General features: G+C 66.4%; 115 protein-coding genes, 1 tRNA gene and 1 pseudogene (2 of these 117 running past the window's edge). 49 read left to right on the top strand and 68 right to left on the bottom strand.

What is annotated here, in order from left to right; all coding sequences use genetic code 11:
* From GobsT_RS15320 to GobsT_RS15310, 3 genes are all read left to right on the top strand, one after another.
* On the top strand, positions 1–1431 hold the 3' portion of the coding sequence (locus GobsT_RS15320) for an nSTAND1 domain-containing NTPase (RefSeq protein ID WP_010036825.1). The gene continues 1275 nt to the left of window position 1, outside the view; only the last 1431 of its 2706 coding nucleotides appear in the window; its start codon lies beyond the left edge, outside the window; the stop codon is at positions 1429–1431.
* Between the two features lie 185 nt (positions 1432–1616).
* Positions 1617–2180 carry a hypothetical protein gene (locus tag GobsT_RS15315; RefSeq protein WP_010036823.1) on the top strand — a complete coding sequence of 188 codons (564 nt, stop codon included), beginning with the start codon at positions 1617–1619 and terminating at the stop codon, positions 2178–2180.
* Positions 2181–2190: 10 nt separating this feature from the next.
* Complete coding sequence (locus tag GobsT_RS15310; protein ID WP_010036822.1) at positions 2191–2403, top strand: hypothetical protein; 213 nt, start codon at positions 2191–2193, stop codon at positions 2401–2403.
* 792 nt (positions 2404–3195) lie between these two features.
* Here the strand turns inward: GobsT_RS15310 and GobsT_RS15300 are convergent.
* From GobsT_RS15300 to GobsT_RS15210, 19 genes are all read right to left on the bottom strand, one after another.
* Complete coding sequence (locus GobsT_RS15300; protein ID WP_010036821.1) at positions 3196–3390, bottom strand: hypothetical protein; 195 nt, start codon at positions 3388–3390, stop codon at positions 3196–3198.
* Positions 3391–3455: 65 nt separating this feature from the next.
* Positions 3456–3842, bottom strand: coding sequence for a hypothetical protein (locus GobsT_RS15295; protein WP_010036820.1), 387 nt, complete (start codon positions 3840–3842; stop codon positions 3456–3458).
* Between the two features lie 81 nt (positions 3843–3923).
* Positions 3924–4121, bottom strand: coding sequence for a hypothetical protein (locus GobsT_RS15290; RefSeq protein ID WP_010036819.1), 198 nt, complete (start codon positions 4119–4121; stop codon positions 3924–3926).
* A gap of 68 nt (positions 4122–4189) precedes the next feature.
* Complete coding sequence (locus GobsT_RS15285; protein ID WP_010036818.1) at positions 4190–5380, bottom strand: S8 family peptidase; 1191 nt, start codon at positions 5378–5380, stop codon at positions 4190–4192.
* A gap of 160 nt (positions 5381–5540) precedes the next feature.
* Complete coding sequence (locus GobsT_RS15280; protein WP_010036814.1) at positions 5541–5783, bottom strand: KTSC domain-containing protein; 243 nt, start codon at positions 5781–5783, stop codon at positions 5541–5543.
* A 40-nt stretch (positions 5784–5823) separates the two neighbouring features.
* Positions 5824–6165 carry a hypothetical protein gene (locus GobsT_RS15275; protein WP_010036812.1) on the bottom strand — a complete coding sequence of 114 codons (342 nt, stop codon included), beginning with the start codon at positions 6163–6165 and terminating at the stop codon, positions 5824–5826.
* A gap of 9 nt (positions 6166–6174) precedes the next feature.
* Positions 6175–7176, bottom strand: coding sequence for a hypothetical protein (locus GobsT_RS15270; RefSeq protein WP_029600750.1), 1002 nt, complete (start codon positions 7174–7176; stop codon positions 6175–6177).
* Positions 7176–9194, bottom strand: coding sequence for a hypothetical protein (locus GobsT_RS15265; RefSeq protein WP_010036809.1), 2019 nt, complete (start codon positions 9192–9194; stop codon positions 7176–7178). The genes GobsT_RS15270 and GobsT_RS15265 overlap by 1 nt, the downstream gene beginning before the upstream one ends.
* Positions 9195–9219: 25 nt before the next feature.
* Positions 9220–9753: a hypothetical protein gene (locus GobsT_RS15260; protein WP_010036806.1), complete on the bottom strand. Its 534-nt coding sequence runs from the start codon at positions 9751–9753 to the stop codon at positions 9220–9222.
* Positions 9754–9784: 31 nt separating this feature from the next.
* Positions 9785–10237, bottom strand: coding sequence for a phage fiber-tail adaptor protein (locus tag GobsT_RS15255; protein ID WP_148087750.1), 453 nt, complete (start codon positions 10235–10237; stop codon positions 9785–9787).
* Positions 10238–10240: 3 nt separating this feature from the next.
* Positions 10241–10474, bottom strand: a complete 234-nt coding sequence (locus GobsT_RS15250) for a hypothetical protein (RefSeq protein ID WP_010036799.1) — start codon at positions 10472–10474, stop codon at positions 10241–10243.
* Positions 10475–10595: 121 nt separating this feature from the next.
* A complete protein-coding gene (locus GobsT_RS15245) occupies positions 10596–12029 on the bottom strand; it encodes a hypothetical protein (RefSeq protein ID WP_010036797.1) in 1434 nt (477 codons plus the stop codon).
* A gap of 31 nt (positions 12030–12060) precedes the next feature.
* Complete coding sequence (locus GobsT_RS15240) at positions 12061–13449, bottom strand: hypothetical protein (protein WP_010036795.1); 1389 nt, start codon at positions 13447–13449, stop codon at positions 12061–12063.
* Between the two features lie 17 nt (positions 13450–13466).
* Positions 13467–13772 carry a hypothetical protein gene (locus GobsT_RS15235; RefSeq protein WP_010036793.1) on the bottom strand — a complete coding sequence of 102 codons (306 nt, stop codon included), beginning with the start codon at positions 13770–13772 and terminating at the stop codon, positions 13467–13469.
* Positions 13773–13783: 11 nt separating this feature from the next.
* Positions 13784–14713: an FAD-dependent thymidylate synthase gene (locus tag GobsT_RS15230; RefSeq protein ID WP_010036791.1), complete on the bottom strand. Its 930-nt coding sequence runs from the start codon at positions 14711–14713 to the stop codon at positions 13784–13786.
* Positions 14710–15240 (bottom strand): hypothetical protein, encoded by a 531-nt coding sequence (locus GobsT_RS15225; RefSeq protein WP_010036788.1) that lies wholly within the window; start codon positions 15238–15240, stop codon positions 14710–14712. Before GobsT_RS15225 ends, GobsT_RS15230 begins: the two co-directional genes overlap by 4 nt.
* A 34-nt stretch (positions 15241–15274) precedes the next feature.
* Complete coding sequence (locus GobsT_RS15220) at positions 15275–15544, bottom strand: hypothetical protein (protein WP_010036785.1); 270 nt, start codon at positions 15542–15544, stop codon at positions 15275–15277.
* 51 nt (positions 15545–15595) lie between these two features.
* Positions 15596–15799, bottom strand: a complete 204-nt coding sequence (locus GobsT_RS15215) for a hypothetical protein (RefSeq protein WP_010036778.1) — start codon at positions 15797–15799, stop codon at positions 15596–15598.
* 87 nt (positions 15800–15886) lie between these two features.
* Positions 15887–16186: a hypothetical protein gene (locus GobsT_RS15210; protein WP_010036775.1), complete on the bottom strand. Its 300-nt coding sequence runs from the start codon at positions 16184–16186 to the stop codon at positions 15887–15889.
* A gap of 637 nt (positions 16187–16823) precedes the next feature.
* Here GobsT_RS15210 and GobsT_RS15205 point away from each other — a divergent pair.
* The gene (locus tag GobsT_RS15205; RefSeq protein ID WP_010036773.1) at positions 16824–17144 is read left to right on the top strand and encodes a hypothetical protein; all 321 of its coding nucleotides are present in this window, start codon (positions 16824–16826) and stop codon (positions 17142–17144) included.
* Here GobsT_RS15205 and GobsT_RS15200 read toward each other — a convergent pair.
* The 5 genes from GobsT_RS15200 to GobsT_RS15180 form a co-directional block, all read right to left on the bottom strand.
* A complete protein-coding gene (locus GobsT_RS15200) occupies positions 17125–17355 on the bottom strand; it encodes a helix-turn-helix domain-containing protein (protein ID WP_010036772.1) in 231 nt (76 codons plus the stop codon). The two genes, GobsT_RS15205 and GobsT_RS15200, sit on opposite strands and share 20 nt — an antisense overlap.
* Before the next feature lie 4 nt (positions 17356–17359).
* Positions 17360–17551 carry a hypothetical protein gene (locus GobsT_RS15195; protein ID WP_010036768.1) on the bottom strand — a complete coding sequence of 64 codons (192 nt, stop codon included), beginning with the start codon at positions 17549–17551 and terminating at the stop codon, positions 17360–17362.
* 51 nt (positions 17552–17602) lie between these two features.
* A complete protein-coding gene (locus GobsT_RS15190; protein ID WP_010036767.1) occupies positions 17603–17989 on the bottom strand; it encodes a hypothetical protein in 387 nt (128 codons plus the stop codon).
* A complete protein-coding gene (locus GobsT_RS15185; protein WP_010036765.1) occupies positions 17974–18402 on the bottom strand; it encodes a hypothetical protein in 429 nt (142 codons plus the stop codon). Before GobsT_RS15185 ends, GobsT_RS15190 begins: the two co-directional genes overlap by 16 nt.
* Positions 18403–18593: 191 nt before the next feature.
* The gene (locus GobsT_RS15180; protein WP_010036764.1) at positions 18594–18863 is read right to left on the bottom strand and encodes a helix-turn-helix domain-containing protein; all 270 of its coding nucleotides are present in this window, start codon (positions 18861–18863) and stop codon (positions 18594–18596) included.
* Positions 18864–19020: 157 nt separating this feature from the next.
* Between GobsT_RS15180 and GobsT_RS15175 the strand changes: the two genes are divergently transcribed.
* From GobsT_RS15175 to GobsT_RS15160, 4 genes are all read left to right on the top strand, one after another.
* The gene (locus GobsT_RS15175; RefSeq protein ID WP_148087749.1) at positions 19021–19323 is read left to right on the top strand and encodes a hypothetical protein; all 303 of its coding nucleotides are present in this window, start codon (positions 19021–19023) and stop codon (positions 19321–19323) included.
* A gap of 41 nt (positions 19324–19364) precedes the next feature.
* Positions 19365–19637: a hypothetical protein gene (locus GobsT_RS15170; RefSeq protein WP_010036761.1), complete on the top strand. Its 273-nt coding sequence runs from the start codon at positions 19365–19367 to the stop codon at positions 19635–19637.
* 85 nt (positions 19638–19722) lie between these two features.
* A complete protein-coding gene (locus GobsT_RS15165) occupies positions 19723–20001 on the top strand; it encodes a hypothetical protein (RefSeq protein ID WP_010036760.1) in 279 nt (92 codons plus the stop codon).
* A gap of 41 nt (positions 20002–20042) precedes the next feature.
* Positions 20043–20225, top strand: a complete 183-nt coding sequence (locus GobsT_RS15160; protein WP_148087748.1) for a hypothetical protein — start codon at positions 20043–20045, stop codon at positions 20223–20225.
* A 593-nt stretch (positions 20226–20818) separates the two neighbouring features.
* On the opposite strand, the gene GobsT_RS15155 is transcribed toward GobsT_RS15160, so the two are convergent.
* The gene (locus tag GobsT_RS15155; RefSeq protein WP_010036750.1) at positions 20819–22705 is read right to left on the bottom strand and encodes a hypothetical protein; all 1887 of its coding nucleotides are present in this window, start codon (positions 22703–22705) and stop codon (positions 20819–20821) included.
* Positions 22706–22782: 77 nt separating this feature from the next.
* Between GobsT_RS15155 and GobsT_RS15150 the strand changes: the two genes are divergently transcribed.
* From GobsT_RS15150 to GobsT_RS15140, 3 genes are all read left to right on the top strand, one after another.
* Positions 22783–23289: a hypothetical protein gene (locus tag GobsT_RS15150; protein WP_010036745.1), complete on the top strand. Its 507-nt coding sequence runs from the start codon at positions 22783–22785 to the stop codon at positions 23287–23289.
* A 12-nt stretch (positions 23290–23301) separates the two neighbouring features.
* On the top strand, positions 23302–23778 hold the full coding sequence (locus GobsT_RS15145) for a hypothetical protein (RefSeq protein WP_010036743.1): 477 nt from the start codon (positions 23302–23304) through the stop codon (positions 23776–23778).
* A 100-nt stretch (positions 23779–23878) separates the two neighbouring features.
* A complete protein-coding gene (locus GobsT_RS15140) occupies positions 23879–24961 on the top strand; it encodes a hypothetical protein (RefSeq protein WP_010036740.1) in 1083 nt (360 codons plus the stop codon).
* Here GobsT_RS15140 and GobsT_RS15135 read toward each other — a convergent pair.
* From GobsT_RS15135 to GobsT_RS15070, 14 genes are all read right to left on the bottom strand, one after another.
* Positions 24954–25436, bottom strand: a complete 483-nt coding sequence (locus GobsT_RS15135) for a hypothetical protein (protein WP_109571079.1) — start codon at positions 25434–25436, stop codon at positions 24954–24956. The two genes, GobsT_RS15140 and GobsT_RS15135, sit on opposite strands and share 8 nt — an antisense overlap.
* Positions 25437–25453: 17 nt before the next feature.
* A complete protein-coding gene (locus GobsT_RS15130; protein WP_010047286.1) occupies positions 25454–25996 on the bottom strand; it encodes a superinfection immunity protein in 543 nt (180 codons plus the stop codon).
* 276 nt (positions 25997–26272) lie between these two features.
* Positions 26273–26749 (bottom strand): hypothetical protein, encoded by a 477-nt coding sequence (locus GobsT_RS15125; RefSeq protein WP_148087746.1) that lies wholly within the window; start codon positions 26747–26749, stop codon positions 26273–26275.
* Positions 26750–26768: 19 nt separating this feature from the next.
* Complete coding sequence (locus tag GobsT_RS15120; protein ID WP_010047289.1) at positions 26769–27218, bottom strand: hypothetical protein; 450 nt, start codon at positions 27216–27218, stop codon at positions 26769–26771.
* A gap of 434 nt (positions 27219–27652) precedes the next feature.
* Positions 27653–28222 carry a hypothetical protein gene (locus GobsT_RS15115; RefSeq protein WP_010047291.1) on the bottom strand — a complete coding sequence of 190 codons (570 nt, stop codon included), beginning with the start codon at positions 28220–28222 and terminating at the stop codon, positions 27653–27655.
* Between the two features lie 102 nt (positions 28223–28324).
* Positions 28325–28918, bottom strand: a complete 594-nt coding sequence (locus GobsT_RS15110) for a hypothetical protein (RefSeq protein ID WP_010047295.1) — start codon at positions 28916–28918, stop codon at positions 28325–28327.
* Positions 28919–28979: 61 nt separating this feature from the next.
* Entirely contained in the window at positions 28980–30083 is a 1104-nt protein-coding gene (locus GobsT_RS15105) for a hypothetical protein (RefSeq protein ID WP_010047302.1), read from the bottom strand.
* Between the two features lie 67 nt (positions 30084–30150).
* Positions 30151–30555, bottom strand: a complete 405-nt coding sequence (locus GobsT_RS15100; protein WP_010047304.1) for a hypothetical protein — start codon at positions 30553–30555, stop codon at positions 30151–30153.
* A gap of 64 nt (positions 30556–30619) precedes the next feature.
* On the bottom strand, positions 30620–31789 hold the full coding sequence (locus GobsT_RS15095) for a hypothetical protein (RefSeq protein ID WP_010047306.1): 1170 nt from the start codon (positions 31787–31789) through the stop codon (positions 30620–30622).
* 29 nt (positions 31790–31818) lie between these two features.
* Complete coding sequence (locus GobsT_RS15090; RefSeq protein WP_081471907.1) at positions 31819–32532, bottom strand: TIGR02996 domain-containing protein; 714 nt, start codon at positions 32530–32532, stop codon at positions 31819–31821.
* Complete coding sequence (locus tag GobsT_RS15085) at positions 32501–32842, bottom strand: hypothetical protein (protein WP_010047310.1); 342 nt, start codon at positions 32840–32842, stop codon at positions 32501–32503. The genes GobsT_RS15090 and GobsT_RS15085 overlap by 32 nt, the downstream gene beginning before the upstream one ends.
* Complete coding sequence (locus GobsT_RS15080; protein ID WP_109571080.1) at positions 32839–36936, bottom strand: phage portal protein family protein; 4098 nt, start codon at positions 36934–36936, stop codon at positions 32839–32841. The genes GobsT_RS15085 and GobsT_RS15080 overlap by 4 nt, the downstream gene beginning before the upstream one ends.
* Before the next feature lie 32 nt (positions 36937–36968).
* The gene (locus GobsT_RS15075; RefSeq protein WP_010050618.1) at positions 36969–38528 is read right to left on the bottom strand and encodes a hypothetical protein; all 1560 of its coding nucleotides are present in this window, start codon (positions 38526–38528) and stop codon (positions 36969–36971) included.
* Positions 38500–38928: a hypothetical protein gene (locus GobsT_RS15070; RefSeq protein ID WP_010050616.1), complete on the bottom strand. Its 429-nt coding sequence runs from the start codon at positions 38926–38928 to the stop codon at positions 38500–38502. The genes GobsT_RS15075 and GobsT_RS15070 overlap by 29 nt, the downstream gene beginning before the upstream one ends.
* A 98-nt stretch (positions 38929–39026) precedes the next feature.
* Here GobsT_RS15070 and GobsT_RS15065 point away from each other — a divergent pair, with 98 nt between their 5' ends.
* Entirely contained in the window at positions 39027–39206 is a 180-nt protein-coding gene (locus GobsT_RS15065; protein WP_010050613.1) for a hypothetical protein, read from the top strand.
* Between the two features lie 20 nt (positions 39207–39226).
* Here the strand turns inward: GobsT_RS15065 and GobsT_RS15060 are convergent, their stop codons facing one another.
* The 14 genes from GobsT_RS15060 to GobsT_RS14995 form a co-directional block, all read right to left on the bottom strand.
* On the bottom strand, positions 39227–39790 hold the full coding sequence (locus GobsT_RS15060; RefSeq protein WP_010050611.1) for a sigma-70 family RNA polymerase sigma factor: 564 nt from the start codon (positions 39788–39790) through the stop codon (positions 39227–39229).
* Between the two features lie 3 nt (positions 39791–39793).
* Positions 39794–40141: a hypothetical protein gene (locus GobsT_RS15055; protein ID WP_010050608.1), complete on the bottom strand. Its 348-nt coding sequence runs from the start codon at positions 40139–40141 to the stop codon at positions 39794–39796.
* A 38-nt stretch (positions 40142–40179) separates the two neighbouring features.
* Positions 40180–41166 (bottom strand): adenine nucleotide alpha hydrolase family protein, encoded by a 987-nt coding sequence (locus GobsT_RS15050; protein WP_109571081.1) that lies wholly within the window; start codon positions 41164–41166, stop codon positions 40180–40182.
* 45 nt (positions 41167–41211) lie between these two features.
* A complete protein-coding gene (locus GobsT_RS15045; RefSeq protein WP_010048017.1) occupies positions 41212–42312 on the bottom strand; it encodes a DNA polymerase III subunit beta in 1101 nt (366 codons plus the stop codon).
* A complete protein-coding gene (locus GobsT_RS15040) occupies positions 42309–42758 on the bottom strand; it encodes a hypothetical protein (protein ID WP_010048015.1) in 450 nt (149 codons plus the stop codon). The genes GobsT_RS15045 and GobsT_RS15040 overlap by 4 nt, the downstream gene beginning before the upstream one ends.
* Before the next feature lie 31 nt (positions 42759–42789).
* Positions 42790–45048 (bottom strand): DNA methyltransferase, encoded by a 2259-nt coding sequence (locus tag GobsT_RS15035; RefSeq protein WP_010048014.1) that lies wholly within the window; start codon positions 45046–45048, stop codon positions 42790–42792.
* Positions 45049–45090: 42 nt separating this feature from the next.
* Positions 45091–46098 carry a hypothetical protein gene (locus GobsT_RS15030; protein WP_148087745.1) on the bottom strand — a complete coding sequence of 336 codons (1008 nt, stop codon included), beginning with the start codon at positions 46096–46098 and terminating at the stop codon, positions 45091–45093.
* Positions 46034–46582 (bottom strand): TIGR02996 domain-containing protein, encoded by a 549-nt coding sequence (locus GobsT_RS15025; RefSeq protein ID WP_010048012.1) that lies wholly within the window; start codon positions 46580–46582, stop codon positions 46034–46036. The genes GobsT_RS15030 and GobsT_RS15025 overlap by 65 nt, the downstream gene beginning before the upstream one ends.
* A 3-nt stretch (positions 46583–46585) precedes the next feature.
* The gene (locus GobsT_RS15020) at positions 46586–46957 is read right to left on the bottom strand and encodes an HNH endonuclease (RefSeq protein WP_010048011.1); all 372 of its coding nucleotides are present in this window, start codon (positions 46955–46957) and stop codon (positions 46586–46588) included.
* 34 nt (positions 46958–46991) lie between these two features.
* Positions 46992–47207 (bottom strand): hypothetical protein, encoded by a 216-nt coding sequence (locus tag GobsT_RS15015; protein WP_010048010.1) that lies wholly within the window; start codon positions 47205–47207, stop codon positions 46992–46994.
* A 34-nt stretch (positions 47208–47241) separates the two neighbouring features.
* Positions 47242–49077: a DEAD/DEAH box helicase gene (locus tag GobsT_RS15010; RefSeq protein WP_010048008.1), complete on the bottom strand. Its 1836-nt coding sequence runs from the start codon at positions 49075–49077 to the stop codon at positions 47242–47244.
* 46 nt (positions 49078–49123) lie between these two features.
* On the bottom strand, positions 49124–50311 hold the full coding sequence (locus GobsT_RS15005) for a ParB N-terminal domain-containing protein (RefSeq protein ID WP_010048006.1): 1188 nt from the start codon (positions 50309–50311) through the stop codon (positions 49124–49126).
* Positions 50312–50361: 50 nt separating this feature from the next.
* A complete protein-coding gene (locus GobsT_RS15000) occupies positions 50362–50571 on the bottom strand; it encodes a helix-turn-helix domain-containing protein (protein ID WP_109571082.1) in 210 nt (69 codons plus the stop codon).
* A gap of 263 nt (positions 50572–50834) precedes the next feature.
* On the bottom strand, positions 50835–51302 hold the full coding sequence (locus GobsT_RS14995; protein WP_010051549.1) for a hypothetical protein: 468 nt from the start codon (positions 51300–51302) through the stop codon (positions 50835–50837).
* 382 nt (positions 51303–51684) lie between these two features.
* Here GobsT_RS14995 and GobsT_RS41050 point away from each other — a divergent pair, with 382 nt between their 5' ends.
* Positions 51685–51948 (top strand): helix-turn-helix domain-containing protein, encoded by a 264-nt coding sequence (locus GobsT_RS41050; protein ID WP_063744648.1) that lies wholly within the window; start codon positions 51685–51687, stop codon positions 51946–51948.
* Positions 51949–52048: 100 nt separating this feature from the next.
* On the top strand, positions 52049–53134 hold the full coding sequence (locus GobsT_RS14985; protein WP_010051544.1) for a tyrosine-type recombinase/integrase: 1086 nt from the start codon (positions 52049–52051) through the stop codon (positions 53132–53134).
* 99 nt (positions 53135–53233) lie between these two features.
* On the opposite strand, the gene GobsT_RS14980 is transcribed toward GobsT_RS14985, so the two are convergent.
* Positions 53234–53307, bottom strand: a tRNA-Arg gene (locus GobsT_RS14980).
* 271 nt (positions 53308–53578) lie between these two features.
* On the opposite strand from GobsT_RS14980, the gene GobsT_RS14975 reads away from it, so the two are divergent.
* From GobsT_RS14975 to GobsT_RS14955, 5 genes are all read left to right on the top strand, one after another.
* Positions 53579–54292 carry a BON domain-containing protein gene (locus GobsT_RS14975; RefSeq protein ID WP_010051541.1) on the top strand — a complete coding sequence of 238 codons (714 nt, stop codon included), beginning with the start codon at positions 53579–53581 and terminating at the stop codon, positions 54290–54292.
* A gap of 150 nt (positions 54293–54442) precedes the next feature.
* A complete protein-coding gene (locus GobsT_RS14970) occupies positions 54443–56476 on the top strand; it encodes an ATP-dependent DNA helicase (RefSeq protein ID WP_010048001.1) in 2034 nt (677 codons plus the stop codon).
* 154 nt (positions 56477–56630) lie between these two features.
* Entirely contained in the window at positions 56631–57470 is an 840-nt protein-coding gene (locus tag GobsT_RS14965; protein ID WP_010047999.1) for a CPBP family intramembrane glutamic endopeptidase, read from the top strand.
* A 44-nt stretch (positions 57471–57514) separates the two neighbouring features.
* Positions 57515–58459 carry an ABC transporter ATP-binding protein gene (locus tag GobsT_RS14960; RefSeq protein WP_010047997.1) on the top strand — a complete coding sequence of 315 codons (945 nt, stop codon included), beginning with the start codon at positions 57515–57517 and terminating at the stop codon, positions 58457–58459.
* 53 nt (positions 58460–58512) lie between these two features.
* Positions 58513–59559, top strand: coding sequence for an ABC transporter permease (locus GobsT_RS14955; RefSeq protein ID WP_010047995.1), 1047 nt, complete (start codon positions 58513–58515; stop codon positions 59557–59559).
* Between the two features lie 63 nt (positions 59560–59622).
* On the opposite strand, the gene GobsT_RS14950 is transcribed toward GobsT_RS14955, so the two are convergent.
* The 7 genes from GobsT_RS14950 to GobsT_RS14920 all read right to left on the bottom strand — a co-directional run bounded on the left by GobsT_RS14950 (position 59623) and on the right by GobsT_RS14920 (position 65013).
* Positions 59623–59832 carry a hypothetical protein gene (locus GobsT_RS14950; protein WP_109571083.1) on the bottom strand — a complete coding sequence of 70 codons (210 nt, stop codon included), beginning with the start codon at positions 59830–59832 and terminating at the stop codon, positions 59623–59625.
* An 80-nt stretch (positions 59833–59912) separates the two neighbouring features.
* Entirely contained in the window at positions 59913–60599 is a 687-nt protein-coding gene (locus GobsT_RS14945; protein ID WP_148087744.1) for an ElaB/YgaM/YqjD family protein, read from the bottom strand.
* The gene (locus tag GobsT_RS14940; RefSeq protein ID WP_010047986.1) at positions 60584–61024 is read right to left on the bottom strand and encodes a phage holin family protein; all 441 of its coding nucleotides are present in this window, start codon (positions 61022–61024) and stop codon (positions 60584–60586) included. The genes GobsT_RS14945 and GobsT_RS14940 overlap by 16 nt, the downstream gene beginning before the upstream one ends.
* A 279-nt stretch (positions 61025–61303) precedes the next feature.
* Positions 61304–61816: a hypothetical protein gene (locus tag GobsT_RS14935; protein ID WP_010047983.1), complete on the bottom strand. Its 513-nt coding sequence runs from the start codon at positions 61814–61816 to the stop codon at positions 61304–61306.
* 16 nt (positions 61817–61832) lie between these two features.
* Positions 61833–63707 carry an alpha-amylase family glycosyl hydrolase gene (locus GobsT_RS14930; protein ID WP_010047981.1) on the bottom strand — a complete coding sequence of 625 codons (1875 nt, stop codon included), beginning with the start codon at positions 63705–63707 and terminating at the stop codon, positions 61833–61835.
* Positions 63708–63790: 83 nt separating this feature from the next.
* Positions 63791–64717, bottom strand: coding sequence for a YihY/virulence factor BrkB family protein (locus GobsT_RS14925; RefSeq protein WP_232068357.1), 927 nt, complete (start codon positions 64715–64717; stop codon positions 63791–63793).
* Between the two features lie 122 nt (positions 64718–64839).
* Positions 64840–65013 carry a DUF1328 domain-containing protein gene (locus GobsT_RS14920; protein ID WP_010053102.1) on the bottom strand — a complete coding sequence of 58 codons (174 nt, stop codon included), beginning with the start codon at positions 65011–65013 and terminating at the stop codon, positions 64840–64842.
* 626 nt (positions 65014–65639) lie between these two features.
* Between GobsT_RS14920 and GobsT_RS14915 the strand changes: the two genes are divergently transcribed.
* On the top strand, positions 65640–65762 hold the full coding sequence (locus GobsT_RS14915; RefSeq protein ID WP_010053099.1) for a DUF2934 domain-containing protein: 123 nt from the start codon (positions 65640–65642) through the stop codon (positions 65760–65762).
* 72 nt (positions 65763–65834) lie between these two features.
* Here GobsT_RS14915 and GobsT_RS14910 read toward each other — a convergent pair whose 3' ends face one another.
* The 3 genes from GobsT_RS14910 to GobsT_RS14900 all read right to left on the bottom strand — a co-directional run bounded on the left by GobsT_RS14910 (position 65835) and on the right by GobsT_RS14900 (position 67372).
* Positions 65835–66350, bottom strand: coding sequence for a TspO/MBR family protein (locus GobsT_RS14910; RefSeq protein WP_197905117.1), 516 nt, complete (start codon positions 66348–66350; stop codon positions 65835–65837).
* A 78-nt stretch (positions 66351–66428) separates the two neighbouring features.
* Positions 66429–66890, bottom strand: coding sequence for a ferritin-like domain-containing protein (locus GobsT_RS14905; RefSeq protein ID WP_010052686.1), 462 nt, complete (start codon positions 66888–66890; stop codon positions 66429–66431).
* 71 nt (positions 66891–66961) lie between these two features.
* Positions 66962–67372, bottom strand: coding sequence for a COG1470 family protein (locus GobsT_RS14900; protein WP_010052688.1), 411 nt, complete (start codon positions 67370–67372; stop codon positions 66962–66964).
* A 172-nt stretch (positions 67373–67544) separates the two neighbouring features.
* On the opposite strand from GobsT_RS14900, the gene GobsT_RS38760 reads away from it, so the two are divergent.
* Positions 67545–67934, top strand: coding sequence for a hypothetical protein (locus tag GobsT_RS38760; RefSeq protein WP_162542157.1), 390 nt, complete (start codon positions 67545–67547; stop codon positions 67932–67934).
* Between the two features lie 783 nt (positions 67935–68717).
* On the top strand, positions 68718–69176 hold the full coding sequence (locus tag GobsT_RS14890; protein ID WP_010049567.1) for a TIGR03067 domain-containing protein: 459 nt from the start codon (positions 68718–68720) through the stop codon (positions 69174–69176).
* Position 69177: 1 nt separating this feature from the next.
* Here the strand turns inward: GobsT_RS14890 and GobsT_RS14885 are convergent, their stop codons facing one another.
* Positions 69178–70638, bottom strand: coding sequence for a caspase family protein (locus tag GobsT_RS14885; RefSeq protein ID WP_010049566.1), 1461 nt, complete (start codon positions 70636–70638; stop codon positions 69178–69180).
* 125 nt (positions 70639–70763) lie between these two features.
* Here GobsT_RS14885 and galE point away from each other — a divergent pair, with 125 nt between their 5' ends.
* From galE to GobsT_RS14800, 18 genes are all read left to right on the top strand, one after another.
* On the top strand, positions 70764–71765 hold the full coding sequence (gene galE, locus GobsT_RS14880) for a UDP-glucose 4-epimerase GalE (protein ID WP_010049565.1): 1002 nt from the start codon (positions 70764–70766) through the stop codon (positions 71763–71765).
* Positions 71766–72387: 622 nt separating this feature from the next.
* Positions 72388–73401, top strand: coding sequence for an AAA family ATPase (locus GobsT_RS14875; RefSeq protein ID WP_010049563.1), 1014 nt, complete (start codon positions 72388–72390; stop codon positions 73399–73401).
* A gap of 119 nt (positions 73402–73520) precedes the next feature.
* Positions 73521–74411, top strand: coding sequence for a DUF58 domain-containing protein (locus GobsT_RS14870; RefSeq protein ID WP_010049562.1), 891 nt, complete (start codon positions 73521–73523; stop codon positions 74409–74411).
* Complete coding sequence (locus tag GobsT_RS14865) at positions 74408–74962, top strand: TIGR03067 domain-containing protein (RefSeq protein WP_081471968.1); 555 nt, start codon at positions 74408–74410, stop codon at positions 74960–74962. The genes GobsT_RS14870 and GobsT_RS14865 overlap by 4 nt, the downstream gene beginning before the upstream one ends.
* Before the next feature lie 370 nt (positions 74963–75332).
* Positions 75333–75845 (top strand): TIGR03067 domain-containing protein, encoded by a 513-nt coding sequence (locus GobsT_RS14860; protein WP_010050280.1) that lies wholly within the window; start codon positions 75333–75335, stop codon positions 75843–75845.
* A 15-nt stretch (positions 75846–75860) separates the two neighbouring features.
* Entirely contained in the window at positions 75861–76208 is a 348-nt protein-coding gene (locus tag GobsT_RS14855) for a hypothetical protein (protein WP_010050279.1), read from the top strand.
* A gap of 41 nt (positions 76209–76249) precedes the next feature.
* On the top strand, positions 76250–76756 hold the full coding sequence (locus GobsT_RS14850; RefSeq protein WP_010050277.1) for a TIGR03067 domain-containing protein: 507 nt from the start codon (positions 76250–76252) through the stop codon (positions 76754–76756).
* A 15-nt stretch (positions 76757–76771) separates the two neighbouring features.
* Positions 76772–76930, top strand: coding sequence for a hypothetical protein (locus tag GobsT_RS37775; protein ID WP_010050275.1), 159 nt, complete (start codon positions 76772–76774; stop codon positions 76928–76930).
* 36 nt (positions 76931–76966) lie between these two features.
* Positions 76967–77506, top strand: coding sequence for a hypothetical protein (locus GobsT_RS14845; RefSeq protein WP_010050273.1), 540 nt, complete (start codon positions 76967–76969; stop codon positions 77504–77506).
* A gap of 17 nt (positions 77507–77523) precedes the next feature.
* Positions 77524–78078 (top strand): TIGR03067 domain-containing protein, encoded by a 555-nt coding sequence (locus GobsT_RS14840; protein ID WP_010050271.1) that lies wholly within the window; start codon positions 77524–77526, stop codon positions 78076–78078.
* A gap of 30 nt (positions 78079–78108) precedes the next feature.
* A complete protein-coding gene (locus GobsT_RS14835) occupies positions 78109–80355 on the top strand; it encodes a BatA domain-containing protein (RefSeq protein ID WP_010050269.1) in 2247 nt (748 codons plus the stop codon).
* Between the two features lie 361 nt (positions 80356–80716).
* Positions 80717–83242, top strand: coding sequence for a hypothetical protein (locus GobsT_RS14830; RefSeq protein WP_010047757.1), 2526 nt, complete (start codon positions 80717–80719; stop codon positions 83240–83242).
* A gap of 113 nt (positions 83243–83355) precedes the next feature.
* Positions 83356–85647 carry a hypothetical protein gene (locus GobsT_RS14825; RefSeq protein WP_010047754.1) on the top strand — a complete coding sequence of 764 codons (2292 nt, stop codon included), beginning with the start codon at positions 83356–83358 and terminating at the stop codon, positions 85645–85647.
* A gap of 143 nt (positions 85648–85790) precedes the next feature.
* Positions 85791–88904 (top strand): hypothetical protein, encoded by a 3114-nt coding sequence (locus GobsT_RS14820; protein WP_010047752.1) that lies wholly within the window; start codon positions 85791–85793, stop codon positions 88902–88904.
* A gap of 130 nt (positions 88905–89034) precedes the next feature.
* Complete coding sequence (locus GobsT_RS14815) at positions 89035–90075, top strand: prenyltransferase/squalene oxidase repeat-containing protein (RefSeq protein WP_010047750.1); 1041 nt, start codon at positions 89035–89037, stop codon at positions 90073–90075.
* Between the two features lie 371 nt (positions 90076–90446).
* Entirely contained in the window at positions 90447–90944 is a 498-nt protein-coding gene (locus GobsT_RS14810) for a hypothetical protein (protein WP_010036365.1), read from the top strand.
* A 345-nt stretch (positions 90945–91289) separates the two neighbouring features.
* Positions 91290–93587 (top strand): alpha-amylase family protein, encoded by a 2298-nt coding sequence (locus GobsT_RS14805; protein WP_232068356.1) that lies wholly within the window; start codon positions 91290–91292, stop codon positions 93585–93587.
* 404 nt (positions 93588–93991) lie between these two features.
* Entirely contained in the window at positions 93992–97384 is a 3393-nt protein-coding gene (locus GobsT_RS14800; RefSeq protein ID WP_010036361.1) for a HEAT repeat domain-containing protein, read from the top strand.
* A 197-nt stretch (positions 97385–97581) separates the two neighbouring features.
* Here the strand turns inward: GobsT_RS14800 and GobsT_RS14795 are convergent, their stop codons facing one another.
* A complete protein-coding gene (locus GobsT_RS14795) occupies positions 97582–98124 on the bottom strand; it encodes a DUF2721 domain-containing protein (RefSeq protein WP_010036358.1) in 543 nt (180 codons plus the stop codon).
* 118 nt (positions 98125–98242) lie between these two features.
* On the opposite strand from GobsT_RS14795, the gene GobsT_RS14790 reads away from it, so the two are divergent.
* The 6 genes and pseudogenes from GobsT_RS14790 (at position 98243) to GobsT_RS14765 (ending at position 104354) form a co-directional block, all read left to right on the top strand.
* Positions 98243–99685, top strand: coding sequence for an amidohydrolase (locus GobsT_RS14790; RefSeq protein WP_010036357.1), 1443 nt, complete (start codon positions 98243–98245; stop codon positions 99683–99685).
* A 202-nt stretch (positions 99686–99887) separates the two neighbouring features.
* Positions 99888–100640 (top strand): hypothetical protein, encoded by a 753-nt coding sequence (locus tag GobsT_RS14785; RefSeq protein ID WP_010036356.1) that lies wholly within the window; start codon positions 99888–99890, stop codon positions 100638–100640.
* A gap of 409 nt (positions 100641–101049) precedes the next feature.
* Entirely contained in the window at positions 101050–101469 is a 420-nt protein-coding gene (locus GobsT_RS14780; RefSeq protein ID WP_010036351.1) for a hypothetical protein, read from the top strand.
* A 114-nt stretch (positions 101470–101583) separates the two neighbouring features.
* Complete coding sequence (locus GobsT_RS14775; protein ID WP_010036349.1) at positions 101584–102000, top strand: hypothetical protein; 417 nt, start codon at positions 101584–101586, stop codon at positions 101998–102000.
* A gap of 561 nt (positions 102001–102561) precedes the next feature.
* Positions 102562–103770, top strand: a pseudogene (locus GobsT_RS14770) (cation:proton antiporter domain-containing protein); the annotation flags it as partial.
* Positions 103771–103805: 35 nt separating this feature from the next.
* Positions 103806–104354: a gluconokinase gene (locus tag GobsT_RS14765; protein WP_010036347.1), complete on the top strand. Its 549-nt coding sequence runs from the start codon at positions 103806–103808 to the stop codon at positions 104352–104354.
* Here the strand turns inward: GobsT_RS14765 and GobsT_RS14760 are convergent.
* Positions 104296–106086: a glycoside hydrolase family 15 protein gene (locus GobsT_RS14760; RefSeq protein ID WP_010036346.1), complete on the bottom strand. Its 1791-nt coding sequence runs from the start codon at positions 106084–106086 to the stop codon at positions 104296–104298. The two genes, GobsT_RS14765 and GobsT_RS14760, sit on opposite strands and share 59 nt — an antisense overlap.
* Before the next feature lie 100 nt (positions 106087–106186).
* Here GobsT_RS14760 and GobsT_RS14755 point away from each other — a divergent pair, with 100 nt between their 5' ends.
* Entirely contained in the window at positions 106187–107608 is a 1422-nt protein-coding gene (locus GobsT_RS14755; RefSeq protein WP_010036345.1) for an NAD(P)/FAD-dependent oxidoreductase, read from the top strand.
* A 9-nt stretch (positions 107609–107617) separates the two neighbouring features.
* On the opposite strand, the gene GobsT_RS14750 is transcribed toward GobsT_RS14755, so the two are convergent.
* Positions 107618–107953, bottom strand: a complete 336-nt coding sequence (locus GobsT_RS14750) for an HPF/RaiA family ribosome-associated protein (RefSeq protein WP_010036344.1) — start codon at positions 107951–107953, stop codon at positions 107618–107620.
* A 562-nt stretch (positions 107954–108515) separates the two neighbouring features.
* Here GobsT_RS14750 and GobsT_RS14745 point away from each other — a divergent pair.
* Positions 108516–108980: a GatB/YqeY domain-containing protein gene (locus GobsT_RS14745; protein ID WP_010036342.1), complete on the top strand. Its 465-nt coding sequence runs from the start codon at positions 108516–108518 to the stop codon at positions 108978–108980.
* Between the two features lie 394 nt (positions 108981–109374).
* Positions 109375–112569 carry the 5' portion of a DUF1592 domain-containing protein gene (locus GobsT_RS14740; RefSeq protein ID WP_010036340.1) on the top strand. Its footprint extends 957 nt past the window's final position, so only the first 3195 of its 4152 coding nucleotides appear in the window; the start codon lies at positions 109375–109377; the stop codon falls past the right edge of the window.

Genomic DNA, 112569 nt, shown 5'->3' with positions numbered 1-112569 from the left:
TCACACCCCCAGCAGCACCCAGCGTACCACCTCTGGCATGAACTCAGGGACAGGCGTCTGGACATCCCTATCCGCCGCTTCGGGACCGGTGATATTGCGCGACTCTTGACTCGGGCCGGCAAGGAAATCGGAGTCAAGTTGAATCCCGCATTGCGGGGCCGGCTGACCGACCAATGCCAAGGCTACCCGTGGCTGCTGAAGAAGTTGCTGGTACACGTCTCGAAGAAGTTGCAGGCAAAAACCTCGCAGTTCGCGCTACTTGAGCGTGAGCTCGACATCCAAGAACTCTTCAGGGAAGATTTGGCCGACCTTACTTCCGAACAAGTAAAGTGCCTGCATTACGTCGCCGACCAGTCCCCCGTGCTGATGAGCGAGGTCAACGAACATTTCAGCGGAGACACGGTCAACGCCCTTCTGGGTCGGCGACTGCTTGTCCGAAGCGGTCCCAACTACGTCGTCTACTGGGACATCTTCCGGGACTACTTAACTGACGAGAGGGTGCCACAGATACCGTGGGCAAGGACCTTCCAGCGTGACCCGGGGACCGCGGTAAAAGCCTTGCAAGCGGTCGAAAAACACAAGCGGGCTTCGGCCGAGCAGGTGGGGCAGGAGCTCGGCCTGAACACCCGAGGCTGTGTCAACGTGCTGAGCGACTTGATTGCTCTGCAGCTCGTTGATCGGGTCGATGATGACCAGTACATCCTGGCTCCGCACGTAATTGCGACGGACCCCATCCGGGTCGCCGAGCACGTCCACGGTCAGTTTTCGCGCCACGTCGTATGTCGGGAGTTAGCAAAGTGGGACCGGGACACGCCTCTTCCGAGCAACGAACTCGACGGGATCGTCAAGCGCTCGAAACCGTCCGACAACGAGCTCACGGAGGACACCATTCACCAGCAAGCCAACAACCTGCGTCGGTGGCTTGTTTTTGCGGGGCACTTGGAGGAGCGTGGGCCTCACGTTTATCGACCTCACGGGACACGCGGCGGCCAATTGGGCGTTCTCCGGTCTCATCGCTCGAAGCAGAAACAATTCCTCGGCAGCGGCACGTCGGAAGCCTTCGTGAGGCTACTCGGCAAGCTGTTCGCGTCGAAGCAAGGCGCACCCGAATCGGACCTGGTCGAATCCGGCCTTCGCAACGCGGTATACGACGCGTTGGCCCTTGAACTCGGGGACCGACTTCCGGACGGCAGAATCGCTCTGCGCAAGCGGCATGCTGACCTGAAAAAGCTAATCGACGCCGCAAAGTCTGCGGTCTTGGAACAGCCGGTCATCCGTGTCCTGATCGAGGCGCTCGCCGCCGACAAAGACTTGAGTAACGCGGCGTACGGCGACAAACTAAAGGCGGCCTTGCAGGCGGATTGGAAACCGACATCGGCGCTGCGTTACGCGAATGGCCTGCGCGGGTACTACGCTTGGGCCACCGGCTAAGGCTTCGGCGCGATGGGGCTTGGCGGGAATGACCGTACTCGAGAGTGAAAGGCAGTTCCAGCACCCCAAAAATCGCAAGGTTCGTCCTGCGCAGAGGTCCCGACCGGAACTGCTCAAGCGGTCTCGGGGTGTGCGGCAATAACATCTCATTCCGCGCGTTCGTAAATTAAATCGGGAGTCTGGGGATGCCGTCGACTTCGTTGGGGGTGTGGCGTCTCACCCGAATGATCCATCTTCAAGAGGTCGATCTCCAGTGCGCATCCTCGTCGCTCGTTTCCCCACCAAACCCTCGCCTGTTTGAAGAAAACGTGCGGGGGTACGGATTGCTGCTGAGCGCGCACTTTCAAGGTTTCTGTCGCGATCTGTATTCTGAGTGCGCGCAGGTCATTGCGTCGCGGGTGCGGATCACGCTTCAGGCGATGGTCCAATCGCAGTTCACCGCGCACCGAGCCCTCGACCACGGTAACCCCAACCTCAGCAACATCCGAAAGGACTTCGAGCGGTTCGGCTTTACGCTCGATTTGGCCGCCGCTGACATCGCGAACCCGCCTCGGATTACACACCTCTCTAAGTTGAACGAGTGGCGGAATATTGCCGCCCACCAAGGGACAGTTCCCCCTACCGGCCTGCCATCCGTCACCGACCTCCGGAATTGGCGAAATTCCTGTGACGGGCTGGCGGCATCGCTTGACCGCGTCATGTACAATCGATTAAAGCGACAGTTGCGGCGTGATCCGTGGCCGCCGTAAGGAGGGAGCGATGCCGACCCCGAAGAAGTCCGCCAAGAACCCGGTCCTCGGTGACCGGGTCAAAATCCGCTACTCGGCCGGCATGAAGGGCCGCATCGTTGAATTGCGCGGCCCTCTCGGTCCGGGCGGTGCGCAGATTTACCGGGTCCGGGTCGGACGGAAGCCAAATCCAGCGTACGTCGAGGTCCGTGAGGACCAGCTGGAGGTGCTCACCACGACCTGACGGCGATCACACCACTGGGCCGGGGAGTTCGCCCGGCTGAACGCGATGCCGAAATGACGTAACCCCGGCCAGAGCAGCCGGGGTTTGGTGCAGGTAATCGTTGACATTTGGTGCAGGCTCAGGCAAGTTCAGCGCATGGACAACCGCGCGTACCATCTCCAAAGTCAGGCCCATTCAGCAGTTGCGGTGGCAATTGCAAACGGTACGCTGCTGCGACAACCGTGTCAGATTTGCGGCAGGCGGGGACAGGCCCACCACGACAGCTACTACCCTGCGAAGTGGTTGACGGTTCGTTGGCTTTGCGCAAAGCTCCACCGGCAGTGGCACGAAGAGAACGAGCCCGAGTGGCCCACAACGTTTGAATTTCACCCTTCTGACGTGACAAACCACTGCGCCCGAAGGCCCGGGCGCCCTTCAAAGCCTTGGCTCCGCACGTTCAACCAGTGCTGGTACGTGAAAATCGGGGGCAAGCAGATCAATTTGGGGCGGGACAGGGAAGCAGCGTTCAGACGGTTTCAGAAGCTCTGCGGCGACGCAAAGGTGCACAGCGAATAATTCAGATGCGGATTCAAATGAAAAACCCCTGCTTTTGCAGGGGTTTTCAAGTACACCCAAGAGGAGTCGAACCTCTAACCTTCGGTTCCGTAGACCGCCCAGCAGATCGGCACGGTAACAACGCTGACGCATTTTGCCCTACAAAACTAGGGCTTTCCGAAGCCGAATACTGCAAATTCGTTCACTATCAACCAAACGGCACGGAAGTTCATTGCCACCGCGTTGCCACCGGGTTCGTTACGGCGTGGGCGACGGCTCACCGTCACGCGACACGGTTCCGGCCGGGAGCTTGATGAGCCCCAACTGGACCAGCAACGCAATGATCTGGGGGATGAGCCGGAGCAGTGTGCCGTCGCCGATCGCCTGGGCGTCGGCCCCGCTCTGGGTGACCGCTGGGGCGCCGGCGTGGTAGTGGGCGTGCAGGTGAAACACGGACGGACTCCTGATTCAGGGAATTGGGAAACGGAACGCGGTCGCGCGACCACCGGTACTTCGGTCTACTTCACGGGGATCACGAGCCGTTGCGGGGCGGGGCAGGTTCCGCCCGGGCACCCGCCAGCAGCCGGAACCACGTACCACCGACCGGGGGCGAATTGAGGTGCCGGACAGGTGCCGCCGTTGCAGCCGCCGGTTTGGACCACTCCAGCCGTCGCGGCCGGGAACGGGCTGATCTCGAGCCCCGGGTCCGTGATGGGCGAGGGGGGCAGCGGGGCCGGGGCGGTCTGACACGACCCGCACGACGGGGCGGACCGCTTCGGGACGATGATCCCGGGCCGGTGGTCGCGGACCCACTGCCGGATCGGACCGGCCGACGCCGAATCGGGCGTCACAAACGCGGCGACGGCGGCGACAGCAAAGATCCGGAGAATCGTTAAGGTTTTCATGAGTCGCTCGGCTTTCGGGTATCGGGTCCGGGTAAAACTGCGGGGGCGGCAGGTCAGGGGCGGCAGGTCAGGGGCGGCAGGTCAGGGGCGGGTGACCGTTACGGTCGGTTGCTGCTCGGTTCCGGGGGCCGGTTGCACGACCACTTGAACCGGCGGGGGCGCTACCTCGACTTGAACACCGAGGTAGCGGTTGATGAGGGCGGTCGTGACGCTCAGAGCGATCACGACCGCGGCCCGAATGGCCCACACCTTCAGTTCGCTTAGGTACTTCTCGTTCACAGCGGGTCTCCGTTTCAGGAGCAACTGTTCGGGTAACGCAGAGGCGGCACCGAACAGTGCGTGATTGCTCACGGCTTGGGTTCCAGTTCGAGGACGATCCGTTTGACCGGGCGACCGCCGACCGTCAGCCCGGGCAGGAACAGTTCCAGCTTGTCGCCGACCGGGACCGGGACCGGAACGGGCACCGTCGGATCCTTCGGATCGGGAACGGGCGAGGACGTGGGCAGCAACTTGGCCGGCTGGACGAGGCCGAACCCGGTGGCGGTGTCGCGCCCGCTCGGGGGCAGGTCTTTACTCGTGGAAGCGATCCGCTGGGCGAAGTCGTCCGGGGTCGGTTTCACGCCCAGCGATTTGCATCGGGACACGTACAGTGCCGCGCAACCGGCCACATACGGGGTCGCCATGCTGGTGCCGCTCATCGTGGCGAACCGGTCGCCCGGATAACACGACCGGATGTTCACTCCCGGGGCGGCCACCTGCACCTGCTTGCCACGGCTGCTGAACGACGCGGTGGCGAGTGCCGAGTCGATCGCCGCGACGCAGACCACCCCCGGCGTGCCGCCCGGATACCCCACCGTCCCCTCCCGCGGCCCCTCGTTGCCGGCCGCGGCGATCACCAGCACGCCCTTCGCTCGGGCCGCCGCGATCGACGCCCGGATGCGTGCGTCTTCGGTGGGCGATCCGAGGCTCATGGAGATCACGTCGGCCCCCTGCTCTACCGCCCAGTCGATGCCGGCCGCGATTCCGCTGGACAGACCGCTCCCCGAATCGCCCAGCACTTTGCCAACGATCAACTGTGACTCGGGCGCGACGCCCACCATGCCGACCGCGTTCTCGGCGGCCAGCACGATCCCGGCACAGTGACTGCCGTGCCCGTTCACGTCGGAACTGCCCGACCGCGAACCCGTAAAGTCACGGGCGGCGACAATTTGCGGTTTCAAATCGCGGTGCCCGGAGTCGCACCCGGTGTCGAGCACGGCCACCTTCGCGCCCTTGCCCTTGGTCACCTTCCACGCGTCGGGCACACCGACGACGGCGTGCCCCCAGTCGGCCACGTCGCCCGCGTCGGTCAGTGCCTGCACGGCAGTCGGAACCAGTTCGTTGGGCGGCAGCTTGTACTCCCGATCCGGCGGGTCGTCGCCCGCCCGAGCCGGGGCCGCAACGACGGGGATCGCACCCTTGGGGGCGGCCGGCGGCAGAGCCACACCAACAAGCCCCAGAATCAGCGCGGTCGCGACTGCGGCTGCGTAAGATCGCATCACTGCTCCGTGTGTGTTTAAGGTTCGGAAGACACTTTCGCCGGCGGCGTCGCCGGGGCCGTGTGCGGGCGTTCCGGGACGGTGGCCAGCAACAACGTGAGCATCAGAGTGATCATCGTCGGCCCTCCAGGTCGGGGGTGGTCGCGCGACCACCCGGCGGTTACCGCACCTTCGCGTAGGCGTACAGGGAGTCGGTCCCGTTCGCCCGCACCACCCGCCAGAGGTAGCTGCCGACGGACGCGGCCCGCAGCATGTCGAGGTAGACGTGGGACGGGACCGACTCGTAGGCGTACACGTCGCCGCTCTTGAACTTCACCCAGAGCCGCTTGAACGCGGTGTCGTAGCCGACCGCTGACACGTTCGAGGAGCTGACGGCGGTGTAGGAAACGTTCGAGTCGTCCATTACCTTATGGTAGACCCGCCCCGAGTGGTCGCGCGACCACTCACGCCGTCCAGAACGCCCCGCTCTGGTGCGACGACGCCACTCGCCGCACCCGGCCGCGGGCCAGCATCCGCCGGAGCAGCCCGTAAACGGTCAGTCGGGGGCTCTTTCGGTCCGGGCACACGATCCAGCCGATGTCGCTCGTGCTGACCGGGACGGCCGACGAGCGGAGCAGTTTGCGGATCGCCGCCTGCAAGCCGAGCTTCCGCGGGTGCCCCCTCTTCTTCAACCGCACCATCGGCCGCCCGCACTTCGGGCACGCCGGCGGCTCCGGGATGCGACCCGTGTCCCGGAGCAACTGCCGGCGGCAACCGTTGCGGCAGACGAACAGTGTGCGTCTCATGGCGGGGTCTCACGCGACGGTCGGGACGCCGTTCCGGTGGCTGACCACCCAATCGTTCGTGGCAGCGCACCGCAAGGTGATGCAGTCGTACTGGTTGGTCGCCAGGACGTACCCGGTCGGGCCGGATGTCGTGTCGCCCAGCACCGCGTCGTGGATGTTCTGGCTCAGATCCTGGGTCAGTTTCCATTTGCCCGCACCGAACCCGATGATCGTCAAGAAGTCGCCGACGCTGGCGGACGTGGGCAGCTTGATCGTCGCCAAGGTGGCGGGGATGCCCCCCGCGATGATGTACTCGGTGTTGGCGGTTGCGGTGATGGACGACCCGGGAGCTACCGAGGTCGGGGTGGGGGTCGGGCCGCCGCCCGACGCACTCAGCGTCCCGCCGGTGAACGTCAGGCCCGAACCGATGGTGACCGGCGACCACGTCGAGGTTCCCGAGCGGTAGTAGATCGTGTTCGTCCCACTCAACGCCTCCAGTGCCGCCAAGTCGTTCGCCAGGGCGAGTGTGATGCTGCCGCTGGTGGTGACCGGTGAGCCGCTGACGGTAATTCCCGCCGCCGGGGCCGTGATGCCGACGGACGTGACCGTTCCCGACCCGCCGCCCCCGCCCGTCGCGGACAGGGTGCCGCCGGTGAAGGACAACCCGCTGCCGATCGTCACGGCGCTCCAGGTGGACGCCCCGCTGCGGTAGTAGAGGGTGTTCGTGCCGGTCAAAGCTTCCAGGGCGGCGAGGTCGTCGGCGAGCGCCAGCGTGATACTGCCCGAAGATGTGATCGGTCCGCCCGACACCGTGAGTCCGGCGGCCGGGGCGGTAAGGTTCACACTGGTGACCGTGCCGCTCCCGCTTGGCGTGGCCCACGTCCCGTCGCCCCGCAGGTAAGTGCTGCTGCTGGGCGTGCCCGTCCCGGGTAGATCGCCGATCAGCAGCGTATCGGGGACGATCGCCGTAAGCCGCCCGAGTGGCGCGTTGCCCGACGTGGTAACCGAGCGGATGAAAGTCCGTTGGGCCATTAGTACGTCCCTCCGGCGATGCCGTCGCCCGGTTCGGTCAGAATCGCCGGTCCTAGTTGGTAGCTGAACACCCCGTCGTAGAAGTGCAGCCCCGCCACTTCTTGCGCGCCGTTGTTGTTCGGCCAGTTCTGGTTATCGACCAGGATTCCATTCACGAACGTCTGCCGCGCGAACGACTGGCTGATGCCGGTGTAGGTGTTAAAGGTCGCGTTCCCGCCGAGGTTGTCGGGTAGCGTCTCTACCGTTCCATACTTGCCGACCAGCATAAGCCGACCGGGGTACTGCGGGGAGGCGCGCGGGAACGTCTCGGGGTTTACCGTCGGATCGCGGCCCGGCCGCGATCCGGGAACGACCCACAGGTCGCTGGTGTCGTGGGACGAGTCGGGCGACCCGCCGGGATAATCCGGGTCGGCCCACACCGGCGTTATTCCCCCCAACGTCTCACGCGGAAGGTTGAACAGCGTGGTCACCGCACCTCCCAACCCCGTCGCAACCCTGCCGCCGATGACCGTAACGTCCGCGGTGGTGGGCAGCGTCACGTCGGACGCGTTCCCGCCGTACGGTCCGACCAGTTCCAGCCGCGTCGGCCACGCCATCGTTTGAGGGGTGGCGAGTGAGTAGAACGCGTCGCCACAGCCGATGAACGAGTTCCCCGCCGCGTACACCCCGGACGGAGCCAGGGGCGCACCGTCGAACGTCTTCACGCCGCGGAAGCTCTGGTCAGCGGTCGTGACCGTGCCCTGCTGCGTCGTCGAGGCGGCGATGGTCTCCAACCGCACCGCGCCGGCGCCCGTTCCCGACCCGTTCCATTGAAGGCCGGTCGGGATGCTGGCATAAATGGTCGTGACGCCGCTCTTGACCGTGACGTTCGTCGGCGAGTTGATGGCGGTGAGCGAACCGGACGGGACTTTTTGCCCCCACTGCTCGCCTTGGTTCAGTGGCGTTCTCAGCACCCGCGTGAGGAGTTCGTCTCGGCCGGCGGACCACTCGACGCACGACTCCAACCCGGTCGGCGTCCACGCCCGCACGCTCCGGAGCGTCGCGTCCGTCAGCGACAGTTGCCAGAGGTAGTAATCGGTGGCGGCCTGCGTGGCGTAGTTGTCCCGGGGCGTCGATCCGGCCGTCGCGGCGAGGTCCGCCCCGACCCGGCCCACGCGACCGCTGACGCCCGTTGCGGCTCCGTACTCGGTCAGTGCCAAGCCGGAGAGGGTCTTCGTCGTAACGTTCGGTGAATCGCCCGGGAAGACAACGCCAACAGAGGCGGGCACCTGCCGCCCGATTTCCGACACCAACTCGCGACCGCCGGCCATCACCTCGTTCTTGTGCGTGGCCCACTGCGACGAATCAGAAGCCGCCGCGGTCGCGTAGTTCACGACCGACACCGCCCCGGCGAGCGACCGCACCACCCGCATCCCGACCGTCCGGGCCGCGGCATCAATGAGGAGCGGGATTGCGGCGTACCCGACCCCCCACCGCGTAGCGTCCGGGGTGCCGTAGTTCGAGTTGATCGAGCCAACACTCGCCACCACCCCGACTGCCGTGAACAGGGAGGTCAGGAGGGCGGACCACGAGGCCGGCGACGCGGGGGCGAGCCCGTCGCCCGACTGCCACCAGTAGTACCGCTCGTCCACCAGCGTGACGAGGTACAGTTCCGCCCCGTCCCCCCGCTGCGAGACCGGGCGCGCGGCCAGCCGGTACATCGGGGCCGTCACTGAACGGGTGCCGTCCGAGATCACGAGGCCCGCGGCGGCGGACGAGGTCGGCAACCGGGCGAGCTGCCCCCCGGTCGCGAGCAGGTGGCACGTGGCCCAGCGGGACGCCCCGTTCGGCCAGTGGAGCACGCCCACGCGGGGCGGGTGCCGCGACGGCGGGGCCGGCAGCGGAAGGTGATCGATCCCCGCGGTCAGGTAGGCGGGGTGTTCGAACTCCGTGACCCGGTGGGCGTGCCACCACCGCTCCACCTCCGCGGGGGCGAAGGCGGGCGGCGTCAGGTCGATACCGGCGTAAGTGACGGGCATGATTGCGGTGGTCGCGCGACCACTTTCACGGGTCCGCGGTCCCGCCCGGAACCGCGAGGATGAACTTGACGCTCCAGGCCGAGCCGATCACGGACCACGGGCCGACCTTGAGCCGCTTCGGCCGCACGTCGATGTCGAGGCCCTTCACCGGCTCCCGGAGCAGTGACTTCGTCGGCTCGGTCGCGGACGGCATCTTGTACCCGTCCAGCCCGTCCACCACCTTCAGCACCAGTGCGAGGGCGGACCGGGTCTTGTCCCGCAGCTCGCGGGTGCTCCGCAACTGCTGGTCGGACGCGAACCGGGACAGGCACGCGACGCGGAACGTCCCGTCCCAGCCTTCGAGGCACCGCCCTGCCCCGTCCCACAGCCCCGGCACCCGCTGGAACCGCTGCGGCGTGACCGTCACGAACCGGTCCGCGGCCGGGAACTCGCAGTGATCCTGGTCGTCGGCCAGCGTCTCGAACACGCAGTCCGCCGGCAACCCGGTCCTCGCCTGGAGCTGCTTCACCAGCCGCTCGACGAGATCCTCGATCCGCACCGGCACCTGACCGAACGTCATGGCTGATCCCCCCGGGTGGTCGCGCGACCACTCACCGCACCTGCAACGTGCCCGACCGGGCGATCACGGTCCCGTCGGCGTCGTCGAGCGTCGCGGTGAACGTCACCTCGTAATCCGTACCGGTTTCGCCGCCGCCGATCTTCGTGGACGCGAGATAACCGGCGGTGTTGACCGTGGCGGGCGTTACGACCGTCGGGCCGCTCGGCGCCACGCCCACGGTGCAGGACGCGATCTTGGCCCCGGCGTCGATCTCCGGCACGTCGCCGAAGTCCATGAACAGCCGGAGCGAGTCCCCCGGGGTCTTCTCGATCACGCTGCGGACGAGAGCCCCCATCGCACTCCTCCCGGCCACCCACACCCGCTGCCCCGGAGCCGCGACCCAGCCATGGATCGCATCCGGAGCAGAGTACTCCAGCAGCAGACGGCCGCCGTCTTCAAGCAGAAGTCGGCCACCATCCTCCAACAACAGAACATCAAGTGCCACAAATCAGCCCCCGATCGGATCCACATCGACCGCGTTCGCGAACCGCGGCACTTTCGCGCGGAAGTGGTCGTAGACGCACTGCGAGTACGGCTTGCCCGCACCAGTCGGCGATTCGAGTTGGGCTGCCAACGCCAGGAAGTCGTTGCCTGTGATTGAGTACCGCTCTTCAATTAAGGGAGGGGCGGCGTCGGGTCCGGTCGCCGCCGAAGCGGTTTCGATGTCCGGATACGCGCACATAACTACTACGATAGTTCCGCGAGGATCGTTGCTGTTACCCATCCACCGCCACACGGTGTTTGTCACAGTCAATCGGTGCGGGGTGATTACCGGTTCGAACACTTTCAGCATAAATTTATCCTCAAGCGGTAGTAGAGTCGGTGATCCAGCCGAAGTTGGCCAGTGCGGTGAGAAGAGAAGCCAGTGCCGCGTTACCGCCCCGCGACCCGGTGACCGTTTGTTTGGCAACTGCCGTAGATCCGAACACACCGATTAGAGGAGCACCTGACGCTGCTTCGACTCGTAACCCCTCTTGGATGGTGTCCCCGTTGAACGCGATTAACGCAGCCCGGCCCAACCGAGAAGCGTCCGTCGAGGTAGCCCACTCACACTGCACACCGCCAACCGTGCGGGACGTGCCGCTAGCAGACGATGTGGCCGCTATAAAGGACGGTTTGTTTGTCGCGAGTTCAGATGTCCAGGTGAACCAGCCGGAAGTCTGGTTGGTGGGCGGGGCGTTAGCAACACACACAATCGCCGACCGGTTCGCCGCGTTCGTTCCCGACCCAATCATCACTTGGCGGCCGAGGGTAGCCTGCGTGTTACCGCCGATCGCGATGCCGCTGCTTCCGGCCTGTGCGAGTTGTCCAATCGCGATCGCCCCAGACGCACTCACGGTGGAGCTTTGTCCAATCGCGATTACCCCGGCCAAGTTACCCGTTACGCTGGCGGTGTTACCGATAACGACCGAGTTGTTGTAGTTGTTGGCCGCACCGGCGTTGATGCCGAGCACCACGTTGCCCGTAGAAGTGCCCGGCCCCTCAAAAACGCCCTGAAACGACGGCGTGACGTAGGCTCGTGCGGTGCCGGACGAATTCCGGTACTCGCCGAGGTTGGCCGTCTGTCCTGTCGTCGCCTGAACCGCGAACGGCACCACGCCGGTGCCCTGTGCGGTGGCGAGCAGGTGTGTACCGGTCGCGGCGTATGTTAAGGCCCCTGCCCCGCCGAACGCCCCGCCGTTGTTCCACTGGAGTTCGCCCGAGTTGCCGGCCGGGGTGTTGCCCACACCGTTCGCCGCCGCCGTCACCCGCCCCTTGGCGTCAACAGTAATTGTGGCGAGCGTGTAAGTGCCGGGTGTCGCTCCAGAAGTCCCGAGCGTCGGGTTCGGGTACGTGCCTGCCAAGTCGCCACCGGCGGCCCCGGTCGGGGTGCGGGCGTTCGTCAAGCGGGTGTCCGACGTGTTGACAGCGTCCGTGATCCCGTACCCGGCCAGAGTCGTCGGGGTCGCGGTGATCTGGGACCACGGATGGGTGTGGGCCGTCGGGGCACGCGAATCGGTGAGCCGGGTGTCACTGCCAAGAACCACCTCACCGGACGCGGCGTTACCGCTCGCCGGGGTGTTCCTCGCCGCGGCCGTGCCGAGACCGGCAACCGCCAGTGCGGCCACGTCCGACACCAGTGCCTTGCGCGTGCTGCCGCCCGGACCCATCGACGTGTCCGACACGTCCAGAATGGGCAAATAGTCCGCCCCCGCGGGCGATGCGGCGGTCAGTTGGCTGATTTTCGCGTCCGCCATTCGGAGCCCTCGCGAGTGGTCGCGCGACCACTTAAGCACTGATCAGCGAGTCCGCAATCGTTGGCGACCCGCTCGAGGGGAACAGGATGCCGAGCGCCCGCAGGCCGAAGAACCTGTCGAGCAGGCACTGGAACGTCGCCCCGTAGCTCGCCCCGCCGCGGTTGTTGGTCGCCGCCGCCGTCCACGCGTCGGTCTTCAGGAACGGTGTCGCCCCACTGAAAATCGCGAGCCCGGGTCCGCCCTGGTAAGCGGCGGTGAGCGGCGTGAGACACACGTCGTCGATCCGCACCGCCGCACCCGTCAAAGCGGTGGACATCCGGACCCGGAGCTTCATGGTCGCTGGCAGCACGCCAGGGGTGCGGAACACGCCGTTCACGGCCGCGTAGATCGTGGTGAGGGCGGAACACGACTGCGTGAACGAGTTGTTCGCGCTCTGGGCGTCGGCGATAACCGCATTGCTGCCGTCCACCAGTTCGACGGTGAGAACGCCAGCAGAGACGGAGCCGGTCCGCTTCGCCCACAGGTTGACCGCGTAGCTGGTGAGCGGCTTCAATGCGGCGGTCGTGCCAGTCGCGGCCCCGAACGTCTGGGTGAGGGCCGTGTTCGCCCCGGTCCCGGGCTTGAACTCGAAGTCGTAGCCGCCGCGGAACGGCGTCGTGGGGTTGCGGGCGAAGTCGGTGCCGGCGGTCCCGGTCGCGACCCACGCCGTGCCGCTGGTGCCGTCGAGCGTCGGGGTGCCGCCGGTCCAGGTCTCGAAGTTCCCGTTGGTCAGCAGGTTCCCGGTCGTGCTGGCGTTCTGGTCCGCCGACACCGCCGTCAGCGTCTGGTTCGCGTCCGAACCCGCCGGCCAGTCGTAGTCGAACACCCCCGCGTTGAGCCCCGACTCCCCGACGTACCGGAACCGCTCCCGGCCCGCCGTCAGCCCGTCCGAGTAGCTGTCCGCCTCGCACACCAGCCGGCCGGTTTCCGGGAACAGCAGTTCCAGTGTGAGCCCGTCGCCCCGTTTGGTGCTCGCGACGAACGCCCCGGAGCCGGTCGGGGTGCCGAGTGCGGCGACCGTCACGGCCACCGCGGACGCCTTGATCGTGTCGCCGCTCGCCAACATCTGACGCCGCACCTCGTTCAGGGCGTCGGTCAGGTTGCGGGCCGCGGCCGGCTGGTCCGCCGCCACCATGTCGAGCACGGTCTGCTGGGCGAGCTGCTGCACCGCCGACACGATCGCGGACTGGCCGCGGATCAGCCCCGTTTCGGCGGTCGCCAGTGCCCCGTACCGGTCCTTCAGGGTGGACGCGTACTGGGCCGCGATCTCACCGAACACGGTGGCGTACCCGGACTGGTCGCCGTTGACGGCGTAGAGCAGCTTCCCCAGCTTCCCCAAGCGGGTGAAGAACCCACCGGTTCCGGTCAGTGCAACGCTCATGATTTATGGTAGACCGGTCAGGCGATCCGCCGCCGCCCCGGGCGGGTGGTCGCGCGACCACTTCTCTTCAAAACTTGCTCCCCACCGAGCGTCAGTGCCCAGCGGTTCGTCAGCCGGTCGAACGTGAACCGCCGCCACTCGGGGTTCGCACAGTTCGGGCCGCCGGCGTGGAGCCGCTTTCGAACGATCTCGACCGGAAACTTGGCCGCGCCGGCCAGTTGCTCGGCGGTCAGCCCGTCGCGGCCGGCGAGGTACAGGTGTTCCGAGATCGCGAGCGTTTGCTCTCTCGCCACCTCTTGTGGGGACTTGGACTTCTGGCTCATGCTGCGGCTCCTCACACCTTCTTGAACTGCGTCACCAGTTCAAACGTGCCGTCGGGAAGGGGCACCTTCTGGTAGTCACTGAAGAGGTTGGGGGCGTCTTTCTGGAGCGCGTCAAGGATCGCGCACGAGAGCTTCCGAATCTCCGGTTCGGCGTGGACCGATCCACGCTGCTCCATGAAGTGCCGCAGAGCACGGGCGTTCGCGGTGATGAAGATCTTGGTCTCGGTGGCGTTCGGCAGCACGCTCCGCGCGGCCTGACGCGCGGCCTTGCGGCGATCAGTCGCGGTCAGACCGTTCTCCCATCCCGGCACAAACCGACCGAGCGGCGCAGCGTACCATGCCTTACTGGGACTCCCTTTGCATGTGGGGCAAGCCACATAGGTCCGAACCTTCAGGTGGTCCGCTTGGTAACCACGCTCACAGTTCGGGTTGTCGCACGGACCGAACGTGTTCGTTAGCTTCGCGCTGAGCGCGTCGGCGAGCTTCATGTACGCCGCGTGCGACTGCTTCACCGATTCGAGCCAGATCGCGTGCAACTCGGGGTCGCGGGCGATGATGTCGGGCTCCACGTACTCGGCCACCGACTCGTCCACGTACCGCTGCGAGAGCTGGCTGAACCCGAACCCGGCGCGGTGCCGCACCAGCTCGTGCGTGAGCGACCGCGACACCCCGGTGAGGAGCAGGTTCCACACCGCGTGCTCCAGCACGCTCCCGTGCCCCACTTCCTTGATGTGGGTCAGGTACGCGCTGTTGCCGCCCGGTCGCGGCTTCGCGAACGACATATAACAGACGCGTCCCGCCGTTTCCGTGAGCACTTCGCCAGCGACCTCGCTGTCACTCTCCCAGCTCACGCCGTGGTCGACCAAAAATCGATCGAGTTCGGCCTGATCGACCGTTTGTCGGCCCAAGACGTAAACCGAAGGCTCGGTGATGACTTTCATTTCTGCACCTCCGTAGTGGTCGCGCGACCACACTTCAGTTCGCCCAACGCCGGCAGGTTGAATTTGAGCCGGTAATCGCGGACGGTCGTTCTCGACACGCCGATCCGCTTCGCAATCACCACATCGGACCGCCCGACGCCCGAGTACAGCCACAGCACCTTCGCGGCGATCGACAGGTCCGACCGCTTGGCCGGGTCGCGGGGCAGTTTCCCGTTCGGCGGTACGCTCTGGGGGATACCGAGCCGCTGGCGGGTCTTCAGAACGGTCTGCCGGGTCACGCCCAGGATGCCCGCGACCACCGCGTCAGGAACGCCGGGAACCGAAAGCGACCGCACCCGCTCCTCCAACTCACCGGCCTTGTGGAGCCGGGGCAGCCGCTCCCGGCCCGACACCCGGAACGCCCGCTGGGCCACCGCCGAGTAGGACCGGTTCAGCCGTTTGGCGACGGTCGCCAGCTTCGTTCCGGCAGCGAGGAGCCGTTTCAGTTCGGCCTCCTCGCCCGTCGTCCACTCCCGCCCGCCCGCCATCCGTGACCTCCCGAAAAGTGGTCGCGCGGCCACCTCACTTCGCGGTCAGGTAGATCGCGGCGAACGTCACGATCACGGCCAAGGTCACGACCGTCCGCATGATCGCCCCGGCCCACGGGTACGGGACCGTCGGCGGGTGGTCGCCCGGCCCCTTCTCGAACGTCACGGACCCGCACACGGGGCACGCCCACGTCGCCGTTACCAGTTCGATGATCTCGCCGAGCTTGTCGAACTTCTCGTTGCACCCGCATTCGGCTTCTTCGGTCTCGACCGTTTCTTCTGTGACGGGCGGGTAATCGCTCACGGTGTCGCTCCGATTCGTGGGTGGAGGCTGCTGGTGGTCGCGCGACCACTTTTATTCCGCCAGCGGGGTGCCCTTCGGATTCGCTGCGTTGGCCCGGCGTCGCTGCTGGAAGTCGAGGAGCCACCGGAGCAGAGCGTCCCGCTCGTCCTCCGAAACCGGCCCCTGGAACTCGATGCCCGCCACCGCGATCGTCGCGAGGCTCTGCCCGTCGATCTTCGCCAGCTTCTTCTGCTCGACCGTGTAGGTAACCGCCATGTCGGTCCTCGCTCGGGTTCAAACGACTCACGTTTATGGTAGGGCCGGTGGTCGCGCGACCACCTTACGTCAGGAACGCCAGAGAAGTCAGGCTCCGGTTCGCTTCCGGATCTCCGCGAGCAGCTCCCGCCAGCCGCCGGTCAGGGTGCCGATCCGCGGGCCGGTCGCGCGACCACCTTGCGGGTCCGCTCGTGCGAGGAACGCCCCGGTCGCCCGGTCGTACACCCGCCACCGGCGGTTCACCACCGGCCCCTCGAGCAGCAGGTACAGCCCCAGCCCGCTCGCGACCGGCAGGGCTTCGCCGTCCGTCGCGGTCAGGACCGTTTTCGTCGGGTCCACCCGCTTCGCGTTCTTCGCCTTCGGTTTGCGGTCGGCCGGACGCGGCATACGGCACCCTTCCTTCCTCTGGCGTTAGTCAGCGGCACCTGCGGACGACGTGAGCGGGCACACAATGACCCCTCTTATCCCCCGCAGTATTTGTTAAACGCCCCGCAATGTCCGGAATGGACGTGCCCGTCCGTCCCGGCCACCGGTCAGCGACCGGTGCCTCGGCGTTACGAGAAAGTCGGCCGCCGCGTCGGACCGTCCGGACGCATCGCGGGTTCCGTCAGCAAGCCCCTCACGTCTCAGGTGAAGTGCCCAACCTTTCGGTTGCGGGGGCGGTCCGTTGACGCCCCGGGTTGCCCCGGCCGGTTAACCCGGCGTCGTGCAGCCGTTAAGCTGTCGATTGGCCGGTCCGAGCCACCACTGAAACGGGTCGCCCCGATGCCCACTATTGGCCCGTTCGGGACGCACACGGTTTGCCACTCTGAGGCTGTTCGGCCGACACGCGGCCGGCAAATTACAGTAGGCACCCTGCCCCGACCGCTCGCGAATTTTCCTCCCGAGCGGTGGCCGCGCGACCACTTTCCGCCCGACTTACACGCCCGTTCACTTACTGGAAGTGTGCCCAATGTGGTTCAATGTGCTCATCGTGCCATCGAATACGGTTGGAGGTGGCCGCGCGACCAGTCGAGGAGTTCCGATGGCGGGTCACAAGAATCTGGGGCTGAGACTGCGGGTGCGGAAGTTCCTGCGGTCGAAGAAGAACCAGTCGCTGTCGGACCGGGACGTGGCGAAGGAGTGCGGGTGTTCGCGGCCGGTGGTGAAGTCGGTGCGGCTGGAAATGATCGCGGCGGGGCTGCACGAGCCGATCTCCGAACGCACCCAAGGCGGGCACGATCCGGTTTACAAGCCGGGGGCCGTTGCCCGCGGCGGGTACGTTTACGACGCGGACGGCAACACGGTCCGGATCGACAAATGGGTCGAACGCCAAAAGAGGGATGCTACCCCGCCGCCCGCTTGAGCAGCTCCGACACGTCCACCCCGAGCCCGTTCGCCAGGGCCACGAGCGTCCGCACGGACGGCGGGTTCTCCGGCCTCCCGCTCTCGATCTGCGAGATCTGCGAGACCGTCAAACCGCTCGCCTCCGCGAGGTCGGCTTGCGTCCGGTCGCCCCTCATTCGCTTGGCGTTCTTCGCCAGCACCGCCAGCACATCCTCGATCGTCGTCGCCATGCTTTTATTGTACGCCCGGCCCGGCCGCCGGAACCCGATCGGGTGGGCGCGCGCCCACCCGGGGTTGAACGTACCCGCGGTAAATCAGGAGTGCCGCGAGGACGGCAACGAGCACGCCCGCGAACACCCGGCCCCAGAACGGGTCGCCCGTCACGCGATCCAGAACGTAGAGGCGGTGTTCGACCCAGCGACGCATGACCGGCCCCGAAGTGGTCGCGGGGTTCGATCCGAGAATTGTTTGATCCGATCAAGCCTTTGCGGGCAGTTCGTTGCGGCTGACCAGAACGTCCTTCAACTTGACGAGCTGGGCGTACCGGTCGGCCTTCCGGTCCGGTCGGTCGGCGGCGGCCCCTGCGAAGATGAACACACCGAGCTTGACCGAATCGCCGTCCACGACGAGTTCGAGTTCATCGACCGTCTTCATGATGTGCCGCACGCCCTTCACCTTCACGCCGACGAGGTTCTTTGTTTCGGTGTGAAGGTAAACGGTCAGCACCTCGTCGAGCCGCTCCGCGTAGTGCGAGGCGTCCTCAATGAAGTACGTGAGGTAGTCGCCAGAAGAGAAATATTGGGGCGCCGACCGGAAACCCCGGCTGGGGTTCGCCTTCAGGAACTCTCTCAGGGTCGGGACCATAAACGCTCTCCGAAGTCTCTCCGCCAATTGTTCGGGTGGCCCGGGAGGTCGGGGTCTTCTTCCCGCCACTCCCAATCGAATATTACACAACCCATGTTCGCGACGCGCACGAACGCCAAGAAGGCGAGGCCGTACCGCGGGGGCTTCTTGTAATCCTCGTCATCTTCCTCCGGGTCACACGTGAGGAAGACAGAGTAACACAAGGCGTCGTCCTGGTTCGGTCGCCGGAGCCCCAAGAAAATGGCATCCGGGTCGCGAACGGCCTCTTCGAGGAAGCGTGCGTCTTCGTACTTCTCCTGGGGGCCGTTGTCACGCAGGCGGATCATCTCCGGCCGGCTGACGTAGAACATCCCCCACGACCCGTCCGGGAGCAGCCCCTCACCAACGGGCAGTTGGTCGGCAGGCATCGCCATACTGGTACTCGGATCGCCCCCGGAATCTGTCGGCCGGAGTCGGTCTAGATATCACTTAGTACGAGAAACGACAACCGGAGGGCAGACGCCGCGCCCCACGCACCCCGTGAGGTCGCCACATCATCGCACCCGCAACCCGCCACGCAAGCTGTCGATGTGTTCACCACGCGAAGTGGTCGCGCGACCGCTCCTCACTCCAGCGGCAACTCCGGGAGATCGGCCAACGGATCTTCGAGCGTGCGGAAGTCATCAGCCCGCACGCCAAGAGCATCAGCCAAGCGAATGACGGTAGCCCACATCGGCTCACGTTCGCCACGTTCGAGTTTCGCTACATCTTGGTACATCATCCCGGCACGCTCACCGAGCTGGGATTGAGTCAAATTCTTGTCGATCCGCAACTCGCGGAGTCGCTTCCCAAAGCCGGTCCTGATGTTTTTCTTCGCCACGGCTGGGATGGCCATAACCCACCTACTAAGAATTAAGGCGACATCGCCTTGACAAACAAGGGCATGTCGCCTTATTGTATCCCTGTCGAGCGGTGGTTGCCCGACACGAAATTGGCCCCGGAGCGTCTGATACACGCTCCGGGGCCGGTGAACCCCTGTGTAGAGGTGTTCGATGTCTACGTTACTCAATTCTCGCAAATCGGTCAATCGGCTGAAGTGGTCTCCGGTGCCGTTCGAGATGCGGAACGGGAAGATCCACCTGACGGGTATCGGTTGGGTGGACGGGTTGCCGCGGGGCCGGAACCGCCCGCCGCGGGGTCTGGTTCCCGTGAGCGTGATGGCGACGCCGCCGGGCTCGCTGCGGGTGGTGTATTACGACCGGGACTGGCGGTACTCGCTCACGTGGTCGCACCGGACGCGGAGTTGGGGCGAGTGGCGGAAGCGGAGGGCGGACGTTGTGGAGATGGCGTTCTGAGGTGGTCGCGCGACCACTTTCATCCCCAACGGAGGACGCCCGTGTCCCGCTGCTCCGAAGTGCCTCAGTGGATTCGTGAACTGGACGCCGCCGACCAACCGGTTTACGCGGACGCGTTCTGGGTTCCGGACGGTTTCCCGGCCCCCATCCGCCCCATGCCGCCCGGCTGGCGCATCGTGTGGATCGGGGCCAACGACGAGTGGGAACGGCCCCGGGCCGAGGTGTGGGTGCGGACGACAGACGGCCGGTTCGTCGCATCGGCCTGGATGGAACGCAACAACCAGTGGGGCGACTGGCGACCACTGAATGTCTGAGCTTCAGTTCAACAACTCGCCACTGACATTACGGAATTCCGCAACAACCGATACCATCCGCGTGACCGAACCAAGGAGACCCGTCATGCCGAACCGTCACGCCCTGCGGACCGACGAGCCGGTCTGCGGCACCATCCACCGGACCGCGTGTTCGTGGTGCAAGACGCTGAACCGCGTGTACGCGAACGTGCCGACGTACTGTTACGAGTGCGGTCACCGCGGGGACGTGCCGATGGGCGACTGCGACTGCGAGGAGTGCCGGTATCGCACGTTCGCGGTGCGGGTGACGACGTGTTGCCCGCGGCACCCGCACCGCCCCGATCCGGGGTGCCCGATCTGCACCGCGAAGAACGCCACCAACTGAAGTGGTCGCGCGACCACTTCGCCCCCAACCCGGAGCCCACTGTGAGAATCAGCATCCCGCGTTTTCTGGTCCGTGCCCGCCGCGTCGCCCGCCAGGGATTGGGCGGTGCGATGTACGGGGCGATCGTCGCCCTGAGCGGTCTGTACGGGTTGTTCTCGGCCGCGTGTATCGCCACGTTCACGACGCTCGTCGCGCTCGTGTGCTGCGTGTTCGCACGGGAGTGATCCGGGCGGATCGGATGTTGCGGCGGATCGCAAGCGGGGGTAAGCTCCCCACAGATTCGCACCCGTGGCCGAATTGAAGTGGCGTGTGCGGAGTGTTACCGTGTAGCGAAGAAGCCACCTCCACGGGTTGATTCCCGTGGCCGAATTGAAGCTACAGGTCATACGGTGCGTAGTCCCGTATCGGGGAGGTCTCCACGGGCTGATCTCCGTGGCCGAATTGAAGCAGGCTCGAATTATGCCACGATCGAACGGCGAGCGGTCTCTCCACGGGCTTGCACCCGTGGCCGAATTGAAGCGTCCGCTGGTAGTCGTCGAGGATCGGGGGCGTCGCCTCTCCACGGGTTGACCCCCGTGGCCGAATTGAAGCAGCGACGTTTCGGAAGCGATTCGATCGTCACCAGCCCTCTCCACGGGTTTGCACCCGTGGCCGAATTGAAGCGGGTTGAAGCCGCTGGACGGGACGGCCGGGCTGACCGAGTCTCCACGGGTTGAACGCCGTGGCCGAATTGAAGCGCCTTACTGGCGAGTCTGGTGCCGAAGCCGGGCCGCTCTCCACGGGTGTAAGCCCGTGGCCGAATTGAAGGAAACCCATCCTACGGGTTCACGGGGTTTGTGGGAAGGAGCCCGCCGCCCCCCGTATCGCCAGAGCCCAACCCACCCGGAGGGCCGGCGAACGGAAACCCGCCGCCGATCGGGCCGGGGATGCCGAACAGGTCCAATTGCGACGGGGGCTCGACGGAAAGCGAGGGCTCGCGCTCAGGAACGAAGATGTTGCTTCCGTAGTCCCCCCCACCGCTGTACCCGGAGCCGCTGCTCCCGGTCCGGACAACGGGGGCCGTAAAGTTGGCGATGTTCGGTGCGGTGGTGAGCACGCCATCGCTGAAATATGGTGGCACCGGGGCCGTGAGTGACACCAATGACGGGTCCAACACGCCATAGATGTAGTGGCCGGCGACGCGATACGTCGGGGCGCTCCCGTCCGCGGAAAGCTGCATCTCGGCCGGGATGCACGTCCCGCCAATGGCAACGAGGTTCGGATCGTTCACGGAGAACGACGGGATCTGGGGCGGCCTGCCAGTTCTCTGGCATGCCCAACTTACCTCCAGAAACATTTGCCCCCCGTGGACGGTCACCGCCGTGCCCCGCTGGGGCGTGTCACCGACGCCGGTTCCCGGCATCACCCGCTTCCCCGTATCTTGCGTGTACTCGAACTGGATGCGGTACAGGTCATACGGTGCGTAGTCCTTGATCGGGGATGTGCCGGCCCCGCCGGTCGTTCCGGTCACGAGTTCGGCGGGCGGTGTGGAGAGTGACGCACCGCCGGTCGAGAGTTCGGCGTTGGACCCCGATCCGCCACGGTCGTTCCGCAGCTCGGCCGTGAAGCCCTCGCTGGCCGCACATGGGTCTCGGAACGCGGCGGCCAGGAGCCCGAGCAACCGCTTACGGACCGGCGGGGCGATTCCCGACCGGCCCTCCTGCACTCCTGGCGTGTAGCCGACGCTCCGCATCACCGCCGGGCCATTCATCCCGGCCGCGGCGGCGCCGAGACTAGCCGCCGCCGCACCAGCGAAACCAGTCCCACCGAGTGTGGCGAGAAGTGCCTGGACACTTACCTTCACTACTGGCCGGAACAGATTTTCCGAGAAATTGCCCCACATGAGAGGGGAGCCGTCGATGAATCCTTCGGCTTTGAGTTTCGCGATTGCCATCCGCAGCCCAACGAACATCAGGTCTTTCCGACTACACCCCTTTGCCCCTTCGAGCGTGATTGTGACTACTCCTGTGCGTTTATGGTTCTGCGGGCAAATGACGTTAAAATCGCCATCAGCAACTACGGCCGGGTACGGGGGGAGAAGCGATTTCTCTTGGTCGGTGAACTCGAAGTCCAGGCTGAGCCCGTCGGGTGCGAGGGTGTACTTGGCGGACACGCGTTGGTAGTCGTCGAGGATCGGGGGCGTCGCCAACTGCCGGAAGTTGTCGGCGCACTGGTTCAGGTCGCTCCGGACGGTCAGGGTGCCGGACGTGGTGATGGTGGAGAACCAGCGGTCGTCGAAGCTCTCGGACTGCGTCCAGCGGAGGGAGGTAACGGGGTCGGACAAGGCCGCCTCGCCACAGTCGTAGGTGCTGACCTTGTACGCCACGTCCACGAAGAAGGTGCCGTTGCCCGCCGGCTCGACGGTGGCGGGCTTGACCGGGGTCGGCCCGAGCTGGGCGTCCATCCCGGATTGGGAGATGATGGTGTATCCCCCCACTTGATACAGGAGTCGCCGCCGGGGCATGTTCAGCATGTGTCGGATGGTGGGCAGCAAGGCGGCTGAATCGCCCGGCACCTGCGAGGTGAGCGAGGCGACGCCGCGAGCCCGGATCGTGGTCGTGTTGGCGATCACGTCCACGCCACTCTTGTCGCGGGACGTATCGAACTCGACGCTCGCGGTTTTGGCGAAGTGGAACCGGATCGAGTTGTATTCGATGACCGACATTTGAGCCCCCTCCGGAAGTGGTCGCGCGACCACCGGCCATACCATATAGTAGCCGTTAGATTTTTGGGGGCGTTGCCATGGCGGTCGGTTTTTGGCGGACGGGGCCGGCGATCGTGTATTCCTACACCGGCACGGCCGCCGCGCAGGAAATGCTCGGGTACGCCCAAGGCGGGGTCGATATCGACATCAGCAAGAACTACAAGGAGATCTTCTCCGACGTGTTCGGTGAGATGACGCCCCACGAGCTTCAAGACTTCGGGGAGGTGGCGACGATCACCTGCCCGCTCATCAGTATCGACCCGGCCGTCCTGACCAAGGTGCTCAACCGGGGCAACCGCGGGGCCGCAGGCCAGCTCAACACCCCCGGCCGACTCGTGGGAACCAACGGGGACGACTTCGCCATCGGCATTGCGGCGTCCGATGACACCCCGTGGAAGTTCTTGCACTGCGTTCTCCGGCCGAACGCCCGCATCCCGATGTCCGTGGGCAACAAGCCGGTGAACCTCACGTTTTTCGCGTGGCCGTTCGCGCCCGCGTCCACCGTTTCGGCGGTCAACACCCCGCTCTACACCCGAGCCCTGTAACGAGGTAGCAGCATGTTCGGTTTCCTTCGCCGCTGGTGGTCGCGTGACCACCAGCGGCAGATCTTCGCGTACTTCGACGGCACCGCGACACGGCGGGCCGATCCGATGGTTGCGGGCCGGGTCCTCGAAGAATCGTGCCCGGACTACGAGGATCGGCTCCGGGTGCTCGCGCACGAGGTGCCGGCGGACCTCGCCGCCGCAATGGCCGGTACGCCCGTCGCCGCCGACATGAAGCAGAAGAAAGCGGACGCAGTGACGGCACTCGTCAAGGCCGCGGACGCCATGTTCGGGCTGCGACCGCTGGACGGGGCGGCCGGACTGACGGAAGCTGAGCGACTGCTTGTGCTGTTCAGATTCCTGGCGTTCTTGCAGCAACTCGCCGCAAGTGCCCGCCCTTTCTCGATCTCGCCGCCGCGGGCTTCGCCCTCGATCCCGCTCGACTCCCCTACCGCACCTTCGTCGGCGTCTGGGCCGGTCGCAAGCGAGTAGAGGAAGCGGCGGTGGCCCGTTACGAGAGCATCGCAGCATGTGTCGTTGAGGCTATCAGTGGTCGGGGCTGAAGGTGGTCGCGCGACCACAGGAGAAGGTTATGGGCGGGGATTCGACTCTCGATGATGTCATCAAGTCGCTGGGAGATTTGGTGGATGTCTCGAAGGTGTCGCAAACGGTGGCCGCCGCGAGCCAAGCGGCGCTGTCTTTTGCGATCGAAGACTTGCACAAGTCAATCATCGCTCTTCCGGGCGAGATCGCCCTGGAGCACGAGCACGCGACCACGGCCCGCGAGCAGAACGGCGTCGTGTCGGCGTTCGACCGCCCGCAATCGGTGATCGTCGTGGGGCCAAAGCCGCTCCAGGTGTCGATCGTGGGCGGACTGCCCGGTCAGGGCGGACTACCAGGGCCGCCGAAGCCAACAACGCCAAAGGAAGAAGAGCCGGGGTTCCTCCGTAGGCTCTGGAACAACTCGCGGTTCGGTAAAGCGTCCGCGAACGCAACTAAGGGTGTGGGCGAGTTTCTGGGTGGGAAGGGGCCGACGGGTCTGGGCGGACTCACTGGCGGGGCGGCGGGTCTCGCCCGTCTGGCCGGGCCGATCGGGGCCATTGTCGCAGTCGGGGACGCCCTCAACCAGTTTAAAAAGGCTGTCATCCAGGCTACGGATGAGCAGATCGCCGCTGCCCGGAAGCTGGCGGAAGTGTCGGGACCGATGGCGGCCGTCCTTGCCCAGCGCGACATCCAAGAGATGTTGCGCGACCGGCGGCAGGGCAACGCTCAGGCGGGCTCGACGGGCGTACTGGCAAAATCGGAACAGCGTCGCAAGGACGCAAGCGAAGGTTTAGAAAATGTCTTGGCGAACACCAAGAACGAGATTTTGGCTCTCCTGAACGATCTCCTGGTGCCCCCACTGCGGATCATCAGTGCCGCAACAGAGGCAATTGCGAACTCGCCCGTACTGAAGACCGCCGGAGTAATGGGTCTGCTGCTCGACAGGCAGAAAAAGAAGAGCGAAGAAGAATCCAAGAAGGCAGCGTCTACTGGGATTGCTGCTGATGCGGAGCGAATTGAGCGAGAGGCGGCTCGGATCGACGCAGAGCTGGGCCGCATGGCCGCTACAGCTCGGATCGCTGCCAGCCGCTCTGGTCACGTGTACCCGAGTGGCGGGCGTCCTCTCAGTTGACGCCCAGTGTTCGTTTTACTTGCAGGAATACAGACTTCGACTCTTCATCTGCCATCCACACTTCAAGAGCGAATCGGCTGCACGCGAACCCGTTGCCACCCATCGTGGCGACTTGCTCGCGTGCAGCCGATTCGCTCTTGTTCAGATGCACCATTAATAGACCACGCTTGCCTGCAACATCGATCGTGAAAATGGACGTCGGACGTTCCGGGCGATCAATCAACGGGCCAGCAGATTCGTAGCTGACCTGGAGACCCTTCGATCGCAGCAAATCGGCCAGTTCGGCGTGGTTGGACGGCCCCCCCAACACGTTTGTGGTCGCGCGCCCGCTTCCGGCTCGTCCTGCGACGACGACGATGGCGAGGAGGAGTACGGCCCCGACGCCGGCGAGTGAGGCCAGCAAGATCATGCGTCGGCGGGCTTGTTTCTGTTGCCGCCGTCGCCGCAGAATGAGGAGTTCGGTGTCGTCGTCCACGTGGTGTCCTCCGGGAGTCAAACCGGTCGCTCGGTCCGCATGGGCCGCATGTCGGAAACGGACCATGCCAAAGCGACGACCCAGCCGACGAAAATGAGCCCGAGGAACACGTTGACTATCACGATCGGAGCCAGATTGTTGTGCCGGCGAAACACCGCCACGCCCGTCGGAAGCAGGTAGATCGGCAGACCGATTGCAAGGGCGAGTATTCGGGTTACGAACCGCTCCGAATCCTCGCGGTCGAGTTCGTCCTTGTAATCGGTCGCCCGCACTGGTGTTTCGATCGGTCGTTCGGAATGAACCGGTGGGCTGCTCTTAACAGTTCCCTTCTGTGATGCTGCCCGTGCCTGATCCTGAACGTTTTTGGCCCGGTTCAGCAGCGCCACAACGGACACGATCGCAACCAAGAACAGAACGCCAACAGTCGCAATGGCGAGTACCGGTGGCCCCTTCTTTTTTCGCCGGCGAATCGGACGGTAGTAGGGATCAGGCTCTTCCCGTTCCGGTTGTTCCGGCTCCGGTTCGGGTTCCCAATCTCGTTCCTGCGGGGGCTCGTTCACTACAGGAGCTGATTTGGGTCGTGTGATCGGCTTCGGCTCGTCAACGGTCAAGATTAACGGAGAGCTGCATCGGGGACACGCAGGGTCCGCCGCCGCTGCTTCCGCAGACACGCGAACGAGAACCGAACACCCCGGGCAGCGTGTGGTCATCATGGGCAAATTACCACTGGACGAGATGTCATCCAGTATGGCATTCGCAGACTCGCCCGCTAGATGATCAAAAGTTCACCACCCCTAATGATTCTTCCGCCTCGGTTGAAGTGGTCGCGCGGTCAGTCACGATCCAGTGGTGGCGGCGGCAGGTGGCGAGTTCGGTGGCTGTGCGACGCACCGGGGAACGTTGACAGGCCACGATCCCAGCAACCGGGTCACGCCCTGCTCTACCTGATTCAGATAATGGTTGATCAGCTTCGCTTGAATAACAGGAGTTGCCATGTAATCCGTGAACTTCGGATATCCGTCGTTGTGGACTTCCAGGTAACGAGCTACGAGTGACGCCTCCCAGAGTGGTCGGTAATGCTTGTAAATATGCTCGTACCGGCGATTGCTCTTAAGAACGCGATGACGGTCGTCGTGGCCGAATGTGTGCTTGGCGTGATAGGTTCTGAACAGAACCGCCTCTGCGAGGTGCATGGCCTTGTAGAACGCCGCCACCGCCACCCAATCAGGAAATACTGAAATCTGCGGAAGCAGATGTGTAATTAGTTCTTGATTTCGAGCAGCGGCGGCGAAGTGTTCAACATCAGTCGGCAAGGGCGATCCCCCGAACAAATTAGTGTGGACGCAGCATCGCGTCTACTTGTTCCTGAGACATTGGCGTTACCAACCGAACATCCATTTTTACCAACTCGAACCGGTCATCGTTGGCGATGTCCATGTCCAGTTCGGTCAGCGCATCGGTCAATTCCTGATCAAATCCGGTTGCTGGTTGAACAACGAGGAACAGCAACCGACCGTTCCCGGTCGGTTGCAGGTACGCTGTTTTGATGGCGTCACTCTGTGATACGCACCAAGCGTTCAGCACCTTCCACAGTTCACGAACTGGCCGATCAACGTCGGCCAGAGAAACTGTCTGGTTGTACGCCCGGCAGGCGGTCAGGATCTGATCCACCGTCCACAGGAGTTCTTCTTCCCCATCCCGCAACTCGACCCAAATCCGTTTGTCCTTGGCTTGTGAGTTGAGGCGGATTGGGGAAACTGACTGGCTGGTCGTTTCCGTCATCTGGCACCTCGAAACAGAATTAAAGGCGATGTCATCGCTAATTAGGAATACCCCGGTTCAAGGCACGGTCTTTCGACAGAGTAAAAGGACCGTGTCATCCCGGCAAGGTTCACCCGTGTACCATAGGACACGTCCAACCGCTAGGCGGTTTTGAGCCGTCCAGGGCGGGAAGTCAGTGAAAAAAACGTGCCGGTGATGTCACTTGAATTTTATTCGCGTGTGGCAGAGAACTCTACGTTAGGTACGTGTCTTTTGGCCTTAGAGTTCGGTTCCAGCCACACTCCCCGACAGCATTTAACCAGACGTGAACCCGATGACAGCCAGGGAAAATGTTCAAGTTGAACATTTTCCCTGGCTGTGGCTGGAAGTGGCGGATGTTCTCGGCATTTCCGAACTCCAACCCACAATCTGATCGAATGTGGTCGCGCGACCGGTCAGTACCCGCCGGGCCGGTATGGGCGGTTGTACCCTTGCCGGTGCGTGCCGAAGAAACGCTCAGCGTTAGTGATGAGCGGGTTCGCCTGCTGTGACGGGTCCGGGTCGCTTGTGCTGGGCAGACCCGCGTTCGCCGATTCCTGAAGCGGGAAGATGCGATCGCCGTCGCGGAGCCGGTCGAGTTCGGCCAGTGCCTGCTTCGCTCCGGGCACTGTGTCGGGATCGGCCGATCCGGGCTGTCGCCGCTGGGACAGCGTCCAGAAGGCAAGGTCGGCAACGATCTTACGGAGCCGTTCGGCCCCGCTACCGGTGAGTGCAGCGAGGTCGTCGGTGGAGTACCGTTTGCCGACGAAACACGCCCCTTCCAGCTCCCCCGAAGCGGCCAGGAGCACGCGGTTGATGCGGGTGTACTCGTCGCTGGGTGTGGTGCCGTCCAGAATCCGGGCACGGGTAGGTCGCGGTCCTTCGCCGTCGCGGATCAGGTCGGCGATCTGCTGCCAGTCGTGGTACTCGAGGAACAACGCCACCGAGCAGTAAGGGGCGGCGGCTCCGTTCGGCGTCTGCGGCATCGCTGGCTCCGGTTGTGGTCGCGCGACCACACGAACGAGAACGGGGCTGCTGGACGATCGACCAGCAGCCCCGAGCGTGTGTAACGAGTTGTTAGGGCCGGATCAATCGACGGTGAACGACCAGTTGAGTTGCTGGAGCGTGCCGGCGTTTGTCGCGTTCCCGCTGTCGAATAGGATCGGGTCGTCGGTGACGAACGTGGCGAACAGCCCGCCCTCGCGGTCCTCATAGGTCGTGGTCTGCCCGGCGATCCCGGAGATCGACGGGTGGGCAACCCCGTCTGCCGGGTTCACGTCGGTCACGAGGCCGAAGTTCCAAACCTTCGCCCCGGCCGCGGCACCGGCCACCAAGTTGCTCGTGAGGGTGATGGCAAGGGCAGACACCGACTGGACGGTGTACAGTCTCGTCACGCCGTCGGTCTCGCGGATCGCGAGCAGGTCGTTCGCCGCGATGCCGTTACCGCTCGGTCCCGGATCACTGGTCAGGTTAATCACCGCCTGACCAGCCGCGGCCGCCGCTGACGCCGTGGTCCGGCCGAGCGGCCGGGCGAACGTGAGCGGGTGGGCGGTCGCGCCGGCGGTGTACACGCACTTGGTGACCCGAGCCCGCCCGTTGCGGTTGGGCTGAATCAGATACCGGATGCGTGTGCCCGCGGACTGCGTCAGGTTCCCGGTCCCGTTCCCGCCGAAGCCGTTCATGCCTTACCCTCTGGTCTGTCGGTGAGTGGTCGCGCGGCCACTTCCGGGCCGCCGCGGCGGATCAGGACTGGAGCACGTCGTCCAGGCGGAACCCGGACACCATCGACGGCGTGACGAACTTGTCCTCGGCGACGATGTGGCCTTCCACGAGTTCGTGCTTGGGCTCACTGAACGCCTCGACGCGGGCCTCGCCGTTGTGCGTGTAGAGCTGGAGCGTGGAGAAGTTTTTCCCGCCGTACACCCCGTCCAGCTTGCCCTGCCGGGATGTGAACAGGACGGAGTCGGTGTCGAGGATGTAATCCTTCTCGCTCGGCACGGTGATGTCTGCCATCGTGCCGTCGGCCTTCTGGTTGATCTTCACCCGCGGCGTGTCCTCGACCACGAGCGTGAACCCGGCGTAGGTCTCCGGCAGGTTCCAGTCGTTCGCGTTCGAGAACCCGTCCGTCAGTTCCTTTGCGTGCTGGCTCTGCTTCAGTGCCTCCTGGATCTCGTGCGTGTTCGAGATCGCTTCGGCCACAACCGGCGGAATCACCGCGAACAACTGGTCGCGGCGGACGGCCCCGTTCGTCGCGAGGTTGATCCGCCGCTTCACGGCGTTGAAGGTCCGCTTGATGACGAGGAACCGCGGGTCCAGTGTGCCGCCCGGGGTGGTCGGGTTGCCGAGCGAGTTGTCGAAATAGACCGGATCCGACTGCCCCAGAAGAGCGGACGGGTTCGACGCCCGGTTGTTCGTCGGCCACGTCGCCGCGAGCAAGGTTTTAACCGCCCGCCACGCCCGGTGCACCTGGAACTGGTTACCGCGGATGTCGTCGTACATCTGCTTGACGTTGAACCCGGCCTTTTTCCACAGCCGGAGTGTGGTCTCGCCAATGGTGTACGGGAAGTCCCAGCGGTTGGTGCGGGTCTCGATCCACTCGCCCTGGACGGAGAAGTCCTTACCGGTCGGGCGGTAGTCGTCGTATGCCCAGACGTAGTCGTTCTCGCGGGGCACCCGCACCGGCTCGTCGAAGTTCATGAGCCAGTACATGAACTGGACTTCGGGGGCGGGGATGATTTGCGCGTACCGCAGGTACGGAAACGTGCTCGGGTCGCGAAGGTATCCGACTAGGACGCCTGTCGGTTCCGGCAGCAGGCCGTTGAACGGCCCGATCGATCGCATCGGCATGAGTCGCCCCTGTTACCGCCCGTGAACCCGTAAGTGGTCGCGCGACCGGTCGCGGCGACCGGCCCGATCAGACCGAGAGGTCGAACCGCATCGGCTTGACCCGGATGAGCTGCCCCGCAACGCCGGGCTCAAGTGCCTGAGCCCCCACACGATCCTTGTCGGTGCTCGCCGAGACCCCGCGACCGACCGAGTCGCTTTTGATGTAGTCTCCGACCGCCACCGTCCCGCCGAGTTCGAGGGGCGCAACGTCGTCGCCCGGCCCGAACACGTTCACGTCATCCCCCGCGACCGCAGCGAACCCGTCGTCCCAGCCGGTCAGCGCCATGCGGCGGGTGCCCTTCGGCCCGATCCCCCACGGGGACTCGTTCGCCCCGCACTGGGTCACAACCGCCTCGCCCGACACGCCGGTTCGCTTGACGAACCGGGCCGGCAGGATGTTGCCGCCGGCGCGACCGCTGAAGCTTCCCAACATGATCCGCCCCTTGTGCTCGGTTGGTGAAAGTGGTCGCGCGACCACTTCGGGCCGCTGACAGCGGTTACTTCTTGTGGGTCGCCAGAATGTGGGCGACGGCCTTTTCGTACATGGTTCCGGGCTCCTCCCGCATGTACGCCATCGCCGGCTCGTGATACCAGGGTGCCGACATCGGGCCGGGCGTGGCGTCGTCGCCGCCCTCAACCTTGCCGCCGTAGATCTCGATCATCCCGGCCGGCACCTTACGGGCCGCGTAGATCGCCTTCAGCTCCTCGACCCGTTCGCTGCGGTCGGCGGCGGGGAGTTTGGCGAGCGAGCTGATCGCCTTCTTCTTCTCGTCCGCGTTGAGCGAGTAGCCGACCAGCCCCTCGGCCACGAGCAACTGGCACCGCTCGATGTCCCGTTCCTGCTCGAGCCCGGCGACGCGAGCCTGAAGGGCCGCGTAGACCTCAACGCCCCCGTTCTTCTGCATCGGGGTGATGGGGGCCTTTTTGTCGTCGCTTTCGCCCGTCTTCTTCTCGGGGTTCGCAGACTCTTCCTTCTTCGCCCCCGGCCACTCTTCGCCGAGCCCGTAAGTCGCCCGCATGTAGGTGCGGCATTTCTCGAACAGTGACTTCTCTTCGTCCGTGAACTGCGGCTGGTCCCCGGTCGGCTTGTTCGGCTGGTCCACGGAAGCCCCCATCTGGTAGCAGTAAATCGGTTGGTCGCTGGACAGGGCCACCATTCCCATGTCGAGGAACGGGGCGTTCACCATGACGGCGGTGCCGCGGATCTGGCCGGTGCCGTGCTGGTACTCGACGGACCGGTGCGGGCGGCGGGCGGCTTCGGCGGACACGTCCGGCAGGAAGTACCAGTCGGCCAGGACGGCAGGCTTCACCGTGACGCGACCGGTTTTCGGGTCGCGGACGCCGTACGTGCCGACGCGGTAGTTCCGCTGGACGCCGTACACCTTCACGTCCGGGACCGGCTCGAACCCGGCCCCGTCGGCCCGCGGGCGGATCGTGTGGCGGTCGGTCAGAACGCCAACGACGCCGTTCTCGGCCTCAAGACGGTTGGACTCGCGGGCGATCCGCGGCAGGTCGCGTTCGGTGACCCGGATCGTGATCGGCTTGCCGTCCTTGTCCCGGGCGTCCCGCTCGTGCGGCTCGAAGATCGGCACCCCGCGACGAATGACCCATTGGGACTCGTCGCGGAGGCGGTCCAAGAACGTCAGCGTCGGATCACTCGGCCCCATGCCTTATGGTAGGGTGGTCGCGCGGCCATTCAGAATGGAATGGGGCCAAGAATGAACCGAGTGCCCAGCCAACGACGTTCGAGTATTTGAGCGTCCATTCGGCTACCGTCATGAGGTGAAATAATGGTCGCCATGTCACGACCAGCGACGCGGACGTGGGTGTCCCAAAACTCTTCTACGGCCTCATCAAAAACAACTTGCGTCGTCAGTTCGACGAGCGGAACCCATTCACGGGATCGCAAATCATCACCGTGATCACGCCACCTCTCCCACGGGCAAACGATCCGCTTGATGAACCCACGGTGCATGTCCTTGAGGCAGTAGCTCGGCGGCAGACGCTGAAACAGATCATCGAATAACTCGCCCACACGGGTAGTGTGCGGCAGAGATCCCGCCGGCGCACAGCACAGTCGGATGTATTCCGCTCTCTGGTGTTGTTCGTGTTCGTCAAGCCAGTCGGCGTAGCCGAGCCGGTGTGTGTCCTCGTCCGGATCCGCACTGATCCAAGCGAGCAACCCAGATGGGTCGGGAAGATCACCGCACGCGATCTGGGGTGGTCGCGCGACCACCCTGATGCCTTTCCCATCGCATTTCGAGCATCGCCACTTCGACAGGTTGTACTCGCCACGCTCCATTTCCGCGACGCGAGTTCGGGTCGTGATCCATCCCTTCGCGCACCGCGTATCTGAACATGGCAATTCGCCGATGATGTCACTCGTCTTCGCCGCTGTCGTCATCATCATCTCCCGGTTCGGTGCCGTCCGAAATGATGATAGTCTCGCACCCAGGGGGTAAAGCGTTCACGGCCTTCAGAACAGCACGTGTGATGTCGTCGCGGTCTTCATTGTGCCCGTCGGCGTCGAGCAGCCGTTCGAGTTCGTCTCGGATGGGTTCGGCCATCGCCCAGCCGGCTTCGTACAGCGTGTGGCACTCCTCGCACCCTTCGATATCGAGAACCCATTCGCCCCAATCGAGCCATCCGGTTCCGGACGCGACGAACGGGCCGTCCTGAGCTTCCTTGTCCTCGAAGGCGTAGTAGACGCTGTAGCTCACGAGCCACCCCGGGCGTGTTTGAGCACCTCTGCGATGCTGCCGACTTTTACACAATCGGCGAGCGACACCGTCTTTTCGAGCGTGGCGGGGGCGACGTAGACTCGGTGTCCCGAGTGCTTCGAGCCCTTCCGCTCGTCAACGATGACGACGGAGAATACCACGTTGTACTTCGCCTGCCATGCCCGTTTCTTATCGAGGGCGTCGGCAGTCATCCGCACCCGGTTCTGTCGTGCCTTCTGCAAGGTTTTTACCTCGAAGAAGTGGGCCGGATTCGACAGCACCGTTTCTGCCACCTCGGCCAATGACCGTTCGGCAGCGGTGAGTTCCTGTCCCGCCTGCCGCTTGTTGTGAGCGGCAAGTACCTTGGCACGTTGGGCGAGCCACCGCTTCGATTCGGCCGGGTCCGTGATTGGCTTGCCCCGAGCGTCTGGCATGTACACCACGTCCGCCGGCTCGCTGTCGGGCAGGTTCGCCCCTTCAACTGCGACCGCGACCTCCTGCTCGACCTTGTGAGCCTTCTTGATCCGCCGCGACCGGGCCACATCCACCACGCCCGCAACCCCGACGGCTTTCGGGCGATTCCGTTTGGACGCCTTATCCGCATGCGTGGTCGCGCGACCGCTACGGCCCGCGTCGGCGTTGATCGGGTCGTCTTTATCGTTCAGGCGGTCCCGGAGGTTGCCGGTGGTCGCGCGACCACCGGCGTCAGCTTTTGGGCGGTCGCCACTCTCCTTTGTGCCGCCGCCCTTCGGTGCGAACTGGCCGGCGTTGTCGGGCTGGCCGCGTGGGTGGTCGCCCGCATCCCAGTCGTATGAGGTGGTCGCGCGACCACTCCCGAACGCTTTCGCGATGTGGTCGGCGAACCCGCTGAGCCAATTCGCGGCGACGGCGTCGCTCCGATCGGACCGCGTGTTCTCAATGTCCGGCGTGTAGGAGTAGTCTTTCGCACTCTCACCCGCCTCGGGTTGCGGCAGGTTTTTGAACCCGTGGTCGTTCTCGAGCCGCTGTTTGTACGCGGCGGCCGACTCGCCCCGCTTGGGGTCGATCTCGTCCACCCGCAGTTCGAGAGCCCGTTCGAGGATTTCCCGTGCGTACCCGCCATCCCCGGCCCAATCCTTAACGGCCGCCGCAACACGAGAGGTGTCGAGTGACGCGTCGAACGCGTCCGTCAGGTTCTTCAAGGCGTCGCGTCGGCGACCGCTGCTCCATGCCGAGTTTACTTCGCCCAGAGCGTCTTCGATCGCGTCCGTTGGTAGCGGCGGAACGTTGTCGTATTTGGCGGCCGACGCGATGCCGCGACCGATCTCCTTGGCAATCCGGTCCGGTACGCCGAGTGTTCCGGCGTACCGAGTTGCCTCTTCCCCGAACGCCTTGCGAACATCCTTGGCGGCCGTCGCGATTCGCTTTTTGACCGCTTTGAGTTCGGTCTTGGCCTGCTTGACCGTGTGGGCCGATCGGATCGCGTTCGCCGCCTGCGAGAGTTCGGCCGCGAGTCCGTCGAGTTTGAGCCGGCGGGCCGCGGCGGGCATCTTGCCGATCCGGTCGCCTTCGGCGGCGGCGGCCTTGCCGGCGAGGTCGAGCCGCTTCTTGCGGCGGGCGTCACCGATCCGTCGCTTCTCGGCCTTGACCGCCGCGTCGAACTTCTCGCGTTCGGCCGGAACGCTCAACCGCTTGCGGATCTCGTCGGCATCGTCCGGGGAGGTGGCGGCCAGACGGATTGCGGACCGCGGCACCGGCCGCCCCTTGCGGGTGCGGGGGTGGTCGGGTCCGTACTCCCCACCGTTCTTCGGGGCGAACTGACCGTCCCCGTCCCGCTTGACCTGCGATTCGTCCCACGCGTACCCGGTGAGGTCGTCGTCCCCTTCGGCTTTCTGGCGTTCTTCCACCAGCGCCCGCAGGTTCCGCTCGACGGTCGCCGCGTCCGGCATCTGGGCGTCGCTGCCGATCCCCTTTGCGGTCCTCTGAAGCACGGTCGCGATGAACTCGGCCCACTCGAAGAACCCGTCCGGCTCTTGGTCGCCTTCGTACAGCAACGCCACCAAAGAGAGGGCGGTCGGCTGCTCGCCCTTCTGCGTCCGGTTCCGCACCCAATATGCCGCCTTCACCAGCACCTTCGACGCGACGGACGCGACGAGGTGACCGGACACGCCGACGCCGAACGCGTCGTTCAGGTTCGCCTTGACCGGATCGGCCACGCCCGCACCGGACGTGCCGCTCGACGTGGACGGGTTGTACCCCAACTTCATCATGTCGGCCGGCGTGTCGAACACGGCCCCCATCACCTCGCCGAGCGTCGCCATTGCCTTCGAGTGCGTGGCCTGCGTCGCCCAGATGTAGGTTTTGGCCGCAATCGTCAGTGCCACGTCCTTCGCCCGCTGCACGAGTCCGGGCGGGATCTCCTCACCCTTCCAGGCCCGCACGTCGGCGTCGATGCCGTTGGCGATGTCGTCCCGGTCCGCGTCGCCGAGCTGCGGGGCCGGTTGGCCGTTACCGTTCCCGGCTGTGGTCGCGCGACCACCTTGCGGCCCGTCGCTGCCGTCCTTGTTCACCCAGCGGTGGCGCTGTTCGTCGAACACCGCACCCGGCCACGGCGGCTGGTTCAGCCGGTACATGAGCAGATCTTCCAGCCGCCCGATCCGCTGGAGGAAGTCGGTCGCGAGGTCGTGCCCGCCGTCCGGCTTCGGGGGCTGGGGTGGGCGCGCGACCGCCCCGCCGTCGCCCGGTGGTGCGGTCGGGTTCGTCGGATCGGCCGCCGGCTTCGCCCCGATCGTTTTCTTGCCCTCTCGCGGCTTCGAGAAGCCCAACGCCCGGCGTGCCTCGTCTTCCTCGATCTCGATGCCGTTGGCGACGCAGACGCTAATGTTCTGTGCCTTCTCCTTGGCCTTGGGATCGGCCAGGATGGGCTTCATCGTCACCGGCACCTTCGAGCCGGGGAAGTTGTAATCCCGGCACGGGACGAGCCAGTCCCGCGTGAGCGTCTCGGCCAAGCGGCGGGCGTCCGTCTTGCAGAGTTGGAACTTGGTATCGCCGGCCAGTTCGGCGCGGCCATCGCCCTCCAGCCCGCCCGGCCCGCCGCCGCCGTTGCTCATGTTCTGCCCGACGAACAGCTCCCGCGTGTAACGGTCGAAGTAGTTCTCCAGCAGGTTCTGCACCACCTCGACGCCGGCGGTGTTCATCGGCACCTGTTCGACCGCGGGCCAGTCCTTCGACGGGTCGCGGGGGCAGATGAGCACGAGCTTGCCGCTGATCTTCTTGGCGTTCGCGATCGCCCGCTTTTCGGCCTCGACGTTGCCGTCCGGGTAGTTGATGATGACGAGGTCCATCATCCCGGTCGAGTTCATGAACCCGAGCATCGCCGCGAGGATGTCGCGGCGGACGTAATCGCCCCAGTACGCCCACGAGCGGAGCCCGACGCCGTGGACGCCGCCCGCCATCTCACCTTCGTAATAGTCCGACGCCTCACGAACGTGGGTGTGGAGGATAAACCGCTTGCGGTACTCGGGCTTGTACAGCCGCAGCCCGTACGCCCCGCGGGTGGACGAGCTGATGATGCACTCGGGGTCGTCCCGCTCCAACTTCTGCTTCGCCTGCCACGACACGAGAATGACGGGCGTGCGGTCCCACTGGTGCTGAATCGAGTCGCCGTGGACCGGCTCGTGGTACAGCCAGTTCGTGAGCCCGCTGTCGCTCTGGCCCCACATGCCCTGCTGACCGGACCGCCCCCACCAAAGGGCACCGTCGAGGAGCGAGTACATCAGGTTCGGCTTGTCCGGAAGCTCCTCCCACGCGCGTTGGAGCGTGTCCCGCTGCAACCGGTGGACCGGATCGTCCTCGTTCGGAACCGCCACCTCCCAGTCGAGGTTCTGCGTCGGCGAGGTCCGCTCTTGCAGCATCGACCGGTAGAACGGGTCGCGCCGCATGGCGAGGGCGTTCTGCGGGGCGTCCCGCATCGCCTCGTCCCACGTGTGCGAGTACATCTTCCCGGCGTTCTGGATGACCTGGGCGACGTTCAGGGCGTTCGGGGAGAGCAGCGCCCCCTCTTGGGAAAGAGGGTTGCCGTCCGCCCCCCACAGAACCGGCTTATCGATCGCCATCGTGTGCCCTCAATGGTGGTCGCGCGACCACTTCACCGACCGCGTGACCCTTCGACCGCCACCGCCCCGCCCCGGCCGCTCGGCTCGTAGTACGCGAGGTTCACCGCGTCCATTCCGTCTGGCGAGCGACCGATCCGTTCTTTCGTGTCTTCTTTTGGCTCGACCACACGACGACCGGCCGCGTCCAGTTTGTAGGTCGGGGCCATCGCCTGCCGCTTCAGTTCCTGCCGGACGTGGGCGGGTAGGTTCGACAAGAACAGTTCGCCCCGTTTGGCCCGGTCGGCGACTGTGAACCACAACTCGCTCCGGCGGTTCGGGTACGCCTCTTTGTCGTTGGCGTTCGAGGCGGACGACACGGCCTGAAAGTTGAACCCACCTCGCTGGTCCGTGACGCCGCCGCCTACTCCGTCGTCGTCAACCTTCACCGGGATCCGTCGCGGGTCAATCGGATCTGCACCGCGATCACGAAGCTGCGTCGCCCACTGTGCCCACTCGCCGCACATCTGTTTCAGCCGCTCGGTCGTCCGCTTGGTGTCCCAGCCGTTGTGAGCCTCGTGGTGCAGACTGACGTTGCCGCACCGGACGTGCAATTCGGTCCAGTCCTCGCCGAACCGGGCCACATCGCACCCGATTTGTGGTAACCACCGCTCGGGAACCGGATCTGGGGCGGCACGCTCGACGGAACGCCACACAGGATCGGACCACACGCCGCACCCGCTCGCCGGCCACCGGGCGAGCAGTCGGGCGTCCGCCAACGGCCCCGGTCGCCACCACTGCGGCGAGCCGTCGGGGTTCGGGAATTGGATGTCGGTCGGGGTCGCGTCCCCCGGTTCGATCCGCTCGGCCCACTGCTCCAGCCGATCACGGAGCCAGTTGAGTCGGACCGCCGACGGGTACTCGGGTGGTCGCGCGACCAGTTCGGCCGCGATGTTCGGGTGCTCGGTCGCGGGAATGTCGATCACTGTCCACCGGGAACCGGCCTGCTCTTCGAGGTACGCCCGCGAGGTGGTGTCGGTCGGGTTGAAGATCGCGAGCCACCCGTACTCGGCACCCTGGCACATCGACTCGGCGGCCTCCCAAAAATCGCCGTCGATCCCGACCGCTTCATCAAAAATGAGCAGGATGGACGCCTCGTGCTGGCCCTGGAAGCTCGTAGCATCCCGTGCCGTGAACCCGTGGGCGAAGTGCGTGGGGTCGGATTCCAACCGGGGCATCTTCGGCCCCACGAACCCGGGCCGCTTCCGCCGTTGCCGCCGCACTTCTTTCCACAGCACGTCCTTGACCTGCCGATCGGTCGGGGCGGTCGTAAGACACACGCCCGGGAACCGGGTGTCGTACCACCAGTTGACCAGACCGCCCGCGAGGTGTGACTTTCCGACGGAGTGAGACGCCTTGACCAGAACGCGGTACGGCGGCTTGCACAGCGCTTCGGCGATCTCGACCTGCTTCGCCCACCACTTTACCTTCAAGATGTCGCGGGCGTACCCGGCCGGGTCGGTTCGGTACTTGGCGTAATCAATCCACCCCTTTGAGGCCACCTGCCGCTTCAGCGACTCGACCTGCTCACGGAGTTTCCGAAGGTTGAGTCTCACCGATCTGCCTCTTCAGTTCCGCAATCTCACGCTTCAGGTCGTTCAACTCCCCGCGAAACTTCCCCCAGCGTTCCGGGAACTTCCGCTCGAGCCACCATTCGAGGTGTTTGGCGTCGTCCTGGCCGGCGGCAATCACGGCAGCTACGGCCTTACGCTCGGCCTCAGCTTCGGCGGCAATGACAGCAATCCGGAACTGACCGTAAAGTCCGTCCGGGTACTCTTTGCCCCGCTTCATCCAGTCTCGGAACGTCCGGGGCGGCACACCGACCGCCTTGCCCGCGACATACCGAAAGTTCCCCTGAACGATCAACGCAGCCACCGCAGCGATCTTCTGATCGCTGATCTTGGTACGCCGCATGTTGCCGCCGTCGTCCGGGTTCGGCGGTGCGTTCGCTCCCATGTTTCGGATTTCCGCAACGCTGATTGTGAGACCGGTTCCCTCTGTTATGGTAGGCCGATCAGAAGTGGTCGCGCGACCACTCGCGGGAGGGCCGAGAGATGAAGTGCGAGCTGACCGCGGTGTCGAAGGACGAGGCGTACCGGGTGCTGCGGGAGTTGGTTCTGCGGATGGACCTGACGGCAACGGAGATGAAAACCGCCCAAGACCCGATGATCGATCAGTACAAATGGGCGGTCGCGATCGACAAGATTCTCGGGGCGATCGACAACATCAAGTGAGGTGGTCGCGCGACCACCTCTCACACGGTCTGCGGGGTGAGTTGAGCCAGTGCCAGTTCCAGTGCTCGCTTCGCCACTGCGACCGTCATGCCGGTGGCCGACGCGATCTCGCCCCACGTCCGCGGCTCCCCTTCCAGCCCGAAGTGCAGCACGACGACCCGCCGCAGGACGGGCGACAACCGCCCGATGCCCTTCACCAGCCACTCCGGCGGGTCGGTGGGTTCGGGTGCGGCAAGGGTGTTAAGCAGGTCCGAGCCGTCCGGGTCGTTGGGCCGGTCGTCGAAGCTCGTGGCCTTCTTCTGCTGCTTCCGGGACTCGTTCACCACCGCGTTCCAGATCGCGGTGCGGGCGTAAGTCGTGAACTTGGCCCCGGCCCCCTCGGTCCACTTCGTCGCCGCGTGGGCCAAGGCCACCTGACCGGCCTGGAAGATGTCGTCGCGGTCCACCCAGTCCGGCAACTGGAGCCGGTGGACGCACGACCAGATCAGCTTCTCGTGCCGCTTGAGGAGGGCGTCCGCCGCCGCCCGGCCCGCCGACACCGCCGCACACAGATCGGCGTCGCTCTCCGCTGCTACCGCCGCCATCGGTCATTCCCCCAAAGTGGTCGCGCGACCACTCGCCAGTTCGAGTGCCGTCAGCAGATCGTTCCCCGCCTCGCCGCTCTCGATCATCCGCGTCGTGCCGCGGATCACGACCCACCCGGCGAGTGCCGCCGCGTTGTACTTCTCGATGTCGCCCGCGTACCCGGCGTTGGTCGTGTGCCGCGACTTCCCGCCCTTGGTCGCGAGCCCTTCCCGCTCGAACGCGACCTTCAGCGCCGGCCACGCGAGGTCGAACCGCCACATCCGGTCCGAATGGAACCGGTACTCGCGTTCCGGCCTCGGGTGCCCCCGCGACTGCACGAGGGCCGACAGCACCGCCGCCCACACTTCCACAGCTTGCTCCCGTCGTAAGTGAGTGGTCGCGCGACCACTCATAAGCCGCACATGCCGTCCGGCTCCTCATCCCACAACGCCCCGCACCCCTTACGCTTCGTGCGGTTCGGGTCGAACTCCACAACCTCGAGCGGAACCATCGTGCGGTGCGTGTAAGGAACGCCAGCCAAGAACCCGCGACGGGCCTGCCCGTCGCGGTACGCCTCGCGGATCTCGTGATCGAATGACACCGCTTCGGCGAACGTTTCCGGGTCCGTTTCCCGCATGTGAATCCACTCGGCGTCCGACCGGTACGGGCAGCAGATGCACGCCGACTTCGGCACCTTGCGACCCGGAAAGTTCTTCTCGAGCCACTTCACGCAGTCGGCCCGCGTCCAGATGCCGCCGATCACGTCCCAATCCGTAACCGACTGGTCCGGCCACATCTCCACATTCAGCAGCGGGTACGCCCTCACCTGCCAGTGAACTGGTTTCCAAACCTTCCGCTTCCGCACCATCGCGCCGCCGAACAGGTTCTCGCCGATTTCCTCCTGCTCACTGGCCCACCAGCCGGGGGGCTTGGCCCGGTGCCGCTCGTCGTCGCTGATCCCGATCAGCACCCGGACAGCGGGCTCCTTAGGAGCCCGCTGTCCGGGTTTGAGCCCCAGGACGGTGCGGCGGTGGTACTTGTCGATCGCCTCGAGCTTGTACTCCTTGGTGCATTGCCGCGGCATCATCCCCTGAGTGCCGTCGTTATTCGCGACGTAGAACGGGATCGAGGCGTACCTCGACACGTCGCCGCGTCCGCGGCGACGTGCGAAGTCGATTGCGTCCCGCTTAATGCTGCCGACTGTAACCGTGTCGATCGTAATTCCCGCCTTGGCCGCTTCGTCTTTCAGCCATTCAAGGTGGGCGTACACCTCCGGCGGCTCGAACTGCGTGTCGCTGAAGACGACGTGGTCCGGCTTCGGGAGTTCGCCCCGGCACGCGAGCAGCAGGAGCGTCGAGGACTGAACGCCCGCCCCGAGTGACAGCACCGTCTTCATTGGTGTTCTCCCCGTATCCTTCGAAGTGGTCGCGCGACCACTCGCTTACTTTACGATCGGCATGGAGGCGTACTTCCAGCCGTCGCACTCCACCCACGCCGCCTTCCTCGCCTCGAACGCGAACGTGATCGATTCAACGCCGTCGCTTGCGGCAAGGGCCAGTGCGTCCGTCAGGTTCTTCGGGTCCATCTTGGTCGTCACCGCCGACGCGACCCCGCTTTGCGACTTGCACACGTGCTCGACCTCGCCCTCGCCGACCGCCCCGGCGGCCTTCAGCGTGAGCGTCGGCCCCTCGCCGGTCAGCACCACCGCCGTGTCCGCAGCGTCGGCCGTCACCGTGGCGCGGCGGACCGCCCGCAACAGGGCTGATGGGTCGTCCACGAACGTCGTCCCGTGCGGCTTCACCTTCTGCTCCAGCATCCGCCAGGGGGCGAACTTGCCGGTGAGGAGCGGGGACGCGATGCTGAGCGAGTCGTCCGCGAACCGCACCGTCGAGCCCCAGACGGTCACCGTGACGGGACCGGTCCGGCCGGAGAACGCCGCTTTCACCGCCTGGACGGTCGGGGCCGGGACGAGTGCCGACGCCTGCACCCCGTCGGCCACCTTGGCTGTCGCGATCCCGAGCCGGATGGAGTCCGTCGCGACCGCGTTGAACTCGCCGTTCGCAACCTCCAGCCACACACCCGACGTGGTGAACGATTCGACCCGCTCGGAGCAGCAGAACGCCACCCGAGTGAGGCACCGCACGAGGGCCGGGGCGTCGATCTCGAACGACACGCCCTGCAATTCCGGCGGCACCCACTCCGGGAACTTCGACACGTCCTCGGTGTTGAGCTTGTAGCTCCCGCCCGCGTACTTCAACTCGGCCCGTGCCCCGGACACGATGCTGACCGGCCCGGACGGGGCCAGCTTCACCGCCGACTGGATCACGTCCGCCGGGACGCACAGCGAGCCGGGCTTGCCCGTTTCGGCGGTCGCGCGCCCGGTCACGAACAGTTCGGTGTTCGTCGCGGACACTGAAACGGAGCCGTCCGACGTGGTGACCTTCACGCACCGCAACACGGGGGCGGTGGTGCGGGAAGGAACGGCCGGGGCCGCCGTGCGGAGCAGCCCGGCCAGTGTGTCGCGGTCGATGGTCAGGTTCATTTGGGTTTCTTCTTGTATGTGGCGTTCTTGGGCGGTTGCTTCCGGATTCGAGCCAACTCCGATTCGACCTGCCGTCGGTAGCGGGTCTCCTCTGCGTCTTTCTTGTCGCCGGTCGTTTTCGGGTCGTCTTCGTCGGCCGGGTGCGACCCGCAATCCCGGACCATCTCCCGCGTGACCTCTGCTACCGCTTCGGGACCGTCCGTGTACTCCAGAACGGTCCCAATGTGGAATATCACGCCGAGCAGGTCTTCAACGTCCCATCCGTCTTCGGCGTACTTCTGAACGAGATCCTCGACTTGGTCGATCAGCTCCACGCCCCGCTCACGAACCAGCGGGGCCATCAACTCGACCGCCTCTGCGGCCGTTATCCGCCCCATCTGGGCTTCCAACTCGATCTGCTTGACCCGCTCGTCAACCGTTCCAAACAGCACCGGGTACATGGGCATGGGCAAATCCTCTTAGTGGACGCGCGACCAACTACGCCGCATCGGCCGGGGTAGTTTCCGACTCACCCAGACAGTCGAACAATGTGGGTTGTGACGATTCTGCTTCGGCCCGCCGCAGGTTCGCGGTCGCGATCTCGAAGTACGACGGCTTCAACTCGCACCCGACGAACCGCCGCTTCATCTTGAGAGCAACGTACCCCTCGCTGCCGATGCCCGCGAACGGGGACAGAACGAGGTCGCCCGGGCGCGACCACAGCTCCAGGCACCGCTCGATTACGCCGAGCTGGAGCGGGCAGATGTGCCGCTCGTCCTGCTCCTGGCGGGCGTCGCGGTAGTTGTTCAGCGTGTCGGACTGGTCGATGTCCATCCACACCGGGGAGGCGTACCGTTGCCACCGGTCCACCGGGAACGTGTCGTTCGTGTGGCTGACCGGAGCCGGGTTGACGCCCGGCTTCCGCACCGTGACGACGAAGTCCGGAATCCCCTGCCGCGACATGCACGAGTCCTTTTTGAGCTGCTTGTGGAGCAGCCCGAGGGCCTTCGTCCGCTGCATCGCAGTGACCGGATCCTTCCAGACGCACACCTCCGAGTGGTAGATGAACCCCGCGGCTTGGAACTGCCGGATCAGGTCGCCGCGGAAGTCCTGGATCCCGATGTACCCGTGGTGCTCTTTCGTGGTCGGCAGGTTCATGCAGTGGAAGGACACCAGCCGCCCCGGCTTCAGCACGCGGTACAGTTCCGCCACGAGGAACCCGAAGTGGGCCGCGAACTCGGCGTAGGTGCCGCAGTTGCCCATGTCCCGCGGCGAGTTGCTGTACGTGTAGAGCGACGCGAACGGGGGCGAGAACAGGCTGTAATCGACGCACTCCGGGTCGAACCCGCGGAGCGTTTCCACGCAGTCCCCGAGGTGGATCATCCACGCGTCGGTCTTGCCCCCGGTCCGGCCCGTCCGGTACTCGTCGGTCTGCTTCACGGTCGCCCCCAGTTGTTCGCGGTTCACGTCCCGGGTGTGCTGTAGCATCCCCTCGACCATCGCCTCGTGGTCCCGCTGCTTGCGGGCGATGTTCGCCCACACCCCGGCGTCGCGGGCCGTGCCGATCAGGTACACGTCCACCGGCCCCGTCTGGCCGAACCGCCAGCACCGCCGAACCGCCTGATAGAACTGCTCGTAGCTGTTCGACAGCCCCACGAACACCATGCGGCGGCAGTGCTGCCAGTTGAGCCCGAACCCGGCCACGGTGGTCTTGGTGACCAGCACCCGGTGTGTTCCAGCCGCGAACCCCTTCAGCCGCGACAGCTTGTCCTCGTCCTTGTCCGCCCCCGCGACCTGCACCGCGTCCGGAATCAGTTCCTGAACCGCGTCGGCTTCGGCGTTCAGTTCCGCCCACACAACGCACGGGCCGGGCTCGTTCGCGATCCGGGCGGACGTGGTCGCGCGACCATCCATCGACTCCTTCCGGGCCGCCCGCTGGCCGGCGAGCGTGGTCTCCGCGGTCGCGAACAGTACGCCCGCCTGGGCGGCGGTCTCGATCTCGACCTCGTGGACGCGGAGCGGGGGCAGTTCGTACCCCTCGTCACTGAACCCCAGGTCGGACGGCCGCCGGCACAGCACCGCCCACGACGCGACCCACCGCCAGAAGTCGCGGACCGCGTGCCCCTTCAGCCGCCACTCCGACGTGTCGCCCGAGTCGTGAACGAAGTAGGTGGCGAGCATCTCCGTCCGGCTCATCACGCCCAAGAACTCGGCGTGGGTGCCGATCTCGGTGTGGTCGTTCGGGGCCGGGGTCGCGGTGCAGCACAGCTTGTACGGCGTGGCCGCGAACGCCTCCGTCAGGGCCTTGCGGTACGCCCCGTCGTGGCTCTTGAGGATCGAACTCTCATCCAGAACAACGCCACCGAAGGCGGACGGGTCGAACCGGTGCAGCTTCTGGTAGTTCGTGACCACGACCCGGGAGTAATCGACGTAGCCGGCGGGCGAGTCGGTTCGGAAAACGCCTTCGATCCCAAATCTCTTCGCCTCTTCTGCCGTCTGCTCAGCGACTGCGAGCGGCGTCAGCACCAGCACCGGCCGATCGGTGCGGCGGTACACCTGATCCGCCCACGCGAGCAGCATCAGCGTTTTGCCGAGCCCGGTGTCGGCGAAGACCGCCCCGCGGCCCATCCGGCACGCCCACTTCACGATCGCCCGCTGGTGCGGGAACAGGCCCTTCGGGAGCCGCCCGTTCTCGAACCCCGCCGGCTCGACCGCCCGCACCTTCGACCGCAAAAACTCGCCGTAGTCGCTCGTCATCGGTGGCGTTCTCCCCGTATCCAAAGTGGTCGCGCGACCAGTTCACTTGTACTCGTGAGCCCGCTTGCACAGTTCGATCAGCGACGCCTTCGCCCCGCCGCCGTCCGGGTCCTGAGCGGCCAGCCAGTCGGAGATGTCGCCGCCCGGGGCCGGGTCGTAGCCGCACTCGCCCGGCCACAGCACCCGCACCGAGCGGACGCCCCCGCACACCAGCCACCCAACGCACCGCATCGCGTGCGACCGCCCGACCTCGTCGTTGTCCGGCACCACCACCACCCGCCGGTCCACCAGCGGCAGCAGCCACGCCGGGTCCACGCTGCCCGACCCGGCCCACGTGCAGACCGCGGTGAGCCCCAGCGACTTGAGCGTTTCCACGTCCTTCTCGCCCTCGACCAGGAACACCGGGGCTTCCTTGTTCGCGGCGAGCAGCTCCGGGAGCCGGTACAGCACCCGCCGGCACTCATCGACCTTCACCGCGATCTGGTGGTCGTGGCGGGCCGGCACCAGATCCCACGCCCCGTCCCGCGACGGCCGGGAGTAGATCCCCTCGCTCACGCCCCACACCCACGACACGACCCCGTCCGAGATGTCCGCCCGCCGCCGCACGTCCGCTGGCGTCGGCCGGCGGCACTGGAACCGCTTCGGCTCGTACCGCAGCTTCTCGAACAGCAGTTCGCCCGCTTCGTCCCGGTACTGGTAGATTGCGACGGGGTCTGACACGGGCTCCGGCTCCTGTTTTGCGGTGGTCGCGCGACCACCTTTGTTGGCGAACTCGTACCTGCGACCCTTGTCCGGGAACCACTCGGTCTGGGGGAGCCCGACGGCGTCCACAAGCTCCTTGAACCCGGCCCCGCACCCCTGACACCGGGCGACCAGTTCGCCCTTGTCGCCGATCCACGCGAGCCCCGACCAGTGGGCGTCGCCGTTCTTGTGGCGGTGCGGCAGGAGGCACTGGAACTGGACCCACCGGCCCGCCGGGCGGTACTCACAGATCCGCTCCAGCACCGCCGAGTAGTGACCGAACCCGTTGGGGATGTCTCGTCGTGCCATGACACATGACCTTGCAGAGCGGCTGGTCGGCGAGGAGCGGCTGCTTCAGTTGCCCGAAAGAAACCGGGCTCCACGTCTCGCACCGGTCCAAGAACCCGAAGGCGAAGTCGAACACTACCTTGAACGGTCGGTAACCACCACGTTTCGGCGGGAGGCGAGCCAGACGGATGAGAACCTCTTTCTTCCGCCCGTTGTGCCAGTTGATCCGCCACCCCTGTTGTGGCGTTGGCCCGCTCTCGACCGGCACCCCGACCGCCAGAGACTTCGGGACGAGACGGTGCCAGTTCTTGATCAGCCACCCGTACACCTCGTATGGCATCCGCTTCTGCCGGCACCCGACGGAGCAGGACATCCGAATGAACTCGGAAGTTGCGGCGTCGCGGTCGCAAGAGCCGTATTGCATGAGCCAGTCGGCGTACTCGAGCCGTGGCGTGTTCTCGTGCGGGTGCATCGCAATCACCCGCAGCAACGCCTCACGATCCATCGGTCACGCCCTCCGCTTCGGCAGGTCCGGAACGGTCAGGTCGAGTGCGGCGGTCGGGCTGCTCCCCCAGCGGTCCGTTTCCCGCTGGGTCCAGAACGCCACCAGAGTGAGGACGCCGGACAGTTGCTTGAGGAGCGTCGCCCGCATCCGGCGGATCTGCTCCTTGTGGCGGCGGCCCGCGTCCGGCCACCGGATCGCGACTTTGAACCGCAACACCTTGGCGTTCGTGTAGTACTGCTGGATCTGGTTCCGCGACGCCTGACACCCGTCGCACGCCATGACGATGTTGTCCTCGTCCCCGCCGCCCGCACACCGCGGCTTCACGTGGTCTCGGGTGAGCCGCACCCCGAATCGGTCGCACCAGAAGCACGGCATCCGGAGCCCTCCCGAAGTGGTCGCGCGACCACTACTACTGGTAACCGCGTTCGTCGTCGTGCATATCGAGCGGGCAGTGGCGACCGGTCTTCTCCGGTTCGCCGTCTCTCAGTTGAGGACACTCACCGTCGTTGCAGTCGCCATCGCGTCCGGAATGGCAATAGCCACTGTTCGGCCGGGTGACGGGCACCAAACCGAGTGCGGCTCTGGTGGCGTTCAACTCGGCCATCATCTGTTCAGCCGTCTTCATTGGTGCTCTCCCCTAAGTGGTCGCGCGACCACTTTTACGCCACCACCGGTTCCGCCGCCAGCCCGCGGTACGCCGCCCGCACCGCGTCCACGCTCCGCATCACCTGCCCGACCCGCTGCCCGTCGATCGTGAGCTGAAACCCGTCGCCCGACTCGCTCCGCAGGATCCCCAACTGCTTCCGCGTCGGCCGCCCGGTCGATCGCCAGTTGCGGGCCGCGAGCCAGTCGAGCAGGGCCTTGGCGTGGTCCTTCGGGACCGGGCCGTCCGCCACGCCCGCCCGCTTCAGTGTCCGCTCCTGCTTCGGGCTGCACAGCTTGCGGGACCAGCGGTCCTTCATGTCCGCGATGATGGCCCCGGCATCGTTCGCCGTCACGGTGTCGGAGCAGTACCCGCCGTGGGTCCGGATCCACTCGATCTGGGTGGCGGTCGCGCGACCGCTGCCGCTGGCGAGCCGGTCCCGCTGGCCCGGGGCGTCGCTGGCCGCGAACGGGTCCACGGTCTGCTGGTGCATGTCCACCCGGTTCACCTTCACCCGGGCCTTCTTCTCCTTCCGCCGCCGCTCGGCCGCCTCCTTCCGCTCCTCGCGGGCCGCCTCGTCCAGCACCTGCTTCACGTCCCGGTGCAGCCCCTTGGCGGCGTCGTTCGCGGCGTTCCGCTTGGCCCGGTCCACCACCGATTGCGGGTGGTTGCCGGCGAAGATGTCCACCGCCGAGATGAGCTTGTGCCGGCCGCTGTTCCCCACGAAGTCGATCACGAGGACGGACGGCTTGGCGGACGCGGCGATCGCCGCCCGTCGGGCTTCCGGCGTGGCGAGGTCAGGATGCAGAGTGCCGCGTAGAGTCCGTGTGCCGCGGCCGATCGCCTGAGTGTAGTAAGCGTTCGATTTCGTCGGACGAGCCATGACCACCCGGCTGATCTTGGGAACATTGAACCCCTCCGTGAACAAGCTGCACCCGACCAGGAACTGCCGCTCGCCCCGCTCGAACAGCTCGATCTCCCGCCGCCGCACGTCCTTGTCCGTCTCGCCGGATAGGAACACGGCCCGCTCCGGCTTGATCTTGTTCAGGGCGTCCGCGAACAGATCGCCCTGACTCACCTGCTCGCCCGGGGGCCGCGGGGCGGTGAAGATCAGCGTCGGCTCGTCGCCGCACAATTCGATGGTCGCCGCGACCATCTGATCGAGCACCGAGTCGCCGGACAGCACGGCCCCGATCGCCCCGTCCGAGAAGTCGTCGCCGGCCGTTTTCACCGCCGACAGGTCCATCCCGTTGACCGTCACGTACCGCTGCTCGACGGGGCACAGCCAACCCTCGTCCACCGCGTCGCAGATGCCCATGTCGAACGCCACGGACCCGAACACGTGCCCGAGTGCGAGGTCGTCGGCCCGCTTCGGCGTGGCCGTCACGCCCAGCCGCTTCGCCGCCCCGAAGTGGTCGTAGATCTTCCGGTAGCTCGGGCTGGTCGCGTGGTGGCACTCGTCCGTGACGATCAGCCCGAACTCGTCCTTCGGCCAGCGAGCGAGCCGGCGGTCCCGGCACAGCGTCTGGACGCTCCCGACCACGACCGACGGGGCGTCCCCCATGCTCCCGCCCGCTGGGACCGCGTACCGGTCCGCCTGTTCGATCGCCGGGGCGGACCCGGTGATGCCCTGTAGCTCTTCGGCCGCCTGCTGGATCAACTCGTCCCGGTGGGCGAGCACCAGCACCCGTCCCGGCCGGCACTCTCGCGCCCACTGCTGCGACACCAGCCCGAACACGACCGTCTTGCCGCAGCCGGTCGGCAGGATCACGAGCGTGGACGGCTCGCCCGCGTCGAACCGCCCGAACACCCGGTCCACACTCTGCTTCTGGTAGGGGCGCGGGGTAATCATCTGCTCTGCTCCTGCTCGACCCGATTAGCCACTGGTCCGTCCGAGGTCAGGCGTCTTCGCGCTCGGCGTCCGGCTCCGCGTGCTCGTCGATCAGTTGTTTGATGGGGTCGCCGAGCTGGTGCCAGTTGTGGCGGGTCAGCCAGCCCCGGTTGTTGATGCACACCCGGCACTTGCCCTCGACGAGGTGTTCGCCGGTCGCCTGATCGACGTGCGGGCAGCAACACCACGGAAGAGAAGCCGCTGCGTCCTGTGCGACCTTCTTCAAGTCCGCCTCGAGCGTCGGCACCATCTGGGCCAGCCCGATGCCCCACGACTCTTCTGCGGCCGATTTGACCCCGTCGGCCGCCTCGTGCAGCACGCCCCGCAAGTCCGCCGCAAACGCCCGCCCGAGCCGGAACAGCGACACCATCGGCTCGGGAACCACCCGCCCGCGGGCATCCGTCAGGGCCTTGTGTTCCTTGGCCGGTGGCCGCGCGACCACCTCCGGCGACTCAACGATGTCTTCCGATTCGAGCCGCTCGACCAGCTTCTCGACGACACCGGGTTTCGTGAGGGACTCGATGACGCGTTCTTCCGCAGTGGTCGCGCGACCACTCGCCGGCGTGGGGGCGGGCTTCGGCGGCGAATCGGCCTTGACCGTCCGCGGGGCCGGCTTCGGAGCCCCCGCGATTTCCGCCCGCACCTGCCCGACCAGCCACTTGCCGACCTTGCAGATCTCGGCGATGCGGCGGTCGCTCTCGCCCGCGTACTCGGGGAGTGCGATGCACGACCGGACCGTCTTCCGCTTGTCTTCCGGCGTCCTGGCCCGGCCGTGGGCGTGGTTCGCCGGGCCGAAGGCGTGGAGCCGGGCCAGCGTCAGGGCCGATTCGGCGTCGTCGCACCGGTGGACCCGGCACAGGATCTTCTTGCGGCCGTTCTTCTCCTTCGCCGCGATCCGGTGCCCGCCGTCGCTGGCGTAGCACGCCTTGGCCCCGTCCCACCACACGTCCACGGGGGCCGTGGCGGACCACTCGTCCTCGGTCTCGGCGTACAGGTCCACGGTCGCCTGATCGAGGACCGACCGCACCTCCTGCGTCACGGACCGGTCGATGTTCGCGATCAGCAGTTCGGTTTCGGTAACCGCCCCGCCCATGTGCGTCTTCTGCTTCGCCATGATCCCCTCGTACCACCGGCGGGCGTTCCAGCCTTCCTTGCGGTCGGCCTCCCGCCGCTGGCTCTCTTCGGTTCGTGCCATTGGTGCCGCCACTTACTTATGGAAGGCCCGCGGGTGGTCGCGCGACCACTTCAGATGGTGGGCAGCTTCATCGCTTCGAGCAGGACGTTCACGTCGGACCGCTTGTACCAGAACATCTTCCCGACCGGGTAGCCCTTGAGTCTGCCCGTCCGCCGCCAGCGGTTGATCGTCTCGGCGTTGAGCCCGAACAACTGGGCCAGCTCGCGGGTCTGCATCCAGCGGTCGCCCGCGGGCAACGGGATCTGGGGGACGGTAGGCATGTCGTCGAACTCCTTGCGAGGAGGCGGGCCGGGGCGCGTGGCCCATGCGTCACGCGTCGCCGGCGGTGGAGCCCTATCACCGCCGGTCTACCCGGCCCGCCCAGAGGTTCCGCCCCGAATCGAACGGGGGTGCGGCGTCGCTCACCGCCGCACGGCACCAAGCCAGGAACCAAGTCGCACCGTTCCCATCCCGCTACGGTGCCAGAGCGGTGAAACCGCGGCTGACCGGTCCGGAGTTACACCGGCTAACCGCCCTGATGGCCTCACATCGTTCCCGTGGCGTTCAACTCGACCGCGAGGGCGGAAACCGGGTCCACCGGCCGGGCGTTCGAGCACCACTCGTGCAGGAGCGTCCGCCGCCACCCGCTCTCCGACACCACCGGGCAGCGGTGCTCGAAGTAGTAGCTGAGGTCGTTGGGGCTGATGCTCCCCTCGACGCAGAGCCGACAGAACCGGACCAGTGCCGGGTCTTCGGCTTCGAGCGTCAGGCTCGGGTTGTCCCGCCACCCGAGAAAGTCGCTCGTGCGGTCCGGGTCGTCGAGGTGGACGAACGCCGCCGAAGCGGACCGGGGCACGATCACGGTGAGCCGGCGACCGTACCGGCAGTCAAACACCGCCTTCCGCATCTGGGGCGACACGAACGCGACGGTGGTCGCGCGACCACCGGTCACGTCGTCGGGGCCGGGGCTGGTGAGTCCGGCTTCGTAAGCGAGGGCATTTGTCGCGGACATTGCGAGGCTCCGGTAACGGGGTTCGTCAAAGCACGGCCGAACAGGGCACGTTCGAGCATGTAGCCTTCGAGAATGCCCCGCACGCACGATCGGGACAGCGACAGTTCAGGGCGGGACGCTTGCAACCGGTCCCGCAGTTCCGTCACGTCGGCTGCGGTGGGCGTGAACTTCGACACAGTTGGCTCCTACCAAGTGGTCGCGCGACCACGTTCCGACTCATTTGGGCGATCTGGCTTCACTGACCGGCACGTTGAAAAACGCGAGACCCTTTCGGCACTCAGTGAACACGCGTCGAGTTTTGTAACTCCCCAAAATCGGGTAGTGTGACGCACGAAGCACTACACATGGCACGTTCACTGTGTGTAGGAAGAATACTCCCCACATGTGGGGAGTACAAGCCCATTATCCCCATTTTGGGGGAGTTTTCGTGCAAGATCAATTCGCAAAACGACTTCGGGAATTAAGAGAAGCGAGGAATTTGTCGCAAACGGAACTTGCTTCACTGGCGAACCTCACCCTCCGGTCCATCGAGAACTGGGAGCAGGGGCGCAACGAACCGAAGTGGTCTGCCATCGTTCAACTCGCAACAGCGTTGGGTGTGAGCACCGAAGAGTTTCGCGTCCGCGAACCGGATCAGCAAGCTTGAATAGTGGACAATTGTGCGCATTCTAAAGACGCCGTGCAAGATCGCACCGGCGTTTCTTTTTGACCGTGGTGGTCGCGCGACCACCACGCAGGAGCCCGACATGCCCAAAGGCCAGAAGCGGGGGAATGGAGAGGGCGGGATCACGAAGAAGCCGAACGGCAAGTACCTCGCCCGCAAGGCAAAGCAGGTCGGCAACGAACTGTTGCGGTCGTCAAAAACGTTCGACACGCGAAAGGACGCTCAGGACTGGCTGAAGGGGCAGGACCAGCCCGCGGCGGCCGGGACTATCGGAGAGTGGCTGGACGCCTGGATGGAGATGCGGAAGCCGGACATCTCGAACAAGACCTACAGCCACGACAAGTGGCGGGTGGACACGCACCTCAAACCGCGGATCGGCTCGACCCGGCTCCGCGACCTCACCCGCGAGAAGATCGTGCTGATGCTCGCCCAGATGGCGACCGACGGGCAGAGCGACAGTGAACGCCAGAAAGCGGGGGCCGTACTGCGGAACGCCCTCGGGTCCGCTGTGGCGTTCAGCCGCATCCCGGTGAACCCGATGGCAGAGTTGAAGCTCCCCAACCCGAAGCGTGACGAGAAGCGGGCCATGCTACCGGACCAGTGCGTGGCGTTCCTGACCGCCGCCGAATCGCTCCACCAACTCGGCTACGCCTTCCGCCTTTGGCTCGACGCCGGATTGCGGCCGGCGGAAATGTTCGCCCTCTGCTGGGACGACTTCCACCCCGACAAGAGCGAGATCAAAGTGAGCGGGGCACAGGACGGGGTGACCAACGAGCGGAAGGACACGAAGACGGGGAAGGTGCGGACGATCGAGCTGGCCCCGTCCACCGTCGCCGCCATGCTGGCCGCACGGCCGCCCCTGTGGACCGGGAAACTGGTGATGCCGGACAGCCGGGGCGGGGCGTGGTGGCAGTCGAACTTCCTGCGGAGCCCCTTCGGCCCGATCCGGAAAAAAGCCGACCTCGAATGGGTTACACCCTACACCATGCGACACACGATGGCGACGCTCCTGCTCCGGGCACACGTGCCGCTGAAGGTGGTGAGCGAGCGACTCGGGCACGCGGACGTGATGACCACCCTGAAGCACTACGCCCACGTCATGCCGGGCGACCAGCAGCGGGCGGCGGCCGTGATGGAAGGCTTTCTAAACCCGCCAGTTAAGCCCTGAAACCGCTTCGGTCCGTCGTTGCCACCGCGTTACCACCGGCCGTTATCGGGCACGGTCTGTAAAAGACACAACCCCGTGCGTCGCACGGGGTTATGTCAGTACACCCAAGAGGAGTCGAACCTCTAACCTTCGGTTCCGTAGACCGATGCTCTATCCAGTTGAGCTATGGGTGCTCGCCGAAGCAAATCATATGGCCCGTCCCGCCCAGCGTCAACGTTTCCCGCCTTGAACAATTTCGATCCGCGACCGCAACGCGGGCTGCCCGAGTTTGAAGGTTGTGCCGGTTCGCATTGTTCCCGCAATTCTGCCAAACGCGCCGCCCCCGTGCCGCACGAAGAGACGAAACCGCCGGCCCACGAATTTGACCGACCCCGGACCCGGGGCAATGATAACTTTGCTCAGGATGAATACCGCTAGGTCTGCATCCGAACAAGGAGGTTCCCCGTGAAGGTGCGTGCCCTGTTCTCTCTCGCCGTCGCGGCCGGCTTCGCCGGTCAGACGCTCGCGACTCCCCCGGCCGCTCTGCCTGCCGTGGCAGCCGTCAACCCGAATCAAACCCTCGCCGACGATGTCGCCACCCGCATCCGCTCGGGCGGCAACGCCACGGGCGCCGATGTGGCCATCGTGGCACAAGACGGCATCGTGACCCTTAGCGGTCTCGCCAAAGATGCCGCCCAGAAGGCGAAGCTCGTGGCGGACGCCAAGTCGGTCACCGGTGTCGTTGTGGTCCGTGACAACATGCGGTCGATCGCGACCGGCGTGGTGCAGGTGCAGGACCCGCCGATCGGGCTCGCCCCGGTCGCGCCGACCCCGCTCGGCCTCACCGGCGCACCGCTGGCCCCGGCCCCCGGCCCCGTCGGGTTCAACCCGATCGTGGAACCCGCCCCGCTGGGCGTTCCGGGTCAGGCCGCCCCGGACATGCAGGCCCCGAACCTGCCGCCGTACGCGTGGCCGACCTACGCCCCCTACAACAACCTCAGCCGCGTCGCTTACCCGGAATCCTACCCGTACAACGCGTTCCCGTTCATCGGGCCGTACTACCCGTTCCCGAAGGTGCCGCTCGGCTGGCGCAAAGTGACCCTCGAATGGGACGACGGGCACTGGTACCTCGGTCGCAAGTCCGCTCCGCACGACTACTGGCGCGTGAAGTTCTGGTGAGCCACCCGCGGTTAATGTGAAGCGAGCCACGCCGGGTTACCCCCAACTCACTGAGTTGAAGGAACCCGGCGTGGCTCGCTTCGCCCGCGCTCGAACGGCCACCGCCAACCGGCCTTTACACCCTTTCCGGCAGTGACGACAATTCCGGGTATGGACGCACGCAAAGTTCTCGGCCCGGACGGGCTCATCTCCAAGAAGTTCCCCGGGTTCGAGTCGCGCCCGCAACAGCTCGACATGGCCGAGGCCGTCGGTGAGGCGTTGGGCCGGAAGCGTCAGCTCTTGGTCGAAGCCGGAACCGGGGTCGGCAAGTCGTTCGCGTACCTCGTGCCCGCGATTCTGGCCGTCAGCGCGAAGAAGGATTTCCGCGTCGTCATCTCGACGCACACGATCGGGCTCCAAGAGCAACTGATCCGCAAAGACCTCCCCTTCCTGCAATCGGTTCTGCCCGGGGACTACCGGCCCGTACTCGTCAAGGGCCGCGGCAACTACCTGAGTCTCCGCCGGCTCCGCGTGGCGCAATCGAAAGCCAGTTCGCTCCTCGACACGCCCGGCGCCGTGGACCAGATGATCCAGATCGGCCGCTGGTCGCGCAAAACGCAGGACGGGAGCAAGTCCGACCTGCCCGTCCAACCCTACGAACCCGTGTGGGACCTGGTCCACAGCGACAGTAGCAACTGCCTGGGGCGGAAATGCCCCCATCAGGCGGACTGCTTCTACTTCCGCGCGCGGAAGACCGTGTTCGGGTCCAACATCCTGGTCGTGAACCACGCCCTGTTCTTCGCCGACCTCGCGCTGCGCCGCACCGGCGGCGGCATCCTCCCGGAGTACCACGCCGTCATCTTCGACGAGGCCCACACGCTCGAAGATGTCGCGGCCGACCACCTCGGCATCGGGCTCTCGCAGGGCGGGGTCGAGTACCTCATGAGCCAGCTCCTCGCGCCGCGCACGCAAAAGGGCATCCTCGCGACCCTCGGCGACGGCGACGCGGTCGCGCAGCTCGACGCCACCCGCCAGGCCGCGGAGAAGTTCTTCCTGTCCGTCCACCAGTGGCAACTGAACCAGCCCAAAGGCACCGGGCCGAACGCCGCCGGCGGCACCGGGCGGGTGCGCGAGCGGTGGATCGTCGAAGACACGCTGAGCACTGAGCTGGGCCGGCTCGGCGACACCCTGCACGAACTGGCGAAGGGGCGCGACGCGGAAGAGGAGAAGCTCGAACTGGTCAGCCGCGGGGACCGGTTGTACGCGATGGCCAAGAGCGTCAAGGAGTGGCTCGGTCAAGAGTTGCCGGGCCAAGTGTACTGGGTCGAAACCAAACCGGGTCGGATCCCGCGGGTGGCGCTCGCCAGTGCCCCGATCGAGGTCGGACCGGCCCTGAAGGAGCAGCTTTACGACAAGGTGCCTAGCGTCGTTCTCGCGAGCGCGACGCTGTCCGCGGGCGGCGAAACCGGGTTCAAGCTGTTCCAGAAACGGCTCGGCCTCGACACCGCAAAAACGGCCCAACTGGGCAGCCCGTTCGACTACCAGAAGCAGGTCGAGCTGCACCTGTTCCGCTCCATGCCGGACCCGTCGACACAGAGCGCGCGCTACGAAGACGAGGTGCTCAAGAAGATCCCCGAGTACGTCACCCGCACGAACGGCCGCGCGTTCGTGCTGTTCACCAGTTACGGGTTCCTGAACCGAGCGGCCCAGCAGCTCATGCCGTGGTTCGTGCAGCAGGGGTACACGCTGCTCGCGCAGGGGACCGGCCTGCCGGCGGCGAAGCTGCTGGACCAGTTCCGCGAGGCGAAGAAGGCCGTGCTGTTCGGGGTGGACAGCTTCTGGCAGGGGGTCGATGTGCGCGGCGAGGCGCTGTCGAACGTCATCATCACGAAGCTCCCCTTCTCGGTGCCGGACCGCCCGCTCACCGAGGCGCGGTTGGAGGCGATCCAGGCCGGCGGCGGCAACCCGTTCATGGAGTACCAGGTGCCGCAAGCGGCCATCAAACTCAAGCAGGGCTTCGGCCGGCTCATCCGCACGGCCACGGACACCGGCATCGTGGTGCTGTTCGACCCGCGCGTCATCACCAAACCCTACGGTCGCGTGTTTCTGGATGCCCTGCCCGACGCCGCCCGGTTCATCGACGGAATGCCCACCGATCCCCCTCCCACCAAACCGGCGGCCAAGCGCAAGGCATCCGCGACGTGACCGACGAGCCCGCGGCAACCGGTTCGCAATCGTAAAGGTCCGAGTTGCACCCGAGCCGGCACGCCCCATAGACACGCGAAAGCCGTAGCTGGCAGCAGGCAGACCTCGTACACTGCCGCGAACGCATCCATTCCGTCCTGCGGTGAAACCAGCAATGTCTGGGCTGCTGCGCCTCTGGGACACGTGGCTCGCCGAACCGATCCGCAAAGTGGAAGCGGACGCACTCGCGTACCGGCTCTCCGATCAAGGTCGCCGGATCGACTGGCGCACGCCGATCGTACTCCTCACCGCCGCCGCGTGCCTCACGGTTCAGAACTACACCGGCGGCCCGGCCGCGCTCATTGAGGTAGTAACCCTCATCGCGAACGCCGTCGGCGGCCCCGAAGCCGCGGCGGCAGCGGAGGCGACCTTGCGCCGGTGGAGCGCCGACCCGCTTTCGACCCGCGTGTGGTGGGCCTGGGCGTCGGTCGCAACTTACGCTCTGATCCCCGTGCTCGTGCTCAAACTCGGGTTCCGCGCGCGGCTGAAAGATTACGGCCTGAAGCTCAGCGGCGTCTTCAACGCGTGGCCGCTGTATGCGGTGTTCGTGCTCGTCATGGTGCCGCTCGTGTGGTTCTGTTCCGGAGAAGAGCGGTTCCAACAGACGTACCCGTTCATGCGGTTCCAGTCGCCCGCCGAGGTGCGCGCCGAGCTGTGGAAGTGGGAGCTTTCCTACGCGGCCCAGTTCGTGGCGCTGGAATTCTTCTTCCGCGGGTTCGTGGTCCACGGCACCAAACACCGGTTCGGTGTTTACTCGGTGTTCGTGATGACGTTCCCGTATGTGATGATCCACTTCGGCAAACCGTGGCCCGAAACGTGCGCGTCGATCGTGGCCGGCGTGGTGCTCGGCTTCATGAGCTTGGCGACCCGGTCGGTGTGGCTCGGCGCGAGCCTGCACATCGCGGTCGCGTGGGGCATGGACCTCGCGTGTCTGGCGCGGCGCGGCCTGATCTGACCGCCCCGGGTGCCCGTTCCCGCACAACCCCGTATAGTGTACGCATGACCCAAGCGATTCGCGTGCGCGGCCTCGTGAAGACGTACCCCGCCAAGCCGCCCGTCGAGGCGGTCCGCGGGCTCGATCTCGACGTCCACTCGGGCGAGTGTTTCGGCCTGCTGGGGCCGAACGGCGCCGGCAAAACGACCACCCTTGAGATCATCGAAGGGCTGCTCGATCCCACTGCGGGTGAGGTCGAGATCCTCGGACTGAAATGGGGTCAGAACGACACCGAGTTGCGGAACAAGATCGGCATCTCGCTCCAGGAGACGCGACTTTCCGACAAGCTCACGGTGCGCGAAACGGTCACCCTGTTCCGGTCGTTCTACGCGGCCGGTATCACCCCCGACGAAGCCATCGGACGGGTGTCGCTCGAAGAGAAGCAGCACGCCTACGTGGACAAGCTCTCGGGCGGGCAGCGCCAGCGGCTGGCGGTCGCGACCGCGCTGGTCGGCGACCCCGAGTTGCTGTTCCTCGACGAGCCCACCACCGGCCTTGATCCGCAATCGCGTCGGCAGCTCTGGGACGTGATCCGCGCGATCAAGGGCCGCGGGCGCACGGTCGTCCTCACGACGCACTACATGGACGAGGCGGAGCGGCTCTGCGACCGCGTCGCGGTGGTCGATCACGGGCAGGTGATCGCCCTCGGAACGCCGGCCGAGTTGATCGCCCGCGTCGGCGGAGAACACGTCATCGACCTGGACCTCGACCCGACGACGCCCACCCGCCCGACCCACGGCGAGTTGAGCGGGCTCCCGACGGTCAACGCCGTCCGTGAAGAAGGGGACCGAATCACCCTGACCGCCGGAGAGCCGCACCGGGCGCTCCCCGCGCTACTGGACCTTCTGCGCGCGCGGGGCGCGAAGCTCGCCGGGCTCACCACCCGTACCGCGACCCTGGAAGACGTGTTCGTCACGCTCACCGGCCGGCACTTGCGAGACGGGGCCTAACGTCCGAAGGTCGAAAGTCGTAACGCCACAACCTTCGGACTAGGGACGGGATTATGAGTCCTCTCTGGCAACTGACGCTGGCCCGGTTCCGCGAGTTCTACCGCGAGCCGGCGGCGCTGTTCTGGGTATACGGCTTCCCCCTGATCCTGGCGTTCGTGCTCGGGCTCGCGTTCAGCGAGAAGCCGGTGCCCGCGGCGAACGTGGACGTGGTCGCCGATCCGCGGCACCCTGAAGTGACCGAGAAGTTGCGGGCCGACCTCAGCGCCGATCCGGGGGTAAAAGTCGAAGTGCTCGACGAACCCGTTGCCCGCAAGCGCCTCCGCACGTCGAAAACCGACGCGGTCGTGATACCGCGGCCCGAAACGGCGTCGGGGTACGAATACCTTTTCGACGCCACCCGGTCGGAAAGCGTTTTGGCCCGAAACGCGGCCGACCGTGCGCTGCTTCGTGCGACACACCCGACACCGAATCCCCCGGCCGAAACCGCAACGACTGAGCCCGGGGGCCGGTACATCGATTTTCTCATTCCCGGGCTGCTGGGAATGAACCTGCTCGGCGGCGGGCTGTTCGGGGTGGGCTTCGCGGTCGGCGACCTGCGCGTCCGGAAGTTGCTCAAGCGGTTCCAGGCGACCCCGATGCGCCGCTCCGATTTCATGCTCAGCCTAATGATCAGCCGGCTCGTGTTCACACTCATCGACATCGGACTGCTACTGGGGTTCGCGTATCTCGCCTTCGGGGTGAAGGTCCGCGGCAACCCGCTGGTGTTCGTGGGGTTGGTCGCTCTAGGCGGGGCCAGCTTCGCGGGAATCGGGCTGCTACTCGGCTCACGCGCCCGCACGATGGAAACGATTGCCGGTCTCGTGAACGCCGTGATGCTCCCCATGTACGTTCTGTCGGGAGTATTTTTCTCGTCGTCGCGCTTTCCCGAAGGGATGCAGTGGTTCGTGCAGTTGCTGCCGCTGACGGCTCTGAATGATGCGCTGCGGGCGGTGATGAACGACGGCGCCGGTTGGGAAGCGCTCCCGTACCCGCTACTCGTACTCGGCGTGTGGGGGGTACTTAGTTTCGCGCTCGCGCTCCGAATTTTCCGCTGGCGGTAACCTTCGGCAAACGACACGGCCCTCGGATAGTTCCGAGGGCCGTGTCGTTCAAGGATTCCAAAGTCACAGCTCTTCACGTCGGCCCGCGCTCGCCAACAAAAGCAGCCCGCTCACCACCGCAATCCCGCTCACTGTCGGCGGCACCCAGATTGTCTGCTGCACCTCGCGGGTCGTTTCAGCAGTGTCGGGCCGCTCGGTTGCCCCGGAAGCCAGGCCCTGCCATCCGAGCCCGAGGGCGCCCAAAATGACGAGGATGATGCCTACGATGCGCACGATCAGCCCCCCACCCCTGTTCCTGCCGATGCCGAGGTGTGTTCCGGGCACCGGTCAGCGCAGTCGGAACACACCGCCTCTTACGAGCCCTGAGTGCGACGGGCGTCGAACCGGGCAGCGAGCGTTTCCGGAACGTCGTTGCTCTCGGTCTCGGTCAAATGCGAAGCAGCCTGATCGACCAGCTTCGGAACGGTCGTTTCGAGAGTCGACTTCAGCGAGGTGGAGAGAGCGTTCAGAGCCGTGTCCGCAAGCTCACGCACCTTCGCACCGAGGGCGTTACGCACTTCGTCAAAGATGCCCGGGTGTGCAGTTCCCCCAACCGCAGCGACCGGTTGTGACGAAGTTGATGCAGGATGCGCAGCCGCCGGAATCGGCCCACTCGCTTCGGCGAACGGACTGAACGACCCGCCCGCACCGCGGCGCGGGGCGATCATCGCCCCGACAACGCCACCCAGCAGCGCCGAGATACCGACCGCGACCCAGGGGTGCTCGCGCACGTGGCTGGAGATGTCTAACGTGCCCTTGAGGGCGTCACTCATAGCGGCAGAGGCCTGCCGCACGGTCTCTGACACCCGCTCCGGCGCGTGGTTCACCAACGACTTGACCGCCTCAACAGTGCCGGTGAACGTGTCGGCAGCCGTCTGCACCGTACCGACCACCTGGTTCTCCAGGGCCGCGACCTTCTCGGTCAGCGCCTCGCGAGTCTGAAGCATCTCGCGTTCGATCTCTTCCGGAGTTTTCTCCGGTTGGTTCATTTGGTCTGCCACGTGACATTCTCCTTGAGCGCGTTGAAGGTCTTATCCGGCAGCGGGTTGAACCGTTCGAGGAGGTTGTAGCTGATCCAGCCCAGCCCCCCGCCCACGAGAAGGAACGCCAAGCTCACGATGCCCCAAGAGGCCCACATCTTGAACCCGAACTGTTCGTGCAACAAGTACGCCGCAGCGGTGATCACGCCGAGTGCGCCGACCGTCGTGCAAACGACCGCGATCGCGCCGAACTCGGCGGCCCGCTTCGACCGTTTGAAGTCCTCACGGACTTCCGACTTCAGCATGTCGGCCTGCTGACGAAGGAGCGTTTGGGCATCGTTAATGATGCCCGACACGAGCCCGGTTACCGTCTGTGGGGGGGGGCCGGGTGGGGTGTTCGTCGCGTCGTAAGAGGAGAGCGGCGGAGCGGCTTCAGCGGTTGCCATCGGGGTGACTCCTGAAACGGGATCTGCGTCTTGTACACAGCACGTTGCGTGCCAGGACGCCGAGCCACACCGAAGCCACTTCGCGAAGTGTGAGATGCGCAAGATGAGCGGGTTAATTGAACCAAGCCGCGAATTGCAATTTTCAGGCCGCGCAACCGTCTTCTCACCGATCGGCATGAACTGAGAGGTTTGGTACGCTTACCACGAGATCACGACCCATAACACGAAAGGGCCGACCGGAATCCTCCCGGTCGGCCCTGCGAGTCGGACTCACTTGAATCAGCTCTTCGCCGCCTGCATCACAACCTTCACCGCGTCTCGGGCGTCGGTTTTGGACTCTTCGGGATCAAGAGCGATCCCGCCCTCCCCTTCGAGCCGCGAAATATCGTCCTTGCTCTCGATCTCATGAACCGTTGGGAGGTTCTTGAAATCGCCCCGCAGTGCCCGCAAAGCGAACCGCTCCTGGTCGATGTCCTGACCCGACCGGAACCCCATTTCGCGGAACGTTGCGCCGAGCCACGACGACCGGCCGAACAGGTACTGAAGTAAAAACACCCCGCCCACGGCCGGCAGAATCAGCCACCACGGGTTGAGCAAAGCGGTCAGGGCGAACCCGGTCACGATCATCAAACCGATAAGAGCCTTGGTCGCACGTCCGGCACTCCACTCCCGGTCGAGCTGAGCGATGCGGTCGGTAATCGCCTGCGGACCCGCATCCGCCAGGCACGCCAGGCGCTGTTCCAAATTCACTTGGTTCGCGCACAGTTTGCGGGTGCCGTTGAGGATGTTCATGGTGCGTCCCCAGAAGTTATAAGCTCGTGCGGGCGAACACCAGCACGCTGTACGGGCCGATGTTGACGGCTCCGTGATTCGGCAGCCCGTCACACTCACCCGGTTCGGCGGTCACATCGGACGACGGGTAGTTCCCGAACGTCTCGCTGTACCCTGCCCAGTCTGAGTTGATAAGCAACTTCCATGCCCCAGATTCCGGGAATCCGATCCGGAAGTTCTCCCGCGCTTCCCGGTGGAAGTTCGCAACTACAACCACCGAATCATCTTGCCCTCCGTCCATCCAGCGGTGAAAAGCAATCACTTTTGCCGTCTCATCCGCCCGAATCACCTGGATGTGTTGTCCCGTGAGTCCCTTGGTCTGCCCGCCGCGGTTGAGCCGGAGACGAACGAGGTCGCGGTACAGTCGCACGATCCCGCGGAACTCGGACGACTTGTCCCAATCCAGCGGTACGGTGTCCCGGAACCACTCGCCCTCCAGAAACTCCTGTCCCTGGAACAGCATCGGGATGCCGGGGGCTGTGAACACGAGTGCCGCCGCGAGCGTGGATCGCTTTTGTGCGAACCAGTTCTTCGGATCGCCCGGGGCGATCTCGTGAACCACCCGCGCCTTACCGTTCGCGACCTCGTCGTGGCTCTCGCTGTAGATGACGCGCTGAAACGCGTCACCGTTGTAGCGGTGCGCCAGCGCATGGGCGATCGCGCCCATCGACCGGTGATCGTCTTCGGCCGCGATCACCGCCTCGCGAATCGGGTGAACGAACTGATCGTCCCACTGCGCGCCGTATCCCGCGCCACCCTCCCCCACCGGCTTCGTCATCCATTCGCTGTGCTGGAGGTCTTCGGCGATGGTCAGGGTGTTGGGGTGCTTCTCACGGATCTCGCCGTTGATCCACTGGAGCAGGCTCCAGCCGTCCGGCAGGTTCGGCTCGCCGTCGGCGCGGACGCTCCGGATGTACAGCGTCATGTCCATGCGCAGCCCGTCGATGTGGTAGTCCTCAACCCACATCATCGCGTTGTCGCGGATGAACTGGCGTACTTCGGGGCGCCCGTAGTCGGGGCGAGTGTCTCCCCACGGCGTCTCCCTCCGCCAGTCCTGATAAAAGTAGATGCCGCCGCCGCCGTTCTCGCTCCACCCGTCGAACTGCCACAAGTCGAGGTCGGACGGTCCGAAGTGGTTGTACACCACATCGAGAATGACAGCGAAGCCGTTCCGGTGCGCCTCCCGGACGAACTCTTTAAACTTCTTAGGGCCGCCGTAAGCGCCCTCCACCGCGAACATGTGCGCCGGGTTATAGCCCCACGATCGGTCGCCAGCGAACTCCGCCACCGGCATCACCTGGATGCAGTTCACCCCGAGCTTTTTGAGGTGGTCGAAGCGGTGGACCACGGTCTCAAACGTCGCGGGCCGCGGGTCGTCGGGGTTCTGGTCATTGAACGTGCCGACGTGCAACTCGTAAATGACCCACTCGTTCCAGGCCGGCGTCTTATGAAACTCCTCGCCCCAGTCGAAGTTAGGGTCGTGAACGACGGCGTTGCCGACGGAGTTGGTCACCTCGCGAGCGTAGGGATCGATCTTGGACAGTTCGCCTGCGGGCGTTTGCAACGAATACCGGTACTCCGCGCCGATCTTCGCCCCCGGCACATCGCAGTACCAGTAGCCCTCCGCGTTCTCGCGGGTCATCGGGTTCTTAGTCTTATCCCAGTCGTTAAACGTGCCGATCACGGCGACGTTCTCGGCGTGCGGCGCCCACACCCGGAACGCGACCCCGTTCGCGTGCGGAATCGCGCCCATCCCCGCGTGGATTGCGGGGGCCGGGGCCGAGTGCCGACCGTGTTTGATTTCTGCGGCGGGGTACGGGCGAACGCGAGAAACGGGCTTCGTGGGCTTCATAGCAGGCATCAGACGAAACTCCTTGATGAAATCGGCGAGCGCCACTGGCGCTCGCCGCGTGAAACCGAACTTTTCACAGGCGCTCACTGGCTCGCCAGGGACGGGAGCCCCGGCGCACTCGCCGCACGCGGCTCGACCAGCGCGCCATCGGGGGTGCGGACACCGGACCCGAACCGCTGCGCGTACACGAACGTTAACTCGGCCCCGAACAGGAGAATCATGGTCGAGTAGTAGATCCACACCAGCAGCACAACGAACGCCCCTGCTGCGCCGTAGGTCGAGCCGACCGCGGCTTTTCCCAGGTACAATCCGATCAGGTACCGACCGAGCGAGAACAGAAGTGCGGTGACCGCGGCCCCGATCCCCACGTCGCGCCAAGACAACGTCGTCTCGGGAAGCCATTTGAAAATCATCGCAAACAGCGCAGCCGTGAGGACGAAGTTGAACACGAAGTTGACGACCTGTGCGAGGGCGTCCATGCCAGGGAGCCATCCGGCCACACGGCTATTGATCCCCGCCAGGATGGCGGTCACTACCAACGAGGTGAGCAGCAGAAACGCAGCCCCGCACACGAGCGAGAACGAAAGGAGCCGGTCCTTCACGATACTCAAAATGCCGCCCTTGACCTCGTGCCCCGGGACCTTCCAGATCGTGTTGAGGGCGCTCTGCATGTCCGAAAACACACCCGAAGCCCCAAAGAGCAGCACGCCGCCAGCAACGATCGCGGCCACAATGCCGTCCGACTTGGACGAGCTTTTAATAATCAGTTGTTCGACGAAGCTCGCGGCCTCCACGCCGATCGTGTCGCGAAATTGCGCAACAATTTCGCCGCGCGCCGCCTCAGGACCGTAGGCGAGCCCGGCGATGGCTACGACAGCTAACAACAGTGGCGACAGTGACAATGTGGTGTAATACGCGAGCGCGGCGCTGAGTCGCATGGCCTTATCGTCGATGAACTTTGTCGCGGAATCTTTCAACAACGCCCATACGTCCTGCGGCTTCATTTTCATTGCCATCGCCTCGTGGTTACGTCGCACAAAGCAAGTCACGTGCCGAAAATCGGCACGCAAAACACAACGACCCACCCGATTTACGGGTGGGTCGCTGTGGACTGCCGGGAGTGGATTTGCCGTCAAACGACGTCTCTGGTGGACCGGGTCCCCATGATCAGGGACACAACGAACATCACCAGAAAGACGAAGAACAAGATCTTGGCGGCAACCATTGAGGTACCGGCCACATCAGTGAATCCGAACAGAGCGGAGATCAGCGCGATAACCAGGAACATGAGCGCCCAGCGGAGCATGGTAAACCCTCCGAAAGAGAATCGTTGCAATCGGTATGTGATCCGCCGCCCGTTTCGCGGTGCGACAGGTTGACACGAGCACCAGGCCGGAGCAGCCTGTTTCGCCGGAGTGATACTCCGGCAGTTGTTTTGTCCGATCCGCGTTGCCGCGGTGAGTGATAGAAATGCAGACAGCGTGCCAATTCGGGATCAAAGCACTTAGATCAATGCCGCAGGTCGTATTGAGCGGTCCGTGACGCTTTTAAGCCCCCGGAACATGGCCGTTTGGGACCGTTGCGAAACAGGTCCACCGAGCACCAAAACTAGAGCGCAGCCAAGTTCTCATTCATCAATCGGAACAGTGCCTCACACACGTAGCACCGGCACGAACCGATGCTTTACAGCCCCAACGCGAGCCACAGTAACGGTGTGGAACGTATTGTGCTCTCTACTGACGTGTTTCGATCACACCCTGGCGGCGCCCGAGCCAACGTACATCTCCGGAGAACGTCACAGTGGCAAGAAATGCTGCCCCCACACAAGGGCGTAACGCGAACAAAACACCCACCTCACAGCGATTAAACCCGGCGGAAGCTTCTGACGCCGTTTCTCTGCAACCGGCTCAACCCTCCACGGAGCCGGCAGCGGTGGACGATGAGAAGGTTCGTGCGCTGGCCTACTCGTTGTGGGAGCGCGCCGGCCGTCCGGCGGGAGACGGGGGCGAGTTCTGGCTCCGCGCCGAACAGGAACTGACGCAACGCGGTTCGTGAAGTTGCAATAAAAACGCGGCGGCCCGCTCAAACATTCGAGCGGGCCGCCGCGTTTAACAAGCACAATTCCGCTCAACTGCCCTTCATCACGATCGCAGCGTTCAGTATCGCCGCAAATGTCACCCAAAGCCAGTACGGTATCAGCAAAAGCCCGGCGACCCGCGATACGAGAAAGAACTCCGCCACCGTTACACCGACGAGAACCCAGAGCAGGCACACGTCCAGGAAGCCGAGCAGCGGGCTGTGCAGTCCGAAGAAGCAAACACTCCAGGCCAAGTTCAACACCAACTGAGCCCCGAACGCGCTGAGCGGGCAGCAGATGTCGTCGCACGCCCGAGACACCCACACGATTGACGCCGCAACAGCCATTAGCGCGTACATCACCGTCCAAACGGGACCGAACACCCAGTTCGGCGGGGTCCAATCCGGCTTTGGGAGGTGCTCGTACCAACTGCCGACGTTCGGCGCGGTCACCGCGCCGCCGACTGCCGCGACTAACGTTGTGGCCGTCACAATGACCGCCACCCCCATCAACCCGGGCGTGACGTTCAATTCTTGAAAGCGTACTCGCCCCGTGAGAGCAGCCATGATGGGAGTCCTTTCGGGCGCGGGGTTCCAATAAAAAAGGCCGCCGGCACTTCGGTGCCGGCGGCCGGTGAACGCCGGTCAGCACGTGCCGCCGAGCAGCCGATTCAACTCGTCCACGTGTTTCCTCACCTCGGGCAACAGTTCCCCGCTGATGAGCCGGTACCCGTCTGGGGGGATGTCCTCGTGGTTCACGGCGTCCTCGTACACGGCAATGGCGTACTCCTCGCACTGCCGCAGCGCCGCGAGCACGGACGCGCACCCCACGGCCTTCGTGCCCGGCGCGGCCGTCGCGCTAAACGCGGGCCACGGCCCCGGGTTCTGGGACGGCACGGCGCCCATGAGGACCACGCATTCGCGCAGTTCGCGCTCGGCACGCCGGTGCCCGTCACGGATCTTCTGTAGCTCAATGATTGCCGTCGGGTCCTCGATCAGGCCGATCGCGTGCGTGTACGTCTCGACCGCCGACAGAGCGTGCCGGAGCAGCCCGTTCATCACCTCGGTGCCACTCGCCAGCGCTTCGTGGGTTTCGGCGTTCAGCATGGTGTAACTCCTTTGGGCAAAAACGCCCGCAGACGGTTGAAGTCTGCGGGCGGGCGAACGGCCATCCACACTTACTTGTTCTCGGTCACGGTCACCGAAAACGTTTGACTCGTGGGCGTCCCGCCGCCGTCCGGCGTCCCGACGATCTTGACGTCGTGTTTGCCAATCGGTGCGTCCTTGTCCGGCGTTACGGTAATGGTGAATTTGGTGTCCCCGTCACCCGCCTTGATGGCATCCTTGCTCAGTTTGACCGTCAGCTTCTCCGGCTTGCCTTCCACGGACAGCTTCACGTCTTTCTTGAAATCGGACCCACGCTCGACGCTGGCATCGTAGCTCTCAGTGTTGCCCTGCTTCACGTCTTTGGCGGTGGGAAGCGACAACTTGAAACTCGCGTTCGTGTTCGGCGTCCCGCCCTCAGGACTCTTGTTGCAACCGAACGCGAAAGCCACCAGAGCCGCAGTTGCGAGGTATGTGAGCCGCATTTCGTCCCTTTCAGAATCCATCTTTCACCGACAGGAGTGTCGGGCAAGGTGCTACACGCAACCGCTGTGCCAGACATCTCACATCCGCTGGCACGGGTGTTGCATTTGCACACGCGTCCTTGAAAGGGGCTGATTGCGCCTCACCCAAACGAGACGTTACGGAGTCACGACGATGCCCATTCTCTCGCACCCTGCCTTCGGGCCGAAAACGGCACTCGGTTATGTCACCGGCGGTGCCCTGCTGTGCGTGTGGACACTCGTGTGGTACTTTACCCGCGGTCAGGACCGGTCGTTGGACCACACGGATTGGTTCTGGCTTGCTGGACTGTTTTTAACCGGTATCACTTTCGTGTTCCTGGGCCTGATCTTGGGTCCGCTGGGACGTGTCGCTCGACAAGCTGAACTTCCCCCGTCCGCGGCCCTGAGTGCGGAAGCGGCGATCCAGCAAACAGCGGCGGCACACGCACCTGCGGTAGCACCGAGCGTACCGGCGGTACCGGTCACACCACAACAAGTACCGGTTACGCCGGTCGCGCCAGCACCGGTCGCACCGGCCCACTAAATCGCGACACTGATCTGTTACCTTGACTGGTCCCGGAAATCGAAGGCTATTCTTTTCAGCACGTCTTCTGAGTGTGGGCCGCATGGGTTGCCGGTCAATGGTGGTTACCACCTCCATTGCGGCAAATGCCATGCGGCCCACGAGCGCGTTTGTTCGCCCCCCTCAATCCCGCTACCGTACCCATCATTTTGACTTGGCGGTCTTGCCCTCTTGTGCCACACGGTATCGCCTCTGCACCTACGAGTTGGTGTGACCAATAGCCGTGTTCGCGGTCACGTTCACACATAGCGACGATTGATCTCAGAGCCTCACGTCCTGCTCGGGAGCCAACGGCGGACCGTCCTGATGTCATCGACGCCATCGGATCGAGCACGCCGCAAACCCGGACCACGACCCGGCCAAGGAGGCCGACGGCACCGACACGTTTCACAGATAAGCAGTCGCGTGCCTGGTCGGTTCACAGGAACAACACTGTCGGGCCGGAGACGGCGAGCGAGAAGGAACCAATGGCCGACGCGGACTCAGTTACGGGATCAATTGACCGTCACGCCCGTTACGGTTCGAGCGGGCCAGGTGAGCAATTTGCTCTTCTCCATCGGTCTGATCCGGACCGTCTACCGAGGGCAGATCGAACTTAAAAGCACATACCGCCACCTGGGTTGGCGGACGGAGTTATGGCCGGAAGCGCACTTTTCAACAGTACCAGTGCAACCGCCAACGATTACCAAGTTGAGCCCGACATTCTGCCCCCGCAGGAGTGAAACCGCGCTCTAGTGTTCACGCATGAAGCGCGTCATTCTCATCACCGCGGCCCTGATGAGCGGTTGCGGTGAACCGCCGGCCCCCGACGCCGAGCAGGTCCTGGGCGAGTGGGTCGTGGTCGACTTCGAGTCGCCCACCGCGACCGAGGACCGCAGCCAGCGCCGCAAGCACGCACTGGTCTCCGAGGGCACGTGGTCGGAGCAGTTCCAGGGCGACACGTTCGAAGACTTCGAGTACGCGCTCGACGAAACGAAATCCCCAAAGCACCTGGACCTGACGTACACCAACAGCGACGGCATGCGGCTCACCGTGCGGGCCATTTACGAACTCAGCAGCGCGAACCGGATGCGGGTGTGCATCGGCTCCCCCCCGCTGGTCCTGCGGGGCGGGCAGGTGCAGCGCGTCGAGAGCGTGCGCCCGACCGCGTTCGTGCCGAAGGACGGGCCGCTCATCGTCTACCACCGCCGGGCGCCGGAGTGAGTCACCCGCCGCTCGTGAGCGCCTTCGGCTCCCCCAGCGCGCCGAACTTTCGCAGGAACACCAGGAACTGCTCCAGCAGGCTCGACGGGTTCCCCGTCTGCCCCTGGATCACCACCGCGTCGCGGTTCACGCTGATCTTGCCCCCGAAGCCGGCCAGCGCGATCACCGCGGCGCCGGAGTCGCTCGCGACCGTCACCTTCACGCCTTCCGGCGGCGCGTCTTCGATCCGGTCCACGAAGTCCGCCACATCGACCGCACTGGCGAACTCGAATACCAGCCGGTCGAACATCGTCCCGAACACGTTACGGAACCCCTCGCTGCGGACGAACTCCGGCCCCGAGAGCCGGCTCACCTCCCGCCGCCACAGCACCTCCGACGGGTCCTCTTCGCTCACGCTCACGGTCACGGTGTACTCGAAGTCCGGCGTGCGAATGTACCCCAGCCCGTCGCGCTCCGCAGACACGTCCAGGTCCTTCCGCTTGTAGCCGAACATCTCGCGGACCATTTCGAACGTGTTGTCGAGGTCGAGCTTGATGTCGGGCGCCGCGACGCGGTTCACGTACTTCCGGGCCCACTCGTTCGCGCGGTCGGGAACGGGCTGCCCCTTCCGGTAGCCGTCGAGGTTCTTCACCTCGCTCAGGCTCTCCGAGCGGAACACCACCCGCTTCATGCGTGCCGGGTCGAGCAGGTCCCCGCCCGGTCCGAGCACCTTTTCCAGTTCGGCCACGGTCACCGAGGCGTTGGCCTCGCCGTACAGCGTCGGGTTTTGCTCTTGCTGCGTTTCGTAGGTCCGGCGCAGGGTCCGGGGGACGGCATCGGCCAGAAACTCGTGCAGCGCCGCGGCCGTGAGCGTCCCGTCCTTGCCGACCCCGGTTCGCGTCTTCCCCGTGAGCGCCTCGATCAGGTGATGCCGCCAGATGCCGTGCCGCAGTTGGGCCGATTCGAACGAGCGCTCGCCCTCGGCGCACGCCGTCAGTCCGACGCACTTGGGAGACTTCTCAAACAGCGCGGCCAGCTCCGCGTCGTCCAATCCGGGATGAAGTAACTTGTTTTCACTCCACTGAAGCGGGTCGATGTCGAAGCACACCGTCACCTCTTTGGCCTTCACCTTGCTCACCGCGGTCAGGAACTCCGCCACGGGAATGGAGGTTTCGAGCGGGTCGGGGGCGATGGTGTCGGCGCAGGCGATGTACCCGCGCCCCTTCACGTTAAACCCGCGTGACACCACCAGCACGAACAGCGACTCGGCGTCGCCGGCGACCTTCGGCAAACGCTTCAAGGTGGCCTCGATCACGGCCTTGGTGGTCCGGTGCGCGGCCAAGAGCGTACACCGCTCCGGCGCGTACCCGGCGGCCGGGAGCGCGCGGTGCAGTTCGGCGCAGTCGGCCGCGGCGTACTGGACCAGCGGCCCGGCCTCAAAGAACGTTTCGACGGCGATCAGCAGTGCGGCACGGTCAGGCACGGTCGTTCCTTCTGTGTTTGACGACGGGATTGTACCCGGAACCGCGGCCCGGCGCGAAGGTGCGTGGCGCAGGTGGTGTTGAGCATTCCGCCCCGGCGGCTAAGACAGACAGCGAAGACCGACAGATGAAAGGCAAACCCCTCATGCGCATTCTGGTCACCGGTGGGGCCGGGTACATCGGCTCGCACACCGTTCGGCAGTTGCTCGCCGGCGGACACGAGGTTACGGTGTTCGACAGCCTCGAATACGGTCACCGCCGGGCCGTCCCCGACGTGAACCTTGTGGTCGGCAACCTCCGCGACATCGACCACGTCGACAACCTGCTCGTGGTGAACCGGATCGAAGCGGTCATCCACTTCGCGGCCTACGCCTACGTCGGCGAGTCCGTCACCAGCCCCGCCAAGTACTACACGAACAACCTCATCTACTCGCTGCAACTGCTCGACCGGTGCCGCCGCAACGGGGTGCAGAAGTTCGTCTTCTCCAGCACCTGTGCCACTTACGGCGTTCCCGACGCGGTGCCGATCGCCGAGACCGCCCCGCAGCGGCCGGTGAACCCTTACGGGAACAGCAAGCTGGCGTTCGAGCACGCGCTGGCGGACTACGCCGCCGCGTACCCGTTCGGGTACTGCGCCCTGCGGTACTTCAACGCCGCGGGCGCGGCCGAAGACGGCACCATCGGTGAAAGCCACGACCCGGAAACGCACCTGATCCCGCTGGTGTTCCGGGCCGCGACCGGCAAGATCCCGCACGTCTCCGTGTTCGGCACCGACTACCCCACGCCCGACGGCACGTGCGTCCGCGACTACATCCACGTGGACGACCTCGCTCGTGCGCACATCCTCGCGCTCGACAAGATCGGGCCGGGGTCGAAACTGCAGTACAACGTGGGACTCGGGCGCGGGTACAGCGTGCGCGAGGTGATCGCCGCGGTGGAACAGGTCACCGGTCTGAAGGTGCCGGTCAAGGAAGAGCCGCGCCGCGCTGGCGACCCGCCCGCACTCGTCGCGGACGCCGGCAAGATCGCGCGCGAACTCGGCTGGTCGGCCAAGTATGACACGCTGACCGCGATCCTCGAGACCGCGTGGCGGTGGCACAAGACCCACCCGAACGGCTTCGAAGAGTGACGGCACGCCCGGCTCACGAGCAGTCACCGGATGCGCCGACGCGCGGCTTCGTCGGCGCATCCGGCATTTTCCGCACCTATTTTCACTGTTTGGTAGTTCTGGAACTGTCCGGCCTCGCCGAGCGGGGCCATCGAAGACAGATGGTCGCCCCCGAATCGGCGCTATCTGCTCGCGTGTTGGCGCCCATAAGCTTCTGCACTGCAACGTTTTGCAAGACGACACCAGCTCATAGATGCGGCCGAGCGGGGTTGCTCCATCTGCCGAATCTGACGATTGGGCCGTGCGCTTTCGCGGGTAGCGATCACCCAGCGAATCGCCAGTCGGTTGGTAGCGGTCGGCCAGTCGGCGCCCCGCCGGATGACGACCGGGCCGCGCTGTAACGGGGGTGACAGCGCAGCACCGACCAGCCCGCTTCAGTCGCACAAAATCAGTCCGCATTTCAGCGCCTCACAAGGGTCGAGCGAGCCCCACGCCCCGCGACCTACATCCTCGACCCGCGACACTTTCGCGCGTTCGGGGAGTTTAATGCGTTGCGTCGGTCCGCCGGGTGCGGGTACGATTGCTCCTGCCCGTCGGCCCCGAACTCCTCCGACGCTCCCCCTCAACCTCGATCCCCGTGAACATGAGCGCCAACAGTGCGGAAAACGACGTTGAAATGATCGAGAGGCTCCGCGCCGCGCACCAGAAGCTCAAGCGTGAGATCGCCAAGGTCGTGGTCGGTCAGGAAAAGGTGCTCGATGAACTACTGATGGCAATCTTCTGCCGCAGCCATGCGCTCCTGATGGGCGTACCCGGGCTCGCAAAGACGCTGATGGTGTCAACGCTGGCGCAGGCGCTCGATCTCGGCTTCAAGCGCATCCAGTTCACCCCCGACCTGATGCCGTCCGACATCACCGGTTCCGAAGTGATTCAGGACGACCCGGTGACCCGGGAGCGGATGTTCAAGTTCATGGCCGGGCCGATCTTCGCGAACATCGTGCTTGCGGACGAGATCAACCGCACCCCGCCCAAGACGCAGGCCGCGCTGCTCGAAGCGATGCAGGAGCGCAAGGTCAGCATCGGCGGCTCCGACCACCCGATGCGCGCCCCGTTCTTCGTGCTCGCCACCCAGAACCCCATCGAGCAAGAAGGCACCTACCCCCTTCCCGAGGCCCAGCTCGACCGGTTCCTGTTCCTCATCAAGGTCGATTACCCGACCGCCGACGAGGAAGAACAGATCATGCGGATGGGCACCGCGGACACGAAGGTGAAGGTCGAGCCGGTGCTCAACGCGGAAGACATCATCGGCCTCCAACAGATCGTCCGGCGGGTGCCGGTATCGGACAAGGTGTTCGACTTTGCGAAGCGGATCACCCGGCTGTCGCGCCCCGGAACGCCGGAGGCGGCCGAGTTCGTCCACAAGTGGCTCACCTGGGGCGCCGGACCCCGCGCCAGCATGAACCTGATCTTGGCCGCGAAGGCCCACGCCCTGCTCCGCGGGTCGAACCACGTCGCCGGCGACGACGTGGTCGCGGTGGCGACGCCGATCCTGCGGCACCGACTCATCCTCAACTTCGCGGCCCAGAGCGAGGGCGTCACGGTGGACGAGGTGATCCGTCGGTTGGTCAAAACTGCCGCCAAGGCGGTGGCCGCCTGACGAACCCGGAATGCGGAACACGGAATTCGGAACGAAAGCTAGGAATCCGAACTGCGTTCGCTTCCGCGCCGGTGTGCTTCTGATTCCGAATTCCGCGCTCCGCATTCCGCAATCCTAAAATGCCGACCTACCTCGATCCCCGAGTCCTGGCCCGCGCCGAAGCCCTGGGTTTGAAAGCCCGGCAGGTGGTGGAGGGGCTGCGCGTGGGCGACCACAAGAGCCCGTTCAAGGGGTTCTCGGTCGAGTTTGTGCAGCACCGCGAGTACGTGCCCGGCGACGACATCCGGCACATCGACTGGAAGGGCTACGGGCGCAGCGAGCGGTACACCATCAAGCAGTACGAGCAGGAAACCAACTTCCTGTGCCACCTGCTGCTCGACGGCAGCAACTCGATGCGGTACGGCCGCGGGGACGCGAACAAGCTGGCGTTCGCGAAACTGCTCGCGGCGTCGCTGGCGTACCTGACGGTTCGCCAGCGCGACACCGTCAGCCTCCGCATTTTCAACACCGGCTGGGTCGCGGAGCTGCCGGCGAGTTCGTCCCTCGCGCACATCAACGCGATCACCCACACGCTGGAAGGGACGGAGCCGCGGGACCGTACCCGCATCGGCCCGCTGCTCGGCGAGGTCGCGGACCGGCTCGGCCGCCGCGGGATCGTGTGCCTGATCTCCGACTGCCTCGAAGACCTTGAACCCATTCTGGAAGGGCTACGCCACCTGCGGTTCCGCGGGCACGAGGTGATCCTGTTCCACGTGCTTCACCCGGACGAGGTGAATTTCCCGTTGGACGGGAACATCCGGTTCGTCGGGTTGGAGGGCGCGGAGGAGTTGCGGACGCGCCCGCAACTGTTGCGCCCGGCGTACCTGCGGGTGGTGAAGCGGTACCTCGCGGACATCCAGGCCGGTTGCGACCGGGCCGGCGTAGACTACGTCAAGATGCTCACGAACCGACCGCTCGAGGTGGCGCTGTCGGAATACCTCGTGCGCCGGCTGCAAATGGGACGCAAATGAGCGTGGCTGAAGAACCGACACCCCCGGCACCCCCAACCGAAGCGAAGGGGGAAGAACGGCTTTCGCAAGCCGGCACCGGTTCCGCACGCCCGCCGGTCGGCCCTCCCCGGCCGTCCTCCGGAAAGCGGTTTTGGGGTATCGGCCTCGTGGTGCTGGGGCTCGCCGCAGGCGCCGTCGGGTACTTCGCGCTCCGGTCTCTTGAACCCCGGGACGACGCCGAACGGCTCCAGGGCGTGTGGCTCCTCGCCCCGAACGGGCGCGAGACCCGGCTCCCGGTGACGGTGCGGATCACCGGCGACCGGTGGGTGTACCTCGTCGGCGAGCAGGAGCAGAAGCGGTACCGGCTCACGCTCCGCCCCGAAGCGAACCCGAAGGAACTCGACCTCGCGCTAATCGGCCCCGACGATCAGCCGTCCGCGTTCGTGTTGCGCGGGATTTACGCGTTCTCGGACGGAACCGCCAGGGTGGTCGTCGCGCCCGACCCGAGCCCGCGCCCGGCGGCGTTCGACGCGCCCGACGGCCCGCCCGTGTGGGTGCTGGAACGCCCCTGATGCCTGAACTCGTACGCGTACCCGGTAACACGGCCGCTTTCTTGACGAGCCGCGACCGCCAGGGAGCGGAGCCACTTACCCCGCTCCCTGGCGGTCGCGGCTCGTCAACAACAAAAGCGACACCGCAGATGGGTTCACGAATCAGGATGAAAATGGGCTTGTTCCCCTCGGCCTGTAGCTGCACAGTGGCGGAACCGAAGACGGTGGCAGACCGGATCCACGGGTGAGAGATGAGCGAGAGCGGCCCGCCTCCGGCCCCTCGCATCTCACTCATCGCGTCGGTCCTGTTCAATTTTCCCCAGCGGTCGTGTGGTGCGGTCGCTTGCTAACAGTGCCACCGGCAACGGGCCTCCAGGCCAGGAAACGCCCCATGAAGTTCCTCGCGCTGTTCGCGGTTCCCTTCGCACTTGTCTGTGCCCTCGGCGACCCGGTACTGAGCGCCCCGGTGCCCAAACACCTGATGAAGGGCGAAGACCCGGAGCTTCAAAAACTCCAGGGCGAGTGGAACCTCACGGCGGTGTCGCTCGGCGGAGCCGAAATCGACATGAGCCGACACAACGCCGGCAGCGGGCTGGAGGTGCGCGGCGACACGCTGATCGTGACCGCCGGGCAACAAAACCAGCGGACGACCGCCACCTTCCGGCTCGACACGAAAGCGCAGCCGGCCCGAATCACCTGGCAGCAGGCGCGGGTCACCGACCTGAACGGCGGGCCGGTGAAGGACGACGATGCGGAGAAGCCGTGCGTGATGCTTTACAAGTTTGAAGCTGGTAAACTCGTACTCGCCGCCCGCAGCGGCAACCAGGAGCAGGCGCCCCGCGGGTTCGACAACAAGAACGAACCGGAGGTCGTGCTCCTGACCTTCACCCGCGTCCAGAAGTGAAGCGAGGAACCGGCCATGCGCAAGTTCGTCCCGCTCGTACTCGTTGGCGGCTGCGCGCGGCCGACCCAGCCCAACTCCTGGTCGGACGAACTCAAGGGGGACGCCGAGGCGCTCCAGGGCGTGTGGGCCGTCATTTCCGCCGAGGACGAACACATCGAAACGCTCACCGGCGCGGAGCGGAAGGACATGGGCTTGTTCCCCTCGGCCTGTGGCTGCACAGTGGCGGAACCGAAGACGGTGGCAGACCGGATCCACGGGAGAGAGATGAGCGAGAGCGGCCCCCCTCCGGCCCCTCGCACCTCACTCATCGCGTCGGTCCTGTTCAATTTTCCCCAGCGGTCGTGTGGTGCGATCGCTTGCTAACAGTGCCACCGGCAACGGGCCTCCAGGCCAGGAAACGCCCCATGAAGTTCCTCGCGCTGTTCGCGGTTCCCTTCGCACTTATCTGTGCCCCCGGCAATCTGGTGCTGGGCGGCCCGGTGCCCAGGCACCTGATGAAGGGCGAGGAGCCGGATCTCCAAAAGCTCCAGGGCGACTGGAAGCTCACAGAGATGGAAATCAACGGAAAAAACGTACCACCTGACACCCGTATTGAAATCGTCCTGGAGTTTCGGGGTAACAAGCTGACCGTAGTTGACAAACAACAGAACCAACGGCGTATCGCCGTGATTCGAATCGACACGACGGCAAACCCGACCCGGCTGGCGTGGCCCGAAGCGCGGGTGACCACCCTGAAGGGCGTGCCGGTTCGAGACGAGGCAGCGGAGCTACCGTGCGTGATGATTTACACGTTCAAAGCTGATACACTCGTACTCGCTACTTCGGGCGGCAACCAGGCGCCCCGCGGGTTCGACAACAAGGACACACCGGGCGGCATCCAGCTCATGACCTTCACCCGCGTCCCGAAGTGAAGCGAGGAAACGTCCATGCGCAAGTTCGTCCCGCTCGTACTGATCGCCGCAGCCGCCGTTGGCGGCTGCGCGCGGCCGACCCAGCCCAACTCCCGGTCCGACGAACTCAGAGGAGACGCCAAGGCGCTCCAGGGCGTCTGGGCCGTCACGTCCGCCGAGGACGGGCACATCTAGACGCTCACCGGCGTTGAGCGGAAGGAAGCCGAGGAGATGATCAAGCAGGTCCGGCTCGTGTTCGACGGGTACCGGATGATCATCGTCGAGCAGGGCGAGAACGAGCCGGTGTCGTTCACCCTGGATGAATCCAAGAACCCGAAGGTGCTGGCGCTCCGGCTCGGCGGCCCGGACGTTCCCGTGGCGGTGTCCACCGCGCGCGGCGGCACCGCGGTCGCCCCGCGCGCGACGGCGGCGTTCAGCACCGCGCGGGCGGGGTCCTATCGGGCCGGCACCTCCCGAGGAGCGGCCTACGGAACGGGTGCCGGCAGCGCCAATCCCCCGCGCCCGTCGGAAACGTGGCGCTGGATCTACAAACTGGACGGCGACACCCTCACGGTCGCGTTCATCAAGAAGAACAAAACGTTGGTGCCGACGGAGTTCAAGCCCCGGGCGGAATCGAGCCAGGCGGGGCAGCCGGCGGTCCCCGCGGTGATGGTCATCACGCTGAAGAGAACGACCGAACCGCCGCCGTTCCGGACGCGAGCCAGCACCCAGCCCGTGAGCACACTCCCGATCAGAGCGACGACCAAGTAGCCAGGAGCAACGAACCGATGCGCACGCCCGCTTTCACCGCGCTGCTCGTGGGCACGGTTCTCGCCGCCGGGTGCGGCAAAACGCCCGCACCCGCCCCTGCTCCCGAGGGCGCTCCTCCGGGGCCGTCCGGCCCCGGGGCGACCGCGTCGGACCAGGACCGGTGCCAGGGGTACTGGAAAATGGTCGGCGGGGACAAGGGGGACGGGATGAAATCGCCGTCCGCCGACCGCGCGCTGTGGCTGCACTTTTCGAGCACCAAGCTGACCTACGGCGAATCGTCCGCCGATCCGGGCGAAACGCACGCCGTCGTTTGGGACACCGCCGCGAACCCGAAGACGCTGACCCTGACCCCGAGCGGACCGGACGGGAAGCCGCAGCCGCCGGAAAAGTGGATCTACCAGTTCGACGGGGACCACCTCCTCGTCGCGTTCTCTGGCGGCGGCGCACTGCCGACCGAGTTCAAGGCCCGCACGCCCCAGCCGTCCGCGCCGGGCGTCCTCGTGCTGAAGTTCGAGAAGTCCGCCGAGAAGCCGCCCGCCCCGGCCAAGCGTCCCCTGACGAGCAACCGGTAACGACGCCGCTCCCCGACAGGGTTCCCCGCGATGCCGTTCCAGGCCCCCCTGATGCTGTTCGGCGCGGCGGCCGTTACCGTGCCGCTCGCGCTGCACTTCTTCTACCGCGCGCGGTACAAGCCGCTGCCGTGGGGGCCGATGAAGCTGCTCCGAGAGGCCGTCGAGCAGACCAGCCGCCGCCTCAAGTTTCAGGAGCGGTTGCTCCTGCTGCTCCGGTGCCTCGCGCTGATCCTGCTCGCCCTCGCGCTGGCCCGCCCGGCGCTCGATTCCGTGTCCGGGGCCGCATCGGACGGCCCCGTCGACGCGGTCCTGATGTTCGACACGTCGTACAGCATGGCCGCCCGCGACGGCGAGAAAACGCGCCTCGAGCGCGCCAAGGACGCGGCCGTCGCGGTGCTCGACGCCCTGCCCGACCAGTCGTCCGTGCAGATCTACGCCTGTGCCGACCGCGCGCAAGCGCTCGGCCCGGTGTCGCGGTACAACCGCGACCAGGCGAAGCAGCTCGTTCGCTCCATCGAGGTGACGAGCCTCTCGACGGACGTCCTGCCCGGGCTGACCGACGCGCTCGCGGCGGCCGAGACCGGCACCGCCCCGGCGAAGGAGATTTACGTCTTCAGTGACCTGCAGAAGAGCGGGTTCGAGCGCCAGCAGCCGGGGCTGCGGGCGAAGTGCGAGGAGGCCCGCGAGAAGAAGGCGGGCCTCGTGTTCGTCCGGTGCGGGAACCCGGGGCGCAAGATCCCGAACGTCTCGGTCGTGGACGTGAAGCTACTGGCCGCGATCCCGCACACCCGCACCCGCGTGCCCTTCGTCGTGACGGTCAAGAACACCGGCCCGGAACCGGTCCGCGGGATCAAGGTGTCGCTCGAACTCGACGGCAAGGCGGTGGAGCGCGACGCGACCCAGATCGACCAAATCGACCCCGGCGCCACCGCCGAGGTCACGCTCACCGGCGGCCTTGAGGAGTCCGGGCCGCGGCTGCTGGCGGTGTACGCCGACGGCGACGGGCTCGACGGGGACAACGTCCTCTACAAGATCGTCGGCGTGCGCGATAAGGTGAACGCGCTCCTGGTGGCCCACCCGTTCGCTGGCCTGCCGGCCACCGACGCCGGCGACTGGTTCGTGCGCAAAGCCCTGGTCCCGTTCGACACCGAGCGCGAGCGGGACAAGATCGAAAAGTACTTCATCGCCACGGAGTCCGTGCAACCGGCCGAGGTCGGGCCGGACAAGCTGGCCGGCAAGGACATCGTCTACCTGTTGAACGCGCCGGTGCGCACCGACGACCCGTTCGTCGGGATGCCGCCCGCGTTCGTCTCGCAGCTCGCCGAGTTCGTGAAGGGCGGCGGCGGGCTCGTCTTCGGCGCCGGCCCGCTGGTAAACCCGGGCGACTACAACCGCGTGCTGGGCCGCGCGGGCGCCGGGCTGTTACCCGTGCCGCTCGGGCCGGACCTCCCGGCCGCGACCGCCGAGGCGCCGTTCCGGCCGGCGGTCGAAAGCATCGACGACCGGGACGACGTGTTCGGGAAGGTGAAGCCCTACGCCGACTGGATCGACCGCGCCACGTTCACCCGGATGCTGCACCTGGACGACACCGGCCCCGACGCCGCCGGCGGGCGGGTGCGGGTCCGCACCACCGACAACCGGCCGCTGGTGGCGTCGCGGGTGGTCGGCGACGGCGAGGTGCTCTTCTTCGCCGCCCCGCTTGACGAGTCCTGGGGTAGCCGGCTGATGGCAGACGGCCAGTTCGCGGTCCCGTTGACCACGTACATCGTTTCGCACCTCACGGGCCGCAAGGTTCCGGGCGGCGCGCGGACGGCCGGCGACACGCTAACCTGGGCGCCGCCGGTTGCGGCGTCCGGGTACGAACTGATCAAGCCGCGCCCGCGAACCGGTAAAGGCGACGACGGCCGGAACCGTCTGCGGGTGAAGCTCGGCGAAGCGAAGGCCGGTGCCGGGGCGCGGCCGGTCGTCAGCACCGCCGATTCGCTGGTGGCCGGCGAATACGCGATCGTGCCGGCCGGCGGGGCTCAAGCCGACGGCGCCACGTTCGCGGTCAATCCGGATTTGCGCGAAACCGACAACCTCGAACCGGTGTCTGATTCAGAGCTGGAGAAAATGCTCGGGTACCGCCCAACGATCATCCAGGCGGGGGCCGGCACCGAGACCGCGATCCGCGAGCGCCGCACCCACGGCGAATGGACCGAGTGGGTCCTGCTGGCGCTGTTGTTGCTCCTGATGGGTGAAGCGACGTGGGCGTGGTTCTGCGGCCGGGCGTGGTGACCTGCGAACGGCGCGGCGCGACATCTACCACCGCCGGGCCAACTGACTGGTAACCGTGCATCCTCCGGATGCGCCGAGTTGGTACTCATTCTCACGGTGTGGATGAGGAGCCGTTGTTTGGCGCGCGTGTTCGCGGAGCGACCCACCCCGGCCCCTCCCTGCAGGGAGGGGAGTTCTGCGTCAGCGCCAAGCGAACACGATGTGCGAAGCGATTCCGAAGTGCTTCGCTCCCCTCCCTGCAGGGAGGGGTCGGGGGTGGGTCGCTCCACGAATACATGCGGCGGCGTTCTTGGGAACTCGCCTTCAACCGGACGTGGTGTCAGACGCCGGGTCTTTGTTCGATAACGGGTGCCGCGCGCCTATGAACGCTCTGTTCGCGTCCGCCGAACTGTTCGCCGAGTTGCAGCGCCGCGGCTGGTTCCCCGCGTGGCTGGCGCTGCTTCTTGCGGCGGCGGCGGTGGTCGCGGTCGGGGCGCTGTACGTGTTCGAGGCCGGCGGGCTCGGCGTCGTGCGCCGGCTGCTGCTCGCGGGCGTTCGCATGTCGGTCGTGCTGGTCGTCGCGTTCCTGCTGCTCCGCCCCACATGGGTCCGGGAGGACAGCGCCCAGCGCCGGCGCCCCGTCGCGGTGCTCATCGACGTGTCCCAGAGCATGGACCAGAAGGACCCGCGGCCCGCGCCGGAAGACCACTGGCGGGCGGCACTGGCGTTCGACCTCATCGAGCCGAACAAACCGCTCCCGACGGCCCCGCCGGAAAAGGAGGAGCGCCCGTCGCGGTTCGCGGTCGCCCGCGCCGCGCTCACGAACCCGCGCCTCGACCTGCTGAACCGGCTCAAGGCGATCGGACCGCTCGAGGTCTCGACGTTCGGCACGACCCGCTCCGGCGGTAAGGACGGTAACGACCTCGAGTGGCTCAAGGCACAGACCCCCGACCAGCCGCGCACGGCCCTCGTCGCGTCCGCGCTGGAGTTGCTCAACCGAGACGACAACGACCTGCCCGCGGCGGTGGTGGTGGTCACCGACGGGCGCGAGAACGGCGGCAGCAAGACCTTCGCGGAACTCGCCGAGCGGTTCCGCGACCGCAAGGTGCCGCTGCACGTCTACGGCGTCGGCAGCTCGTCCTTCGGACAGCTCCGCCTGCGCGACGCCAGCGTGCCCGAGTCCGTGTTCCAGGACGACATCGTGACGGTGCCGGTGCGGTACGCCGTGAAGGGCGTGGCCGCGGGCAAGGTAGACGTCGTGGTGAAGTTCGGCGACCGCGAGGTGGCCGCGAAGCGGGACATCCCGGTGCGCGAGGGCGACGACATCCGCGAGCAACTCAGCTTCGTGCCGACGCAAGAAGACATCGCGGCGAATCGGCAGGAGGTGACCGTCACGGTCACGGTGCGGCCCGACGGCCCCGGCGCGCGCGACCCGCTCACCGACACCGTGACCAAGCCGGCCCAGATCATCACCAAGAAGCTCCAGGTGCTCGTGGTCGAAGGGCTCCCGCGGAAGGACTTCCAGTTCCTGATGCGGGCGCTGCAGCGGGACCGGCGGGTGGACGCGCGGTTCTTCCTCACCGAAGGCGACCGCGACGCGATGAAGCTCGGCGAGCCGTGGTTGGCCGAGTTCACGCAGCAGGACAACGGCACCCTCGCGCTCGAGCGCGAGTCGTTCCGCAAGCTGATCAACGCCTACGACCTCCTGATCATCGGCGACGTCCCGGGCGCGTTCTTCACGCCCGACCAGCAGCAGGTGATCAAGGAGTTCGTGACCGAGGGGGGCGGGCTGATCCACATCGCCGGGAAGGTCCACGCGCCGCACGAGTGGCTCAGCGCCGAGACGGGCCGGCACACCATCGCGGACGTGCTCCCGGTCGAGGCGGTCCCGGTAAAGTTCCCGCCCCGCCCGCCGGGGGGCCGGTACTACCAGCCGTTCGTTCCGGCGCTGGCGCCCAGCGCGATCCGCAGCCCGCTGGTGGCGCTGGAAGACATCCCGACCGACAACGCGATGCTGTGGGACCGCACCGCCCGCACCGAAGCGGCCGAGCCCCCGGAGCGGGCGTCGCAGACGAAGCAGTTGCAGCCGATGGAGTGGTACTACCCCGTGACGCGGCTGAAGCCCGGCGCCGAGGCGTTCTTAGTCCACCCGACCCAGCGCACCCCCGGGCCGGACGACCGGCCGCTGCCGCTGCTGGCGGGCCACTATTACGGCAAGGGGTACGTGCTGTTCAGCGCGTTCGACGACACCTGGAAGTGGCGGTTCAACGAGGCCGACCGGTACTTCGGCCGGTTCTGGAGCCAGTGCGTGTACCAGGCCGGCGTCCCGCGGGCGACGGGGACGAAGCTGACCCAGGTGTCGCTGGACACGCTCGAACCGGTGCAGGGCCGGACCGGGCAGGTTTACGCCCGGGTGCTCGACGAGAACTTTAAGGCGCTCACCGCGGACGAGGTCAGCGCCACGCTGGAGCGGATCGGAGGGGGCGGGGACGACAAAGACGCCCGCACGCCGGTGAAGCTCCAGAAGCTGCCCGGCCAGGACGGCGAGTACGTCGCGCCGCTGACGTTCAGCCGTGCGGGGCGGTACAAGCTCCACGTGTCGCCGGGCAACCGTTCGCCCGCGACGCTGGAATACCGGGTCACGCTGCCGCCCGATCACGAACAGGCGCCGGGGAGCTTGGCCGAAGCCGAGATGGCGAAGCTCGCGGCCGAGAGCGGGTCGGCCGAACGACCGGGCCGCTTCTACCGCGAGGAAGATCTGCACCGGCTACCAGACGACGTGAAGGCGCAGTTCGCAACGTTCACCAAGCGCGAGGAAGTCGTCCTGTGGAACCGGTGGCCCCTGTTCCTGCTCATCGGGCTGCTGTCGGTCGAGTGGTTCCTGCGAAAGTTCAGCGGGTTGAGCTGAGTAACCCGCCTCACCGGCCGGCGCCTCCGCGCTGGCGTTCGATTTTTGCCCCTTCCCGCAAGGGAGCAGGGGTCACAAAGAGCCAACGTGCTGGCGCGTTTGGGCACCGACGAATGAACCTGCTACTCGAGCAACTCCGGCACTGGCGGCGCACCGAGCGGCTCATCCGGGTCGTGTGGGGCGGGGCGCGGCTGGTCGCGATCCTCGGCACCGTTCTCGCGCTCGCGTGCTTCGCCGACTGGACCGCCGACCGCTACCTCGGGTCCGAGACGTGGCGCCGGGTGCTCAGCGCCACCTGGGTGTTCGCCCCCACCGCACCCACCGCCGAGGAGCGCTGGTTCAGCGACCACATGCGGCTCGCCCACGGGTTCCGCCCCCCGCCGGCCGCGGTCATCGATGATACCCCCGGCTGGATGCACGCCGGAATGACCTTCGGGCAGCTCGCCCTCGCCCTGGGGCTGACCTACTGGCTGCTCGTCCGCCCGTGGCTGCGCACCCCGCCGATCGACGACCTCGCACAGCATGCGGAAAAGGCGATCCCGGCGTTCGGGCACCGGCTCGTAACCGCCATCCAGTTGAACCGCCCGGCCGCGCGCACGCACGGGATGTCGCCCGCCCTCATCGCCGCGGTGACGCGCGAGGCGGGCCAGTTGGCCGCCGCTCACAACCTCCTACAACTCGTGGACTACCGCCGGCTGGGCTTCGCGCTGCTCGTGGCGGCGCCGGTCCTGATCGGCTGGACCGTGTTCGGGCTCGCGAAACCCGCGCTGGCCGGGGTGCTGCTCCGCCGCCAGCTTTTGGTGAGCGCCGAGATCCCGCGCAGCATCCAGTTGAAGAACGTGTCCGAAGAGGTATGGCCGATCGGTGCGGAGGTCCAGGTGCGTTACGAGGTGACCGGCGCGTACCCGCGGCCGTGGTTCACGGACCGCCTTCGTGCGGAACTCGGGTTCGCGCTCCCGCCGCCGACCGCCGGGTTCAGCGGCCGGCTACGGGTCGAGCCCGACGGCCAGCCCGAAGAGACCTACGACCTCGTGTACGAGAAGGAGGTGCCCGGCAAGCCCGGGGCAGCGTACTTCGTCACGAAGCTGCCGCCCTCGTCCATCAACTTCGGGTTCTCGGCGCGCCTGGACAGCGGCCGCACGCGCGAAACCGGCCGGGTGCGGTTCGAGGGGCGGCCGCAGCTCAGCCCCGACGGCGACGCACTCACCGCGGAACTGTGGCTCCCGAAGTTCCTCGGCACGCAACCCGACGGCGGGCCGTTCGTGCGCCGGACCGACGGCTGGGTCCGCGGCGACGTGAGCGACGCCCTGCCCCTCGCCCAGATCCGCGTGGACGCCAAGTTCAACAAGCCGGTGCGGTCCGCTCGGCTCGTGCCGATCCTGCGCGAGGGGGCGCGCGAACGGGATTTCGTTCCGTCGGCGGGGGACAACTTCCAGTTGCCCCGCGACATCGACACCGACCGCCGCTCGGCGGTCTGGCTGTTCCCCACGAACGAGAAGCTGATCGGCTACCGCATCGAACTGACCGACGACCGCGGGTTCACGAACGAGGTGCCGATCCGGCGCACCGTTCGCATGCTGGAGGACCGCCCGCCGGCGGTCGCGCTCCTGCCCGAGTCCACCCGGCACCCGGACCCGGAGAACTACCACGGCACGTCCACCGCCAAGCTGGCGCACGAGTGGGGCGACCGGTTCCCCCTCGCCGAAGGGGGGCGCGTGATGGTTGTCTACAGCGCCCGCTCGGAACAGGGCGTCGGTCGGGCCGCCGTCGCTTATCGGGTGATCCCGAAGGGCGTCGCCCCCGACGCGATGCCGCCCGAGTGGCAACAGGTCCAGCACCCGCGCCAGGACTGGAACTGGCCCGAGAACAAGAAGGTCTTCAAGCGACTCCCGCTGAAACCGGTCACCGCGAACCTGGCGGCCGTGGGCAACTACGTGCCCGACCTGGGGCTGTTCGAGAAGTCCTGGCAGGGGCTGAGCAAGTTCGACCAGTTCAAGGTGAACGTCGAGTTCTACTCACAGCCATCGCCGAACCCGGAAGCGGAACCCGCCGGTCTGGAGGCCGGCGGGCGGTACATGTTCGAGATCGACGGGCTGCAAAAAACCGTCCCGGACGGGAGCGGCGGGTTCACCACCGCGAAACTTGAGGTCGGGGACACGGTTGAATTATACGTCGAGGCGTTCGACAAGAACCCTACGCCCGGGCGCGCGCCGGGGCACTCGCGCGAGGCCCGGCGGAAAACCGTGGTGACCGGTGAGGAAGCGGGCGTCGCGATCAAGATGCGCGACGAGCAGAACCGCCAGCTCCAGCTCCAGCTCCAGGACAAGCTCCGCGAGTTGGCCACCGACCAGGCCGACCTGTTCCGGCAAACCACGAACGCGCCGAAAGAGCCGGAGAAGAAATAGCGCCGGCCCGTCCGGCGCCGCAGCGAACCGGTAACGGGCGGACCGATTCCCGGTTGCATTCGGTGCGGAACGGTTGGATACTTAACGGATTCTCGTCGGGTCGCCGCTCTCCCACGACCCCAACGCCTCAAGGAGGCCCGCCGATGACGACCCGTCGTAGCTGGTTCGCGGCCGCGCTGCTCCTGGTCGGGCTCCTCGTTCCGCTCGCCACCTCGCAGGACAAGAGCGCCGACCCGGCCAAGCAGCGGGACGACCAGCAGAAGATCAAAGCCCGCATCGACGAGGCCGCGCGCCGCACGTCCTCGACGCTCGACGCGCTCATGTTCCAGCGGCTCGCGCCGGGCGCCGAGCAGAAGATGCTCCGCGGCGTGGCCGACGACCTCCGCGGGCTGAGCGAGACCGAGATCCGGGCCGTACTCGCCCACCTTGAAGCGGCCGTCGCGGCGCCCGCCAACGCGACCAAGGAGCAAAGAGAGGCCGCCGAGGCGAGCAAGACGATCATCACCCAGCTCAAGGTGATGTTGGGCCAACTGGACGTCATCAAGAACCTCGACGAGGCCGCCGACCGGCTCGAGCGGGCGGCCGAAAAGCAGATCGCGCTGATCGGCGACACGCACACGAACACCACCCTGCCCACCCGCGGGTCGGTACGCATCGACGACCGCGGGCCGCTCGCCGCCGAACAGGGCGAACTGCGGGTCGAGGTGCTCGCGGTGTTCAAACAGGTCAACCGACTGGTGACCGAGAAGCTGCTCACCCCGGACCAACTGGCCCGGCTCGAACGGGCCGAGGCTTTGTCCCGCGGCGCGAAGCTGGCCGAGGACATGAAGGACACCGCCGGCCTTCTAAAAGCGGGTGCATTTACCAGTGCCAGCGTGCCGCAGCGGCGCCACACGAAGGAGCTGAAGGATCTGGCAGCGGCGCTTCGGACCCCGCCCGCCAGCCGGCTCGACGCGCTCAAGAAGGCGCAAGCCGAGGTCAATAAGGCGATCGGCGCCCAGACGAAAGTGAACCGGGACACCGCCGAGCGGCTCGACGCCGCCGAGGTGCGCCGCATCCAGCGCCAGGGGAGCGACCCGAACACCGTCCGCGCGAACGAACTGGCCAACCAGCAGACCAAGGCCGAGTTCGCCGCCCGCGACGCCCATAAGGCGACGTTCGAGGCGGCCCCGGACGTGGCCGAGAAGCTCCGCTCCGCCGAGCGCAAAGAGTGGGACGCCGAAGAGAAGCTCCGCAACCGCGACATCGCCAGCGCCAAAGAGCCCCAGCAGCAGGCCCTGGAGGAGCTGAACGAGGCGAAGGACGAACTCGACCGCCAGATCGCCGCCGCGGAACTCGCAAAGGTGGACTCGCTGGCCGCCACCAAACAGGCCGCCGAACGCCTCGACGCCATCATCAAGGAACAGAAGGACGCGAACGCCAAAACCGATAAGGCCTCGGCCAAGCCGGAACGTGCCCCCGAGGCCGCGACCGCACAGAAGGATGTCGCCAAGAAGACCGAGGAGCTACGCGGCGCCCCGCTCCCGCCCAACACCGACGCAAAAGCAGCGCTCGACAAGGCGCTGGACGCGCAAAAGCAGGCGGCCGCGCAACTCGATAACCAGCAACCGGACGCGGCGAAGCCGAAGCAGCAGGACGCGCTGCAGGCCCTCGAACGGGCCAGAGACGAGTTGGAAAAACAAGCGAAGGCGATCGAACAGCGCCGCGCCGAGATCGCCAAGCTCGAAGACCTCAAGGGCAAACTGGACGAACTCGCCAAAGGCGAGAAGGACGTGGCGAAGGCAGCCGACCGGGCCGCCGGCGATCCGAAAAAGCCCGAAACCGGGGACCTCGCGAAGAAGCAAGCGGACCTGAATCAGTCAACGAAAGATGTGGGCGCAGAGCTGAAGGAACTCGCCCCCGATGCCGCCGGCAAGGTCGGCGATGCGAACACGAAGCAAGAGGGCGCGCAGAGCGACCTCGCGATGAACATGCCGATGGCGGGCGGCCAAAAGGCCAAAGAAGCCGCGGACAAGCTCGCCGACGCCGCAAAGGACGTGCAGAAGAAGATCGACGAAAAGAAGGGCCAGGAGGCCGCGGACCAGGCCGCGCTTCAGCCCAACAAGGTCGACCCGCAGCAGGCCGCGCAGCAGCTCGCGAAGGCCATCGAGCAGGCGAAGGACGCCGCCGAGAAGGCGAAAAAGGCACAGCCGCTGAACGTCCCGGACGGCACGCCCGCCGACGCCAAGCAGAAGGACGGGCCGCAGATCCTGGCGCTCCAGAAGTACATCGCGATCAAAGCGGCCGAGCAGAACATGCCCGACGCCGCAAAGGCCGCCGATCTCGCCGCGAAAGCGTTCGAGAAAGGCGACGTGCCGCAGTGCATCGAGTACCAGGAGCGCGCGCTCGGCGCGTTGAAGAAAGTGAAGGTTGAACAGGAGCAGAAGGCCGAGCTGGACAAGAAGGGTGACAAGGGGCCGCCGGACAACCCGTGCGCCCCGCTGGACGATAAGGATGCGGGCGACAAGGACATCAAGGAGCTGATCGAGAAATACAAGCTGCCCGAGAGCCCGACGACCGATCAGCTCATCGAACTCCAGCAGAAGGTGCTCGACGCCACAAAGGCGCTCCGCAAGTCGCAGCAGGCGAACGCCGAGGCCCAAGCCGCCCTCCAGCAGGCCCAGGCGAACGCGCCGATGGCCGTGCAGAACCAGTTGCAACAGGCCGGTGACCAGCTCCAGAAAGCAGGCGATCAATTGCAGAAGGGGCAACCGGATCAGGCCGGAATGAGCCAGCAGCAGGCCGCTCAGGGGCTCCAGCAAGCGCTCGACGCGCTGAACCAGGCCGCAATGGCCCAGGGCATGCCCGGTGCCCAACCCGGAATGGGTCAGATGGCCCAGGCCGGTATGGGAATGGGCACGCAACCCGGCATGGGCATGGGAATGGAGCCGGGGATGGGCACGGGTATGGCTCAGGCCGGGATGGGGATGCAACCCGGGATGGGAATGGGTATGGGAATGGGCACGTCCCAACAGAGTACGAACATGGGGACGAGCGAAGGCGACCGCGCCGGCGGCGAGAAGCTCAAGAACGCCGGCTCGTCCGGAACCGGAACGACCGGGGACGGCGCCTTCATCAAGCTCCGCAGCAAGGACCGCGACAAGGTGCAGCAGACCACCGACGCCCAGTTCCCGGCCGAGTTCCGCGAACTGATCAAGCAGTACAACGTCACCATCAAGAACGGGAAGCCGATGGGCACCGCCCCGCGCGGCAAGTGACCCGGAGGCCGCCCCGCTCGTCGTTCCGCCGGGCCGGTGAACCGCACGCGCTGGCGAGCGCAACACGGCTCACCGGCTTGGTTATTCTCGCCCCGCCCGCACGTTCCCGAGGCGCCCGCCGGAGCCCCACATGCGCCGCTTCTTCTTCTCGTTCGTCCTGACGGGCTCGCTCGCGGGCGCGTTCGCCGCCCCCGCGGGCACGCAACCGCCGCAGGCCGACAGCGCGCCCGGCGTTGCCCCGAAGGACAACGTGAAGATGGACGACGCGACCAAGAAGGCCGTCGATAAGGCACTCAAGTACCTCGCCGGCCGGCAGGAGGCCGACGGCGCCTGGGCCAGCGGCAACACCGCCATCACCGGGTTCGTGCTGCTGGCGTTCATGGCGAACGGCCACATGCCGGACCAGGGCGATTACGGCCGGCACGTCGCGAAGGGCGTCGGCCACCTGTGCTCCGCCGCCCGCGCCGACGGCTACCTCGTCGGCGCCCGCGGCGGCAACATGTACTGCCACGGGATGGCGACCCTGGCCCTCACGCAGGCCTACGGAATGACCGGCGACGAGAACGTGAAGAAGGTCACCAAGCGGGCCATCGACCTGATCGTCAGGACGCAGAACAACGAGGGCGGCTGGCGGTACGACCCGTCCCCGACCGGTGCGGACATCTCGGTCACCATCATGCAGGTCATGGCGCTGCGCGGCGCGAAGGACGCCGGCATCCACGTGCCGGACAAGGTGATGCGAGACGCCCTGAAGTACGTGAACCGGTGCTACGACAAAAAAACCGGCGGGTACAAGTACCAGCCGTTCTCCGCGGGCGCCGGGTACGCGCGAACCGCGGCCGGGGTGTGCGTGCTCCAGCTCTGCGGCGAGTACGACGCGGACGAGATCAAGAAGGCGGTCGAATTCCTGACCAAGACGGGCGACGACCAGGGGCACTTCTGGTACGGGCACTACTACGCGTGCCACGCGATGAACCAGGTCGGCGGGGAGCTGTGGGAGAAGTACTACAAGCGGATGCGGGACCAGTTGCTCGCCCCGGGCTTTCAGAAGGGCACCGGCGAGTGGCACGACATCTACCGCGAGGCGGCCTACGGTCCGACCTACCAGACCGCTATTGCGGTGCTGATCCTCAGCGTCCCGACGCACTACCTGCCGATCTACCAGAAGTGACCGGCGTTCGCGTCCTCGTGTGCGGTGGTCGTGTCGCTGTTCTTGACGAGACAGGATCGTCAGAAAGCGGGGCACGAACGCGCGATGGGGACGCGAAGACCGTTTTGACAGGATCGACGGGATGAACAGGATTTAAAATCGATCGGTCTTTATCCTGTTCATCCCGTCGATCCTGTCAAAAACGGCCTTTAGAAGCGTGCGCCCCGCACGGGCCGCAAAAAGCCGCCCGTTCTCGTCCTCGTGCCCGGTGGTCGTGTCGCTGTCCTTGACGGGCCGGGAGCGGTATACGCGCTACCCTCCCGGACGCCCCCGGCTCGTCAGGAACGCGACACTCACGACGGGCTCTTGTATCAGCTCGCCGAGCCGATTCGATGCTCTACCACTACGTCGGGCCGCGGTCGATCGCCGCGCGAAGTGGGGCCGCCGTGTGCGGTGTGCCCGTCAGCACTCCTACCGACCTGCTACCGCGGCTCAGTTCGGGTAACGTTACCGTCACGTTCGTCGTCAGCGCCGAAGGCACGCTACTCGTTGCCGACCGGCACTCGGAACACGTCGCCTGTGCGGGCAACCGCCCGGTGCGCGCGGCGGGCGAAATGTGCTTCGCGATCGAGCGCGGGCGTGTGGTCGTCACACGGGTCAGCAACCAGTCAACGGGTTACTGCCCCGAACCTGATTCGTGGGACGCGGTGGCCGACGCTCTGCGCGCGGTCGGTCTCGAACCGACAGCCGGATTCGACCCGCGGTGCGAGTTCCGGCGCTGCGTGGCGTGCGGCTGGCTCAACTTGGTCAAACACGGCGTGTTCGAATGCGTCGGGTGCCGAGCCGACCTGCCCGACGAGTACAACGCACAAGAAACGCCCGGCAAGTGAACTCCACCCTGCTGCGGCACAACCGGTGCGCGACTGAACCCGGTAGTTTCCAGTTCGTTGGTTGTGCGCCACCCGCCTGCTGACGCAGGCGGTTCGACAAGTCACGGTCGAACCGCCTGCTGACACAGGCGGGTGTAACCTGGGAATGCCCCGATCCGGCGATCGATCTCGTCACGGCCGTCGCCAGATCAAAACGACTGCGCCGACAAAACATCGATCAAATACCCCTCCCGGTTGCATCGTCCGTGTTGAGTGACACCTCAACCGATTCGGCGAGCAATTCGTGCGAGCATTGGGTTCACCAAAGCGGTACACTCGGGTCCATTGACCTCTCGGAGCCCCACCGTGCCCGAACCCCTTCCTGATCGCCGCGAGTTCATTGCCGCTGCCGCAACCGGCGCCCTTGTGTCATCGGCCGCTCCAGCGGACCGTAAGCCGGTGTCCGGTTGGGGAGCGGCCGTCATGCCGCAGCCGTTCGAGAAGGGCGCGTTCCGCGCGGTCGAACCGCCCGCGTGGGTGCGGGACACCGTCGGCGTCGGGTACACGCTGTCGGTCATGAGCCCCGCCCAGCGAAAGGAAGCCGCCGGGTGGGGCGTGACGCTCAGCGAAGTGGGCTTCGTGGACCCACTGTACGCCTACTACGACAGCAAGCTGTTGAAGCGGCGCAGCCCGCACGTTCCGCTCGATCGAGTGAAAAAGGACATTGAGGAGTACCAGAAGCTCGGCGTGCGCATCCTCGGCGTGTACCCGCCCACGCTTCAGGGTGAGGTGTGGGAACTGCACCCGGACTGGCGCCGCGTCGCCACCGACACGGACCAGGTGCCCGAAGTCGATCTGAAGAAGTTCGCGCACGGCGGGATGCTCTGCCCGCTCGGGCCATACGGCGACTTCTTCATTGATGTGCTGTGCGAGATCGCCACGCAGTTCCCGGCGGTGAGCGCGTTCAGTTTCGACGGGCTGCACCACGCCGGCGGGTGCTACTGCAAGCACTGCCGCGCGAACTACACGTCCGACACCGGCGGGCCGATCCCGAAGCGCGACATGCAGAGCGAGGCGTTCCGCAAGTACCTGCACTGGGCGGACCGGCGGCTCGAAGCCCTCGTCCAGCGGATGCAAGAGCGGCTCAAAGCGCTCAACCCCGACATCGCACTCGTCACCTGGACCACCAACGCCGGGCGGTTCGGGCACCTGCTCGACATCCCGCGCAACATGCCGGCCCGGCTGAACCTCCTGTTCGACGCCCCGGACCAGGAGTTCTGGATGGACGAGACGAACCGCGGGTCGAGCGTGGTGCCCGCGTTCGGCGCGGCCTACGTGTGGGCGGTAACGAACCACCGGACGGCCTTCGCCGAGCCGTACCTGATGAGCCGCGGGAACCCTTACGGTAAGGACAGCTTCCCGGCCCACGAGGTCGAGCGGCGGGTGCTGCTCGCGCTCACCCACGGGGCCGGCCCGAGTCTCGCGGTGCTCCAACCCGAGCGCCTCAAACCCGCCGTGAAGAACAGCCTGGCCGCGTTGACGGAGCGGAAGCCGTGGCTCACCCACAATCGCCCCGAGCCGTGGGCCGCGCTCCTGGTGAGCGACAACACCCGCGTGTTTTACGGCCGCAGCAGCGGCCAGGTGGAGGAGCGGTACCTCGCGAACGTGTTCGGGTTCTTCCGGGCGGCGTTGGAAGAGCACCTGCCGGTCACCCTCATCAACGACTGGAACCTGACGCCCGGGGATCTGGCACCGTACAAGGTGCTGGTGCTGCCCAACGCGGCCTGCCTGAGCGACGCGCAGTGCGCGGCGGTCGCGCAGTTCGTCGAGCGCGGCGGCGGGGTCGTGGCGAGCCTGGACACCGGGCTGTGCGACGAGTTCGGCACCCCGCGTAAAACGCCCGCGCTCGCAAACGTCCTGGGCGTCACCCACCAAGGAATCGCGGTGGCCGGAAAGGGGGACGACAGGCTCGACGAGAACTTCGCGCGAACGCTCCCTCCCGAGTACTGGGCGAAGCGCAAAGGCGTTTGGGACTTCAAGCGCGGCGCCGACTCGCCGCTGCTGGCGACCGAACGACTGGACGCGCTGATCGGGGCCGAGTTCGTCACGTTCAAAGGCCCGGTCGTCCGCACCGAGCCGCTCCCCGGGAGCACCGTCCATGCGACCGTGCGCCCGAAGGACAGTTCGAAAGGCGAACCGTTGCCGGCGATCGTGTCTCGCACAGCCGCGACCGGGAAGGCGGTCTACTTCGCGGCCGGGATCGACGCGGCCCATTACCTGTCGTCGTATCCGTACTACCGCGCCACACTCGCCCGGGCGCTGCGCTGGGCGGCGGCGGCGGCACCGCCGGTCGAGGTGACGGCGCCGATGTGCGTGCACGCGACCACGGTGCGACAGAGCCGGGACGGCGAGCGGCTCGTGGTTCACCTGTTCAACGACGTGAGCACGACCGCGGGGCACGGGCACCCGGCCGAGGAAGTGCCGCTCCGCGAGGAGACGATCCCGATTCACGACATTGAGGTCACGTTGCGGGGGTACCGCGTGAAGCAGGTGCGCCAGGAACCCGGCGCGCGCGTACTGCCGTTCAAGCAGCGCGGCGAGGAGACGACGTTCGCGGTCCCGAAGCTCGAAATCCACACGATGGCCGTGGTGGAGCTGGGGTAGGTCTGACGAGCCAGCCCTTGCGGCTCCGGCGGTTTGCCGCACCTGGGACGAGAGCCCGCGAACCGCACGAACTGACGGAAGACCTCAACGAAGTGTCATCGCAACAGGTGATGCGGCGTTAAGACTTGTGACCGAACCCGATGACGTAAGCGCCTGGGCCGTGGCGGCGTTCTGGCTCGAAACGCCGCCCGGGCTCGCCGCAACCGTTCACGCCTCCAGGCGGGCGGAAGAGCAAGTGCCCTTCCGTCCGCGCATGTCTGTTCACAGCGAACCAGTGCTCGTTGGCCAGCCCCGCCGGGTTCCGGTACGCACCGCCCCGAGTAGCCGACGCGAACACCGCGGACCAATTTCCGTTCGCTACCATGAGAAGAAGCGCACTTCCGAACCCGACACGAGGGTACACTATGCGGCGACGGCCGGCCCTGTTCCTTTCCGGTATCGCGGTCCTCGCGACCGTCTTGGTCGCCGCGCTCCTGATCCGGTTCACTCACACCCCTGGCCCCGCACTGGTTCTACCTGAAGACGTGGCGCAAGCCGAACCCGCCGACCCGTTCGACGCACCCGATCCAGACCCGCTGGACGCGCCGCCCGCACCACCGGCGCCGCCCGATCTGTCGAAGTTGACGGTCGACGAGGTGATCGACCGACTCGACAACTCCGCCGATTACTCCTCCTGGATCGGTGCGTTCCGGGAGATCGCCAGCCGCGGGCCGGCGGCCCGCGCGGCACTCCCCGCCCTCCGGTCGATCAAGAACGACCGCGGCGTCGCGTACTGGGCCGCACTCGCGGAGTGCGCCATCGAACCCGAGCGCTCCGACGCGCACCTCGCCCGCGCGCTCGGCCTTCCGGGCTCCAAGAGCGACCCGGCACGCATCGGCGCCCTCGTCGCCGCTCCGAGACTCGTGTCCGAAGTTCCCGCGCGACGCGACGCGGCGTTCAAACTCATCGAGACCATTGGTTGCCGGCCCGACGACCCCTCGTACCCGGCGCTGCTCAAGATCCTCCGCGACCCGAAACACCCCGGCCGCGCCCGCGCCCGCGAACTCCTGTGGTCCGCGTTCGTTCGGGGCCCTACCGAGGTCGGTCGCACTGCGCCGGTGCCGAGCGAGGAGGACGTGCGCGTCTGGTCCCGCCTCACCCCGGAACAGGCGGCCGAATGGGTGCCGCTGCTCGCCGACCCGGACCAGAAGTTGGCCGGGATCGGGGGCGCGGTCCTGGTACTGTCCGGCGAATTCGCCAAAGGTCTGCCGGTCGTACTCGCCCACGAGTGGCCCGTGTGGGCCGTGTGGGAGCAGCAGTTCGACGAACCCGGCGCGCGCCGCCAACCGAACTATCTGCCGCTCGTCGTGCGCGAGCGCCTGACCAAAGCGCGTAACTCGGCGGCGGAAAAGGAGCAGGTGCGCGCCGTCGCCGCGCCCGAGCTCCGTAACGGCAAGACGCTGCGCGCGAAACGTGCCGCGCTTCAGGTGCTACAGACGGCAGGCGCGACCGACCCGGACGCGCTAGCCCCGGCGTTCGCCGACCCGGACCCGAGCGCGCGCCGGGCCACCGCGCGAGACCTGCTCTCGTGGCAGTGGCCGCCATCGGCTGTTCCCCAAGTCGCGGAGTACTTGCGCCGCGAGCCCGACCCGATCCTCGAGACGTGGTTCGACGAGTGGCTCCGCCTCTTTGATGAACTTCCGCAGGCGGCCCTCGACTTCGTCGCGGCGCGGGTGCTGCCACCCAATGGCAAGCCCGGATTCTCGAACGCCTTCGATCGGCTGCCGACGACCGGACCGGGCGCGGACGGGACGCTCGCTCTCGTGGTGCGCTACCTTGCGGCCCCGGCCGACAAAGACGGCCCGCCGGCGTTCGAGTCCGCGGTGGCACTGGCCGGGCGCTTCGGACCTGCGGCGAAGGCCGCCGTGCCGTTCATGCGCCGCGGCCTCAAGGGCACGCGTCGCGAAGAAATCCTCCGCACCGCAGACGCGATCCTGCAGGTCGTTCCGGGCGATCCCGAGGCGATCAACGCCATTGTGGCGGTCGTCGAGGAGCGGACCGAAGACGCCTACCTGGCCGTTGAGCTGCTCGGCAAGCAAGGGGCCGCGGCCACGCCGCACGTTCCGAAGTTGATGGCCCTGGTCGAAAGCGGGCTCAAGATGGAAGACTGGCTCAGGGCGAAAGACGGCACGGCCCCGTACCACGGGGAAATCGCGGCCAAAGCCCTCAGCGCGCTCGGTACGCACGCCCGCACCGCCCTTCCCCTCTTGCGGACGTGCCTGGACGCCCCACTGACCGAGCAATCCCCGGTGGGCACCATCGTTCGGTCGGTCGGCGCAGTCGGCCGGATCGACCCGGCCGATCCGGCGGTCGTGCCGTGGCTGACGGACGTTCTCACCGGGCGCCGGAAATCCCCCCGGAAGCATCACACGGACGCCCGATTGTACGCGGCGGAAGCGCTGATCGCGCTCGGCCCGGCGGCCCGCACTGCCGTTCCCGAGTTGATTGAATTCGCTCGTCGGGACGGCCGCCGGTGCCACGGGCTCGCTTTATTCCTCGTTCACCACGCACCGGACAGAACCGCCGAGATTCTCAACCTGTTGGCCGACGACTTCATCCTCGGCCCTTCGGTTTGGAACGACGCCGACCCCGCACTGCGACGGCTCGCGGCCGACGGCACGGCCCACAGCACTGCTTCCGTTCGGCGAGCGGCGTGGGGCGTACTCGCCACCGTCGGCGTTGCGGGCAAGGACGAAGCCCGCCTCCGTGCCCGGGCCGCGGGCGAGAGCGACCCGGTATCGGCGCGGGCGGCAGCGGTAGCGCTCGGGCGTCCGTTTGTTCACCCGACGCCCGAGCAGCAGAAGGCCATCGAGTCGTGGCACCGGGCGACCAACCGGCGCCTGCTGCCGCTCCGGCTGGCCCGGGTAATTGAACGCGGGGCGTGGAGCGATCCGATGGCCGCTCTTCGCCTGGGAGACACGGCGTTCGCGGTTTCGGAAACGGACCCGCGGGCGCTGCGGGCACACGCCGCGCTCCTGGTCGAAGCCAGCGACAAGGATGCGGGCGACTGGCACAGCATAGAAACCCACTCAATCGTTCGCGCAGTGGTACGGGCCGCGCCGGACTCGGTCGGCCCGCTGACGGCGCGGCTCGCTCCCGACCGCTCGCCGGAGATCCGGGTGCGCGCGGCGCTGGCACTGATGAAAATCGGGCCGAAGGCGGCGGCGGCGGTTCCGGCACTCACGAAGGCACTGAACGACAAGTACCCGGCGATCCGTTGGGCCACCGCGGAGGCGCTTCTGGCGATCGATCCGTCGGGCCAGCCGGACGCGGTGCGGACCCTGGCACGCTACGCGCTCGCGCCGCTCACGCCGGAAGAACAGGTGCTCCAAGGTGATCCGCGGCCGATAGTCGTTGGGGTGACGAACAACCGCGAACCGCTGACCACGCTGCGCGGGCTGAGTTCCGCGGCGCTGGCGCCGGCGGCCGACATCTTTGCGAAGTACTATGCCGATCCGAACTACTTGCGCCGTGCGGAAGTGGGGGAGTTGCTGCTCCGCGCCGATCCGGCGCGTGCCGTCGAAGTGATGACCGCGCTCGTGGGCGCGCTGACGGCGCCGCCTGATCCGGTTCGGAACTCGGTCTACCTGTTGCCAGAGTACGCGGTAGCAGGGCGACTGGACGCATCGGCGCGTCCGGCGTCGAAGGTGCTGGCGGACGCGCTGGCCGCGCACGCGGACGACGACCTGACCCCGATTCTGGCGCGGGCGCTGCGGCGCGTGGACCCGGCCGCCGCTCGCGCCGCGGGCGTCCGGTGAGTGGGATTGCTCCGCGCGTACCGCGCTTGTGGAAGGCGGGACGCCACCGGGACCAACGGGCCGTGAACCAAGGATCGAGGGCAACACCCCGCAGGCGCAAGCGCCTCAAGCAACCGTGAGTCGCCGGTGGCATACCATAGGATGCCCGGTGTAGGCTGGGTCCCGCACGAACGCACATGATCCCGGCATGTGAACGCCTAGCCCTCGCCCTGGCCGCCTTCGGGCTTGTCCATGATCGGAACCGGCACGGTGGTCTTCCGCGCCACCACCTTGGCCACGTAACTGAGTTCCACCTGGGCGCCGCGGACCGCGAGCCGCGACTCCCGGATGAGCCGCACCGCGGCCACCAGCAGCGCGCACGCGCCCGACAGCCCGAACGCCACCGGGATCCACCCCAGCGCCCACTTCGTCGAGGCCGACAGCCCGACCGTCAGGCTCGCGCCCACCAGCAGCCCGATGGCCGTGTACAGCGTCACGATGGTGCTCTGGAGCAGGGTCAGCCGCTGCGTGTGCCACCGGATCTGGTCCGCGATCAGTGCCCGCTTCGCGACCACCTCCTCGGTGACCACCCCGTCCGGCAGCCCCTCGGCCACCTCGGTCAGCGCGCGGATGCGGTCCACCACGCGGCCGAGCCGGTTCGCGGTCGACAGCGACAGCGTGCCCGACGCGCTGATGAGGAGAGCCGGCGTGATCATCGCCCCGAGGATCTCGCCGGCGCCCAGAAAATCGATCGCGGTCATGTGCGGGGTTCCCTCCTAAATGAGTGTAGGGAGCCCCCCACCGGCCCGACCGCGAAACCGTTGCTCGGACCGCGTGTGCGGGTGAGAATCGAGTACCCTCGTCGCCCCAGGACACACCATGCGATTGCTTCCCGTTCTTGTTGCTCTGCTCACACCGGCGATCGCGCTGGCCCAAAAGGACGCCGCGATCGCGTCCGCCGGGACGCACGCCGACGCCAACTGGCCGGTGGCGCTGAAGATCTGGGAGTTCGCCGAGCCGGGCTACCAGGAGAAGCGATCCGCCCTCGCGCTTGCCGAAGTGGCCGAAAAAGCGGGCTTCAAGGTGACGAAGGGCGTGGCCAAGATTCCGACCGCGTTCACCGCCGAGTTCGGCAGCGGCAAACCCGTCATCGGCATTCTGGGCGAGTTCGACGCGCTCCCCGAGCTGTCACAAGATGCCGTCCCGTTCCGCCAGCCGCGCAAGGACGGTAACGGGTACGGCCACGCGTGCGGGCACCACCTGTTCGGCACCGCGTCGCTCTCCGCGAGTATCGCCATCGCGGAGCAGATCAAGGCCGGCAAACTGAAGGGCACGGTGCGGTTCTACATGTGCCCGGCCGAAGAGGGGGGGGCGGCGAAGGTGTTCATGGCGCGAGCCGGGCTGTTCGACGACTGCGACACGGTGCTCCACTGGCACCCGGGCGCGCGGAACTCGGCCGGCGACGCCAGTTGCCTCGCGCGCATCGCGGTGAAGTTCCGGTTCCACGGCACCGCCGCACACGCCGCCGGTTCGCCGGAAAAGGGACGATCCGCGCTGGACGCCCTGGTGCTCACGATGCACGCGGTGGAACTGATGCGCGAGCACACGCCCGACGGCACCCGGCTGCACCACACCGTCACGAGCGGGGGCGGGGCCGCCAACGTCGTGCCCGAGTTCGCCGAGGGGTTCTTCTACGTGCGGCACCCGAAGGCCGACGTGGTTCAGAAGCTCTACCCGCGGCTCCTGAAGTGCGCCCAGGGGGCGGCGCTCGCGACCGAAACGAAGCTTGAAGTCGTGTACCTGGGCGGCACGATGGAGATCCTGCCCAACGACACACTCGCGCAGGTCGCGAAGAAGAACCTCACCGCACTCAACGACCTGAAGTACGACGACACGGAAACGAAGTTCGCGCTCCGCTTGCGCGAAACGTTCCCGGACAAGGCGCCGCCGCTGGACGACATTTCGCATGTGTTCGACGTGTCCGGGAAGTCGAGCGGGGGCAGCACCGACGTGGGCGACGTGTCGTGGGCGGTCCCGGTCGTCGGGTTCGGCACCGCGTGCTGGGTGCCGGGCACCCCGGGCCACTCCTGGCAGGCGGTCGCGTGCGGCGGTACGACGATCGGCAAGAAGGGCATGAACCTCGCGGCCCGCACGCTCGCCGCCACCGCGTTCGACCTGTTCACCGACGAGAAGCTACGCGACGCCGCGAAGGCCGAGCACACGAAGCGCCTCGACGGGCGCAAGTACGCGGCGATGCTCGACAAGGACCAGCCGCCGCCGCTCGACTACCGCGACCCGCCGAAGCGCAAGGGCGGAGAGTAACCTTTCTGTTGAAGATAAATTCGGCGCAACTCGCGACTAATAATGTTGACAGGTTGGTCTGGCGGGTTTACCATTCTTGTACCTCTCCGGCCCAAATCCCGTTCGGCAAATCCAGGGGAGTTTCGTCCATGATCCGTTCGCGAGTTGCGGCAACCCTGCGCCGTGTCCTCGGGGCATCATTCCCCCACGCGACCAAGTGTCAGTGAATACGAACGGCGCGAGCCGCTTCCGGCCGGCGCTGGAGCGATTCGAGGTCCGCGACGTGCCCGCGGTCTTCACGTTCGACCTGCCCGGCGAGACGGGCGTCGGCGAGTTCACCGATCCATCGGGCGTTAACCCGGCGCTGTCATCCCAATCGCTCCCGGTGTCCGATCTGACGCTCACGTTCCAGGGCACTTACCTGACGAGCGCAAACGCCGTGACGACGCCAATGGCCGAGTACCAGAACGGCCTGTTCGTGGGGTTATCGGCAGCGTTTGACCTGCCCGCGGCCTCCGGAGCGTACCAGCAACTGCTGCTGAGCGGTGGCGCGGCCACCGGCGTCGATGCGGCCGGCACGCAGTTCACGAGTCCAGTGCTCGCCGCGGCCAACAAACCGTATGTGAAGATCGATTTTACTGGTCTGGAAGTCATACCGCCGCAGGTCAACGTTCGAGTTCTCCTTGACGATGACACCATAACTTCGGTCCTCATCAACTTCACACAGGCAGAGCTAAATGTCAACGGCATCAAGGCCGCCGAGCGGGTCAAGGACGAACTGAAGAGCCTCGGCATCGATGTGGACGCCGGCACAGGTGTGGTAACCGTCTGGGGTAAGGGTGACGCGAATCAGCGACGTGCGTCTGTCCGTCACTCAGCAGCCCCTGGCGCCATCTTCTACCTACCCCACGTTTCCGGACATTACGGGGCAACCGGTAAATCGGACCGCAACTTCCCAACCGGGACGGCCAACTAAAGACGGCCGTGGTTGCACTGCGCGTTTCGACGAGCCGCGACCGCCAGGGTAATGGCACTCGTTTTCGGTTTTTAGTGTTCACTTGTGCGCTGAATTCGGGAAGTCTGAATTCGGCTTTGCGTCGGAAAGTTTGCTCAGGTTATCCAAATTCAGCGCACAGGCGACCAGGTAAACAGGGAAAACGAGTGCCATTACCCTGGCGGTCGCGGCTCGTTATCAAACGTTACTAACAGCCACGGCCGTGTGCTGAGTCAGCTTCGACACTTTCGACCGGGCAGAGGCGAGTTGCTGGTCGTCGCTGCCGCTTCCCGTTCACCGTCACAGGTGCGGGCAGCGGTCGCCGTGGGCCATCGGCGTTTGAGTTGCCCGACTCTGACGCACGGCCTTCCAACCGCAGGAGTTTTCGACAATGCGAACCCTCACGATTCCTTTTTTGCTGCTGTTCGCGCTCGGCGTCACCACCGCGGTGCACGCCGACGACCCCAAGCCCTCGGGTGTGGTCCTCGACCTGCGCGGGCCGCCGAACCCGCCCGAGGGCGGGAACTTCACCATCACCTTCACCATCACCTTCGGGGGGGGACTACAAACGGATGTCTGCCCGATCTGCTACGGCGGAGGGTACAACCCGACGAAGGTCGCGGCGGCCATGGACGGCTGGCAGACCGCCGGCTACGTGGTGGAAAAGGCGGGCGACACCCGCATCCGGTTGATCGGGCGGAAGGACAAGCAGGGCAAGGTGTACCCGGTCACCGGTATCAAGATCGAGTCCAAGGACCTGCCGGCCGAGCAACTCCCCAAAGTCGTTCCCGACGCCAAGAACATGGGCTGACCCCGCGGCGGCAACCGTCCGCCTCAATTTGCAGGCGTAGTAACGTTCCTTGACCTGACCGCCGCTGGCCAGACCCTCGTGGTTTGGGCCGGCGGTCGCCGACGGAGGATGTCCATGCGGGCGATACAGTTGATCCTTACGGTGGCACTTGCCGCGTTCTTGGCTCACCACCTCCCCGCCGACGACCCGAAGCCGCCCAAGCGGGTGGGCGTGGTCATCGACCTCTGCGGGCCGCCGGAGGACGGGCGGTGCACCATCAGCTACAAGGTCACCGTTGATGGCTTTAATAAGCCGGGCCAGTACTCGGTCAGTCATGGCAACTACCGTTCGAGCGGCGTGGAGGCGGCGGTCGTTGGCTGGGAGAACAACGGGTTCGTGGCCGAGAAGGTGAGCGGGACGCGGTTGCGGTTGATCGGGTGGAAGGACAAGCAGGGCAAGGTGCACCCGGTCACCGGCATCAAGATCGAGTCCGAGGACCTGCCCCAACACCAACTGCCGACCGTCGTGCCCGAAGCGAAGAACAAGGGGTGACCGCGATCAGGTTGCGCGGCCCGGCGATCTTGAAGAATGCGGCCGCCGTCGGAGTGAACGAGTTCACCTCACACCGCCCGCTCACGGGCGGTGTGTCATCGCCCACCCCCGGCATGTCGTTTCGGTACGAGTCCACTCCCCACCATCAATTACCGCACGACAAAACGACCGATCTAAACTTGACTATACTACAGTGCTGTGCGCGTTGGTCACCTGCCGAGACGGCAGCCGTGTTCAACTTCCGCACGCGCTGCCAGAAGTTGAACACCTCACTTCAGCCTTGAGCCTCGCTACCCAGTCACCGCGCTGCCGTCGGACCAGAACAGCTCTGCGGGCATGGCATGTGCTTCTCGTCGTCAGCCGATCTCGCTCCGGCACTTTCCGGCAGGGGTGTTCGTGCCGGCACCGGCTTCTTTCGTGCTGCTGTTCCGCACGCCCACGCCTTGCGGCGTCCGGTGTGGTGCACATCAGGTGCTGGGCGAAGCCGATTCGTAGCCCGGCCCCACTTTGCGCCCCCGCCATTGGCGAGATGGACACGCTGACCGCACCGTTAGGACCGTTATGCCGCACGAAACGTCCCTCATCGCCCTGATCGCCGTCGGCCTCACCCTCGCGTTCGCGCTCGGGTGCGTCGCCGTTCGGCTCCGACTCCCCGCGCTCGTCGGGTATCTGCTCGCCGGCGTCGCCGTCGGCCCGTTCACTCCCGGGTTCGTGGGCGACGCGAAGATCGCCCACGAACTCGCCGAGATTGGGGTCATCCTGCTCATGTTCGGGGTCGGGATGCACTTCTCCATCCACGACCTGTGGGCCGTCCGCAAGCTGGCGCTGCCCGGGGCGATCGTGCAGATCGCCGCCGCCACCGGCATGGGCGTGGGCGTCTCGTACTTTTGGGGCTGGTCCCTCGGGGCCGGCGTTGTGTTCGGCCTCGCACTGTCGGTCGCGAGCACGGTCGTCCTGCTCAAGGCGCTCGAAGCCCGGAACCGGCTGGACACGGGCGACGGCCGCATCGCGATCGGGTGGCTGATCGTCGAGGACCTGGTCATCGTCCTGGCTCTCGTTCTGCTCCCCGCCCTGGCCGGGCCGCTCGGCGGGAAGGCGGCGGCGGACGGGTCGAACCTGTGGGCCACGCTGGGGCTCGCGCTGGGCAAGGTGGCGGCGTTCGTCGCCCTCATGCTCGTCGTCGGCACCCGCCTGTTCCCGTGGCTGCTGAGGAAGGTCGAAGCGATCGGGTCGCGGGAACTGTTCACCTTGGCGGTGGTCGCCCAGTCGGTCGGCATCGCATACGCCGCGACGGAAGTGTTCGGGGTGTCGTTCGCGCTCGGCGCGTTCTTCGCCGGGATGGTGCTGAACGCCTCGGAAGTCGGGCACAAGGCGGTGGACAAGTTGCAGCCGCTGGAGGACGTGTTCGCGGTGCTGTTCTTCGTGTCCGTCGGCATGCTGTTCGACCCGCGGGTGCTGGTCGAGCAGCCGCTCCGGGTGCTGGCCGTGCTCGGCATCATCGTCGTCGGCAAGTCGCTGGCGGCGGTCGGCATCGTGCTGGGGCTCGGCGGAGCGCGGCAGACCGCGCTGAGCGTCTCGGCGGCGCTGGCCCAGATCGGCGAGTTCTCGTTCATCCTGGCCGGGCTGGGGATCGCCCTGGAGCTGCTCCCGCCCGAAGGGCAGAGCCTGATCGTGGCCGGGGCGCTGCTGTCCATCACCCTCAACCCGGTCGCGTTCTTCCTGGCCGATCGGTGGTCGCGTGAGCGGGCGGGTGAGCCGGCGGAGCGCGATTTGGTGGCCACAGCGGCGCACTGACGGAGGTCCACATGGTGATCGTACTGATGGGCGTTTCCGGCTCGGGCAAGACGACGGTCGGGAAGCAGTTGGCCGCCGACCTGGGGTGGAAGTTCGTCGAGGGGGACGACTACCACCCGCCGGAGAACGTCGCGAAAATGGCGGGCGGCACCCCGCTCACCGACGCCGACCGGAGGCCGTGGCTGAAGGCCCTGCGGCAGCGGATCGACGCGGCGTGCGCGACCGACGAGAACATCGTGGTGGCGTGCTCGGCGCTGAAGCACGAGTACCGGGATTATCTCGAGCGCGACGACCCGGCGTGCGTCCGGTACGTGTACCTGCACGGGTCGGAGGCCCTCTTCCGCGAGCGGCTGGAGAGCCGGAAGGGGCACTTCATGGGTGCCAACATGCTGCGGAGCCAGCTCGAAGCGATGGAGCCGCCGGTCGGGGAGGTGACGGTGGACGCCGCCCCGCCCCCGGACCGGATCGCGGCCGACATCCGGGCCAAGCTGGGGGCGCCAGCTACGCCGTCCGCACCTGTGCCGGCTTCTCCCGCTGGGTCAGGTTGCGGGCCGTGTTGACCAGCCCCAGGTGCGAGAACGCCTGCGGGAAGTTGCCGAGCTGGCGGCGGGCGACCGGGTCGTACTCCTCGGCCAACAGCCCCACGTCGTTGCGCACCGCCAGCACCCGCTCCAGTACGCGCCGGGCGTCCTCCGTCCGGCCCATGAGGGCGTAGTTGTCGGCCAGCCAGAAGGTACACAGGAGGAACGCCCCCTCACCCTTGGGCAGTCCGTCCACCCCGCTCTCGGTGCGGTACCGGTCCACGAAACCGTCGCGGACCAGATCGCTCTCGACGGCCGCGACGGTGCCGACCAGGCGCGGGTCGGTCGGCGGCAGGAACCCGACCTCGGCCATGACCAGCACCGCGGCATCGACCTCGGTGCTCCCGTAGAACTGGGTGAACGCGTTCCGCTCCCGGCTGAACCCGCGGGCGCACACCTCCGCGTGCAGCCCGTCCCGCAGCGCCCGCCAGCGGTCCACGGGGCCGCCCAGCCCGAACCGCTCGACGTCCTTGACCGCCCGGTCGAACGCCACCCACGCCATCACCTTCGAGTGGGTGAAGTGCCGGGCCGGCCCCCGCACCTCCCAGATGCCCTCGTCCGGCTCCCGCCAAACGTCTTCCAGCCGCCCGAGCAGCTCCCGCTCGACCCGCCAGTCGTCGGCCGCGGCCGACAGCCCGTAGTGCCGGGCCAGGTGCAGGCAGTCGAGCGTCTCCCCGAACACGTCGAGCTGGAACTGGTCGTAGGCCCCGTTCCCGACCCGCACCGGTTGGGACCCCTCGTACCCCGGCAGCCACGGCAGTTCCGTCTCCGGCAGCCGCCGCTCGCCGCCCACCCCGTACATGATGCGCAGGTCCGCGCCCTTGCCCGCGACGGCCCGCAGCAGCCACTCCCGCCACGCCTTCGCCTCGTCCGCGTACCCGCTCTGGAGGAGGGCGGCGAGGGTGAACGTGGCGTCCCGCAGCCAGCAGTACCGGTAGTCCCAGTTCCGCACCCCACCGATGTGCTCCGGCAGGGACGTGGTGGGCGCAGCGACGATCCCGCCGGTCGGGGCGTAGGTCAGGGCCTTGAGCGTCACCAGCGAGCGGACCACGGCGTCGCGGTACTCGCCCTCGTAGGTGCAGCGGTCGGCCCACGCCTGCCACCACGCCGCCGTCCCGTTCACGGCCGCCCGGGCGTCGATCGGCGGGTGCAGCGGCGTGTGCGACGGGTGCCACGTCAGGACGAACGGCACCTCCTCACCGGCCCGCACCTCGAACTCGGCCGCCGCGGCCCACCCGTCGATCCGCAGCGGGACCGGGGCGCGCAGGTGCAGCGCTTCCGGGCCGCCGACGGCGACCACCCCGCCGCCCTCGGGGCGCACCCACGGGGCCAGGCTGCCGTAGTCGAGCCGGGGGGCGAAGTGGGTCCGCATCCGCACCACCCCCCGCCGCCCGATCACCAGCCGCACCACGTCCGGCTGAGCGGTGCGGACGGGCATGCAGTCGACCACCGTCACCTCGCCGCCGGGGGTCGTGAACGTCGTCTCCAGCACCAGCGAGTCGCCGCGGTAGGTCCGACTCACCCGCATCACGTCCTCGGCCGGCGCGACCGTCCACCGGCCGTGGTCGGCGGTCCCGAGCAGCGCGGCGAAGCAGGCCGGAGAGTCGAACCGCGGGAGGCAGAGCCAGTCGAGCGACCCGTCCCGCCCGACCAGGGCGGCGGTGTGGCAGTCGCCGATGAGCGCGTAATCTTCGATCCGGTGAGTCGTCATGCGACCTCCTTGTGGTGGCGTGTGGCGGCTCGAAGCAAACGCCAGGCCGGCGCGCGAGGTGCTTTCGGTGGGAGCTGACCCAACACTGGAGGAGGCTCACGTGGCACACCGGAACAAAGTGGTGATCGTCGGCGGCGGGTTCGCAGGGCTGTACTGCGCCCAGGGGCTCCGCCGCAGCCCGGTCGATGTCACCCTCATCGACCGGCGGAACTTTCACCTGTTTCAGCCGCTCCTGTACCAGGTGGCCACCGGCGCGCTGTCCGCCGCCAACATCGCCGCCCCGCTCCGCGGCGTGCTCGGTCGGCAGCGGAACGCGGTCGTGCTGCTCGGCGAGGTGAGCGACATCGACCCGGCCGCCCGCGCGGTGGTGCTGGCCGACGGGGACCGGGTGCCGTTCGACACGCTGGTGGTGGCGGCCGGTGCGACCCACCACTACTTCGGCCACGACGCCGACTGGGAGCCGATTGCCCCCGGGCTGAAGACGGTCGAGGACGCGACCGAGATCCGCCGCAAGTTGTTGTCGGCGTTCGAGCGGGCCGAGCGGGCGCCCCCCGAGGCCCGCAAGCGGCTGCTCACGTTCGTGGTCGTCGGCGGCGGCCCGACCGGGGTGGAGATGGCCGGGTCGGTGCGGGAGCTGGCGCGCCACACGCTCCGCCGGGACTTCCGGTTCTTCGACCCGGCCGACGCCCGGGTGGTCGTGGTCGAGAGCCAGCCGCGGGTGCTGGCCGGGTTCCACGAGGACCTGTCGCGGAAGGCGGCGGCGGCGCTGGACCGGCTCGGGATCGAGGTGATCAACGACAGCCGGGTGACGGCCGTCGCCCCGGACCACGTGGTCGTCACCGCCAAGCCCGACGGCTCGACCCGGCGGATCGATACGGAAACGGTGATCTGGGCGGCCGGGGTGAAGGCGTCGCCGCTGCTCAGCCGGCTGGCGGCCCGGCTCGGGGTGGAGGCCGACTCGTCCGGGCACCTCTCCGTGGCCGCCGACTGCACAGTTTCTGGCCACCCGTGGCTGTTTGTGATCGGCGATTGTGCGACGTTCCGCGGGGAGGACGGGAAGCCGCTGCCCGGGGTGGCCCCGGTGGCCATGCAACAGGGGCGGTACGTCGCCGACGCGATCGACCGGCGGGCGCGGGCACTGCCGCCCCCGGGCGCGTTCCGCTACCGGGACAAGGGGAGCATGGCGACGGTCAGCCGGTCGCAGGCGGTGGTCGACCTCGGGTGGGTGCGGTTCGGCGGGAAGCCGGCGTGGCTGACGTGGCTGTTCGTCCACATCCTGTACCTGGCCCGGTTCGAGAACCGCGTGCTGGTCCTCGTCCAGTGGGCGTGGAACTACGTCAGCCGGAACCGGGCCGCGCGGCTCATCACCGGGGAGCTGACGAGCGTCAGCACGGACGCCCGGCACGACGCGCGGAGGACCGACCGAACGTGTCAGACGGCCGACGGGGCTCTCCCCGCGGAAAACGCCGACGGGGAAGCTCAAGCGGGAGCAACTTCTGGGCGACCGGGCGCGACCGGGTGAGCGCGGACGTCAGGTCGGGAGCCCGCTCGCCGACGTGTTTCCCTTCACGCCGTCGAGCCGCCCGAAGGCGGAGTCCAGCACCCGCCCCATCTTGTCGACCGCACCGGCGACCGCATCCTCCGGCGCACCGGCCTCGTTGGTGACCGCCACCGGTTGCCGCCCAGCGGCCCGCGCTTCCAGGGCGCACCGGCAATCGGGACCGCCCTTCGGTCCGTTCACGTCGCTCAAGTGGACTTCAACCGTGGTGAGGCGGTCCCGGAAGCGGGAGAGCCCGTTCTCGATCTCAGCGGTCACGGCCGCAGTGTCCACGGTGGTGCGGGTGTCGGTGCTGATTTCCACGCGCATTGCAGTTCTCCGGGGCGATGAAGCAAGGTTGTCCGCCGCCGCCTGTCGCGAACCCCGTGCCGTTGGTGCGGACCGGCCTCAGCGGAGGAGCGGCAGTGCGAACAGGAACGGAGCGTTCTTCCGCACGTTGAAGTCGTGCCTACAGCTCACCGCCGCAGAATGAACTTGGAACTGGGGGGTGGGAGCTTGAAACGACTGGATTTAGTGCGGCGAGCCGAACGACGAATGATCGACCCGGCGAGCGAAACGTTGGGGGCGAGTCTTCGTCGCCGTAAACTGTCATCTGCAGGAGGTGGGCAGGTCCCACCTTCGAGAGTTCAACACCCCCGCCCGGGGTCATGGCGAGTCGGGTCCGACACCGAAATAAACGAGTGGAACGGAGCGCGGGCGCGGCCTCGCGGTTGTTGCGGCAAACGCCCGCCGCGTTACAACATTTGATGCGGGCGATGGACGGAGCGGGACCATTGGACCAGTTCGTTCGAGGCGACACGGGCGAGACTGGCCCCCGAACCCGCTTCAGCGTGCGTCGCTCCGTTCCCGTGGTGCGTGTCGGACGAGTTGTGTGCCCGAAGAACAGGAGACGGACGTGAGCCTGCATGACGAACTCAAAGCCCGGGTCACCGCCGCCGTCAAAAGCGGTGACGCGCTGACCCGCGACGCCTTGCGGACCGTTCTGGGCGAGGCCCAGGCCGAGGCCGTGCGCCGCAAGGTGGAGGCCACCGATGAGGTCGTCCTCGGCGTCGTCCGGAAGACGGTGACGGGGCTGAAGGAGACGATTCCGCTGGCTAAAAACGCCGGCCGGGACACGACCCAGAGGGAAGCCGAACTTGCCCTGCTCGAATCGTTGCTCCCCAAGGCGTGGGGGCAGGAGGCGATCGCCGCCGCCCTCGTCTCGATACGGGATGACCTACGGGCGGCCAAGAACGAGGGGCAGGCCCTGGGCGTTGCGATGAAGGCTCTCAAGGCTCAGGGGGCAACGGCGAACCCGGACGACGTGAAGGCGGTCGTTGCGGCCGTAAGGGCGTGATGCCCGGCGGCTGACGGAGAACGTATCCGTCGTTTCCGCACGCCGACGGTGCGCACACAACCAAACCCGAGCGCCGGTCCGGATCATCCACGGGATGCGGACCGGTCCCCTGCCAGATCCCCCGCCGAGCGGCCCCAGGCCCACACCTCAGTCAACGTCCGTGCCCACGCGCCCGGTAGAAGTACGTGTCGAAGCCGCGGGACAAAATGTCGCTCGCACTCAGCGCCGTCTCCAGGTAGCTTAGTGTCAACAGACCGCCGCCGCGCGAGCGCATTCGTTCGCGCGGGTTACAAGCCCCACCCGCATTGCGGCCGTCCGTGCAGCCGATCAGGGCCGCACCGGTAACCGCATCCAGTATCCGACACGCCGATATCGAATGTCACGGGAGTGAGTGATGGCAGCACGCGTGTTCCGCACCCGATTGGCCGGTGCGCTCGGTGTGGCACTGGTAGCGGCACTGGTGTCGGCCTTCGCACGCGAGTCCCAACCGGCCGGAACCGCGGGGACGCCGGCGGAACCGAAGTTGGCCGACTACGCCGCGGTTCGCCCACTGCTCGCCAAATACTGCCTGAACTGTCACTCCGCGAAGGACAAGAAGGGGAGCCTCGATCTCGAACGCTTCGCCAGCGCCGACGACGTCCGCAAGGACGCGAAAGTGTGGCAGGGGGTCATCGAGCAGGTCGAAGCGGGCGAGATGCCACCGAAAGAGAAACCGCAACCCACCAACGCGGAGAAGAAGCAACTGCTCGGGTGGGTGCGCGGGTTTCTCGACGCGGAGGCGAAGGCCCGCACCGGCGACCCGGGGTACGTTCCGCTCCGGCGCTTGAGCAACGCGGAGTACAACTACACCGTCCGCGACCTTACGGGCGTGGACCTCCGGCCCGCACGCGAGTTCCCCGCGGACGGCGCCGCGGGCGAGGGGTTCACCAACGCCGCGGAGGCGCTCACCGACGTCTCGCCGGCGCTGCTCACCAAGTACCTGAACGCGTCGAAGGAGATCGCCGAGCACCTCGTGCTGCTGCCCGACGGGTTCCGGTTCTCCCCCGCCAAAACGCGCCGCGACTGGACCGACGAAGGGACCGCCGAACTGCGCAAGGTCTACGCGACACTGGCGCCCGCGGACGGCAAACTGCCGGTGCAGCCCTACCTGCTCGCAACGGTTCGGAACCGTGACGCACTCGGCGCAGGCAAGTTCGAGGAAGTCGCAGCGAAGGAGAAACTGAACGCGAAGTACCTGCGCGTTCTCTGGTCCGCGCTCACCGACAAAACGTCCTCCCAGCCGCTCGACACGATCCGGTCACAGTGGCGCACCGCAACCGAAGCGGACGTGCCCGCACTCACCGCTCAGGTAGCGGCGTGGCAGTCCGCGCTGTGGCGGACGGTGAAAGTCGGGAACTACATCCAGGCGAGTTGGGGCGCGCCGGACGGGAGCAGCTACACCGAAAGTACGACCCGGCAGGTGCCGGTCGATCCGCCGGCCCTCGCCACCGTACCGCTCCGCGTCGCAGTGAAGCCGGCCCCGGGTCAATCGGAAGTCGTCCTCCACCTTACCTCAACCGAGGACGGCCCCGGCGGGCCGGTCGCGTGGTCGCGACCGCGGTTCGAGGCACCCGGGAAGCAACCGCTCCTCCTCCTCGACTACGCCGCCTTCGGCGCCGCGTTCGAGATCGATTACCCATCGGTGTTTGCCGACAGTACGAAGTACCTGTCTGCGGCGGCAGAACTGGCCCGCGACACGAAGGTGTCGCCCGACGACCTCGCCAAACGCGAGGCCCTCGATCCCGCTTTCCTCAAGCAGTGGGTGCAGGTGCTGCAACTGCCGTCGCCCCGAACGGGCGAAGCAACGCGGCCGGCGATCGCGCTCACGCCACTCGACGACAAGACCGGCCCCACACCGGAACGCCCGGCGATCAGCGGTTGGAAGAAAAAGGGCACCGACCTACCGATCGTGATCGCGAACTCGTCCGACAAATCCGAGCAGATTCCGGGTCGCGTCTCGGCGCGGACGGTCGCCGTGCACCCGACCCCGCAGGAGTTCGTTGCGGTTGCGTGGAACAGCCCGATCAGCGGGAACGTGACGATTCGCGCCCGCGTCGCTCACGCGCACCCGGCGTGCGGGAACGGCGTGAGCTGGTGGCTCGATCACAACCGCGGCGCGGGGGCCGCGCGCCTGGGTGAAGGGACCGTCGACCTCGGCCAAGAGGCCAAACCGCCCGCGTTTTCGGCAAAAGTCGAGCGGGGCGACGTTGTGGTTCTTGCGGTCGATCCCCGCAACGCCGAACACACCTGCGACATGACGGAGGTGTGGCTCACGATCACCGAGTCGGAGAAACCGAACCGCGTGTGGGATCTGGCCGCGGACGTGGCCGCGAGCGTTCAGGCGGGCAACCCGCACGCCGACAAGTATGGCAACTCCGGCACCTGGAACTTCGCGCGCGGACCGGCGAAGAAGGCCGGCGCCCCCGCGCCGACGGTCCCGCCCGACTCGGTACTCGGGCGCTGGAAAGCGACCGTCACAGCCCCCTCGCGCAAGACCGACGCCGCCGCGCTCGCGCAAGACGTGGCAACGCTGCTCAGCGGCCCACGACCGACAGATGAGAAGAGCCCGGATCGCGCACTCTACGACCGGCTCGTGAGCCCCGACGGCCCTTTGTTCGCCGGCGTCGATGTGGCGAAGCTGACACGGCCGCGCCTGAAGGGAACCGTGTTCGGGCTGCCAGCGGCACGCTTCACCGAGGACCGGATCGTCGCAAAAGCCAATGAGGCGATCGAGATCCGGTTGCCGGCCGCGCTGCTGGTCGGCCGCGAGTTCGTCGTTGACGCGAAGCTCGAAACCGGTGCCGCCGAACGGCTCGTGCGGGTCCACGCCGGGACCGCACGTCCGGGGCCGCACGCGCGGCGGGAAGGTCCACTGCTCGGCTCACCGAACGGGTCGGCGTACAAGAAACTCGTTGACGGCCACGCCGCGTTTCGCGCGGTGTTCCCGCTGTACCTGTGCTTCCCGCAGGTGGTACCGACGGACGAGGTCGTCACGCTGAAGATGTTCCACCGCGAGGACGAACCGCTCGCGCGGCTGTTCCTCTCGGACGATCAGACGCGCCGCCTCGATCGGATGTGGGCGGCCCAGCGGTTCGTGAGCCGCCAGCCGGTCGCGGAACACGACTACCTGCCGCAGTTCATGGGGTACACCACCCAGGACACGCCAAAGGCGCTCCAGCAGTTCTTCATCGACCGCAAGCCGCTGTTCAAGCGACACGCCGACGAGTTCCTGGCAGAAGAGGCGGCCGCCGCCCCGAAACAGCTCGCCGCGCTTTTGGAGTTCGCGGCGCGTGCGTACCGGCGGCCACTCGAAGAGAAGGAGAAGGCCGAACTGCTGGCGCTGTACGAGACGATCCGGGGCAAGGGCGCGGGGCACGAAGAGGCGCTCCGCGGGGTGGTGTCGCGGGTGCTGGTCGCGCCCGGGTTCCTGTTCCGCATCGAGCAGGCCCCGAAGGGCAAAGAGCCCGCCGCCGTCACCGACTGGGAACTCGCCACCCGGCTCAGCTATTTCCTCTGGGCGTCGCAGCCCGACGCCGAACTTCGTCGCCTC

The organism is Gemmata obscuriglobus (assembly GCF_008065095.1).
In the GTDB taxonomy this organism is placed as follows: domain Bacteria; phylum Planctomycetota; class Planctomycetia; order Gemmatales; family Gemmataceae; genus Gemmata; species Gemmata obscuriglobus.
This window is presented reverse-complemented; position numbering and strand designations above follow the sequence as displayed.

Excerpts from the sequence above, each read along its gene's own strand:
- GobsT_RS15315 (WP_010036823.1), top strand. The coding sequence starts at position 1,617 with ATGCCGTCGACTTCGTTGGGGGTGTGGCGTCTCACCCGAATGATCCAT.
- GobsT_RS15310 (WP_010036822.1), top strand. The coding sequence starts at position 2,191 with ATGCCGACCCCGAAGAAGTCCGCCAAGAACCCGGTCCTCGGTGACCGG.
- GobsT_RS15295 (WP_010036820.1), bottom strand. The coding sequence starts at position 3,842 with ATGAAAACCTTAACGATTCTCCGGATCTTTGCTGTCGCCGCCGTCGCC.
- GobsT_RS15285 (WP_010036818.1), bottom strand. The coding sequence starts at position 5,380 with ATGCGATCTTACGCAGCCGCAGTCGCGACCGCGCTGATTCTGGGGCTT.
- GobsT_RS15280 (WP_010036814.1), bottom strand. The coding sequence starts at position 5,783 with ATGGACGACTCGAACGTTTCCTACACCGCCGTCAGCTCCTCGAACGTG.
- GobsT_RS15275 (WP_010036812.1), bottom strand. The coding sequence starts at position 6,165 with ATGAGACGCACACTGTTCGTCTGCCGCAACGGTTGCCGCCGGCAGTTG.
- GobsT_RS15270 (WP_029600750.1), bottom strand. The coding sequence starts at position 7,176 with ATGGCCCAACGGACTTTCATCCGCTCGGTTACCACGTCGGGCAACGCG.
- GobsT_RS15265 (WP_010036809.1), bottom strand. The coding sequence starts at position 9,194 with ATGCCCGTCACTTACGCCGGTATCGACCTGACGCCGCCCGCCTTCGCC.
- GobsT_RS15260 (WP_010036806.1), bottom strand. The coding sequence starts at position 9,753 with ATGACGTTCGGTCAGGTGCCGGTGCGGATCGAGGATCTCGTCGAGCGG.
- GobsT_RS15250 (WP_010036799.1), bottom strand. The coding sequence starts at position 10,474 with ATGTGCGCGTATCCGGACATCGAAACCGCTTCGGCGGCGACCGGACCC.
- GobsT_RS15245 (WP_010036797.1), bottom strand. The coding sequence starts at position 12,029 with ATGGCGGACGCGAAAATCAGCCAACTGACCGCCGCATCGCCCGCGGGG.
- GobsT_RS15240 (WP_010036795.1), bottom strand. The coding sequence starts at position 13,449 with ATGAGCGTTGCACTGACCGGAACCGGTGGGTTCTTCACCCGCTTGGGG.
- GobsT_RS15235 (WP_010036793.1), bottom strand. The coding sequence starts at position 13,772 with ATGAGCCAGAAGTCCAAGTCCCCACAAGAGGTGGCGAGAGAGCAAACG.
- GobsT_RS15230 (WP_010036791.1), bottom strand. The coding sequence starts at position 14,713 with ATGAAAGTCATCACCGAGCCTTCGGTTTACGTCTTGGGCCGACAAACG.
- GobsT_RS15225 (WP_010036788.1), bottom strand. The coding sequence starts at position 15,240 with ATGGCGGGCGGGCGGGAGTGGACGACGGGCGAGGAGGCCGAACTGAAA.
- GobsT_RS15215 (WP_010036778.1), bottom strand. The coding sequence starts at position 15,799 with ATGGCGGTTACCTACACGGTCGAGCAGAAGAAGCTGGCGAAGATCGAC.
- GobsT_RS15210 (WP_010036775.1), bottom strand. The coding sequence starts at position 16,186 with ATGCCGCGTCCGGCCGACCGCAAACCGAAGGCGAAGAACGCGAAGCGG.
- GobsT_RS15205 (WP_010036773.1), top strand. The coding sequence starts at position 16,824 with ATGGCGGGTCACAAGAATCTGGGGCTGAGACTGCGGGTGCGGAAGTTC.
- GobsT_RS15200 (WP_010036772.1), bottom strand. The coding sequence starts at position 17,355 with ATGGCGACGACGATCGAGGATGTGCTGGCGGTGCTGGCGAAGAACGCC.
- GobsT_RS15195 (WP_010036768.1), bottom strand. The coding sequence starts at position 17,551 with ATGCGTCGCTGGGTCGAACACCGCCTCTACGTTCTGGATCGCGTGACG.
- GobsT_RS15190 (WP_010036767.1), bottom strand. The coding sequence starts at position 17,989 with ATGGTCCCGACCCTGAGAGAGTTCCTGAAGGCGAACCCCAGCCGGGGT.
- GobsT_RS15185 (WP_010036765.1), bottom strand. The coding sequence starts at position 18,402 with ATGGCGATGCCTGCCGACCAACTGCCCGTTGGTGAGGGGCTGCTCCCG.
- GobsT_RS15180 (WP_010036764.1), bottom strand. The coding sequence starts at position 18,863 with ATGGCCATCCCAGCCGTGGCGAAGAAAAACATCAGGACCGGCTTTGGG.
- GobsT_RS15175 (WP_148087749.1), top strand. The coding sequence starts at position 19,021 with ATGTCTACGTTACTCAATTCTCGCAAATCGGTCAATCGGCTGAAGTGG.
- GobsT_RS15165 (WP_010036760.1), top strand. The coding sequence starts at position 19,723 with ATGCCGAACCGTCACGCCCTGCGGACCGACGAGCCGGTCTGCGGCACC.
- GobsT_RS15155 (WP_010036750.1), bottom strand. The coding sequence starts at position 22,705 with ATGTCGGTCATCGAATACAACTCGATCCGGTTCCACTTCGCCAAAACC.
- GobsT_RS15150 (WP_010036745.1), top strand. The coding sequence starts at position 22,783 with ATGGCGGTCGGTTTTTGGCGGACGGGGCCGGCGATCGTGTATTCCTAC.
- GobsT_RS15145 (WP_010036743.1), top strand. The coding sequence starts at position 23,302 with ATGTTCGGTTTCCTTCGCCGCTGGTGGTCGCGTGACCACCAGCGGCAG.
- GobsT_RS15140 (WP_010036740.1), top strand. The coding sequence starts at position 23,879 with ATGGGCGGGGATTCGACTCTCGATGATGTCATCAAGTCGCTGGGAGAT.
- GobsT_RS15120 (WP_010047289.1), bottom strand. The coding sequence starts at position 27,218 with ATGACGGAAACGACCAGCCAGTCAGTTTCCCCAATCCGCCTCAACTCA.
- GobsT_RS15115 (WP_010047291.1), bottom strand. The coding sequence starts at position 28,222 with ATGCCGCAGACGCCGAACGGAGCCGCCGCCCCTTACTGCTCGGTGGCG.
- GobsT_RS15110 (WP_010047295.1), bottom strand. The coding sequence starts at position 28,918 with ATGAACGGCTTCGGCGGGAACGGGACCGGGAACCTGACGCAGTCCGCG.
- GobsT_RS15105 (WP_010047302.1), bottom strand. The coding sequence starts at position 30,083 with ATGCCGATGCGATCGATCGGGCCGTTCAACGGCCTGCTGCCGGAACCG.
- GobsT_RS15100 (WP_010047304.1), bottom strand. The coding sequence starts at position 30,555 with ATGTTGGGAAGCTTCAGCGGTCGCGCCGGCGGCAACATCCTGCCGGCC.
- GobsT_RS15095 (WP_010047306.1), bottom strand. The coding sequence starts at position 31,789 with ATGGGGCCGAGTGATCCGACGCTGACGTTCTTGGACCGCCTCCGCGAC.
- GobsT_RS15090 (WP_081471907.1), bottom strand. The coding sequence starts at position 32,532 with ATGATGATGACGACAGCGGCGAAGACGAGTGACATCATCGGCGAATTG.
- GobsT_RS15080 (WP_109571080.1), bottom strand. The coding sequence starts at position 36,936 with ATGGCGATCGATAAGCCGGTTCTGTGGGGGGCGGACGGCAACCCTCTT.
- GobsT_RS15070 (WP_010050616.1), bottom strand. The coding sequence starts at position 38,928 with ATGGGAGCGAACGCACCGCCGAACCCGGACGACGGCGGCAACATGCGG.
- GobsT_RS15065 (WP_010050613.1), top strand. The coding sequence starts at position 39,027 with ATGAAGTGCGAGCTGACCGCGGTGTCGAAGGACGAGGCGTACCGGGTG.
- GobsT_RS15060 (WP_010050611.1), bottom strand. The coding sequence starts at position 39,790 with ATGGCGGCGGTAGCAGCGGAGAGCGACGCCGATCTGTGTGCGGCGGTG.
- GobsT_RS15050 (WP_109571081.1), bottom strand. The coding sequence starts at position 41,166 with ATGAAGACGGTGCTGTCACTCGGGGCGGGCGTTCAGTCCTCGACGCTC.
- GobsT_RS15045 (WP_010048017.1), bottom strand. The coding sequence starts at position 42,312 with ATGAACCTGACCATCGACCGCGACACACTGGCCGGGCTGCTCCGCACG.
- GobsT_RS15040 (WP_010048015.1), bottom strand. The coding sequence starts at position 42,758 with ATGCCCATGTACCCGGTGCTGTTTGGAACGGTTGACGAGCGGGTCAAG.
- GobsT_RS15035 (WP_010048014.1), bottom strand. The coding sequence starts at position 45,048 with ATGACGAGCGACTACGGCGAGTTTTTGCGGTCGAAGGTGCGGGCGGTC.
- GobsT_RS15030 (WP_148087745.1), bottom strand. The coding sequence starts at position 46,098 with ATGGCACGACGAGACATCCCCAACGGGTTCGGTCACTACTCGGCGGTG.
- GobsT_RS15025 (WP_010048012.1), bottom strand. The coding sequence starts at position 46,582 with ATGGATCGTGAGGCGTTGCTGCGGGTGATTGCGATGCACCCGCACGAG.
- GobsT_RS15020 (WP_010048011.1), bottom strand. The coding sequence starts at position 46,957 with ATGCCGTGCTTCTGGTGCGACCGATTCGGGGTGCGGCTCACCCGAGAC.
- GobsT_RS15015 (WP_010048010.1), bottom strand. The coding sequence starts at position 47,207 with ATGAAGACGGCTGAACAGATGATGGCCGAGTTGAACGCCACCAGAGCC.
- GobsT_RS15010 (WP_010048008.1), bottom strand. The coding sequence starts at position 49,077 with ATGATTACCCCGCGCCCCTACCAGAAGCAGAGTGTGGACCGGGTGTTC.
- GobsT_RS15005 (WP_010048006.1), bottom strand. The coding sequence starts at position 50,311 with ATGGCACGAACCGAAGAGAGCCAGCGGCGGGAGGCCGACCGCAAGGAA.
- GobsT_RS15000 (WP_109571082.1), bottom strand. The coding sequence starts at position 50,571 with ATGCCTACCGTCCCCCAGATCCCGTTGCCCGCGGGCGACCGCTGGATG.
- GobsT_RS14995 (WP_010051549.1), bottom strand. The coding sequence starts at position 51,302 with ATGTCCGCGACAAATGCCCTCGCTTACGAAGCCGGACTCACCAGCCCC.
- GobsT_RS41050 (WP_063744648.1), top strand. The coding sequence starts at position 51,685 with ATGTGGGGAGTACAAGCCCATTATCCCCATTTTGGGGGAGTTTTCGTG.
- GobsT_RS14985 (WP_010051544.1), top strand. The coding sequence starts at position 52,049 with ATGCCCAAAGGCCAGAAGCGGGGGAATGGAGAGGGCGGGATCACGAAG.
- GobsT_RS14970 (WP_010048001.1), top strand. The coding sequence starts at position 54,443 with ATGGACGCACGCAAAGTTCTCGGCCCGGACGGGCTCATCTCCAAGAAG.
- GobsT_RS14965 (WP_010047999.1), top strand. The coding sequence starts at position 56,631 with ATGTCTGGGCTGCTGCGCCTCTGGGACACGTGGCTCGCCGAACCGATC.
- GobsT_RS14960 (WP_010047997.1), top strand. The coding sequence starts at position 57,515 with ATGACCCAAGCGATTCGCGTGCGCGGCCTCGTGAAGACGTACCCCGCC.
- GobsT_RS14955 (WP_010047995.1), top strand. The coding sequence starts at position 58,513 with ATGAGTCCTCTCTGGCAACTGACGCTGGCCCGGTTCCGCGAGTTCTAC.
- GobsT_RS14940 (WP_010047986.1), bottom strand. The coding sequence starts at position 61,024 with ATGGCAACCGCTGAAGCCGCTCCGCCGCTCTCCTCTTACGACGCGACG.
- GobsT_RS14935 (WP_010047983.1), bottom strand. The coding sequence starts at position 61,816 with ATGAACATCCTCAACGGCACCCGCAAACTGTGCGCGAACCAAGTGAAT.
- GobsT_RS14930 (WP_010047981.1), bottom strand. The coding sequence starts at position 63,707 with ATGAAGCCCACGAAGCCCGTTTCTCGCGTTCGCCCGTACCCCGCCGCA.
- GobsT_RS14925 (WP_232068357.1), bottom strand. The coding sequence starts at position 64,717 with ATGAAAATGAAGCCGCAGGACGTATGGGCGTTGTTGAAAGATTCCGCG.
- GobsT_RS14920 (WP_010053102.1), bottom strand. The coding sequence starts at position 65,013 with ATGCTCCGCTGGGCGCTCATGTTCCTGGTTATCGCGCTGATCTCCGCT.
- GobsT_RS14910 (WP_197905117.1), bottom strand. The coding sequence starts at position 66,350 with ATGGCTGCTCTCACGGGGCGAGTACGCTTTCAAGAATTGAACGTCACG.
- GobsT_RS14905 (WP_010052686.1), bottom strand. The coding sequence starts at position 66,890 with ATGCTGAACGCCGAAACCCACGAAGCGCTGGCGAGTGGCACCGAGGTG.
- GobsT_RS14900 (WP_010052688.1), bottom strand. The coding sequence starts at position 67,372 with ATGCGGCTCACATACCTCGCAACTGCGGCTCTGGTGGCTTTCGCGTTC.
- GobsT_RS38760 (WP_162542157.1), top strand. The coding sequence starts at position 67,545 with ATGCCCATTCTCTCGCACCCTGCCTTCGGGCCGAAAACGGCACTCGGT.
- GobsT_RS14890 (WP_010049567.1), top strand. The coding sequence starts at position 68,718 with ATGAAGCGCGTCATTCTCATCACCGCGGCCCTGATGAGCGGTTGCGGT.
- galE (WP_010049565.1), top strand. The coding sequence starts at position 70,764 with ATGAAAGGCAAACCCCTCATGCGCATTCTGGTCACCGGTGGGGCCGGG.
- GobsT_RS14875 (WP_010049563.1), top strand. The coding sequence starts at position 72,388 with ATGAGCGCCAACAGTGCGGAAAACGACGTTGAAATGATCGAGAGGCTC.
- GobsT_RS14870 (WP_010049562.1), top strand. The coding sequence starts at position 73,521 with ATGCCGACCTACCTCGATCCCCGAGTCCTGGCCCGCGCCGAAGCCCTG.
- GobsT_RS14865 (WP_081471968.1), top strand. The coding sequence starts at position 74,408 with ATGAGCGTGGCTGAAGAACCGACACCCCCGGCACCCCCAACCGAAGCG.
- GobsT_RS14860 (WP_010050280.1), top strand. The coding sequence starts at position 75,333 with ATGAAGTTCCTCGCGCTGTTCGCGGTTCCCTTCGCACTTGTCTGTGCC.
- GobsT_RS14855 (WP_010050279.1), top strand. The coding sequence starts at position 75,861 with ATGCGCAAGTTCGTCCCGCTCGTACTCGTTGGCGGCTGCGCGCGGCCG.
- GobsT_RS14850 (WP_010050277.1), top strand. The coding sequence starts at position 76,250 with ATGAAGTTCCTCGCGCTGTTCGCGGTTCCCTTCGCACTTATCTGTGCC.
- GobsT_RS37775 (WP_010050275.1), top strand. The coding sequence starts at position 76,772 with ATGCGCAAGTTCGTCCCGCTCGTACTGATCGCCGCAGCCGCCGTTGGC.
- GobsT_RS14845 (WP_010050273.1), top strand. The coding sequence starts at position 76,967 with ATGATCAAGCAGGTCCGGCTCGTGTTCGACGGGTACCGGATGATCATC.
- GobsT_RS14840 (WP_010050271.1), top strand. The coding sequence starts at position 77,524 with ATGCGCACGCCCGCTTTCACCGCGCTGCTCGTGGGCACGGTTCTCGCC.
- GobsT_RS14835 (WP_010050269.1), top strand. The coding sequence starts at position 78,109 with ATGCCGTTCCAGGCCCCCCTGATGCTGTTCGGCGCGGCGGCCGTTACC.
- GobsT_RS14830 (WP_010047757.1), top strand. The coding sequence starts at position 80,717 with ATGAACGCTCTGTTCGCGTCCGCCGAACTGTTCGCCGAGTTGCAGCGC.
- GobsT_RS14825 (WP_010047754.1), top strand. The coding sequence starts at position 83,356 with ATGAACCTGCTACTCGAGCAACTCCGGCACTGGCGGCGCACCGAGCGG.
- GobsT_RS14820 (WP_010047752.1), top strand. The coding sequence starts at position 85,791 with ATGACGACCCGTCGTAGCTGGTTCGCGGCCGCGCTGCTCCTGGTCGGG.
- GobsT_RS14815 (WP_010047750.1), top strand. The coding sequence starts at position 89,035 with ATGCGCCGCTTCTTCTTCTCGTTCGTCCTGACGGGCTCGCTCGCGGGC.
- GobsT_RS14810 (WP_010036365.1), top strand. The coding sequence starts at position 90,447 with ATGCTCTACCACTACGTCGGGCCGCGGTCGATCGCCGCGCGAAGTGGG.
- GobsT_RS14800 (WP_010036361.1), top strand. The coding sequence starts at position 93,992 with ATGCGGCGACGGCCGGCCCTGTTCCTTTCCGGTATCGCGGTCCTCGCG.
- GobsT_RS14795 (WP_010036358.1), bottom strand. The coding sequence starts at position 98,124 with ATGACCGCGATCGATTTTCTGGGCGCCGGCGAGATCCTCGGGGCGATG.
- GobsT_RS14790 (WP_010036357.1), top strand. The coding sequence starts at position 98,243 with ATGCGATTGCTTCCCGTTCTTGTTGCTCTGCTCACACCGGCGATCGCG.
- GobsT_RS14780 (WP_010036351.1), top strand. The coding sequence starts at position 101,050 with ATGCGAACCCTCACGATTCCTTTTTTGCTGCTGTTCGCGCTCGGCGTC.
- GobsT_RS14775 (WP_010036349.1), top strand. The coding sequence starts at position 101,584 with ATGCGGGCGATACAGTTGATCCTTACGGTGGCACTTGCCGCGTTCTTG.
- GobsT_RS14765 (WP_010036347.1), top strand. The coding sequence starts at position 103,806 with ATGGTGATCGTACTGATGGGCGTTTCCGGCTCGGGCAAGACGACGGTC.
- GobsT_RS14760 (WP_010036346.1), bottom strand. The coding sequence starts at position 106,086 with ATGACGACTCACCGGATCGAAGATTACGCGCTCATCGGCGACTGCCAC.
- GobsT_RS14750 (WP_010036344.1), bottom strand. The coding sequence starts at position 107,953 with ATGCGCGTGGAAATCAGCACCGACACCCGCACCACCGTGGACACTGCG.